Raw genomic sequence first — 115,343 nt, 5'->3', positions numbered from 1 at the left:
TATAGAGCGGTCGGGATGGCAGATCATAAGTGTTGAACAGACAACTCTCGAGCCCGCCACGCCCCGATGTGTAGATCGGTGCGATCGCATCCGGTACCGGGCGGATGGTGAACCGATAACGCGGCAGGAAGCTGAAACTGTCCTTGAGCTTGCCGTCCATTTTCTTGGTGACATAGGCGGCATAAGACAGCAGCTCGCGTGGAGTTTTGGCATAAAATTGCGGGTCGGTCCGCATGAACGCCAGAAACTCCGGAAACGTCCCGGCAAATCCAGTTGCCTTCATCGTCGCCTTCATGTCAGCATCGATCCGGGCCACTTCCTTCAGACCGATCTGGTGAATCTCTTCGGCGGTCAGATCCAATGTGGTGTACAGGCGAATCTGGTCCCGATAGAAGCGTTTGCCATCTGGCAAGGCATGGGCATCAATGGACGTTCGCGCACGTGGCATGTAATCCTCACGCATGAACCGCAGCAGCGCCCGATAAGCCGGAGCGACCACAGCCTCGATTAGTTCCAACGCCTCCGTGCGCATGGCCACCTGGTCCTTTTCCGGAATGGAATCGGGCATATCGCGAAAAGCATCGTAAAACGGATTGTCCTCGCCGGTCACGGTATAGGCTTCGATGGTGTCGTCACGCCCCTCGATCCCCACCCGTGGCACCGTATAGCCGCGCGCCAGTCCGGCCCGCATGTTGGCAAAATTCTCGTCAAAATAACGGGGAATATCCTGCATGCGCCCAAGATAGTCCCTGTAACGAGCAGCACTCGAAAAACCGGTTCGCGGGTTGAGGCCGCCCCAGAAGAACGTGTCGCTGTTGAACGGCGCCTCATAGGTTTTATACTCTAGACTGTTAACCTTCTCCCAGATCATTTGACGAAAAACGGCGGCGTTGATCTGTTCCTCTGCCGAAAGCTGATCGAGTGCAATGGCATCAAGCTGGCGGAGCACGTCCTGCCAATAAGCCAGTCGTCTACCCTGGGTTTCTAACGTTTCACTGGGATAGCGATTGCCTTGCACCCAGCGATTGTCGTCCTTGACCAGTTGAAATTCCTGGTGCCGCCATTCGGTTTCGGCTTCGTAGAGCGCACGCAGCCTTGCATCCGCTGATACTGCATCGGGCGCCGTTTCAGCTCCGGCTTCCTGAGCAAAGGCGGAGGGCATCAAACCCAGACTGGCGACGCCGAGGCAGAAAGAAAATCCGATGCGCGATAATGTCATGACGAGGTCCCCGATCCAAGATGGATATTTGATCTGCATAGAGGCAGGCCAGATCGCATAGGTCAAGCCTTCGCCCCCCATAGGAGAAAAGTTTCGATGCTAGCGATGAAGAATTGCTAGCCCAGCCGCACAGGCCAAGACCTCAAACAAACAAGATTCGTAGCGCAACATAGAGGATCAGCAAGGCCGTCAGCCGCCTGATCCATATCTCGGGCAAAGCCTTGCTGGCCAACAGACTGCCGATCTGGCCGCCGAGCAGCACAGCGACGAACAGCGGCCAATAGGCGATCAACGCGTCAGCGCCGAGACTCCAGCCAGACTTCATTATCTGCCCGGCCAGACCAGCGGCCGAGTTGACCAGGATGAAGACGCTGGCGGTAGCGGCGATGCGGCGGCTGTCGGACCAGCGAGTGAGCAGCAGGATCGGAGCGAGGAAAATGCCTCCGCCGATGCCGACCATGCCGGAGAGGAAGCCGATGCCGGTACCGATCGCGGGGGCGAACAGCTTATGACCGGTCCATTGCCCTTTTTGCGTCTCGCCCCCTGCCCGTCTGATAAATGGCTCGGTAATAAGCAAAATCCCCGCCGCTGCCAGCGACAGGCCTAGCAGCAGCATGAAACTGTCCCGCTCCAGCACCATGCGGCCGCCCAGCCATGCCGCTGGCACGGATAGCAGGAGGATCGGCCAGATTCTGGACCAGTCGATCAGTCCTCGAGACTGGAAGCGGATGGTGCCGCCGGTGACAACGATGATATTGCATAATAGAGCGATGACCGGCAGCGCCCGATAGTCGAGCGAGGCCAGCGCCAGCAGGGCGATATAGGTGGAGCCGCCGCCAAAGCCGACGCTGGCATAGAGCGCTGCGGTGATCGCAAACAGCAGGGCCAGGCCGAGAATTGAAATTTCCATCTCAGATTCCGCCTGACCCTCTGCGTTTCAGATCAGAACTTTCCGTGGCAATGCTTATATTTGCGACCTGAGCCACAGGGACATGGCGCGTTGCGGCTGACCTTGCTGCCATCGAACTCATCCTGCGGATTGTTCATCTGTCCGGATTGCCGGGGTGGCAATGTGGTAGATACCGTCCCCAGCGTGCCGCCGTCGATGTCGTTGCTATTGTCTTCTCCGGTCAGCGGATCGATGTGAGTGGTCAGGAAATCCGGCAGTTCCGGCAATTCCGGCACCGCAATTTCTTCCTGACGGTGGAACTGGCTGATCGCGATCGTCTTGGTTACGCCTTCGCGGATGATTTCCAGCATGCGTTCGAACAGGCCGAAAGCTTCCTGCTTATATTCGTCGAGCGGCTTTTTCTGAGCATAAGCGCGGAGGAATACTACCTGACGCAGAGCATCCAGCGTGGCGAGATGTTCCTTCCAGTGGTGGTCCAGCAATTCGAGCAGTATCGATTTCTCGATCTGCGGCCAAACACCCGGATTGTCACTTTCGACCTGCGCGACCTTGGCTTCAAAATCGGCGTCAGCCATTTCGGATATCCGGGTCTCGATGATCTCGGGTTCAACCGCATCCTCCTGCATCCAGCTGTCGATATCGGGATGGAGATTGAGCACTTCTGCAACACGGGTCTTCAGACCCTCCACATCCCATTGCTCCGGATAGGTTCCGGGTGGACAAGCGTCGGCAACAATCGCATTGACCGTCTCGTGGCGCATGTCCTCGACAACGTCACCAACCGTCTCGGCATCCATGATCTCGGAGCGCTGCTCGTAGATCACCTTGCGCTGGTCGTTCATCACGTCATCATATTCGACGACCTGCTTGCGCGCTTCATAGTTGCGCGCCTCAACCTTTTTCTGTGCCGTTTCGATCGCTTTTGACAACCATTTGCCGCCAATGGCTTCGCCATCTTCAAGATTCTTGTTCATCATCTTGGCGAACATGGTCTCGGTGCCGAATATCCGCAGCAGATCATCCTCGAGGCAGAGATAGAAGCGGCTGAGGCCCGGATCGCCCTGACGACCGGAACGGCCGCGCAGCTGGTTATCGATCCGCCGACTTTCGTGACGCTCGGTGCCGAGAACGAACAGGCCGCCCGCCTCTCTCACTTCTTCGCGCAGCGCCCGCACTTCTTCCTCGATCTTGGCTATGGCCTTGTCCCGTTCCGGCCCCTCTTCCATGTCGGAAAGCTCTTCCTCGATTCTAAAATCGATATTGCCCCCGAGCTGGATGTCGGTGCCGCGACCAGCCATGTTGGTCGCGATCGTCACCGCGCCGGGAGAACCGGCCTGCGCCACGATATGCGCTTCCTGCTCGTGGAAGCGGGCGTTGAGGACGTTATGCGGCACTTCTTCCTTGTTCAGGAAGTCTGACAGCAATTCCGATTTCTCGATCGAAACGGTCCCGACCAGAACCGGCTGGCCCTTTTCGCTATGTTCCTTGACGGTCTTGGCGATTGCGGCAAATTTATCGAGCGTGTTCTTGTAAAACTCGTCATTCTCGTCGATCCGCAGCACCGGCTTGTTGGTCGGAATGGTGACGACATTCATCTTGTAGATTTCGAAAAATTCTGCCGCTTCGGTTTCCGCGGTGCCGGTCATGCCGGACAACTTTGGATACATGCGGAAAAAATTCTGGAAGGTGATCGAAGCCATGGTCTGGTTTTCGGGCTCGATCTGGACGCCTTCCTTGGCTTCAACTGCCTGATGCAGACCGTTGGACCAGCGCCGTCCGTCCATCATGCGTCCGGTAAATTCATCGATGATGATGACTTTGCCATCCTTGACGATATAGTCGGTATCGCGCTTGCGCATGACATTGGCCATCAGCGCCTGGTTGAGATGGTGGACGACTTGGGTGTTTTCAAAATCGTACAGGTTGCTGCCGACCAGCAGCCCGGCCGCTTCGAGCAGACGCTCGGCCTTTTCCGTGCCTTCTTCGGTCAGAGCGAGATTGCGCGACTTCTCGTCTTTTTCATAATCCTCTTCGGTCAGGTCCTGAACGACGGCGTTTACCGACAGATATAGATCGGATTTGTCATCGGTCGGCCCTGAAATGATCAGCGGGGTCCGGGCTTCGTCGATCAGGATCGAGTCAACCTCGTCGACAATCGCAAAGTTGAAAGGCCGCTGGACCATCTGAGCCCGCTCGTGCTTCATATTGTCGCGGAGATAGTCAAAGCCGAATTCATTGTTGGTGCCGTAGGTAATATCCGCTGCATAAGCCGCGCGGCGCTTTTCCTCGCCCAGGTTAGGCACGATCACGCCCACTTCCAGCCCGAGGAAATTATAGACTTGGCTCATCCATTCCGCGTCACGGCGGGCGAGATAGTCGTTGACGGTGACAACGTGCACGCCCTTGCCGCCAATGGCGTTGAGATAACAGGCGAGCGTCGCAACCAGCGTCTTGCCTTCGCCGGTCCGCATTTCCGCGATTTCACCGCGATGCAGAACGATACCGCCGATAAGCTGGACGTCGTAATGGCGCTGGCCGAGGGTTCGTTTTGCAGCTTCCCTGACGACCGCAAAGGCTTCGGGAAGAATATCGTCAAGCGACTCACCGCCAGCGGCCCGTTCCTTGAAAGAAACGGTTTTCGCCGCGAGTTCTTCGTCCGAAAGCGGTTCTATTTCGGGCTCGAACGCGTTGACCGCGTCGACCACTTTTTGCATCGATTTTACGTAACGGTCGTTGGCTGAACCGAATATAGATTTGGCAATACCGCCGAGCATGATGATTTCCAATTTGTAGATTTTTCCGGCCGATAAAGAGCCGGGAACAGGATGAATTTAGGGAGTTTTTCTGGCCATTCAATAATGGCACAGCAGAGAATGGCGCTAGGGCGCGCCTTCTTCATGTTCCAGCTTGTCGCCGGTTTCGGAGCGCATCGCAACGACGGCCCAGATTGGTTTTTTGCGGTCTGTTCTGGCCAGAGAATATGTTCCGGACGCGCCAGTTTCTGCCAATTCTATGGTATGATGGTCCGACAAAGCTGCTTTCGCAGATGTAATGACAGACGATTGATCGGCAATCAAGGCTTCCGACAGGTTGGCGGTGCTTCCCAATTCCGGTATCATGCGCGCTTCGGCTGCTACAGACGCAGGCACGGCAAGGCCGACAGCGTTGAATAGCAGCAACATAAAACTTGCAAAATATGCGTTCATGGACAAGGCCTCGTCAATATCAGCGCGTTCTATCAAAACATTGTATAAAGGCAAGTTAAGTGTCGGACAAACTTTCGCCTCTGGCCCCAGCAATATCCCCAGCATTACCCGATATTGCAGGCGTCACCTGCCGTATCGCCCGGGCGCGATATAAGGATTGGGATCGCTGTGACCTCACATTTGTGAAACTGGCAGCGGGAACGTCGGTTGCCGGTGTCCTCACGCAAAGCAAATGCCCCTCTCCGGAGGTCGAATATTGCCGCGAGGCCCTCAAGCAGGGCAAGGCTCGCGCTTTGATCGTCAATGCCGGCAACGCCAATGCCTTTACCGGCGCCCGCGGCATGGCGGCGGTGCAGAAGATCTTATCGCTGACCTCGGCCCATCTTGGCTGTGCGGAGGATGAAATATTCGTCTCTTCGACAGGTGTGATCGGCGTGCCGCTGCCGCAGGACAAGGCCGAAGCTGGCCTGAAAGCTGTGTTCGAGGCCGACCCGTGCGGCTGGGAAGATGCGGCGGCAACGATCATGACCACCGATACTTTCCCGAAGATGGCGACCACGAGCGCCATTGTCGGCGGCCAGACCGTCCACCTCAGCGGGATCATCAAGGGATCCGGGATGATCGCTCCGGACATGGCGACGATGCTCGGCTATATTTTCACCGATGCCACGGTGGAAGCCGGTTTTCTGCGGGAAATGCTGAGCGCGGCGACGGCCGAAAGCTTCAACTGCATTACCGTCGACAGCGATACGTCGACCAGCGACACTGTGCTGGCCTTTGCTACGGGGCAGAACCCATCCCCTGCCCTGACCTCGTTCGATGACGATGGCGCGGACGCCTTTCAGGCTGCGCTTGCCGATCTGTGCATGCAGATGGCGCATCTGGTGGTGCGCGACGGTGAAGGCGCGAGCAAGTTCATCGAAATCGCGGTGACCGGCGCGGACAGCGACGACAGCGCCAAGCGCATAGCCCTGTCGATAGCCAATTCGCCGCTGGTAAAGACTGCCATTGCCGGCGAAGACGCCAATTGGGGCCGCGTGGTAATGGCTGTCGGAAAGGCTGGCGAACCGGCGGATCGCGACCGCCTGGCGATCGGCTTTGGCGGGGTTACCGTAGCGCGCGACGGTCTGGTCGTGCCGGATTATGACGAAGCGCCGGTAGCCGCGCACCTCAAGGGCAGCGAAATCGATATCGCCGTCGATATCGGGCTGGGCAGCGGCAGAGCAACGGTCTGGACCTGCGACCTGACCCATGGCTATATTGACATCAACGCCGACTATAGGAGCTAGGCCATGCATCCACTTTATCAGCCCGTTCTCGATATAATCGAGAATGCGTCGCGTGATATCGTGATGCCTTATTACCAGAATCTGAAATCACACCAGATTGACGAAAAGACACCCGGCGATCTGGTGACGGTGGCGGACAAGCTCAGCGAAGAATATATTGCCGGGGCGTTGTCAGCATTGCTGCCGGAAACCAAGATTGTCGGCGAGGAAGCCTTTGCCGCCGATGAATCGTTACTGGATCAGCTGGCCGACGGTCAGGTCTGTATTATCGATCCGATTGACGGGACTGGCAATTATGCCGCTGGCCGAGGGCCATTCGGGATCATGATCGCTCTGGTCGAACAGAATGAAACCGTGGCAGGCTGGCTCTATGACCCGCTAACCGGGCGCATCTGCCATGCTAACAGAAATGGCGGCGCTTTTATAAACGGGGAACAGATTGCCGTTGCGGAAGATCATCCGGAACAACCCGTTGCGGCTCTGGCGACCGGTTTCATGACGCCCGAAGAGCGGGATATTCTGTTGGCCGCTGCCGAGCCAGTTTACGAGATTGTCGACATCCCGCGCTGCGCCGCCGAACAATATCCGCGACTCGTGCAGGGAACCAACCATATTTCGGTGTTCCAGCGGACCCTGCCCTGGGACCATGCATCGGGGGTGTTGTTCCTCAACGAAGCCGGCGGAAAATGTGCGCGGTGGGATGGCTCGGACTATCGTCCTGCCGACCGCAGAAAGGGGCTACTCGGCGCTTCGTCACCGAAACTCTGGGACGAAGCAGCCGAGCGGCTTGGGGAAATTTTCAGAAATTAGGCGGAGAGCGACTGTTCCAGCCATGCCTTGAGCTGGCTTTTCGGAGCGGCGCCAACCTTGGTTTCCACTGGAACCCCGTTGTTGAACAGGATCATGGTCGGAATGCCGCGCACGCCATATTTCGCAGGCGCATCCGGACTGTCGTCGATGTTGAGCTTGGCAATGGTCACCTGACCACCCATTTCATCACTGATTTCTTCCAGCGCGGGGCCGATCATCTTGCAGGGGCCGCACCATTCTGCCCAGAAATCGACGAGGACCGGGCCGTCAGCCTTGAGGACATCGCCTTCAAAACTTGCGTCGGTAATTGCTTTGGTAGCCATAACGAATCTCCAATTGTTTAAACTCTATTTAGGTACGGTAGGGCCGCTGCTCAAGCGCAGTAGCGGAAAGGATTTTCATGTCGGCTCAAAGCCGGGCTTGTGCCGCTCGATCAGATCAGCGGAAAGCGTCAGCATTTGCGGGCCGTGCGAATAGAGCAGGCCCGCCTTGATCGGACGATTTGGAAAAATCTTTTCCAGGGCTGCTACATAGGCTGCCATCTGCCGCAGATAGGCGACCGGAGCCTCTTCCGCACTCTCGGGAACCCGGCGGCCGGTTTTAAAATCGACGACATATATCTGATCATCGGTGATCAGCAGACGATCGACCGTGCCGGATATAACATGCTCGCCAACCACCGCGGCAATCGGCGCTTCTGCCAGACTCTCTGGCCCGAACAAGGGGAACCATGAGGGATTATCCATCACCGCCAATACCGTATCGACAATTTCCGCGCGTCGAGCCTGGTCGGCGATCCGCTTTTGTTTTGCCAGCCACTGATCGGCGACGTCAACGCGACGATCGGGTGCGATATTCGGCAGCCGTTGAAAAAGACTGTGCAGCAGGATGCCGCGCTCGGCAGCATCGCGCATCGTCATATCCGGCGGCGGGTTGCTGGCATCATCAGGGCCGAGATGCGATGGCGCCAACGGTCGGGGCGGGCGCGCTTCTTCCGGAGCCGGTTCGAAAAGCCAGTCCGCCCGCGACGGCGGATCATCGGCCTGACCTGTTCCGCTTTCGAAGGTGGACGGAGCAGAGGGCTGGTCCGGATTGTCGATCCTATATTCCCGAACCGCAGACCAGTCAGGATCGTCCCGCCAGTCACAATCGAGGGCCATCATGCCGCGTTCGATCGCTCCAAACCAGCTCAGCTCCGGCACCTCGCCCTTGGCTCTCGGTCCCAGAACACCGGCAACCACCAGATGCTCTTCCGCCCGGGTCATCGCGACATATAAGAGCCGCCAATGCTCTTCCATCGCGATTTTATCAGCGTGAGCGGCGTGTTCGGCCAAGATGCCCACGCGCTCCGCCTTGCGGACGGGAACCACCGGATATTCGAGCTCGCTGCGAGACCCTTCGCCAAGCTTTATCGTAAATCCGCCACTTTTCTTGCTGGCCGGATCGAAGGTAGCGTTCGCCAGGATCACCAATGGAGCTTGAAGGCCTTTAGCGCCGTGAACGGTCATCAGTCGCACTTCATTGCCGCCCTCGACCTGCTCGCGCTTGATTTCGACGTCCCCGCGATCGAACCAGTCCAGAAACCCCTGCAAGGTCGGGATATGATCCCGTTCAAAAGAAAGCGCCGTTGCCAGCAATTCGTCAAGCGGGTCGACGGCTGCGTGACTGAGCCGCGCGAGCAATTTGCGCCGGCCCTGCATCGGGCCTGACAATATCGTTTCCAGAAACTGATAGGGCGTGTTGAAATCCGCCATAGCCAGCAATTGCATCAACGGCTTGATCAACTCGTCCAGCCCGTCCTGCCTGCGCAAAAATTCCCACAGGCTTTTCTCCGCCTGTTTCGGTCCACGATAGCCCCGCGCCAGCAGCTCTTCCTGAGTCCAGCCAAGCAGCGGCGAAACCAGCAAACTGGCGAGATTGAGATCGTCGTTCGGCTGCAATACGAAGCGAATGGCGGCCAGCAGATCCTGCACCACCAGCGGCTGGTTAAGGCGGATGCGGTCGATGCCTGCCACCGGCACCTTTTCGGCAAACAGGCGAGCGACGATGAGAGCGCTGAGCTCGTCACGCTTGCTCACCAATATCAGGATGTCTTTCGGCTGCAGCGGGCGATTTTCCCGGTCGAGCCAAAGCGGATTGTCCGGCGAGAACCATTGCTTGATCTGCAGCGCCAGTTGCTGCGCAAAAACCCTTTTCTCTTCGCTCGCCCATGATTCCTCATCCTCGTCATCGGACTCGCTATTATTGGCGATCGGCTTCCATAGCGTCACGCTGCCGCTGCTGCCCGGATAATTGCTGCGATGTTCGGGGACGCGCTGATCGAGCCCCAGTTGCTCGTGACTGAGCTGTTCCAGCGTGGCATCAACAACGTTGAGAACCGGCGGGGTCGAACGGAAGCTGCGGTCGAGCGACAGATCCCCGAACGGCTGTTCCGATGCCTCCGCAAGGCCGAAAAACTCGGTTCTTGCATTGGCGTAATTATGCGGGCTGGTTCCCTGAAAGCCGAATATCGCCTGTTTGAAGTCGCCGACAGTGAACAAGGTCCGGTGGCGTTCGGGATCAGCGCCCATACCGGCGAAAAACTCTTCCGACAGCGCGCCGACGATATCCCATTGCGCGAGATTGGTATCCTGCGCTTCGTCGATCAATATATGATCGGTGCGCTGATCCAGCTTGTAGCGGATCCATGCTGCCATATCGCTCTTCTGCAAGAGCCGGGCGGTCATCCGGATCATATCGTCAAAATCGACAACGCCGTGCAGTTTTTTCGCGTCGCGATAGCGATAGTAAAAGGCGCGTCCGGCTTCCAGCGCGCCGGCAAACAGGTCTGCATATTCAAACAGGACCGTCTTTTCGAGCAGTCCGCTGCTCCATTCCAGCAGAGATCCTGCGATGAAATCATAGTCCGGAAGGGCTTTCAGCAAACCCTTCGTCGGCTTCGGGGGCGCTCCGGTTGTCTTGGTAGCCCAGCCGAGATGCACTTCCGGCAAGGAGGCGGCGCGCTCTTGCGGGCCGAGCGCCAGCCACAGCCGGATCGCCATTTGGCGTTCCTGCTCCTTCTTGCCGCCGGATTCCGCCATGGCATCACGCAACAAGCTTATCGAACGGAGGTCGATCGCTTCGTCGGTGCAGCGTTCAGCCAGCCAGGACGACGCATCGCCGTCAATCGGCAAGCCCAGCAACCCCCGGACGAAGGGCAACACGCCCGGCGACAGCTGTTCCATCGCATCGGCCTTGGCCGCGCAGGCCATCAGAAATTGCTCTGTCGCCTCTTCGCCCATCCGCACGCTCAGCCGCTGGATCGCCTGAATGATTTCTGGACGCCCGGACCGCTCTTCGTCGAGCAGCAAATCACCCAGAGCATCGCGAGCCAATATCTTCTGATCGCGCGCCTCGATCGGCTTGAACATCGAGGCGATGCCCGCTTCTTCCGGAAAGGAAGCGAGCAGGGACTGGCAAAAGCCGTGGATCGTCATGATTCTGAGGCCACCGCCCTGCGCATCAAGGACGCGGGCAAACAGGGTTCGGGCGCGGTTCCTTGTCTCCGGCCCGGTCGACGCGCCGATCGCGGCCAGATCGCTGGCAAGCTTGGTATCGTCCATCCGAACCCAGGCGGCCAGTTGGCGATTGATCCTTTCCGCCATTTCCGCTGCACCCGCCTTGGTAAAAGTCAGGCATAGAATATGTTCGGGATCGACCTTTTCCGTCAGCAACAAGCGAAAAACCCGTGCGGTTAGTACCTGGGTTTTTCCGGTACCGGCAGATGCGCTGAGCCAGATATTGGTCTCAGGCTCGACCGCATCGATCTGGCGATCCATCAAGGGGAAGATTTTTGGCTTGCCGCTACTCATCGTCGACCACTTCCACGGGTGAACGCCCGTACCATTCTTCGAGCCGCATCAGCTGGTCAAAATCCGCATAGGGGGCATATTCCGGATGCAGCTTGGCGGTCATAGGTTCCGAGCCCAATATATATTGGTCCACCGCCTTGTTGAACCGGGCCACTGCATGGTCGACCATCGCATCGGATGGTACAACGTTATCGCCGCGCCCCTTGGTGGGCGAACGCACATAGCCGAAATTATCCGAACCCGCGGTCTTCGCCAGCGACCAATATTCAAAGCCGGTCGCCTCTCCCGCGATATCCGGGAATCCGCCGAGTTCGGCAATGGCAGCGAGCAGGCCGAGCTGGAGATTATATCCTTCGACCACCGCCTTGTTGGTCGGAGCACCGCCGGTCTTGTAATCGACAATCGCCAGACCGCCATCCGACATCCGGTCTATCCGGTCTGCGATGCCCGAGAGCTGGACACCGGCAATTTCGGCTTTCCCGTAGATTTCGGACGCAGCCGGTTCGCGCCCGGCCTTACGGTTCTCGTCCAGCGTTTTGGCAATCCACTCCAGACCCTCGATGAGGCGTGGTGCCCACAGACTGCGCATCAGCGGGTGCAGGGTCGGGTCACTAAGGAACCGGTCGGCCCTTTCCCGCAAGGCTCCGGGCGCGTAAATGTCCTGCTTGGCCCATTGTTCGAGAATGTCGTGAATGATCGTCCCGCGCCACGCAGCGCTCGGGTCTGCGTCGATCATGTCGAGCGAGGCAAAGCCCATGATCTTGTTCGCATAAAAGGCGTAAGGATCGGCGATCAGGCGATCGACCTGGGTTACCGAAATCGGGATGTGGCGTTGCTCGGCATTCGGCAGGGGAGCGGGGCGATCATAGGCCCCGGACAAGATTTCAGGTTCGTCGATGGACGCCATCCACCTGCGGGCCTCGGGATGTTCCCGCAGATTGTTTCCGCACATGCCTTTCAGGCGCAGCAGAAAGCGCGAGGCAATGGCGGGACCGGAATCATCCCGAACCGCCCGCGAAAGAATGACCTTCTTCGCGCCCATTGCGCCGACCAGATCATGGGCTGAAAGCCCTATCTGCCGCTCCTGCGCCGGTAGGCCAAGCGATTTGCGGATCATCGGCGCGAGCCAGGGGTCGGGCGTGATCGCTTGTGGCCAACTACCCTCGTTGAGGCCACAGCAAATCACAAGATCGGACTGCTGCAGGCGCGCTTCGAGCAATCCGTAAAGCGCGATCCGAGGATGGCCGCCATAAGCAGGGCGCACGGAGATGTCTGCCATCAACGTCTCGAAATAGCCGCGCAGTTCATTCGCCTGGATACGGATCGGTCCCATTTCAGCGCGAATCTGCAGCTTGGCCAGCAGGTCGGCCAGTTCCCGCCCGCCCGGCCCGGCCCAGATCGCGCCTTCGGTCAGATTTTCGGCCAGTTGCCGCAGCTGGTCGAGAAGCCTCGGCCAGTCGAGCGAAGACGCAAAGAGACTTTCCATCGGCTCGAACATCGTGCGGACCGATTGCCACCACGGGGTGATGGCTCCGCGCAATTTCCTTGTCCGGTGATTTTCGGCCCTCAAAAGTGCATCAATGCCCGCCAGCCCCGGGGCCGGACGCGGGCCACGGAGTAGCAGGTCCAGCTCACGGACATGGTCGAGCCATGAAAGCCGTCCTTCGCCGCGCTGCACCAGCGGATGCTTTAGCAGGGCGAGAAACTCGGCCGGGGGAAAGCCGTCGGCGACCGCAGCCAGAAGGTTCAGGAAAAACACGCCTTCCGGGAGTTTCGTCAGCGCTTGGCCTGCCGTATCGTCGACCTGAACATCCCATCGCTTCAAATGGGCGGAAATGCGGGTCGCCAACGACCGGTCCGGCGTGACAATCGCGATCCGTTGCTTCGGATCTTCCAGAGCCTCGCGGGCCAGCAGAGCGATAGTCTGCGCTTCCTCCGCACTGTTGCGCGCCTCGATGGTCTGCACCCCGGCGAGGCTGCGTTCGCTGCTCTCCAGATTCTGCCAGCGCACCGTCAGTTTCGGGATCGCGAAGGCATGGCTGAGCGCCCTGCTACGCTGTGCGACCGCTCCACTCTCACCGGTCCGTGGCCAGCGCAGGACTTCCCCGCGCGCCATCGACATCCGGTCGAGCAGCAATTTCATATGATATTGCGGATGGGTTTCCTGCGCCCGCGGCATATAGCCTGATTCCGGGTCCGGCTCGAACGGACCGAGCATATCCCATTCCTCGTCCGGCATGACCAAATCAAGGTCCGGCAGAACAACCAGACCGGCTGGCAGGAAAGCTATGGTTTCCAGAAAACGCGCGATGGCTGGTGCCGATGTGGTCACACCCGCCGCGACGACAAACTGAGCAGGCGGCGTTTCTTTCCAGGTTCTGGCAATATGGTCGAACAGCATATTGCGGCGAACCGCCTGATCGACCCGCTCCCATTGCGCCAACTGCTCTTGCCATTTCTCGGCAATGATCAGGAAAAAGCGATAGGAATCCTGCCAGTGGGTAGAAAGGTCGAGACTTTCCGGTTCGGTTTTCTTGAGATCGGACAGCGAGATTTCTTCGATGTTCAGTTGGTCGAGCGTGCCGCCAAATTCGCGGGCCAGCCGCAGCGCATCCTTCGCCAATATGGCATCGTCGCGGAGCCCGATTTCCTTCTGGATCATCTGGGCGAGCGTGAGCAGGCGGTCCATCGGATCGACCGCTGCCGGAATGTCGAGCGCCAGTTCCCCCGAATCCAGCGCCACGCCGATCGACTCATCGAGTTCCAGATCACCAATCACCGCCATTTGCGGCAGTAATAAGCCATCTTCACTCAGCCGGACAAAGGCTTCCTGCAAAGCGGTGCGCGCACGGTTATTGGGTAATATGACAAGGCCGCGGGCCAGTCCGAAGGCATCTTTGGCAAAACGGTCGATCAGTCCCTGCGCGAGCGCATCTGCGAAGCCGCCGTGCGCGGCAATATTGTAGATTGATGGCCGCCGGCGATCAGACATTCGCCAGCGCGGCTTCTGTCGGCGCTATTGCTTGCGGTGAACCGACCTCGAACCATTCGCCCTCGTGAACCGCACCGAACAGGCGCCCGTCGCCTATGGCCCGTTCCCACAGGATGTTGGTCGAGAAAGGACCGGACGGTGCGTCGCGGAGCAGTCGTTTGGAAAGCAGCTGGATGCCGGAGTAGATCAAAGGTGCCTTGTGGTCCGCGAGCTTGCGTGAAATCCGGTTTTCAGCATCAAGGTGAAAATCACCGTCGCCCTTGTAATTATGGGCCGACTTTCTTGACACCAGCAACAGCAGTGCATCCATCTTGTCCTCGTCCCACGCCTGCGCCAGCTGGTGGAGGCTGTTTGTCGGTCCATCGGTCCACAGATTATCGCTGTTGATACAAAAGAAATTCTCCGCGTCGATCAGCGGCTCTGCGTGAACCAATCCGCCGCCGGTCTCGAGCAACTCGGACCGTTCGTCGGACAATCGGATTTCGATCGGATATGGCAAGGCGGCAAGATGCGCCTCCATCATGTCCGCGAAATAATGTACGTTGACCACAGCCGTCCCTATGCCCGCCTCGACGAGCTTCTCGAGACAATGGTCGATCATCGCCTTGCCGGCGACCTCGACCAATGGCTTTGGCCGGGACTCGGTGAGCGGCCGCATGCGTTTGCCGAGACCGGCCGCCATGATCATCGCCGTGTCGACTTTGGTCATCAGGCTGTTTCCGCGATCGACATTGGCTTGCTTCTAACGCTAGCGGGAATATTCCGGTCGAACCATTCCGCCATCGGTTGGAGCGCAGGATGGCACAGGTCTTTCTCCAGCAGTCGCCACATGCGGGGCAGAAAATCGAGATAGCGCTGCTTGCCATCACGCACGCAAAGACGGGTGAATATCCCGATGATCTTGGTGTTCCGCTGCGCGCCCAATATCGCATAATGGCTGCGAAATTCTTCTGCCGCATCCTTGTCATGACCGGCGAGATAATAAGCGAGCATGGTCGCCTCCAGCGCGTCCGGCACATCGCGCCGGGCATCCTGCAGCATCGAGACAAGATCATAGGCCGGATGACCGACAAGCGCGTCTTGGAAATCCAGCAGACCGAGGCGACCGTCCTCGAGCAGCATGATATTCTCGGCGTGATAATCGCGCATCACGGTCACAGGCAGTTTTTGCGCAGCGATGACAGGCTCGAGCACCTGCCGCCAGATCGCCGCGAAGCTCTCGCCATCCACGTCCAGCTGCTGGGCCGGGCAATACCATTCGGTCAGCAGATTGGCTTCCCGCAAATATTGCTGTTCGTCATAAGCTGGCAATGCCGCAGCAGGCGCCCGATGCAATCCCTGCAGCAAATCAATGGTCTGACGATAGATCGCCCCTTCATCGGCCGGATGATCGTCGAGATGTTCGCGCATCCGCCGGTCGCCGAAATCCTCCAGCAAGACCAGCCCGTGGGTCAGGTCGCGCGCAAAAATCTCCGGTGCGGCAAAGCCGGATTCCGTCAGATATTCGGCAATCGCGATAAACGGTTTGGGATCTTCATGCGGGGGCGGCGCATCCATCAGGATCGCCTTGCGATCCCCTGCCTCGACGCGGAAATAACGCCGGAAAGACGCATCTCCTGCCACCGGCAATATTTGCGCGTCATCCCACCCGTGGTGTTTCAAAAAATCTGCCGCAGCTGCTGGCGGCTTCATGTCAGTGGCCATCGATCTTTCCAAGCGCTCCCTGCAGTCCAAGTCAACCGACGATTATCGTCGCCGGTAATTTCCAGTTCGATTCTGAGCGCATCACGCCAAAAACTGTCGGGCATCCGGTCGGGCCATTCGACAATCATCGCGCCCACATCCAGTATGTCATCAAGGCCAAGTTCGAAAATCTCGTCCGGATCGTCGATCCGGTAGAGATCGACATGCGCGACCGGAATTCTTGTTTCCGGCAGCTCATATTGCTGGACGATCGCGAATGTCGGGCTCGGAACTTCTTCGCCATAGCCCAGCCCCTCCAATATTCCCCGCGCGAAAGTGGTCTTGCCGGCACCCAGCGTTCCGCTCAAGGCAAGTTTGTCACCCTGGCGCAGCAAGGCACCAAGTTGTCGTCCGGCATCCAGAGTCGCCTGTTCGTCCTTCAGAAGCAGCATATTGTCATTGCCTCGGCAGGCGCAGGGTCACCAATGTCCCCTGCCCCGGTTCCGACGTCAGGTCCAGGTCACCGCCATGCGCCAGGATCAACTGTCGCGCCAACGGGAGCCCGAGGCCACCAGCCTTGTCGCCTGCCTTCTGGTCACGCGAGCGGGCGAAACTGTCGAATGCCTTCGATTGCTGTCCGGCGGTCATCCCGGGACCGTCATCTGAAATATGGATCACGGCATTTTTCACATCTCCGGAACCATGGATCAGCACCCGACCATTTTCACCGGTATATTTGATCGCATTGTCGACGATCTGGGATATCGCCTGACTGAGCCGTTTCTTGTCCGCCATGGCCGAACCCAGGGTTGCATCCAGCTGCATTTCGACTTCGATTTTCTTGGCGTTCGCATCCTCGGAGAAATGACCGGTGATATCCTCGATCAATTTGTTCAGATTGACCTTGTCCTTGGCGATCGGCAGTGCGCCGGCTTCGCTTTGACTCAGGTCGAGGACATTATCGATCTGGGTGCCCAGGCGCTTGACCGACTGAAGGATGGCGCGGACATATTCATGCCCCTGATCGGTCAACGGCCCGGCAATGCCCTGATCGAGAAGCTCGGCAAATCCGCCGATTGAAGTGAGCGGCGTCCGGAATTCATAGCTCATGTTGGACAGGAAACTACCCTTGATCGAATCTGCTTCCACGAGGGCTTCATTCCGTTCGCGCAACGCCTGCTCGATCCGGTAGCTGTCCGAGATATCGAGCATCGTGAACAGCGCGTTGCCGTCGGGTAGCGGGATCGCGGCAAATTCGTATCGCCGTCCGTCGGCAAAGTTGATCCGACCGCCCCTTTGCTCCCGATCGGTCGTCGCGCTGCGGACCATTTCACGCACTTCCGAAATACGGGCGGGCTGTTTCAATTGCAGCGCCATTTTCTTCATCAGCGAATCGACGCGCGGATGTTGGCCAAGATATTCTTCCTCAAGCCCCCAATTCTTGGCAAATTGATGGTTCCAGATATTCAATTTTCCATCGGCGGCAAATACCGCAAGCGATTCGAACAGATTGTCGAATGTCGCGGTTCGGACCCGCAGCAATGTGTCACGGGCGCTCGCCAGCTGGACCTGTTCGGTCCGGTCTTCAAAAATGACCAGCAAGCCGCCGTCCGGGGTCGGGTTTGCCAAGACTCTCAGATGGGTACCATCGGCTAGAAGCCAGTTTTCCTCACTGCCGTTGGGGGACGTAAACCAGCCGGTCCGTTCCTCGCGCCATTCCGGAAAATCACGGACTTCCGGAATGCGGTTCATTTCGCGCATCCGGTCGAGAACCCGCGGAAATTCGGGCCGTTCAGCTATCCATTGCTGACGCATGGAAAAAATGCGCTGGAACGGCAGATTGCAGAATTTCATCGATTTGTCGGCATCAAACTGGACAACACCTGCAGAAATTTTGTCGAGCATATCGCGCTGCGATTCGCCGAAACGCCGCTGCTCACGCCGCGCGTCTTCGAGTTCCTGAATATCGATTGCATAGCCGGCGATGCCGGATTTCCCCAGCGGCACATCCACCACCTGGGTCATGCGACGCTCGCCTCCAATGGTCGTCGCGACAATCCGCTCAAGAGGTTCACCCCGGTCTTTTGCGCGTCTGGCCGCATCTGCCGGAGTGAAGCCGTCGACGGTTTCCACCAGTTCAATGCCGCCAGCAATGACCCGCGCGCCGTCCTCGGCATCGACCGCAGCGACATAGGCGCTGTTGACCAATGTCAGGCTCAGATCGGGAGACCGGTGCCACATCGGTACCGGCGCTGCCTCGATCAGAGCGGAGAGCGCATCAAATGCGGCGCGTGCCGCCTCGTTCTCGTCGCGCAGCTTTTCGATCTGGCCTTCGCTGTCGGTGGCGTCAAAAACCCACAAAAGGGCACTGCCATTCGGCGAGATTTTCTGGTCGGCAAGTCCGCCACGGACCAACAGCGCCTTGTCCGAACCGGCAACCTTTATCGCCCGAACAAAGCTGCTGCCCGTCTTCTGCGCGAGATTGACATCCTGCATCAGATCTTCAAGATCCTGGCGGCCCATCCCGCGGTCGTTCTCGTGCAATTCCGAAATATGCGCGGGCAGATGATCAAAACCGAGCCAGTGCATTAACCGCTGTGATGCTTCCAGTTTGCCGTCGGATCGCACGAGCAATGGCAATGCGGGTGAAGTCTCGAGCAAGCGGCCCAGTCGTCCCGATTGACGCAACGTCGCGTCGGCCTTCTTCTTCATCGCCAGGCCGGTCCAGATTGCCCAAGCGGCAACACCCAGCCAGGCAGCAAGTATGAGGCCCAAAATTACGGCTGTGAGGTCCGGGACGTTCGACATTGAAACATCGATTAGACGGATAGTTAACCCGCGAAAACCCCTATTTTTTATGACCTACAAAAGCGCCCCGAACTAAGCTATTGTCGGCGGTGTATTAATGTGGAGAGCAGCAATGCCGATTGACGAAAGCCGGACGTTCAAACCAATTAACATCGCATTGTTGACGGTTTCCGACACCCGAACAGCCAAAGACGACACTTCAGGCGATATTCTGGCCGAACGGATTGAGAAGAAAGGCCATGCTCTCATTTACCGCACCGTGCGGAAAGACGATAAATCGGTGCTTGTGGCCCAACTGCACCAATGGATTGACGACGAAGAGGTTGATGTCATCATCACCACCGGCGGAACCGGCCTGACTGGCCGCGATATCACACCAGAGGCGCTTAATTCGGTCAAGGACAAGGATATTCCAGGGTTTGGCGAGCTGTTCCGCTATCTGAGCATCGAAAAGATCGGAACGTCCACGGTGCAATCCCGCGCTTGTGCCGTGGTTGCGCGCGGCACTTATATATTTGCGCTGCCAGGGTCCAACGGCGCCGTCAAAGACGGCTGGGACGGCATATTGGATACACAGTTGGATAGCCGTCATCGCCCCTGCAATTTCGTCGAGCTGATCCCGAGACTGCTTGAAAAATAGCGATTCAATCTATTTGTTCTTTATATGTTCTCATAGTATGAAGGACAAATGGACGACAAAAGCATAATCTCTCCCCCACCTCGAAAAGGCCGGGGAGCTCCATCCAACGCGGTTCCGCAGCGGTTCAATCTCCAGAACCGTGAGATTGACGGCGACTGGCTGGATGAGCGAGATATGATCGGCGACGATCCTTCGAAGCTGAGAACCACGGTCACCACTGAATTTCCGAAATCGATCATCAATTATAACAAATCTCCCGATCTGCCGTTCGACCGGTCGATAAATGCCTATCGCGGTTGCGAACATGGCTGCATCTACTGCTATGCCCGGCCAACCCACGCCTATCATGACCTGTCACCCGGTCTCGATTTCGAAAGCAAGCTTTTTGCCAAACCCAATGCTGCGGAACTTCTCCGCCAGACGCTTGCCAAGCCGAACTATCAACCCGCCAACCTTGCCATCGGCACCAATACCGACCCTTATCAACCGATCGAGAAACGCTTCCGGATCACCCGACAGATATTGGAAGTAATGCTGGAAACACTGCACCCGGTGGTAATCACCACCAAGTCCAATCGGGTTGTCGATGATATCGATCTACTGGTGCGACTGGCTGTCCAGCAGCTTACCGCCGTGACGATTTCGGTGACCACCCTTGACCCCGGGACGGCCCGCTTGCTCGAACCCAGGGCCCCTTCTCCGCCAAGGAGGCTGGAGGCCGTTCGAAAACTGAGCGAAGCCGGGATTTATGTGCACGTCAATATCGCGCCCGTCGTTCCGGGCATCACCGATCATGAAATCGAAGCAATTGTTGCGGCGGCGGCGGATTGCGGCGCGAAAAGCACCTCCTTCATTCCGATGCGCCTGCCGCACGAAGTGGCGCCACTGTTCGAACAATGGCTTGAAAGCCATTATCCGGACCGCAAGTCAAAGGTGATGAGCATCGTCCGGCAAATGCGCGGCGGCAAGCGCAACGATGCGGAATTCCACAGCCGGATGCGCGGTCAGGGACCATGGGCCGAGCTCATCCGTACCCGGCTTGCGATCGCGTCACGCAAAGCCGGGTTGAACAGGACCAAGATCAATCTCAGAACCGATCTGTTCCGGCGCCCACCGATGGCGGGCAGCCAGATGGAGCTGTTCTAGGCGTCCGCCAGACTCTTCAGCTTATAATCCTTATATTCGTCCCGTAGCGAACGTTTGAGGATTTTGCCGGTCGCCGTATGCGGCAGTTCATCGACAAATTTCACCTCGTCGGGCAACCACCATTTGGCGACCTTGTCACCGAGATAGTCGATCACGTCGGCTTCCGAAACATCACTGCCGGGCTTGCGCACCGCCAATAGCAGAGGCCGCTCGTCCCATTTGGGGTGATAAACGCCCACAGCGGCTGCTTCGGCAATCCCGGGACAGCCGACGGCTGCATTTTCCAGCTCGATAGAACTGATCCACTCGCCGCCGGACTTGATCACATCCTTGGCCCGGTCGGTAATCTGCATCGTGCCATCGGGATGAAGCACGGACACGTCTCCGGTATCAAACCAGCCGTCATCTTCCACCGCATCCTCGTCTGCCCGATAATAGCGTTTGATAATCCAAGGCCCCCGGATTTCCAGCGTACCGCTGGTCTTGCCATCGCGGGGCGCAACATTGCCTTCCTCGTCGATCACGCGCAGTTCCACTCCGAAAGGAGGCCTGCCCTGCTTGCAGATTACGTCGACCTGCTCGTCAAAATTCAACTCGTCCCAATTGGCCGGCAGCGAACCGGCGGTGCCGATCGGCGATGTCTCTGTCATGCCCCAGGCATGAGCGACGCGGATGCCGTTTTTCATCAGCCGCTCGATCATTGATCGCGGACAGGCCGAGCCACCGATCACGACTACGCCCAATTTGCCATAGTCGCCGCCATTCTCGTCGAGGTCGGCGAACATCGAGAGCCAGACGGTCGGTACACCAGCGCTGTGGGTAACGCCCTCTTCCCGGATCAATTTCCACAAGACCGCCGCTTCGTTGCTGGCCGAAAAGACCATTTTTGCGCCAACGGCTGCACAGGCGAAGGGCAAGCCCCAGGCATTGGCGTGGAACATCGGAACCACCGGCAGCATCACCGAGCGGGTCGCGAGATCCATCACATCGGGCTGCACCTCGGTGATTGCGTGAATTACGTTCGAGCGATGCTCGTAGAGCACGCCCTTTGGATTGCCGGTAGTGCCGCTGGTATAGCAAAGACCGCAGGGGTCATTTTCATCAACTTCGACCCATTGAAAATCGCCGTCTTCGGCATCCAGCAATTCGCGGAAAGTGGTATAATCGCCTTTCTCGCCATCAAACTGGATATAATGTTCCACCGTTTTCAGCTGTGGCTTGATCATCTCGACGATCGGCGCGAACATTTTGTCGAACAGCAGCACACGGTCTTCGGCGTGGTTGATCACATAGACCAGTTGTTCCTCGAACAGGCGCGGATTGACGGTATGAAGGATGCCACCGATACCGGCGGAACCATACCAGCTGATCAGATGATGGGCGTGGTTCATGGCGATGGTGGCGATGCGGTCGCCTTTCTTCATGCCGAGACGGTGCAGTGCCTGAGAAAACTTGCGCGAATCCAGACCGACTTCGGCCCAGTTACTGCGGGTGATATGGCCATCCGCCCAATAGCTGACGATCTCGCGGTTACCATGTTCGCGCGCCGCATGATCGATCAAATTGGTAATCTTGAGCGAACTCGCTTGCATTGCACCGGCCATATTGTCTCTCCAAACATGTTATATTTGGCCGGTTTCTGGTATGTTTAGGGCTAGCTGACAAGCCTTAATTTGGGTTTTGTCACCCTTATCGGCCGCGCCGGGCCCAAACGGGCACCGGAGACCCCGTTGACCCGCTGCAATCTATCCACGGTTTCCGCATCGAAGCGGAAGGATCGTCCCAGACAGACCGTTACCGGAGAGCCGTCAGGACCAGCCATGGTCGCCACCAATTCGCTGTGGCCGCCAACCAGTGGAGCGACCAGGTTCGTCAGTTCGTGCAATCCCGCGATATCATGGACTTCCAGTTCCATGCACGTCCTGGTAATGCGCTCCAGACCCTCGAGCGGCTGGGCCCGCCTGATCGCCACCCGCGGATTTTCGTCCTCGGACTGCTGGTCCAGTTCTACATTGAGCAAGGCACAGCCTCCCTGATCCGCCAGTTCTGCCAGAATCTTGCACTGGTCCTCGTCAAAGCAGCTGCCGGAAAACTGCCCGCTGCTGTCGGACAGATCGGCGAGCGCGAAACGCTTGCCCCTGCGACTGTCACGCCAGCGCACTTTTTCGACGAGCGCCGCCATGACCGCCGGCTTGCGGATGCCTTCCCCGATCGGGCCTTCGCTGCACAAAGCTGCGTAGGTCAGCGCGCCGAGCGACGTCGTCACCGCCTGGAACTGGGAAACCGGATGGGCAGAAAAATAGAAACCAAATGCATCCCGTTCGTGGAGCATGATTTCATTGAGCGACCAGTTGCTGCCTTCCGGCAATCTTATCGCCTGCATATCGCCGCCGGCGCTGCCTTCACCAAACAGGCCGCCCTGCCCGCTTTCGCGCGCGTCGGCCGCACTGTTGGCGACTGACAATATCATATCTGCGCCATCATAAACTGCCGCACGATTGGGCTCAAGATCGTCAAAGCCACCAGCCGACGCCAGACTTTCAAGCTGCCGTTTGTTCAAGCCATGCGGATCGATGCGATTGGCAAAATCCTCGATCGACGAAAACGGTCCCTCGGCGGCGCGCTCAGCCACCAGGGACTGCATCGCTTTTTCGCCGACATTCTTCAGTCCGGCCAGCGCATAGCGCACAGCAAGGCCGTTTTCAGCCTGTTGTTCAACCGAAAAATTGGGTCGGCTTTTGTTGATCGCGGGCTGCAGGACCGTCACACCCAGTCGCTTCATATCGTCGACGAAAATACTGAGCTTGTCGGACTGGTGCATGTCGAAACACATCGATGCAGCATAAAATTCATGCGGATGATGCGCTTTCAGCCAGGCCGTCTGATAGGCGAGCAGAGCGTATGCGGCCGCGTGGCTCTTGTTGAAACCATAGCCGGCGAACTTGTCGATCAAGTCGAACAGCTCGTTGGCCTGCTCGCTGTTCAAGCCGTTTTCCGCGGCGCCCGTCACGAATCTTTTGCGCTGGACGTCCATTTCCGCCTGGATTTTCTTACCCATGGCGCGGCGCAGCAAATCTGCTTCGCCGAGCGAATAGCCGGCGATGATCTGCGCGGCCTGCATCACCTGTTCCTGATATACAAAAATCCCGTAGGTTTCCTGCAGGATATCCTCCAGCAAGGGATGCGGATAGGCGATGTCGACGCGCCCGTTCTTGCGGTCGCCGAACAGCGGGATATTGTCCATCGGTCCCGGGCGATAGAGCGAAACGAGCGCGATAATGTCGCCGAAATTGGTCGGCTTCACTGCCGCTAGCGTACGTCGCATGCCTTCCGATTCAAGCTGGAACACACCGACGGTATCGCCGCGCTGGAGCAGCTCGAAGACCTTGTCATCTTCCCAGCTGAGGCCATCCAGATCGACTTCCACACCGCGTTCCGCGAGCAGCTGGACACCCTTTTTCAGCACCGACAGCGTCTTCAGACCCAAAAAGTCGAATTTTACCAGACCGGCTTTTTCAACAAATTTCATGTCGAACTGGGTAACCGGCAGGTCCGAGCGCGGATCGCGATAGAGCGGTACCAGCTGATCGAGCGGGCGATCGCCGATCACCACACCGGCGGCATGTGTAGAGCTGTGACGCGGCAGGCCTTCGAGCTGCATTGCCAGGTCGAACAGGCGCTTCACATCGGCCTGCTTATATTCCTGCGCCAGTTCCGTGATGCCGTTGAGCGAGCGCTTCAGGTCCCACGGATCGGTCGGATGGTTGGGCACCAATTTGGTCAGCCGGTCGACCTGGCCATAGGGCATTTGCAGCACCCGGCCGACGTCCCGCAGCACCGCGCGCGCCTTCAGTTTTCCGAAGGTGATGATCTGCGCAACCTGCCGGTCGCCGTATTTTTCCTGAACATAGCGAATGACTTCACCGCGGCGTGTTTCGCAGAAATCGATATCGAAATCCGGCATAGAGACACGTTCCGGGTTTAGGAAACGTTCGAACAGCAAGCCCAGCTTGATCGGATCGAGATCGGTGATCGTTAGCGCCCAGGCGACGACCGAACCGGCACCCGAACCACGGCCGGGCCCGACCGGAATATCATGATCTTTCGCCCATTTGATAAAGTCTGCAACGATCAGAAAATATCCGGGAAACCCCATGTTGACGATGACTTCAAGCTCGAAATCCAGCCGGTCGAAATAGCCCTTCCGCTCCTCATCATCGGTAATATCCAGAACCGCCAGCCGTCGTTCAAGACCGGCGACCGAATCTCGGCGCAACTGTTCGATCTCACCCGCAAGATCGCCGGCCAGACTGGGCAGGATCGGATCTCTTTTGGGTGGAGAAAAGGCGCATCGCTGCGCAACAACCAGCGTATTTTCCAGGGCCTCGGGAATGTCGGAAAATAGCTCCTCCATCACCAGCGCGCTTTTCATCCACAAATGCTTGGACGGCTTATCGCGGTCGTCATTTTCGACATAGGCGGACTGCGCGATACATTTCATTGCATCGTGAGCTTCGTGGAAACCGGCCTCGGAATAACAGCTCGGGTTTGTCGCAATCAGCGGAATATCGCGATCTATGGCCATGGTGATCAGGCCGGCTTCGGCCGCTATTTCGACCGGGTCTTCGCGGCGCGAAAGCTCGATATAAAGCCGGTCCGGGAAAAGCGTCTGGAGCGAAGTCAGATAGGCTTCGGCTTCGGATTGCTGTTCTTCAGCAATCAGTCGCGCGAGCGCTCCTTCGCCCCCGCCGGTCAGGGCGAGCAAGCCTGCGCTATGCTTTGCCAGCATGTCCATGCCTACATGGGCGTCCAGTTCGCTGGGTCGATCAAGGTGGGAAGCGGAAACCAGCTTGCAGAGATTCTCATATCCCTCCGCATCCTGCGCATAGAGCGCGAGCCAGTCCAGGGTCGGCTTGTCTTTTTCCGAGCCACCGGGACGCGCTACCCTCAGGAAACCGCCCGTAATCGGCTGCACGCCATTGGAGCGGCAGCCATCATCAAATGCCATGGAAGCAAACAGGCCGATGCGGTCACACAGGGCAACCGCCGGAAATCCGCGTTCCCTCGCAGCCAGGCCAATGGCTGACGGCTCCATGGCGCCATCCAGAATCGTGTAGGCCGAAAAGGCGCGAAGATGGACGAAAGGAACAAGGGCCATGAATTCAGACTAACGCAGCAATATGATCTTGCATATGGGTACGGCGTCCAACCGCAGAACTATCGACCATTTGTCCACAGCTATTTCGGCAGATCAGATTGGAAGGCGGCTTTTACAAAAGAGCTTGGATCTCGTTTTTGAGCTGCTCCGGCTTTACCGCAGGACCATAACGTCCAACGACATTGCCGTCGCGATCGACCAGAAATTTGGTAAAATTCCACTTTATCCGGGACCCTAGCAAGCCCGATTTTTCGGACTTCAGATATTTCCACAATGGGTCGGCGTCATCACCATTGACGTCGACTTTCTCCATCAACGGGAAGCTTACATCATAGTTGAGCGAGCAAAAATTCTTGATTTCGTCGGCGTCACCAGGCTCCTGGTTACCGAATTGGTTGCAGGGAAATGCCAAAATCTCGAGGCCCTGGTCCTTATATTCCTGATGCAGCTTTTCCAGCCCCTCATATTGCGGCGTAAACCCGCATTTCGAGGCAGTGTTCACGATCAACAGCACTTTGCCCTTATGAGCGGACAAGTCCTGGATGGATCCATCCGCTTGTTTTACCTGAAATTCAGTAACCGTCATATGCGCCCCGCATCGTTTGATTTTCTTGGTTCGGCTTGGCCTTACAGTTTGATACTCGAACCGGAAAAGTCAAAGCCATTCTCGTTTCGACTTGAATTGACTAGCTTAATATTCCCTCATGGAGCCGGACAACCCGGTCCATTTTGGCCGCCAGCCGCTCGTTATGCGTCGCTATCAGCGCGGCGCTGCCCTCTTGGCGTACCAGGCTGATAAACTCAGCAAGAACCAGTTCGGCCGTGGCTTCGTCCAGATTGCCGGTTGGCTCGTCGGCGAGCACCAGCTTCGGTGCGTTGGCCAGCGCACGGGCAACCGCAACTCTTTGCTGCTCGCCGCCGGACAATTTGCTGGGCGTGTGGTTGAGCCGGTCGCCGAGCCCGAGACTGCGCAACAGCGTCTCGGCTCTTTGTTCTGCCGCTTTCTGTCCAACCCCTGCGATCAACTGCGGCATCACGACATTTTCCAGAGCGGAGAAATCGGGCAACAGATGATGAAACTGATACACGAAACCCAGCAAATCGCGCCGAATCCGCGTGTGACCGCTGGCTGGCAATTGTGCTGTTTCCTCGCCGTTCAGCTTGATCGATCCTTCGAACCCGCCCTCGAGCAGTCCGACCGCCTGCAACAGCGTGGATTTTCCCGAGCCGGAGGGGCCGACAAGCGCGACAATTTCGTTCGCATTGATATCTAGATCGACGCCGCGAAGCACCTCGATCCTGACATCCGCCTGCACGAAACTGCGCCGGACATTTCGCAATTCTACCGTTTTCTGGTTCATTGGATCATTCATAGCGAAGCACCTGAACCGGATCAGTACTGGCGGCCTTATAGGCAGGATAGAGCGTGGCCAGGAAGCTGAACAGCAAGGCAAGTCCGGCTATGCCGACGACCTCCATCGGATCGGTCCGTGCCGGAAGTTCGGTCAGGAAGCGGATCGACGGATCCCACAAATTCTGCCCGGTAATCATCTGGACGAAATTGATCACGTTCTGGCGAAAGAATATGGCAATCAGGCCGAGGCCAATACCCGCCGCAATGCCTAGCATCCCTATCGAGGTCCCGACGGTCACGAAAATCCTGAGCAATGACGCGCGCGAGGCTCCCATCGTGCGCAATATCGCAATGTCCCGGGTCTTGGCTCGCACCAGCATGATCAGCGACGACAGGATGTTGAATACCGCGACCAATATGATGATCGACAGGATCACGAACATCACTACCCGCTCGACCTGCAGCGTTTCGAACAGCGAGGCATTCATCGTCTGCCAGTCGGTTATGACACCGCGATCCGCTACTTTCGGGATCAGAGGCGCTATGATATTTCCGACATTGTCGGCGTCATTGGTCTTGATTTCGATCATTCCAATCTGGTCGCCCAGCAAAAGCAGGGTCTGGGCATCTTCCATCGGCATGATGACAAAGGCCTTGTCATAATCATAGACGCCGACCTCGAATATCGCGGCGACTTCGTAGGCAATCTCTCTGGGAACCGTTCCAAACGGGGTTGAGCGCCCCTGCGGATTGATCACTGTGATACGGCTTCCCTCTTGCGCGCCCAATGTCGTCGCCAGACGGCTGCCGATGCCGACACGCCCCGAGCCCGGCTCGAGACGCGCCAAGTCGCCAGCTACGGTTTTTCCGTCGAGTGTTTCATTATTCAATATATCCGGAACCAGCATGCCGCGCACCAGCACGGCTTCGACGCGACCGTTGAACGTGGTCAGCAAGGGCTGTTCGATCAATGGCGAAGCCGAGACCACACCCTCGGTATTCCGGGTATCCTCCAGCAAGTCGCGCCAATCGGGCAAGCGACCGCCATAGCCCTGGATCACCGCATGGCCGTTGAGGCCGACAATCTTGTCAAACAGTTCGGCGCGGAAACCATTCATGACGCTCATTACCACGATCAGCGCGGCAACGCCCAGCATGACCGCGACCAGCGAGATACTGGCAACCAGGAAAATGAATCCCTCGCCTTTACCGGGTAACAAATAGCGCTTTGCGATAACCCATTCGTAACGGGACAGGAGCATGGTTTTTGAAGACTTCCTTGGATCAGGTTGCCCTTGTCTTTACGGTCGCCGGTCGGGGCAAGCAAGTGGCTTGGTGGACAATTTGCTGTTGCCTATATGACACAAGAGATCGTCAATCTGTCAAAACTGCCAAAATTGTCATGACAAATTTATGTCATTCGATCAGAGATAGTCACAGAATCAAATATCTCGGTTAACGGGTCATGGTTCAGGGATCCCTTCCGGTTCCGCCAAATGTTGGGGGACATGCGGCGTTGAATAGGACGGGAAAACAGGGGGCGAATTAATTCGTCACCATTTTCGCCCGGGTGCTCATTGGCATCCGGGCGTTTTTTTATCCAAAAAAAATTGGCAACTCGTTGGTAATTTGCCCTTTTACACCTCTTGAAATCTGCTGACTTGAGCATATCTTTATCGATGTGAGGCGCCTTTTCGGGTTTCACATCAACGAACCGGATGCCGCAACTGCGGGTCCACATTTACATTGCTCAATTTAAGAGGATTTAGATATGAACCGTTTTGACTTTACCCCCTATCGCCGCTCAACCGTAGGTTTTGACCGGCTATTCGACCTTCTTGAAAATAATGCCCGCGCGCAGCAGTCCGAGAACTACCCGCCGTTCAACATCGAGCGCAGCGGCGAAGATCATTACCGGATCACGCTGGCCGTCGCCGGTTTCAAGGACGAAGAAATCGAAATTACCGCCCAGCAGAATCTCTTGCTCGTTACCGGCAACAAAAATACCGATGAAAACGAGGGCAAGCAATTCCTGCACATGGGTATCGCAAACCGCAGCTTCGAACGGCGGTTCGAGCTCGCCGATTTTGTCCGGGTTGACCATGCAGCGCTCGCAGATGGCCTTCTGACCATCGACCTCGTGCGCGAAATCCCGGAGGCGATGAAGCCACAGAAGATCTCCATCAACCAGGCCGATAATGTCACCAAAATCGCGCATAAAAAGGAAAAGAAGGAAGACAAGGCCGCTTGATCCGGGCCTCTTCCGCTAACAATCGGGCAGCCAGAGCAATCTGGCTGCCTTTTTTTATCAATGTCAGAATGAAATGGGGCAGCCGGATGAGGATCCGACTGCCCCTGACACCCGCTTGGTGTCACTCTTGACGATAATTAGCCCGGGTCGCAAATGGCCAATTTTCGTCAAGAATCTGCTTCGGCAATGTGGGAAAGCATCGCGTGGTCCAATATCCGGACCTTCCCGCTTTCCACTGCCACGATCTGGCTTTCAGACCAGGAGGACAGTTGCCGATTAATATGTTCGCGCGACATTCCGGCGAAGTTGCCGAGTTCGCTCTGGCTCAAGTCCAGTTTAAGTCGTCCTTCTTCGGCCCCTACAACAGAAAGCCTTAACAAATAGCGCGCCAGACGCGGGCCTGAAGTATAAGCGCGATCGCCTTCGATCATGTTGTTGGCCATACGAATACGGCTTGCCATGACCTTCAACAGCCGCAGCGCCATATTCTTGTGCGTGCTCAATATTTCTTCGAACGCCGCGCGGGTGATGGAAAGCGCGGAGGTCGGTTCGATGGCTGTCACGCTGGCGGTTCGATCACCACCGTCCAGAAGCGCGATTTCACCGAGGACCTGCCCCGGCTCCGCGTAATCCAGAACGACTTCGTGCCCGTTGCTGGCGATCATGCTGGTCCGTGCATTGCCCGACAACAATATCAGGAGCGAATTGCCCGGATCGCCTTGCATGATCAATTCATCCCCCTTCTTATATTGCACAAAATGCCCCCGCAATATCAAGTCCGACAGTTCGGCTTCGTCACAATCAGCAAACAGGCTGTGTTCAGCCAATAGATTTGCCAGTTCCTCGGCTTTCACTGTCCTGTTCCCTCGACCCTGTTCAGAAGCTTTAGCTAGCTTTCTTGTGCGGCGTGCGTGTGACAATAGTCACATTTGGTAAAATGAATTGGATAAAATCGACATTCGCCCAAAACTATCGGATTTTGCGCGTTTTAAAGCTCAGACGAGACGGCTTTGCTGCAACGCTGCGGCAATGAATGATGCAAACAGCGGATGCGGATCAAACGGCTTGCTCTTGAGTTCAGGATGATATTGCACACCGACGAACCAGCTGTGATCAGGCCTTTCGACCGTCTCGGGCAGCTCGCCATCCGGTGACATGCCCGAGAATATGAGGCCCGTTGCTTCCAGCCGTTCGACATAGCCCTTGTTCACCTCATAGCGGTGCCGATGGCGCTCGCTAATGTCCCGGCTGCCGTAAATCTCGCTGATTTTTGACCCCTGCTGCAACACGGCATCATAGGCACCCAGGCGCATCGTGCCGCCCATGTCCCCGCCAGCTTCGCGCTTTTGCAGGCCTTCTTCGGTCATCCACTCGGTGATCAGACCGACGACAGGCTCTTCGGTTGCCCCGAACTCGGTGGTCGATGCGGTATCAATGCCGGCGAGATTGCGCGCAGCTTCAACGCAGGCCATTTGCATGCCCAGACAAATGCCAAAAAACGGGATATTATTCTCGCGGGCGAATTTGACCGATCCGATCTTCCCTTCGCTGCCGCGCTCGCCAAAGCCGCCGGGCACCAGAATCGCGTGAAGCGGTTCCAGCTTCGCGGCAAGATCCTCTTCATTCTCGAACAATTCAGCGTCCAGCCAGCGGACCTGTACCTTGACCCGATTCGCAAGGCCGCCATGAAACAGGGCTTCCTGGAGCGATTTATAGGCATCCTGGAGGCCGACATATTTGCCGACCACGCCGACGATGACTTCGCCTTCGGGATTCTCGATCCGCTCCATGACATCATACCAGCGCGACAAGTCGGGCGGTGGCGCGTCGTCTATGGCGAAAGCGCGGAGCACTTCGGTGTCGAGACCTTCATTGTGATATTGCAGCGGCACGTTGTAGATATTGCTCGCGTCGAGAGCCTGGATGACCGATTCTTTGCGGACATTGCAAAACTGGGCGATCTTGGCCCGCTCGGTATCGGGCAGCGGATGTTCGCAGCGACAGAGCAAAATGTCCGGCTGGATCCCCAGCGAGGTCAGCTCCCTGACGCTGTGCTGGGTCGGCTTGGTTTTCAGCTCGCCTGCAGCGGCAATATAGGGCACCAGCGTGACGTGCACGGAAATCGCATTGTCCCGGCCGACCTTGTTGCGGAGCTGCCGAATCGCCTCGATGAACGGCAGGCTTTCGATATCGCCGACCGTTCCGCCGATTTCGCACAATACGAAATCGATACCGTCGAGCTTGTCTTCGGCAAATTCCTGAATCGCGTCGGTAACGTGCGGAATGACCTGCACGGTGGCGCCGAGATAATCGCCGCGGCGCTCTTTGGTGATGATCGACTGATAGATTCGACCCGAGGTGACATTGTCGGACTGCAGCGACGGAACGCCGGTGAACCGCTCGTAATGACCAAGATCGAGATCGGTCTCCGCACCGTCGTCGGTGACATAGACTTCGCCGTGCTGATAGGGCGACATCGTGCCCGGATCAACGTTGAGATAGGGGTCGAGTTTCCTTATCCGCACGGAAAATCCGCGAGCCTGCAAGAGAGCACCGAGGCTCGCCGCCATCAGACCTTTGCCAAGAGAGGAAACCACACCGCCGGTAATGAAAATATATCGCGCCATGGGAGAAAAGGCTTAAGCCGTTAACCCCTCATCTGGCAATCCCGCGAATCCGGAAAGACAAAATAAATATTATTGTGAATCGGTCAGAGCGAACGCATTGCGCAACAGGCGATCAGGCACGGCAAGGCGCCTGTCGAAATGTTCGACATGAAATCGGGCTTTTGTCTGGAAAACGGCCTATTGATCGAGCGGGATATCACCGTCAGCGCTCGCGGCAGGTGCCGGATTCTCGGCGGCAGCAGCAGCGGCAGCGGCCAACGGATCGTCGCCAACCAGCGGAACATCATCGGCCGGGGCAGAAACGGGCGCGCTGTTATCGCGCTGCAGGCTCTGGTCGATTGATTCGGTCTTGCCTTCGGAAGCGGCCAGAACCGCCAGCGCGATCGACAGGGAGACAAAAAACACCGCCAATGTCGCGGTGGTCCGCGTCAGCAAGTCTCCGGCGCCGCGTGCCGACATCATCCCGGATGGCGAACCGCCCACACCCAGTCCGCCGCCTTCGGATTTCTGCATCAGAATTATGCCGACCAGCATGGCGGCGACAATGGCTTGAAGGACGGTAAGAAATAGAAACATGGATTTTCCGAACTGATAAGGAGAGCATGCGCTCCGACGTGCAGCGCACATAGCGATTGATCGAACGACATTCAAGCGATGATCCGTCGCCCCAAACAGCCAAAGTTTGTCAAAGTTCGGGCCAAGGAAGGTTTATTATGCGTGCTGTTGGATAGATTATATCAAATGTTGGAAATCTTCTGTCCTGAATAATCCCTCACCTCACGGGCGCCATATATCAAACCAAACCGTTCGCCCCGATGACAATTGCCGGCTGTCATCATGCAGCGGCAGCGGCTTCGATGATCGGCCCGAATTTCGCAGCGGTCAGGCTTGCGCCGCCGACCAGTCCGCCATCGACATTGGGAACCGCCAGCAATTCTGACGCGTTTCCACCATTCATCGATCCACCATAGAGAATGCGAACGGAGTCGCTGCCCTGCCCCATCAATTCTTCCAGCTTGTCGCGGATCGCCGCGTGCATTTCCGCCACATCGCTGGTCTCGGGCACACGGCCGGTGCCAATTGCCCACACCGGTTCATAGGCGATCGTCAGCCAGTCGGCGCTGGCGTCGGCGGGGAAGGATCGCGCCAGCTGGACGGTGACTATTTCAATCGCCTGTCCGGCATCGCGCTCCTCTTCGGTTTCGCCGACGCAGATGATCGCGTCCATGCCCGCCGCATGCGCCGCCTCTGCCTTGGCTTTCACTTCCGCATCGCTTTCCTGCTGGTCGGCACGCCGTTCGCTGTGCCCGACAATAGAGTAGGTTGCGCCCGCTTCGCGGAGCATCGCGGCTGACAGGCAACCGGTATGCGCGCCGTTTTCGGCGAAATGGCAATCCTGAGCGCCGATCGCGAAACCGGGATTGGCCTGGACAGCGGCGGAGATCAGGGTGGCCGGAGGGCAGATGCCGACATCGGCGCCCTCATGATTGGCGGCAATCGCCGCTATGTCTGCAATATCGGAAAGCTGCGCGCGCAGACCGTTCATTTTCCAATTGCCGACAATATATTTGCGATTTGCCATGATGCCCCTTGCCTTTTCTTATTTTGTGATCGCCGCTCGCTATCAAATATCCTGCGGCTTGCCAATTTTCTTCCGAAGTCTTTTGCTTGAACCACACAGCCAAGCCGCCTAAAGCAAGCGCAAATCCAACTCCCGCAATGGAACATCTCTTTTATGATCAGTTTTTTCCGCCGCATTTTTTCGTCGAAACTCGGCCTTTTTCTGACCTTTTGTTTCGTCGGGTTGATCGCCATTGCCTTCGCCACGGCGGACGTCTCGAGCAGCGGCACATTTGGCGGGGTTACCGGCTCCGGTACGGCTGCCAAGGTCGGTGACAGCAAGCTGTCCACGTCCGAGCTCAGCCAGTCGGTCAACAACGCCTTTCGCGGAGAGCAGCGCGAAAATACCGCGCTTGATCTCAAGACCTATATCAACGGCGGCGGCTTCGATGATGTGCTCGAACGGTTGATCAACAGCTTTGCCATCGCCGATTTCGGCACCAAATATGGCATGACGGCCGGCAAGCGGCTGGTCGACGGCGAAATCGCCAGCATTCCCAACTTCCAAGGCGCAGACGGCCAGTTCAGCGAAGAGAATTTCCGCCGCGCGATGCAGCAGCAGGGCATAAATGAAACGCAATTGCGCAATGATTTTACCCGCAATCTGCTGGCTGACCAATTGCTGACGCCCGCCGGCTTCGGTGTTGCAGTACCGCAGAAGCTCGTCATTCCCTATGCGTCGCTGTTGCTGGAATCCCGCCAGGGACAGATTGCGACAATCCCATCGGTTGCATTCATCGACCAGAGCAAGCCAGCCAAAGCGGCGGTTGCGGCCTTTTACGCCAAGAATGCATCGCGCTACACGATCCCCGAACGCCGGACGATCCGCTACGCAATTTTCGACAAGTCGCGGTTTTCAGGAAAGATCAAGCCGACCGAAAAGGAAATTGCCGGCTTTTACAATCTCAACAAGAACAGATATTCGGCGAGCGAGACCCGCAGTCTGAGCCAGGTGATCGTGCCGACCGAGGCGGCTGCCAAGGCTCTCGCGGACAAGATCGGCGGTGGCACGTCCCTCGCGCAAGCGGCCCAGTCGGTCGGCCTGTCGGCCGCTGACCTCGGACCGGTGACCAAGGCGGACTTTGTCAACAGCGCTTCGCAGGCCGTAGCCAACGCCGCATTTGCCGCGCGTTCGGGTACGGTTGCCGGGCCGGCCCAGAGCGCGCTCGGCTGGCACATCGTAATGGTCCAGGATATCGAGCAAACCCCTGGCCGCACGCTGGAACAGGCCCGCGCCGAGATTGTCAGCGAGCTGACCCGGACCAAGACCGACGAGGCCATCGCGGACCTGACCATCCGGCTTGAGGACGAATTTGCCGACGGAGCGACGCTTGGCGACATCGCCAAGGCAGAACAGCTCAAGATCGAAGCAACCCCTGCCCTGCTCGCCAATGGCCAGAATCCCAACGATCAAAATTACAAACCGATCCCCGAAATGCAGCGTCTGTTGCCGATCGCCTTTGCCGTGGAGGAAGATTCCGATCCGCAGATCGTGGAAATCATTCCCGGCGAAAAATATGCCGCGATCAATGTGACCGATATCGTCGAAGCGGCGCCGCCGCCTCTGGCGCAGATCGAGCAGCTGGTGACCCGCGACTATATGCTCAGCGAGGGATCGAAAAAGGCCAAGGCCGTTGCCGACAAGATTGCCAAGGCGGTTAGCGGAGGAACGTCATTATCCAAGGCCATCGCCGATGCCGGCGTGCAATTGCCCCGCCCCGAACAGATCAGCTCGACACGGGCCGATCTCGCCCGCCAGAGCCAGCAGGGCCAGGTGCCCGCGCCGCTCAGCCTGATGTTCAGCATGGCGCAGGGTACTGCGAAGTCCCTTGAAGCGCCGCGCAGTCAAGGCTGGTTTGTGGTCGTTCTCGACAAGCTCAACCGTGGCGATGCTTCGAAGCGCGACGACTTGCTGCAGGCGACAAAGACCCAGTTCAAGCAGGTCATCGGCAATGAATATACCGCGCAGTTCATCAATGCGATGAAGGCCGACATCGGCGTAAAGCGCAACGAAGACACGCTCACCGCGCTTAGAAACCAACTGCTGGGCGCCAACTGAAGCAATCATGGCGGGTAGTTTCGGCACAGAAAATGCGCGCACGGCACTGGACAGCGGCAAGCCGGCCCTGATCTGGCGACGCCAAGTCGCGGACACCGAAACACCGGTGTCCGCTGCATTGAAGCTGATGGAAGAAGGCCGCGGCGACTATCTGCTGGAATCGGTCGAAGGCGGCGAGACCAGAGGGCGACACAGCATGATCGGCCTCGCGCCCGATCTGGTGTTTCGCGCTGATGGCGCAAAAGCGGCGATCAATCGCACATGGCTGCAGGATCGCGAGGCCTTTGCGCCCGAAAGCGGCGACAGCCTCTCCGCCCTGCGCAATCTGGTCGAGGCCTGCCGGATGGATGTGCCGGAGGAACTGCCCCGCGCCCTTGCCTGTCTGGTCGGTTATTTCGGTTATGAAACCATCGGCCTGGTCGAGAAGCTGCCGCGCGCGCCGCAATCGGAGCTGGACTTGCCCGACATGCTGTTTGTCCGGCCGACGGTGATCCTGATCTTCGACCGGCTGGCCGACGAGCTGTTTCTGGTCGCGCCGGTCTGGCCCGAGACCAAGGGCGATAGCGAAGCAAAGATCATCGCGGCGGAGGAGCGGCTGGACGAGGCGCAGCGCGGACTGTCCAACCCCGTTCGTCCCGAGCTTATCGAGGGACGCTTGTCAGGCGCTCAACAGGCCGGGATCAGCCCGGGCGGACCGGAGTTCACACCGCAAATTCCAGCCGAAAGATATGGCGAGATGGTGTTGCGTGCCAAGGAATATATCGAGGCCGGGGATATCTTCCAGGTGGTGCTGGCGCAGCGGTTCACCACGCCTTTCACACTGCCGCCGATCGAACTCTATCGTGCGCTGCGCCGGATCAATCCCTCGCCCTTCCTGTTCTTCCTAGACCTGCCCGGCTTTGCCCTGACCGGCTCCAGCCCGGAAATCCTGGTCCGCGCGCGCGATGGCGAGGTCACCATCCGGCCGATCGCCGGCACCCGGCCGCGCGGCAGGAATGCAGCCGAGGACAAGGCGAACAGGGAAAGCCTGCTCGCCGATCCCAAGGAACGGGCCGAACATCTGATGCTGCTCGATCTCGGCCGCAATGATGTCGGCCGCGTGGCGAGCGCGCACAGCGTCGAGGTGACCGACAGCTATACCGTCGAATTCTACAGCCATGTCATGCATATCGTCTCGAACGTCGTCGGAGAGCTGGCCCCGGACAAGGACGCGCTCGACGCCCTGTTCGCCGGCTTTCCCGCCGGCACGGTCAGCGGCGCGCCGAAAGTCCGCGCCTGCCAGATCATCGCCGAACTCGAACCGGAAACCCGCGGCGCCTATGCCGGCGGCGTCGGCTATTTCTCTCCCGACGGCAGCATGGACAGCTGCATCGTCCTGCGGACGGGCATTGTGAAAGACGGCATGCTGCACGTGCAGGCCGGCGCGGGGATCGTGGCGGACAGCGATCCGGCTTACGAGCTGGCCGAATGCCGGGCCAAAGCCGGGGCGCTGCTGGCAGCGGCGAAAGAAGCGGTGAAGCGCGCACAGGATGTCGGGTTCGGGCAGTGAACCTGTAAATCCGGTCGGGGGACGCAAAAGCCACTTGTCGATGATCGAGCTGACGACCTGATACCGGGCGCGGCGAAAGGGTTGCCCGCATCCGCGATCGCTTCATTCCCTACGCCCGTTTTGCACCGCAATTGGCGCGGCCGATCAGGGGTATAAAAAGAATATGTTTGACTAGCGGGTTGCTGGTTGCGACAATTCGGCCACTGCGCGTCAGATCGATGCGCGATAACAAAGCGGTTTGACGATACCGCTCCCCCCTCCAGAAAGGAAATATATGCAAAATGCAAAGCAAGGCAATATAGTCGTAATCGACTATTCCGTGCACACTTCCGATGGCACGCTCGTTGGCGATACCAAAGAGACAGGGCCGCAGGAAATCAAGCTTGGCGACGGCGCCATTTTTCCCCAGGTCGAAGCAAAGATTGCTGACATGAAGGTCGGCGACCAGGAGACGGTCTCGATCGAATGCGACAAAGCCTTTGGTCCAAGACGCGAAGAAATGGTCATCGACATTCCAAGGCAGAACCTGCCGCCAGAAGCTGATCCGCAGCCGGGCATGGCGCTTCAGGCCCAGCAGGAAGACGGCTCTGCTGTCACGCTCTATGTTGTTGCCGTGAGCGAGGACAGCGTGAAAGCCGATGGCAATCATCCGCTCGCCGGGGAAGACCTCGCGTTCGATGTGACGCTTCGCGAAATCAAGGATGCGGCCTAGAATTTCAGGGGCGGTCCGGTTCGGCCACGCTGGCTGGCCGGATCGTCCCTATTCTGCCGATTGACACCTTTAATCACAGTAATGCTTTGTGCCCGCCGCAAAGATTGAACGGCAACTCCTGTCACTCAAGCATCTTCGGCGCTTCTTTCATCAGCTTCGCCTTGATCTTGTTGGCGAACATCGCCAGCATCGGCGGCAGGTCGAGCACAGCATAGACCTCGTCCTCGCGGACATGCATGTCGCTTTTTATGCGCTGGCCGACGGCTTCCAAAGTGAAATGGAGATGGTCGCCTTCCCAGTGATGGTCGGTCAGGCTGGCGCCCGGGATGATATCGCCCAGCGTGTGGATGCCGCTGCCGATCCGGCTCTTGGCTTCATCCAGACCCAGTTTGTGCGGAATATTGACGGTGACGGGCTCGCCCATGGTGATTCTCCAAACAGACATGTTACTAAAACCGTTAGCCCTGAGCCTGTCGAAGGACGCCTATCGACGGAGGGCACACTTCGACAGGCTCAGTGCTAACGGCAGGTTGTTGGCAATTGCCCTATCACCGCTCGCGCCCACGTCAAACCATTCGCGGAAACACTTGGCCTGCCGATAATTTCCGATTAGGCAGCTTCGCATGATCCTCGTTATCGACAATTATGACAGCTTCACCTTCAACCTGGTCCATTATCTGATGGAACTGGGCGCGGAGGTGCGAGTCGAGCGCAACGACGCGCTGACCGCCAGCGAAGCTCTGGCGACCGGCGCGCAGGCCTTCCTGATTTCGCCCGGTCCCTGCACCCCCAATGAAGCGGGCATATCGCTCGATCTGGTCGCCGCCTGCGCCGATGCCGGAAAGCCGTTGCTCGGCGTCTGTCTCGGCCACCAGAGCATCGGCCAGCATTTTGGCGGCAAGGTCGTGCGCGGCGGCCTGATGCACGGGAAGACTTCGCCGGTGACCCATGACAGCAGCGGCGTCTTTGCCGGCCTGCCCTCGCCTTATACTGCAACTCGCTATCACTCGCTGATTGTCGAGGATATTCCCGACAGTCTGCCGGTCAACGCCACCGCCGACGATGGCTCGGTAATGGGTTTCCGCCACGAAAGCCTGCCGATCCACGGCGTGCAATTCCACCCGGAAAGCATCGCCACCGAATATGGCCATGCGCTGCTGGCCAATTTCATGGCGATTGCGGGGATCGAAGCGAAGGAAGCGGCATGACCTTACCTGATCCGGCAAGCGCGCTCAGCGAGGCATCGGCTCGCGAAGCCTTTTCCGCGATCCTGGACGGCTCCTGTTCGGCAGAAGAGATCACGAAATTTCTGGTCGATCTTGCGGACCGTGGCGAGACCGCGACGGAAATCGCCGCAGCCGCTACCGAAATGCGCGCCCGGATGGTCGGTGTCGATGCGCCCGCCAACGCGATCGATGTCTGCGGCACCGGAGGCGATGGCAGCCACAGCCTGAATATCAGCACGGCCACCGCGCTGGTCGTTGCGGCCTGCGAAATCCCGATGGCCAAGCACGGCAATCGCGCCGCCTCGAGCAAATCGGGCGCGGCGGATACGCTGGAAGCGCTGGGGCTTGATCTGGCAAAGGCCGCGACCAATGGCGAGCAAAGCCTGCGCGAAATCGGCATCGCCTTTTTCTTCGCGCCCAACCATCATCCGGCGCTCGGCCCGCTGGCGCCGATCCGCAAGGCGATCGGTCGCCGGACGATCTTCAATCTGCTTGGTCCGCTGTGCAATCCCGCCAAGGTCAAACGCCAGTTGATCGGCGTGGCCTCGCCCGATCTTGTGGAAACCTACGCCGAAGCGGCGCTGCAACTGGGCTATGACAAGGCGATGATCGTTTCCGGCGAGGAAGGGCTCGACGAGCTCAGCATTTCCGGCCCCAGCCGCATTGCCATGATCAGCGACGGTGCCGTCACGATCAGCCGGATCACGCCCGAAGATGCCGGCCTGCCCCGTCACCCGGCGGAAGCGATCAAGGGTGGCGATCCCGCCTATAATGCCGCTGCGCTCAAGACGCTGCTGCAGGGCGAAAAATCCCCCTATCGCGACGCCGTATTGCTGAACAGCGCCGCGGCGCTGATGGTCGCGGGCGAAGTCGACAGCTGGGAAGAAGGCGTCGAGGAAGCCGCAGAAGCGCTCGACAAGGGGCTTGCCAACGCCATGCTAAACTGCTGGATCGCCAATCAATGAACAAGCTTGATGAAATCTGTGCCGCCAAACGCGACCACGTCCGGCAACAGCAGGCGATTGTATCAGCCGCGGCGCTGCGCGACGATATCGGGCACCAGACCCCGCCGCGTGGTTTCATCGCCGCGATCCGCGAAAAATCGGCCGACGGCTTCGCTCTGATCGCGGAGATCAAGAAGGCCAGCCCGTCCAAGGGCCTGATTCGCGAGGATTTCGATCCCCCCGCCCACGCCCGCGCCTATCAGGCGGGTGGCGCGGCATGCCTGTCGATTCTCACCGACCAGCCCTATTTCCAGGGCGCCGACGATTATCTCGTGACCGCTCGCACCGCCGTCAACCTGCCCTGCCTGCGCAAGGATTTCATGGTCGATCCCTGGCAGGTCGCCGAATCCCGGGCGCTGGGCGCGGACGCTATCCTGATCATCATGGCGGCGCTGGATGATGCTCTGGCGGCGGAGATCGAAGCGGAAGCGCTGGCGCTTGGCATGGACGCGCTGATCGAGGTGCATGACGAAGACGAGCTGGAGCGGGCGCTGAAGCTGGAATCGCCCCTGCTCGGCATCAACAACCGCAATCTCAAGACCTTCGAGACCAGCCTCGAGCAGACCGAACGGCTGGCGAAACTGGTCCCCGACGACAGGATCATGGTTTCGGAAAGCGGTATCTTCACCCATGACGATTGCCAGCGATTGTCCGGGTCCGGTGCCCGCGCCTTTTTGGTAGGTGAATCGCTGATGCGCCAGGCTAATGTGGAGAGCGCAACCCGGCAACTGCTGACAGGAAAGCCATGAGCAAATTGACCCATATCGACGGCGACGGCGCGGCCCATATGGTCGATGTTGGCGGCAAGGCCGACACGGTGCGCGAAGCCCATGCCGAGGGCCGGATCGCGATGAAACTGGAACTATTGGAGGCAATAAAAGCCAATGCGATGAAGAAAGGCGATGTGCTGGCAACGGCGCGCATTGCCGGGATCATGGCGGCGAAAAAGACCAGCGACCTGATCCCCCTCTGCCACCCGCTGGCGCTGACCAAGGTGGCAGTGGATTTCACGTTTCTCGAGGACGGCATCAAGGTCTCCTCCATGGCGCGGCTGACCGGAAAGACCGGCGTGGAAATGGAAGCTTTGACAGCCTGTTCTGTCGCATTGCTCACAATCTATGACATGTCGAAGGCGATGCAGAAGGACATGGTGATCAGCGATATCCGGCTGCTCTCGAAAAACGGCGGCAAGTCGGGAGACTGGACGGTGGAATGAGCAGCTTGCTGCCCTTGGACGAAGCCCAGCAGCGACTGATCGCGCTGGCGTCCCGCCTGCCCGCCGAATCCCTATCCGTCCATGATGCGCTCGGCCGCTATCTCGCCAGCGACCTGATCGCCAGGCGCGAGCAACCGGCGGCCGATATGTCGGCGATGGACGGCTACGCGATCCGCTTCGAGGACCGCGATGGCCCGTGGACAATGATCGGCGAATGCGCCGCCGGCAGCCCTCCCTGCCGCGCGCTGCAAGCCGGCGAAACCGCCCGTATTTTTACTGGAGCGCTGCTGCCCGATGGTGCGGATAGCGTGGTCATGCAGGAAAATGTCGCCGCCGACGGCGCCACCATCCGCCTGACCGCAGAGCCCTCGCCCGCAAGAGGCCGTCACGTCCGGCACAAGGGCGGCGATTTCAAACGCGGCGAGAACGGTTTGCCTGCCGGCAGCCTGCTCAACCCTGCCGCATTGGGTCAGGCGGTGATCGCGGGCTATGGCGATCTATCGGTTGGCAAGCGGCCAAGGGTCGCGGTGGTCTCGACCGGCGACGAGCTGGTTGCGCCCGGAACAGAAACCCTCCCCCATCAGATACCGGCCAGTAATGACGTCATGGTGGCAAGCTTACTGTCTGGAATGACAGCAGAAACGCGCAACCTGAGCCGTATCCCTGATGATATGGAGACATTGTGCGCGGCGCTGGAAAGTGCGCGGGATTGCGACATCATCGTCACCATCGGCGGCGCTTCGGTCGGCGATCATGATCTGGTTGGCCCGGCGTTCGAGCGGCTCGGCGCGGACATTGATTTCTACAAGATCGCGATGAAGCCGGGCAAGCCGGTGATGGCCGGAAGGCTCGGCAAGACCGTGATCCTGGCGCTCCCCGGCAACCCGGCCTCCGCCTTTGTCGCAGCCACCCTGTTCCTGCTGCCGCTGGTCCGCTTCATGGCCGGCGCCAAGACATATCTGCCCGAATATCACAAGGCCCCGACCAGCGAAGCCCTCCCCGCCAACGGCCCCCGCGCGGAGTTTTTGAGGGCCAGGATCGATCAGGCGGGCATCATGGCGTTCAATAGCCAGGATAGCGGCAAGCTTTCCGTGCTGGCGGCGTCCAATGCGCTGCTGTACCGGCCGATTCATGCGCCGGCAGCTGACGTTGGCGAGATGGTCCCCTATATTGGGATATAGCGGGAAGATTCTACATAAGAACTATATTTAGCAGTAATTTACTACCACTTTCTCACAAAATTTATTATGGTCCTGGTTGATCTTCGCTCACTATCGGCACGCTGCTGAATCGCGTTGAAGGACGGCGATATGGTGGGAAGCGGATATGGTCCAAAGAAAGCCTCGATCATCCTTCTCATGACATAGGCAAATCATGAGATCATCGGGCGCGTCCTTCAGACCGATCGGAAGGGAATGAAAATTACCGCGCGCAGGCAGAGCGCTGGACGGCTCGGGGCAAAGCGGGTTTGTCGAGGCCGCCAACTGTTTGAGACGATCAAAAATCGACGAACAAAGTCCGGTTCCGAAACGCGCCATTAACCTTATTCGCCTAAACTACCGGGAAAGGGGCACAAAAGGTCGATGCAGACGCAAATTCTCGGACTGGTAACGCCGCTCATGGTGCTATTTTTCGCGGCGACCTTCGTGGTGCTTTGGCGCGTAGGGCGCATGAAGCGTCACGTGCTCGGATACGGCATTGCCTTTGCCCTATCCGCGGTCGGATATCTGATCACACATTTGCTGCCGGCCGATACTTTCTACCTCTTCCATACGACGCAGTTGTTCTACACTCTGGGCACGACTGCGATGCTTGTATCGGTCTGCGAGCGTGCCGGACAGCGGCTTCATCTCGGAAGCATGGCCGTAGTTTACCTCATCAGCGCATTGTTGCTAACAGTGGCTGTAAGCTTTTCTAATGACGTCGGCGCGCGACTGATCATCGTCAATATGGGCTATGGTGTCATGTTCGCCATGGGCGTCACGACGCTCCTCAACGCGCGGCGGCGGACTGTGATCGATGTCGCGATCATCGCGGTGATGGCATTCCAAGCCGCCGATTTCCTCGTTAGGCCAACCTTGACCCTGTTGTTTGAGCAGACGATCCCGGCCGAGGTCTATCGGGACTCGATCTACTACTCGCTGATCGGGCTTGTGCTCGGGGTGAAAGGCGTGACCACCGCAACGGTTCTGATCGGCGCCACGATCGACGAATGGACGACATCGCTGCGTGAAAGCAGCGAGCTTGATGCCTTAAGCGGGCTGCGCAATCGGGGTGCGTTCGAGGAATCGATACGAAGCCATCTCGATCGCGCGCAGAAGGAGCAGCGAGCGCTCAGCCTGGTGGTGGCCGATATCGACCACTTCAAGAAAGTCAATGATATCTGGGGACACCAGGCGGGCGACCAGGCGATCGCGGGCATTGGCAAACTCATTAGAGAGATGGTGCGTGGGTGCGACACCGCAGGCCGAATCGGCGGAGAGGAGTTCTGCGTCGCGATCTGGAATTGCCCCAATGACGCTGCGGTGCAGTTGGCCGACCGAATCAGACTAGCATTCGAAGATCTCCAGCATGACAGCCTAAGCAACGATGTCCGTCTGACCGCGAGTTTTGGCGTGGCCACAGCACATGGCGGGGAGACTTATGAGCAGTTATTCGGACGCGCCGATGCTGCCCTCTACCGGGCCAAGTCGAATGGCCGAAACCGTGTAGAGAATGCCGGAGACGACCATCTGGAAGAGCCCGTGCCCAAAACAAAATCGGAACTGATCGAATTCAAGCGCGCCTCGGGCTGATCTGACTGAGCTTACACGAGATCGCTGTGGCCACAGCCGGGAATGATCCGCTGCGGGTACAGGGATTCGCCGTTCTGCTCCGACAACAAGGCCCGCATGCGCTTCCCGCTTGACTTCCCCCGTTTTGTTTCTTAATTGTTCCGTATTCGTTCCCAGAACAGGATACTGGACATGCTAACGCAAAAGCAACATGAACTCCTCTGCTTCATTGATGAAAAACTCAAGGACAGCGGCGTTTCGCCGTCGTTCGAGGAGATGAAGGAAGCGCTCGGGCTCAAGTCCAAGTCCGGCATTCACCGGCTGATCAGCGCGCTCGAGGAGCGGCACTTCATCCGCCGCCTGCCCAACCGCGCGCGGGCGCTGGAAGTGCTGAAACTGCCGGAAGGCGGCGTGCACGAAGCGGAGCCTTCCAATGTTATATCGCTGCATCCCGACACACCGGTGCGCGAAGTTGCTTCAAGCCCTGCTCCGGCTGCCAATAATGATGTGCTGGAAATTCCGCTGCACGGACGGATCGCCGCCGGCGCACCGATCGAGGCGATGGAAGGCCAGTCGGCGCTCAGCGTGCCTGCCGCCCTGCTCGGCCCCGGCGAACATTATGCGCTGGAAGTGTCCGGCGATTCGATGATCGATGCCGGTATCCTCGATGGCGACTATGCGCTCATCCAGAAAACCGAAATCGCCCGCGATGGCGAGATTGTCGTCGCCCTGATCCACGAGGAAGAAGCGACGCTGAAATATCTCCGCAAGGATGGCCGAAGCATCCGCCTCGACCCCGCCAATGCCGCCTATGAGCCGCAGATATATGGCGAAGGCGAAGTGCGTATCCAGGGCAAGATGGCCGGATTGCTGCGCCGCTATTGATCGGGAGGACGCGCCGGCTGGCTCCGCGCGTCATCCCTGACGGTCCGGTAGCGGGTCCATTGATGCCTGCCGGTCCATTCCAGCGCGGTCGAGACCTTCTGCTTCTCCAGATCAATCGTCATACCGCCGACCCGCGATAGAAGACTGCGGTCGGCCTTGATCCAGCTCGGCTGACAACTGGCCGGCAATCGGCGGTCGCTGACCACGATATCGGCCCGCCGGCAAGCGGCAGACAAGGCCAGAGCCGAGATATAACGTGAGCTGCGGGTCGCCAGCAACACCCATTTGCGGTCGCCTCCGGCCAGGCTGACCAGACAGGAATCGTCATTACACCTGGCATCGGGCCAGCTTTCGAGCGCCTGCGATTCTCCGTCCACACCGGCATTTTCCAGCATGATATCGCGGATGAAATCGCCGCCACCGGTGCGCAGCATCGCCAGTTCCCCGCGATCGTTGCGGATACCGACATGACGGCCGTCACCGGTGATGTAAATATCCGGTGCGCGGTTGGCCGTGATCATCAGCGCCCCGGTCAGAACCGGGAGCAGCCCGAGATAGCGCCATCCTTCCCGCCACAGGCAAATCCACAGCCCTCCCAACAGCACCATGGCGAAGGCCGCGACCGGCATAGACGGCAACATCGTCACCGCGCCGGGCCGGCTGGAGACGAAATGGGCGAGCGCGATCAGGCTGCCCAGCGCCTTGCCGCAAAGCCACCAGACCGGTGCCCCCAGTCCGACGCCATCGAGCCATAACGCCAGCGCCTCCAGCGGCATGATGACAAATGTTGTCAGCGGGATAGCGATGATATTGGCCAAAGCGCCGTAAAGGCCGGCCTTGTGGAAATGATATAGGGCAATCGGCATCAGCGCGATCTCGACCACCAGGCCGGTGAGGAACAGCGAGAATATGAAACGTCCGGCCCGGCGGATGAAATGTTCCTCGCGCAACATGACCAGCGCCTTGACCCGCGGATGTTCGTGCAGCGCGATGATCGCGGTGACCGCCGCAAAGCTGAGCTGGAAGCTCGGCCCGACCAGCGATTCCGGCCAGAATATCAGCGCGAACATGGCCCCCGCCGCGACCATCCGCAGGGTGATCGCGCTGCGCCCCATCATCAGCGCCACCAGCACCAGCAGGGCGGCGACGCAGGCCCGGATCGTCGGCACCTGCGCCCCGGTCATCAGCGTATAGCCGACCGCCGCCAGCGCCGCGCAGGCTGCGGCCACGATCGGCAGGCGAAAACGCAGCGCCAGCGGCGGCGACAGGGCTAGTGTCTTGAGCACCAGCAGATAGATCGCGCCGACTACCGCGGTCACGTGCAGCCCGCTGATCGAGAGCAGATGCGCCAGACCGCTGCGCCGCATCGCTTCGGCATCGGCCTCGCTGATCGCGCCGCGGTCGCCGGTTGCCAGCGTGGCCCCGATTGCGCCCGCTGCCCCGGGCATTTGCTCCTGGACATGGGCCGACAGCCGCTGCCGATAGGCGGAAAATGCGAAGAGAGGGTCGGCCGGACGCAATATTCTGATGTCGCCCAGTGCCTGGCCGGTCGCGCCGAGGCCGAGAAACCAGGCCCGTTCGGAGAAATCATAAGCCCCCGGCAGCGCCGGCATTGCTGGTGGCATCAGGCGTGCGCGCAACTCTATCACCGCGCCCTGTTGCAGTTCGGGCTTGGCCCGCTCGAGCGGCACATTGACGCGGACACGCGGCGGCAGTTGAGAATCCTCTCCGGTTGCCAGCACCAGCCGCACCATGTCCCGCGCCAATACCGGTTCCACCCGCTCGATCTCGGCATTGAAACGGGTGACGAGGGGCCGGTCCAACACCGGAGCAGCAACCTGAAAGGATCGTAGCCAGATCAGACCGCAACCCAAAGCCGCGAACAGGAAAAACCGGACAAGCGCGCTGCCGGTGCGGCTCCCCTGCCCCCGCATCAGGACGAACAGACAGAGCGAAATACAAAGGCAGACGAAGGCAAGCCACAGAGCGGGAGAAGCCAGATTGAACCATGCGGCAATCCCGCATCCCAGCGCCACCGGCAACCATAGAGGCAATTGGTCGCGCTCCTTTTCGAGCAGGCTCTCGAGCGTTTCGAGCGGCCTTTTTCGCCGCAGCCATTCAAGCAATTGTCGCGGATGAAACAGCATGCTAAGGGCGAGACCAATCGAACCGGAACCGGTACCCATGGTGCCATTCGGGCTCAATCCATCCCGCATTTCCCAAACCTATCACAGGGGCCAAGCAAGCGTGAATTCAAATGATGCCAATCAGCCGAAACAGACAAATATGGTCGTAACCCGTTTTGCGCCTTCCCCGACCGGGTTTCTCCATATCGGCGGCGCTCGTACCGCCATGTTCAACTGGCTTTTCGCCCGCCATCACGGCGGCAAGGCGCTGCTGCGGATCGAGGACACGGACAAGGCGCGCTCGACCCAGGAAGCGATTGACGCGATTTCGGAAGGGCTCGACTGGCTCGGGCTCGACTGGGATGGCGAAACCGTCTTCCAGTCCGAACGCGCTGCACGCCATGCCGAAGTCGCCCATGAACTGGTGGCATCGGGCAACGCCTATAAATGTTTCGCGACATCCGAAGAACTGACCGAAATGCGCGAACAGCAGCGGGCCGAGAAAAAGCCGATGCGCTATGACGGCCGCTGGCGCGACCGCGATCCGTCGGAAGCGCCCGACGGCGCGCCATTTGCGATCCGGCTGAAGACGGAAATGGCCGGCAAGGTCACCATTTCCGACATGGTCCAGGGCGATGTTTCGGTCCAGAATAGCGAGATTGACGATTTCATCCTGCTGCGCTCCGACGGCACCCCGACCTATATGCTCGCGGTCGTGGTCGATGATCATGACATGGGCGTCACGCATCTGATCCGCGGCGATGACCATCTCAACAACGCCTTCCGCCAGCTTGCCCTGATCCGTGCGATGAGCTGGCCGGAACCGCTCTACGCGCATATCCCCTTGATCCACGGCAATGACGGCGCGAAACTGTCCAAGCGGCACGGCGCGCTGGGGGTAGAAGCCTATCGCGACATGGGCATATTGCCCGACGCGATGTTCAATTATCTGCTGCGTCTCGGCTGGGGCCATGGCGACGACGAGATCATCTCGCGCGCGCAGGCCATCGAATGGTTCGACCTTTCGGGCGTCGGCAAATCGCCGTCGCGTTTCGACACCAAGAAGCTGCAGAATCTGAACGGCCATTATATGCGCGATGCCGCCGACAATGATCTGGTTCGCCTCGCGATCCCCTGGATCGAGCAGGATTTGGCGCAGGCCCTGACGCCAGCAGACAAGGAATTGCTGGGTCAGGCGATGCCGGTTTTGAAAAGCCGGGCAAAAAATCTGATCGAATTGGCCGAATCCAGTCTTTTTCTCTTTAAAAAGAGACCACTTGGCCTCGACGAACGGGCAGAAAATCTGCTAGACGATCCCGCACGGACGCTGCTTAAATCGATTCACCTTGGCTTGACTGATCTGGAAGACTGGACACTCGAGGCAACGGAAGAAGTCATAAAAGCGATCGCGGAGTCTGCCGAACTGGGATTGGGGAAGCTCGCACAACCTATGCGCGCCGCCTTGACAGGAAGCACCAGTTCACCCGGAATTTTTGACGTCCTGATCCTTCTTGGTAAAGAAGAATCGCTAGGCCGTCTTGCAGATCAAATAGAAAAAACCTGAGTTTTCAGGAGCAGAAAGGACAATATCGTGGGCGATAACGCAAAATTCAGCATCAATGGTGAAGATCACGAATATCCGGTTCTGACGGGCACAGTCGGCCCCGACGTCGTGGATATTCGCAAATTATACGGCCAGACCGGTGCCTTCACCTATGACCCCGGCTTTACCTCGACCGCCAGCTGCGAATCCGAGCTGACCTTCATCGATGGCGGCGAAGGCGTGCTTCTGCACCGCGGCTATCCGATCGAACAGCTCGCCGAGCAGAGCAGCTTCATGGAAGTCGCGCACCTTCTTCTCCGTGGCGAATTGCCGACCGCGGATGAATATGCCGATTTCAACAACACGATCACCCGCCACACCATGGTGCACGAACAGCTGCGCGGTTTCTATCAGGGCTTCCGCCGCGACGCGCACCCGATGGCAATCATGTGCGGCGTGGTCGGCGCACTGTCGGCTTTCTACCATGACAGCACCGACATCAACGATCCCGCCCAGCGGATGATCGCCAGCCACCGTCTGGTCGCCAAGATGCCGACGATTGCCGCCATGGCCTATAAATATTCGATCGGGCAGCCGTTTGTCTATCCCGACAACGAACTGTCCTACACCGGCAATTTCCTGCGCATGACCTTCGGTGTTCCCGCCGAGGAATATGAAGTGAACCCGGCGATCGAAAAAGCGATGGACCGGATTTTCATCCTTCACGCCGATCATGAGCAGAACGCGTCGACCTCGACCGTCCGTCTGGCCGGCTCCTCGGGTGCCAACCCGTTTGCCTGCATCGCGGCCGGCATTGCCTGCCTCTGGGGCCCTGCCCATGGCGGCGCCAATGAAGCGGCGCTCAACATGCTCAAGGAAATCGGTCATCCGGACCGTATTCCGGAATATATCAAGCGCGCCAAGGACAAGGACGATCCGTTCCGCCTGATGGGCTTTGGTCACCGCGTATACAAAAATTACGATCCGCGTGCATCGGTGATGCAGGAAACGGTGCGTGAAGTATTTGATACGCTGAAGGTCAAGGATCCGGTCTTTGAAGTGGCGCTGCAGCTCGAGGAAATGGCGCTCAACGATCCCTATTTCATCGACAAGAAGTTGTTCCCGAACGTCGATTTCTATTCCGGCATCATCCTGTCGGCGATCGGTTTCCCGACATCGATGTTCACCGTGCTGTTCGCCCTCGCCCGCACCGTCGGCTGGGTTGCGCAGTGGAACGAAATGATTTCCGATCCGGGCCAGCGCATCGGCCGTCCGCGCCAGTTGTACACCGGCCCGGCCAAGCGCGACTTTGTCCCGATCGACAAGCGCTAGAGACATTAGAAATTCCAGAGAAAGGGGGGCTTCATGCTCCCCTTTTTTTTGCCTATTCCGGGTTGGGAAGCGCCAGCGTGAAGGTAGAGCCCTTGCCGGCTGCGCTCGCCACGGTCAGGCTGCCGCCCATGGCTCCTGCCAAGCGGCGGGAGATAAACAGTCCAAGCCCGCTACCGCCGTCGCCGGAGCGGCCGAGCCGTTCGAACTTCTGGAAAATCCGGTCCTGATCCTCCGGTGCGATGCCGTCGCCCTGGTCGGACACCGAAATCCGGGCAAATTCCTGATCTTTGGAAACGCGCAGCTTGATTACCGAACCGTCGGGCGAATAGCGGATCGCGTTGCCGATCAGATTGACGAGTATTTGCAGAGAGCGCCGAAATTCGCCGCGCGCCGGTAATGTCTCGCCCTCCTTGGGAAGATCAATCCGGATCTGGTGATCGGAAGCCTTGACCGCGAGCAGACCGGCTGCACGGTGGGCAAGGTCGACAAGATCAATATCGTCGGCAGCAACGGTAAATTCCGGTCGTTCGATGGCCTCGAGGTCGGACAGGTCGTTGACCAGTTCGAGCAAATGGCGGCCCGCAGAGGCGATATCCTTGGCATAGCTGGCATAATCACCGCGCAGCGGGCCTTCCAGCTTGCTGCTGATGGTTTCGGCATTGGCGATGATCTTGCCGAGCGGCTGACGCAGAGCGGGACCGAGCTGGAAACCGAACAGACTGTCACTGATCAGCTTGGAAGCGACCGGCTTGCCAGCCTGGTCTCCGGTTTCCGGACTCTCGGGCGTGGCAGAAAAACGATATCCGGCAAAAACGCCGACCTTGTCGATCAGCGGCTGCCCCTGCAGCAGATAAAGCTGCTGGCTGCCGCTCTTCTCCCGTACCCGCTGATTGCGAACCGGCTGACGCTCGGCCACCGCCTCGATCAATCTCGTGTGGCCAGAAGGCGGGATGACGTCATATATATCGAGCAGCGACTGGCCAATGGCATCGCTGGCCTGAGCCGCATCGCCGGGCATTTGCCGGGCGATGATCCGCAAGGCCGCATCGGTTCTGATCACGCCGCGACCTTCAAGACGGTCAAAATCACGTGCACGGGCGGGATCCATTTGATCCGGCTCCTCATGCGGCCGCTCTTTCCAGTCCATGATCTCGAGTTCGAGCTGCTGGTCCTTGTCCGCCGCGGCAAGTCGGGTCTCGACCCACATATCGATCCGGCATTCGTCATCGGAGGCTTGCGCCGGTCGCGACAGGTTCATCCCCAGCCGCCGGCTAAGCCGGCATAATTCTGCCAGTTCAGGCACGGCCAATGGTCCGCCTTCAGCGCCGCCACTACGCAAATGGAGCCGCATCAGACGCGGATCGGCCGACAGCAATATGCCATCGGCATCGACCTTTCCGCGCACCGGATCGGCCAATTTGCCCGCCGTCGTCATTTTCCCTGATCGCCCAGGCTATCGTCGGCCAGAATCCGCTCGGCATTCTGATAGGCGCCGGGCGCTGCCCAGCTCGATACCAAGGCGAGACACCGGTCCTGGTCGGTCTCGCCATAAGTTGCTGCGGTGAGGATATGATCGTCGCCATCGAGAGCCGCAAATACCGACAGGGCGTCCTGTGTCGGAAAATCGGCCGCGCGAATCGCGACGACAAAGCGCACCATGTTCGGTTCGGCGGTGAAGCCGATGATCTGGTCACTGGTCAGGCCGGATCGCCGTGCAAGCCGGGCGATGAAAAGGGACAGGCCATCTTTCATCGGATGGGGAATGGCGTCCCCGGTCTCTGCAGTCTGCTCGAGCAAACGGGCGAGACGGTCCGACTTGCGCGCCACGCTGGCGCTTTCGTCATGTGCGGCAAGCATGCGCTCGGTGGCTTGTTGCAGCTGTGATCCGGGCAGGCCGGACAATCTGGCAAGCGCAGCGGTTACCGGCCAGGCGAGAGCAAAGGCAATCTCGGCGGGCAGATCGGCCAGGCTCGCGGAAATTTCTCCTGCCGCGCCGGTGGATTTGGATTGAGCGACGAGCAGCCCCATCGCAGCTTCGGCAACAACCGGATCGGCATGATCCAGATGGCGCGTCAGCGTCGCTTCAAGATCCTGTTGAGAGATTTTCTGCAACAGTCGGGCCGCCAGCTCGCCTTGCTGCGCTTTCACGAACAGATGCTGGACGATCTCGGTCGTCTTGAGCAGGCCGCTATTCTCCAGCAAGCGAAAGCTCTGGCCGCCGCTGCCCTGCCCGATTTTTGCGAGCGTTTCATGGGATACGCCCATTTCGTCCGTCGCAATCCGGCAGATGCGTTGTTCGATCTGTCCGATCGTTGCGCGCAGATATTGCCGCGCATTGGACCGCATGCGGTCGTTGAAGGACACGTCGGTTCGCGGGAACAGCGCCTGAGCAAAATCATCGGCAATAAACGAGGCTTTACCGGCCATTGCAGACGCATGCCGGATGATATCGTTATTCATCGTCTCGTTCATCGAAAAAACTCGCTGTGCCATAGTCTGGCCGTAACCCAATGTGGTTAACAAGCCGCTAAGCGGGCCATTCCATTATTCGTCCTGCAAGACCGTTTTTCCAGACAAACCTTTCACCAGATAGCGGTCGAGAACGAGAATCAAGCCGGAATAGAGCGCTGCTCCGTACAGGCCGACAGCCAATTGTCCGAAGAAGGCTGCGAATAGCAGAACCAGCAGAACCAGTCGCAAATCGGGTTTCACCAGCGCCAGGCGTCGGTCTACCGGCCCGGCCTTCAAGGTTAACAAATGGCCCAGCAATAATGCCATAATCACCAGATTTGGTGCCAATGTCGTCCCGCCAGACACCTGTACCAGCAGGATCGTGACCACCGCTACCGCCAGCAAATCCAGCGCAAGTCCAGGCCAGTCTCGAATTTTTGCCGCGCTGCCAAATTGCACCATGGCGGCCCGCGCAAATTGCGCGGCGCTGCCGGTCAGGAGCAGGATCAGCGACGCCACAGGATAGCCGAGGACTGCGGTGATGACCGCTGCGAATCCGGCGGTAAGCGAGGAAATTCCGAGATATTGCGGCGCGGATTTTTTCTTCCAGAGCCGGGGAAGACTGCGCTTGACCAGCGGCTGCAACAGAAAGCGGTTCAGAAAATTGCCCTCGCGCGCAGGCATCGCGTTCAACTGTCGGCGGGTATATTGCCCGGCGCTGACTTCGCTTTGCACATGCGCGATCGCTCCTGCGCCCATTTTGCGATCCGATATTATCGCGCGCGGGCATTCTGCCTGAACGGCTGTGCGCAACAGGGCGGACCCCACTTCCCACTCGTCGGGAATATCGATCATCGCGCTGAGCCGGGCGGCGTTGAGCGAGACGATGCCGAGCCACCTCTGGTTGAGATCAATCCGTTCAAATTCTTGATATTCATCGCCGTGAAGCACGGTGAACAGCAATTCCTGCGGCGCCCCGCTCAGCTGATCGACAATCTCCTCATTGGGCAATATGCCATCGGCGATATAGATCATGTGATCCTGGTCGCTGGCATATTGCACGAGATCGCTGGGGCTACGGACATATTCGGCGTCCATTCCCTGCTGCTTCATTGCGTCGATTTTCTGCAACAGGGCGCCATGGGTTACCGGGCAAAGAAATATGAATTTCTCGCAGCCGATGCGTTGCGCGGCGCTAATTTGCAGATCAAGCAGCGTGCCGGCGAACAACGGCAGCAGGGCAATCGGACCATTGCCGTCGAGATCGTCTTTTGCGAGAGAAATCAGTGCCAGTTTCACGAATATAGGGGTCCTGATCGATGGATGGGAAGGTCGTTCCCGTCCATAGATGGTGACGTGCAAACATGCCAACCGATATTCTGGTGAAGCTGGCGCAGTCCGTGCGCCAAAAGCGACAAGTCAGTCCCTGTGGACCTCGACTGCGGCCACAGCGCGCTGCAGCTTCCGCAATATTACCGGATCGCCCGGTGCGGAATGGGCCGCCTCGTCAGCCAGTTGCAGGATCTGGGTCGCGGCAAAGCTCGCGGCCAGTCCTTTGAGACGCCAGGCCGCATATTCCCAGTTGGCATCGCAACGCGCTCTGCCCATCAGGTCTACCTGCCGTTTCGCGCTTTCCAGAAACGCCTCGCGCAGTTCCGCGATGAGCGACTGATCGTCTCCCACTGCGGCCGCCAGAGCGGCATCCAAAGCCCCGTAATCAAATGACATTCCCCTCCAATACAGCTGATATGGTTAACTTATGGTTTATATGATTCAATATTGTGCTAAATAGTAGTCATGGCAGGTGAGAACAAGATAATCGGGATGTGGCGCGACAGGGATGGCAGTCCCGACAGCGACCAGGCAGAAGCAGCGACTCAGGTGGAGGGTGAAGCAGCCACACCGGAGACGGAGCCGGAGACCATGCTGGCCGAGAGCCAGCAAAATGGCGATGATCCGGCGGAAGACAGCTGGAGCCATTATGCCGATGATACGGCAGCCACGGCCAGCCTGTCCCGATATGTTCCGATATTATTGCTGGCCGTTTCCGTAATCGGCTGGACCGGATTTTTCATCTGGGCGAATCGCGACATTTTTACCAGCTTGCCAACCCCCAAGGCCGGGATTGACCTGCTGACCCAATGGTGCCTGCCGATCGCCACGCTCGGGGTCGCCTATCTGCTCTACATGCGCAACAGCACCAGGGAGGCCAATCGCTTCACCGATGTGGCGACATCGTTGCGGGCAGAGTCGGAGTTACTGGAAGGACGCCTGAAGACCGTCAACAACGAGCTTAGCGTCGCTCGCGAATTTCTGAGCCACGAGAGCCGCGAACTCGAATTTCTCGGCGACAAGTCGTCCGTCAAGCTGGTCAGTGCGGCCGAATTGATGAGAAGTTCGCTGGAAGACGGTCTCGGCAAGATGGTCAAGCTGGATCAGGTCGGTGAAGCCGCCTACAAGAATCTCGAACAATTGCGCGAACATCTGCCTGTGGTCATCAACACGGCCAAGGATGTAACCAATCAGATCGGCAATTCGGGACGGACCGCCCAGACCGAAATGGCCGCCATGGTCGGGACCCTCAGAAAGATCGGAGACGTCGGGGCAGCAGCCAAGAAGAGCCTGGACGAACTGACGGACAAATCGGCCCTGTCTGTTGAAACGCTCGCCGCCGAAGCCGAAAAGATCAAGATCGGGCTGACGAAACAGCTCGACGACGCCGGAGCCGGATCGACCCAGCTGGCAAACCTGTTGAAAAAGACGACCGCGGAAACCATCGAAGCACTGCGCAAGACCAGAGCCGATCTTGCGACCGAGACGTCGGAATCGGCGCTCGCGATGCGCGCAGAACTCGACGGCCTGGAAGCGGCTCTGGCTAGTGCCGGAAAAGTTGCCGACGAGGAAGAGGACCGGCTCAAGGCGCTGGCCGAAACGCTCAACAGAACGGTCTCGGACATTGCGGAAAATATCGAGAAGCTCGACAATGAAAGCGGTGACAAGACCGCGAAGCTCGCATTTGCCATGTCGGCAATGGAACAAAATAGTGCCGCTCTGCAGCTTTCACTGGAAAGCGGCCATGGTGTCGCAGACGGCATGATCCAGCGTATGGAACGACTGCTGGTCGCTCTCGACAGCAGCGCGCGGGAACTGGACGAAACCCTGCCCGCCGCATTCGAGCGGGTCTCGGACAAGTCCAGGGAAAGCCTGGCGCTATATGGCCAGATCGCCGGCGAAGCGACCAAGGCGCAGGACGATGCCGAGAAAGTCGCGGAACGCATTGCCCGTACCGACCTTTCGATCAGCGAACAGCAGCAGAAAATCCGCAAATTGCGCGAAGATGGCGATGTTGCAAGCCAATCGATTGTGGAACAGATCGCGGAAATCTCGAAGTCTCTCGACGAGGTGCGCGAGCAGAATGAATCGCTTGCCGAAAGCGCCGGCGAGAAACTGATCAGCGCTTTGTTGCGGGTCAAGGACACGGCAAAACAGGCTTCCGAACATTCGCGCGAAGTGCTTGAAAAGTCGATTGCCGGATCAACCGAAGCTTTTGAACGCGTAAGCGAGGAAGCCCTGAACCGGATCATCGATGACAAGATCGGATCGATCGCGCCGAAGCTGGAGAAGGCTGTGTCGAGCGCGGTTGAAACGACCCAGTCGACAGCAGCGCATCTGACCGATCAATTGGCCGCCATCGAGGACATGACGACCAAGCTCGAGCAGCGCATATTGTTTGCCAAGGAAAAGTCAGAGCAGAGCAGCGACGAGAATTTCACCCGGCGGGTGGCTCAGCTGACCGAGTCGCTCAATTCCATCTCGATCGACGTCGGAAAGATTCTGTCGAACGATGTCACCGACACCGAATGGGCTGCCTATCTGAAGGGCGATCGCGGTATCTTCACCCGGCGGGCGGTTCGCTTGCTCGACAACCGGGAAGTGCGCGAAGTGCTCGCCCAATATTCAGCCAATGACGAATTCCGCGAACATGTGAACCGCTATATCCATGACTTCGAAGCGATGTTGCGCGGCGTGCTCGCCACCCGCGATGGCAGCGCAATCAGCGTTACCCTGCTGTCGTCGGACGTCGGGAAGCTTTATGTCGCCCTGGCCCAGGCAATCGAACGGCTGCGCAGCTAGCGCATCCGTTCGCGGCTGTTGAAAAAGTCGATATCGTCGAGGGTGATCCAGCCATTGGCATAGTTGAGATAGAATAGGCCGAACGCGGCGGTTGCGAGCAATGTTGTCAGCAACAACACGCGCAGCGGGCGGAAGTTGACCGGCGCGCCATCCGCCTGCCCCCTGACCATCTTCTCACCCGACTCATGATGATTGCGGATGCCGATCGGCAGGACGATGAACGCCGCCATCACCCAGAACAGCACATAAATGGCGATGACGGACGTGGGTTCCATGGATCAGGCCTCTATCGTGAGCACCGATACGATCGGTTTCTTACCGGTCCACTCGGTCGCCGTGCGACGAACAAGCAAGCGGATGGCTTCGTTGAACTTGTCGATATCGCCCACCGGCTTGGAATATTTGGCGACAATCTTGTCGACGACTTCGTCGAGGAAATCCTCTTCGTCTTCCTCGAGCGGTACGCCGTGCATTTTCAGCACCGGCTGCCCGAAGATCTTGCCCTTGTGGTCGAGACCGATGGCCACCGAGATCATGCCGTTATGAGCAGTCTTGCGCCGGTCGTTTAATGTTCTGCCGTCAGCCGGGATGATCACGTCGCCATCGACAACAAGCCGTCCAGTGCGTTCCTGCCCCAATATTTTGGGACCATCGGGAGCCAGTCGGACGACATCGCCATTCTGCTGGAAGATCGCCTTTGGAACGCCATGGTCCAGAGCAAAACGGGCCTGGGTCTTCATATGGCGGATTTCACCATGAACCGGTACCAGGATTTCCGGCCTGATCCAGTCGTACATCTGCGCGAGTTCGGGTTGTCCGGGATGGCCGGAAACATGGATATGTTCCTGACGCTCGGTAATCATCACAACGCCCTTTGATGCGAGCTGGTTCTGGATACGGCCAATCGCAATTTCATTGCCGGGAATCTGCTTCGACGAGAACAGCACATGATCGCCTTCGGAGAGCTTGATCTGGTGGCTGTCGCCGGCAATCCGTCCGAGAGCGGCCCGCGCCTCGCCCTGTCCGCCGGTTGCGATGATCATAACCTTGTCGCGCGGAAGGCTCATCGCCTCCTGGAAGTCGACCGTCGGCGGAAAATCCTTGAGATAACCGTTTTCGCGGCAATTTTCGATGATCCGGTCGAGCGAGCGGCCGGCCACACAAAGCTTGCGTCCGGCGTGGATGGCGACTTCGCCGAGCGTCTGCAATCGGGCAGCGTTGGATGCGAAGGTCGTGACCACGATCCGCGTGTCGATATCCTCGACCACCCGCATCAGGTTGCGGCGCACTTCGCCTTCCGATCCGGAGGCCTTTTCGTTGAAGACATTGGTCGAATCGCAGACCATCGCCAATATGCCCTCATCGCCGATCTGCTTGAGCGTTTCCGGCGAAGACGGGACCCCGAGCACCGGCTCGTCATCCAGCTTCCAGTCACCGGTGTGAAAAATTTTGCCGTAGGGCGTGTCGATCAGCATCGCATTGCCCTCGGCAATAGAGTGCGCGATCGGCAAATAGCGAAAACCGAACGGGCCAAGATCAAAGCTGCCCTCGTTGGGAATGATGTTGAGCTTGACCTGATGCTCCAGCCCGACTTCTTCCAGCTTGCGGCGGATCAGGCCGGCGGTGAACGGCGTTGCAAACAACGGCACATCGAGATCGGCGGCAAAATAGGGAACCGCGCCGATATGGTCTTCATGACCATGGGTCAGCACGATCCCGAGCAGATCCTTGCGGTTTTTCTCGATAAATTCGAGGTCGGGGAGAATCAGGTCGATCCCCGGATAGCTCGGGTCGGCAAAGGTCATGCCCAGATCGACCATCACCCACTTGCCGTCACAGCCGTAGAGATTGACATTCATGCCGATTTCACCCGACCCGCCAAGGGCCAGGAAGAGAAGTTCTTTTTTAGATTTTGTCATTTAGCGTGTGTTGCTCGCTGATAGAGGAAATGCAGGCCCTGAAGAGTCAGGTCTGATTCTAGATGGTCAAATACGTCTGTATGTTCGTCAAAAAGTACGGCTAAGCCGCCGGTAGCAATGATTTTGGTCGGACGACCGATTTGTGCCTTGGTCCGTGCCACTAGACCCTCGATCATCGCAACATAACCCCAGAAAATGCCAATCAGCATCTGGCTTTCGGTGGTGGTGCCGATGACATTGTCACTTTCGGGGGATTCCAGTGCGATACGCGGTAGTTGCGCGGTCTTGCCGACGAGCGCGTCGAGCGAAAGATTGATTCCCGGAGCGATGACTCCGCCCTTATAGGCACCTTCATAGTCGGCGACGTCGAAGGTCGTCGCGGTGCCGAAATCGATGATAACGATATCCTGCTTATATTTCTGGTGCGCGGCGATCACATTGAGCACGCGATCCGCCCCCACTGAATCGGGCTGCTCGACGTCGAGCGCAACGCCCCATTCGGCTGCGCCACGGCCAGCGACTAGCGGGGTTACGCCGAAATATTTTTCCGAGAGAACGGTGAGATTATGAAGAGCGCGCGGGACCACGGTGCCGATGATCACCGCGTCGACCGTATTGAGTTCAAGCCCCTCGAGTTCCAGCAACTGCCGGAGCCAGACGACATATTCATCCGCGGTGCGGCGAGCGTCGGTTGCGATGCGCCAGCGCGCGCGAATATCGTCGCCGTCGAAAAGAGCGAACACAACATTGGTATTTCCGGCATCTATGGCCAACAGCATGAGCGTCTCTTCTTTCTATCCGATGGAAATATCACCGGCGCGTATTTCGATAAGCGTTCCATCGGCTTTTCTCAAGCAGAGTGCGCCATCCGCGGTAAGCCCGGCATATTCGCCGGTGGTTTTCTCGCCGCTCTCATCGCTGGTGGTAATGGTACTGCCGAGCGGATGAGCCAGTTTTTGCCATTCCGAAAGGATATGCGAAATTCCGTTGTCGCGCCAGTCCCTGACGAAATCCGCGAATGAAACGGACAGTCGTTCGAGAAAACCGGCTGCGTCTATATTCGCGCCCTCGGCTGCCAGGCTGGTCAATATCCTGCCCTCGACCTCTGGTGTAACCGCGACATTGACGCCGATGCCGACGACGACCTGATCCTTCACCCGCTCGAGCAGGATGCCGCAGACCTTCGACTGGGAGACCAATATGTCATTGGGCCATTTCAGGATCATCTCGGTACCCGGCAGGCAGGAACGGATGACGGAATAGACCGCCAGTCCGGCAACAAAGGACAGGGACGACGGCGACGGATCACCGGACCGGATGTCGACCACGGTGCTGCAATAGAGATTGGCCCGGGGGCTTTCCCATTTACGGCCCAGACGTCCGATCCCGCCAGACTGTGTTTCTGCCCGCAGCCAATAGCCTTCGACAGCAGCACCCTGCCCTGCGAGCGCCTTCAGGTCCGCATTGGTGGACGCGGTTTCCGCGATTGTTTCTATGCGAATAGTCAGAAAAGCGACGCCGCGGCTGCATCGGCGACCGGCGCCATGAAGGGTATCGCCAGATAGCCCAGCGGTGAAACGAACAATGCCAGAATCGCGATCAGGATATTCTCGGTCTTGTGACCTGTGCTCACGATCTCGCCGGCAGGATCATCGAAATAGATGATCTTGACGACCTTGATATAGTAGAACGCGCCGATCACCGACGCGGCAATACCAATCACCGCGAGCGGCAACATGCCGGCTGCGACGGCGGCATCAAAGACCAGGAACTTGCCCCAGAAACCGAACAAAGGCGGAATGCCGGCGAGCGAGAACATGAACACGGCAAAGGCAGCAGCCAGTCCGGGACGGGTCTGCGACAGTCCGGCGAGGCTCGACAGGCTTTCCAGCGGTCTGCCGTCCTTGTCCCGCATTTCCAGTACGCAGATAAAGCTGCCGAGGGTCATGGCGACATAGACGACCAGATAGAACATCATCGCCGAAATGCCCTGCGCGGTACCGGTCGCGAGACCGATCAGCAGGAAGCCGACATTGTTGATCGAGCTGTAGGCGAGCAGACGCTTGATATTCTGCTGGCCGATTGCGGCAACCGCGCCGAGAATGATCGACGCCAGGGCAACGAATACGATGATCTGCTGCCAGGCCGAGGTCTGGCCACCAAAGGCATCGATGATCACCCGAGCCGTCAGCGCGATAGCCGCCACTTTCGGTGCGCTGGCGAAGAATGCACTGACCGGAGTCGGCGCGCCTTCGTAGACGTCCGGCGTCCACATGTGGAACGGCACGGCGCTGATCTTGAACGCCAGTCCCGACAGGACAAGAACCAGCCCGATCAGCGGGCCGGTGGAAAGATCACCGCTCAGCGTCTCGCCGATTACGGCAAAGCTGGTCGAGCCGGCAAAGCCGTAGACCAGAGAGATGCCGAACAGCAGCATGCCGCTGGCCAAGGCGCCGAGGACGAAATATTTCAGGCCCGCTTCGGAAGACCGCACATCGGTGCGGATGAAGCTGGCCAGAACATAGGCCGACAGGCTGTTCAGTTCGAGACCGATATAGAGGGTCATCATGTCGGTTGCCGATACCATCATGCCCATGCCGATGCAGGCAAACAGGATCAGGATCGGATATTCCGCGCGATATTTTCCGCCGGCCTGGAAGAAACGCGGCGCGATCATCAACGAGACAATCGCAGCGATATAGATCAGGAACTTCGCGGAACTGCCGAAAGCATCCATGCTATACTGGCCGTCAAAAGCGAACACGCCGCCCTTGAATTCGGGCATATGGGCGAGACTCATCAACAGGGTCGACGCGCCGAACAGCGCCGCAGCCGACAATATCGTCACCAGACGGGCCGATTTGTCACCGCCCCAGGCAGCGACCATCAGCAGGACAAGGCTCGAGATCGAGAGGAAGATTTCCGGCGAAACCAGCCAAAGGGAGTTTCCGATACCCATCAGTGTGCCTCCCCTTCAGCATGGTCCTTGGCGATGGCTTTTGCCTCGCCCATCTTGAGATGCGCATCGCCTTCCGGAGCCGCGCGGTCGATACGCGCAACCAGCGCGCCGACATCACCGCGGATCGGGGCCATGAAGCTTTCGGGATAGACGCCCATCCACATTACAGCAGCGGCGATCGGCGCGAGCAGCGCCATTTCCCGTGCAGACAGATCCGGCATCGCTTTGACATCCTCGTGAACAAGTTCACCGAATGCAACCCGGCGATAGAGATAGAGCATATAGCCTGCGCCGAGGATGATCCCCGTTGTCGCGACAAGCGTGACCCAGCTGTTGACCTCGTAGAGACCGATCAGCGAGAGAAATTCGCCGACGAAACCGCTGGTGCCCGGCAGGCCGATCGAGGCCATGGTGAACAGCAAGAACAGGATCGCATATTTCGGCATGTTGATCGCCAGTCCGCCGTAGCGGTCGATTTCCCGCGTGTGGAGGCGGTCGTAGATCACGCCGACGCAAAGGAACAGCGCACCCGATACAAGGCCGTGGCTCAGCATCACGATGACCGCGCCTTCGATGCCCTGGCGGTTGAATGCAAACAGGCCGAGCGTGACGATCGCCATATGGGCAACCGACGAATAAGCGATCAGCTTCTTCATGTCCTGCTGCACCAGCGCCACCAGCGAGGTGTAGATGACAGCCACCATCGACAGGCCGAAGACCAGCCAGATGAACTGTTCGGACGCTTCGGGGAACATCGGCAGCGAGAAGCGCAGGAATCCGTAGCCACCCATTTTCAGCAGCACGCCGGCCAATATGACCGAACCGGCAGTCGGCGCCTGAACGTGCGCGTCGGGCAGCCAGGTGTGGACCGGCCACATCGGCATCTTCACCGCGAAGCTGGCAAAGAAGGCCAGCCACAGCCAGGTCTGCGCCTCGGGCGCGAAATCATAGTTGAGCAGGGTCGGAATGTCGCTGGTACCCGCATCCTGCACCATCCACAGCATCGCGATCAGCATCACCACCGAGCCGAGCAAGGTGTAGAGGAAGAATTTATAGCTGGCGTAAATCCGGTTCGCACCGCCCCAGATACCGATGATCAGATACATCGGGATCAGGCCCGCTTCGAATAGGATATAGAAGAGGAAGATATCCTGCGCCGCAAAGACGCCGATCATCAGTACCTCCATGAACAGGAAGGCAGCCATATATTCGCCGACCCGCGTCTGGATCGATTCCCAGCTGGCACCGATACAGATCGGCATCAGGAAGACGGTGAGCATGATCAGCATCATCGAAATGCCGTCGATACCCAGCGCCCAGGCGAAATTGCCGAACAGATCGGATCGCTCGACATATTGCCATTGCGGACCGCCGATGTCGTAATTGGCCCACAGGACAATGCCGAGCACGAACAGCGCGAGAGTCGTTGCCAGCGCCAGCCAGCGCGCAGCCTGCGCGTTGAGGAACAGGCAGATAATCGCTGCCGCCATCGGCAGCCCCATCATCAGGGACAGAATCGGGAAATCGAGCTGGTTCATTAGCTGGCTCCCTGCACGATAATCCAGGTCGCGGCGGCAGCGAGGCCGAGCAACATGACGAGCGCATAAGTATAGAGATATCCGCTCTGGAAGCGTTTCATCACGCCGGAACCACTGGCAATGACCGATGCGATGCCGTTGGGACCAAAGCGGTCAATCGTGCCTTCGTCGCCCTTTTTCCAGAACAGTCGTCCGAACCAGAATGCGGGGCGGATGAATATCCGGTCATAAAGCTCATCGAAATACCATTTGTTGAAGAAAAATGCATAAAGCGGGCTGAACGTCGCGGCGAGACGCGCCGGACGGTCGGTGCCGCGGAAATACATGAAATAGGCGGTCGCGAGGCCGCTCAGCATGGCGGCGGTCGCCGACAATTTCACCCACAAAGGTACTTCGTGCATGGCGTGCATCAATCCCGCATCATAAGCGATCGCGCCGTTCCAGAAGCCGCCGTCGTCGATGAAGGCATGGCTGAAGACGAAGCCCGCGAACACGGCTCCGACGGACAGGACGCCGAGCGGCACCAGCATCGTCAAGGGACTCTCATGCGGATGATAGCCGCCGGTCGTGTCGTCGCCAGCCTGTTCGGGTGTCTTGTGAACGCTGTGCTGGATATGTTCGGACTGGATCCAGCGCGGCTTGCCCCAGAAGGTCAGGAACATCAGGCGCCAGCTGTAGAAGCTGGTGAGCAGGGCCGCCAGTACGCCAATGAAGAAGGCGAACTGGCCAACCTGGCTGCCCGAAGCGAAAGCCGCCTCGATGATCGCGTCCTTGGAATGGAAGCCTGCAAACCCGGCGTGAAGCCAATAGATACCGACGCCGGTGATCGCCAGCGTACCGGCCATCATCGCCCAGAAGGTCAGCGGGATTTCTTTCCGCAGACCACCATAATAGCGCATGTCCTGCTCGTGATGCATCGCGTGGATCACCGAACCGGCACCGAGGAACAGCAACGCCTTGAAGAAGGCGTGGGTGAACAGGTGGAACATCGCCACATTATAGGCGCCAACACCGGCGGCAAAGAACATATAGCCGAGCTGCGAACAGGTCGAATAGGCGATCACCCGCTTGATATCATTCTGCACGAGACCAACGGTCGCGGCGAATATCGCGGTACAGGCGCCAACCACCGTTACCACCGTCAATGCCACATCGCTGGTTTCGAACATCGGCGACAGACGGCAGACCATGAACACACCGGCGGTCACCATGGTGGCCGCATGGATCAGCGCCGACACGGGGGTCGGCCCTTCCATCGCGTCCGGCAGCCAGGTGTGCAGACCCAGCTGCGCCGATTTGCCCATGGCGCCGATGAACAGCAGCAGGCAGATTATGGTCATCGTGTCGAGACGCATGCCGGCAAAGGTAATCGTCGATCCGGCCATGCCTGGTGCGGCTTCAAGAATTTCCGGAATGGATACGGTGCCGAAAACCAGGAATGTGGCGAAGATGCCGAGCATGAAGCCAAGGTCACCGACGCGGTTGACGACAAAGGCCTTGATCGCCGCGGCATTGGCGCTCGGCTTCTTGAACCAGAAACCGATCAGCAGATAGGAGGCCAGACCGACGCCTTCCCAGCCAAAGAACATCTGCACCAGATTGTTCGCGGTCACCAGCATCAGCATGGCAAAGGTGAACAATGACAGATAGGCAAAAAAGCGCGGCTGGTCCGGATCTTCGTCCATATAGCCCCAACTGTAGAGATGGACGAGCGCGGAGACCGTGGTCACCACGACCAGCATCACCGCGGTCAGCGTATCGACGCGCAATGACCAGTCGAAATTAAGGTCACCCGAGATAATCCAGGTCATGACCGGCACGACTTCGGCGCTGCTGGTTCCGCTGACAAAACCGATGAAGATCGGCCAGCTCAGCGCACAGGCGGCAAAGAGCGCACCAGTGGTGATGACCTTGGCCGGCACATTGCCGATGATACGGTTACCGAAACCGGCGACTATCGCTGCCAGCAGGGGCAGGAAAACTATGAGAGTGATACTGTTCACGATTACCCCCGGAGCCGTTCGTGCTGAGCTTGTCGAAGTATGAACGGCGTGGACGCAACCTGCCCTTCGACAGGCTCAGGGCGAACGGTATTTTTAGACGAACTCATGTTCACCCCTTCATCCGGTTGACATCATCGACGGCGATCGTGCCGCGCTGACGGAAATAAATCACGAGAATGGCCAGCCCGATGGCGGCTTCGCCTGCGGCAACGGTCAGGATGAACATCGCGAACACCTGCCCGGTCATGTCGCCGAGAAAGGCGCTGAACGCGACAAAATTGAGGTTCACCGCGAGCAGGATCAATTCGATCGCCATCAGGATGATGATGATATTCTTGCGGTTCAGGAATATGCCGAGCATGCCCATCACGAACAGGATCGAGCTGACGACCAGATAATGTTCAATGCCGATCATAGCTCCACTCCCTTGCCGACTTCGGGTTGCGTGTTGCGGGTCGCGTCCTCGGGCCGGCGGGCGACCTGGTTGGCGACATTCTGTTTTCTTACACCGCTACGCGTCCGGTGGGTCAGGACGATCGCACCGACCATCGCGACCAGCAGGATCATGCCCGCGGCTTCAAACAGGAATACATATTTGGTGTAGAGCAATGCACCCAGCTGCTCGATATTGGACGGCGCACCTTCCGGAATTCCGACTGCGGCGGTGGCCTGCCCCATGCCCGACGACTGCCAGGCACCGACGCCAAAGATGATTTCGACCACCAGCACCAGAGCGAGCAGCAACCCGAGCGGCAGATGCTTCATGAAACCTGCGCGCAGTTCGGCAAAATCAATGTCGAGCATCATCACGACAAACAGGAACAGGACCGCGACCGCGCCAACATAGACGATGACCAGCAGCGCCGCGATAAACTCGGCACCGACCAGGACCATCAGGCCCGCTGCGTTGAAGAACGCCAGGATCAGCCACAATACGCTATGCACCGGATTGCGCGAAAAAATGCACATGGCACCGCTGGCCAGCACGACGGATGCGAAGAGATAGAAAGCGAATATTTGCATTATACACATCCTCCCTGAAGCGATGCTTTGGGGAGGTGGCGCGCCGAAGCCTTGGCGAAGGCGTGACGGAGTGGCTGCGAACGAAGCGAGCGCTGCGCACTCGCCCCCTCCACCAACCTGCGGTTGGTCCCCCTCCCCATGCTACGCACAGGGAGGAAATATACAGCGCAATTTTGCAAAAGTGCCCCCATCTCAATCATCACAGCGCCCATTACCGGTACGGCGCATCGGCGGCAAGATTTGCCGCGATTGCCCGCTCCCATTTGTCGCCGTTTTCCAGCAGTTTCGATTTGTCGTAAATCAGCTCTTCGCGCGTTTCCGTCGCATATTCGAAATTCGGGCCCTCGACGATAGCATCGACCGGGCAGGCTTCCTGGCAGAAACCGCAATAAATGCACTTGGTCATGTCGATGTCATAGCGCGTGGTGCGGCGCGAACCGTCTTCGCGCGGTTCGGCCTCAATCGTGATCGCCTGCGCCGGGCAGACCGCTTCGCACAGCTTGCAGGCAATGCAGCGTTCCTCGCCATTCGCATAGCGGCGCAATGCATGCTCTCCCCGGAACCGCGGAGAAATCGGGTTCTTCTCATAGGGATAGTTGATCGTTTTCTTCGCCTTGAAGAAATATTTCAGCGTCAGCATGTGCGCGCCGAGAAATTCCCAAAGGGTGAAGGCTTTGATATGTTGTGCGATACTCATAGCGGCAATCCAAATTTGTCGATCATCACATATCCGCTGACGAGAACGACCCACAGCAGGCTCAGCGGCAGGAATATTTTCCAGCCCAGACGCATCAGCTGGTCATAGCGGTAGCGCGGTACCGTAGCCATCACCCAGCTGAAGATGAAGAAGAAGAAGAACATCTTGCCGAACAGCCAGATGATGCCCGGGATATCGAACCAGGGAATCCAGTCGACATCGAGCGGCGGCAGCCAGCCACCCCAGAACAGGATGACGTTGAGCGCGCACATCAGCAGGATATTGGCATATTCGCCGAGCCAGAACAGCGCGAAGGACATCGAACTATATTCGGTCTGGTAACCGGCAACCAGCTCGCTTTCCGCTTCGGTCAGGTCAAACGGATGGCGCGCGGTTTCCGCCATCGAGGCGATCAGGAACACCACCGCCATCGGGAACAGCAGCGGGTTCAGGCCGTACGCGTTGACCATGCCGAAAATATGCCCCTCTTGCGAAAGCACTATTTCGGACAGGTTGAAGGTTCCGGCAAACAGCACCACGGAAATCAGGATGAAGCCGATCGAGACTTCGTAGCTGATCATCTGTGCGGCGGCGCGCATCGCCGAGAAAAATGGATATTTGGAGTTACTCGCCCAGCCGGCAATTACCACGCCGTAGACGCCCAGCGAGCTGATCGCGAGAATGTACAGCAGGCCGATATTGATATTGGCAAGCACCATGTCCTCACCAAACGGGATCACCGCCCAGGCCAGCAGGGCCACGGTGAAGGTGATGATCGGCGCGAGCAGGAACAGGCCCTTGTTGGCGCTCGACGGGATGATCGTTTCCTGCAGGAATACTTTCAGACCGTCGGCGAACGATTGCAGCAATCCAAAGGGGCCAACCACGTTCGGCCCCTTGCGCAGCGCCATCGCCGCCCAGATTTTCCGGTCGACATAGATGATCATCGCGACAGCCAGCATCAGTGGCAGCGCGATCAGCAGGATCAGCGCGAGCGTGCCGACAAACCAGCCGAGCTCGGCACCGAGAAAAGTGGATTGAAGAAATTCGGTCATCAGATATTTCCTCCCTGAAGCGCAGCTTTGGGGAGGTGGCGCGCCGAAGGCGTGACGGAGGGGCCGAACGAAGTGAGGAGGCGATATGCCCCTCCACCATCCTGCGGATGGTCCCCCTCCCCGTGCTTCGCACAAGGAGGAAAAAAGGTAGCAGTTTGTATCACTCCGCCGCCTCCATCAATTCATCATCGGCATGCAGCAATTCCGCGGAACAGCGCTGCATCGTCGCGCTGGCTCGGGCGATGCTGTTGGTCAGATAGAAATCCTTGATCGGATGGACGCCCTGCCCAGTTGGCTTGTCGGGCAAGCCGGTCGGCGGCGCCCAGTCGAACGCGACCAGACCTTCTTGTGCAAGTTCCGGATGATCCTTCGCCATTTTCGTGCGCAGTTCCTCGAAACTGTCGAACGGCAGGGTCTTGCCCATGACGTCGGACAGCGCCCGCAGGATGCTCCAGTCCTCGCGCGCATCACCCGGCGCGAAAATCGCCTTGTTCGAACGCTGCACCCGGCCTTCCAGATTGACATAAGTGCCGTTTTTCTCGGTATAGGCCGCACCCGGCAGGATCACGTCCGCCGCATGGGCACCGGCATCGCCATGATGGCCGATGAACACCTTGAAACTGTCCTTGAACGCTTCATAATTCATTTCGTCCGCACCGAGCGCGAACAGCAGTTTCGGCTTCTTCGCTGCAATTGCCTTGATCCCGCCGTCATAGGCATAGCCGAGCATCAGTCCGCCGGTGCGCGAGGCCCCTATATGCAGGACGTTGAAGCCGTTCCAGCCATCGCGGATCAGCTTGTACTTGCTCGCCAGCTTGAGCGCCGCGCCATGCGCGCCCTCGACGCTCAATGCGCCGCCGCCCAGTATGATCGCCGGCTTCTCCGCAGCTTTCAGCGCATCGGCAGCCGCTTTCGGCAGCTTCGCCAACAGCCCCATATCGTCGCCCAGCCATTCGACCTTGTAGGTCTGGTCCGCTTCCGGACCGATGCCGAAGACTTTCGCGCCGCCCTGGCGCACAGCCTTGCGGATGCGGGTGTTGACCAGCGACGCTTCCCAGCGCGGGTTGGTAGAGACCAGCAGGATCACGTCCGCGTCCTCGATACCGGCGATGGTAGAATTGAAGTTCACCGCAGCGAGATTGGAAACATCATAAGACAGGCCAGTCTGACGGCCTTCCAGCATGTCCGACTTCATCGACTTGAGCAGTTTTTTCGCGGCGTACATGGTCTCGCAATCGACCAGATCACCGGCGATCGCAGCAACCGAGCTGCCTGCGTTCACATCGGCAATCGCCTGGAATGCTTCGTTCCAGCTTGCTTCTTCCAGCTTGCCGTTCTTGCGCACATAAGGCTTGTCGAGACGGCGCTTCATCAGGCCGTCGATCGCGTGGCGGGTCTTGTCGGTTGCCCATTCCTCGTTCACGTCATCATTGACCCGCGGCAGCGCGCGCAGCACTTCGCGGCCGCGTGAATCGATCCGGATATTCGTGCCGACACCGTCCATCACGTCAATGCCGAGCGTCTTGGTCAATTCCCACGGACGCGCTTCGAAAGCGTAAGGCTTGCTGGTCAAGGCACCGACCGGGCAGAGGTCAACGACATTGCCGCTCAGCTCGCTGTGCACCGCGCCTTCGAGATAGGAGGTAATCTCCATCCCCTCGCCGCGGCCAATCGCGCCGATTTCCTCGACGCCGGCGACTTCCTCGCTGAACCGCACGCAGCGCGTGCAGTGGATGCAGCGGGTCATCGCGGTCTTGACGATCGGCCCCATATATTTCTCGGTCACCGCGCGCTTATTCTCTTCGTAGCGCGAGCCTCCCTTGCCATAGGCCATGGCCTGATCCTGAAGATCGCATTCGCCGCCCTGGTCGCAAATCGGGCAATCGAGCGGATGGTTGATCAGGAGAAATTCCATCACCCCTTCGCGCGCCTTCTTGACCATCTCGCTGTCGGTGCGGATTTCCTGACCTTCGGCAGCCGGCAGAGCACAGCTCGCCTGCGGCTTCGGTGGTCCCGGCTTTACCTCGACCAGACACATGCGGCAATTGCCGGCGATGCTCAGGCGCTCATGGTAGCAGAAACGCGGGATTTCCTTGCCGGCAAGCTCGGCAGCCTGCAGCACGGTCGCGCCCTGCGGCACTTCGATTTCGATGCCATCTACGGTGACTTTAGGCATTAGTTTTGGGCCTCCGCTGTCAAGGCTACTGGATGCGATGCCGCATAAGCCAGCCGGTAATAATTGATGGCAATCGAGCCCCGAAGCACCGATTTGCCGAATTTCACTGTGCCATCTCCGGCGAGACAGTCGCCAAGAGTGGGCTGCAATTTCGCAAATGCTGCCGCTTCGCCGGCCGTATCGGTATCCGTCATCAGCAGCGCGTGAGAGTCCACGGGAGCCAAGCGAACCACGCACTCGCCATATTGCGACAAGGAGGTAATCAATTTACTCGACTGATAGGCGGCGAGAACCTTCTCGGCCTTGCTTTTCTTGTAGCCTGTAACATCCGGCGGCGACGTAGGCGTCGGCAAATGCGTCAATTTCGCTAGTCCCTCGACCGTCGTCAGCGATGGCTCGGGAAAATCATGCCGAATGAGCGCCTCCGCCAGCGCATAGCGATAGTGGTCCCCGCCAAATTTCATCCGGGCGCCATTGCCCTTATTCGCCTTGACCAAACAGTCACCGATGATGAGCTTTCGGTAATCCTTGGCGATTTCGCCATTGTTTGCGTTAGAGACTACGGCATTTCTGGCCAGTTCATAGCGTCTCTTGACCACGCAATCCGCATAGTTTTTCGACACTTCGCGAATTTCGGCCGTGCTGAACTCTTTCGCATCGACAGCGCTTCCGCTGGCAAGACACGCAGAAATCGCTGCCGCGACCGCACCAGCGGAAGTCATGGAAGATGGCGTGGCCATCACTCGGCCGCCTCCAGCATTTCGGCATGCTGTCTCACGGCCCGGTAAAGGCCGAATGCCAGCATCGCGCGCAGTGAGGTCTTGTCAAAGGCGATTTCCGCACCGTCGCGGATACAAGGGCCAAGCAACGGCATGATCGCGCTGATTGCCTCTCCTTCCGCTTCAGTATCCGGGACCGTATTGATCAAAGCATAGATTTTTTCGCGCCCGGACTGGACAACGCACAAACCGAACAGCTCTTCGGCGTTGCGCGGCTTCATCATGTCCTGCTGCCACTCCAGATTGGTCAGCGATGCCAGCGATGCGATATCATCCTCGCCATATTTACGCAGCAGAAAGAACTCGGAAAAGGATCCCACTGCCGGTGCCGTTGAAAAGCCAAAGCGGATATTCTTGGCGATATAGCAGGGATCATCATAATCGACTTTTTTGTAGATATAGTTGAGCGACTTGGCTTGCTCAGTGCTCAGATATTTGTGATCCAGCGTTTTCAAGGCCCTGAATCGGTTATTTTCGGCCTTGCACCGGCCGATTGCATTGATACCGGCTCTAGCCGATTGCTGGACCATGGGATCATGAAAGCCGGTCATGCCTTCCCGACTCCGGTCGATGCGCGATCCAATTTCCGGCTGGGCAAATGCGGTTGCGGGAACGGTAGCGAACAATATCGCGATGGACAAAAAGAGTGGTGAGATCTTGATCACTCCGCCGCCTCCAGAACTTCCGCGCCTTTATGCTCGTTAATCCGCCGCTCCATCTCGGGACGGAAGTGCCGGATCAGGCCCTGAATCGGCCAGGCAGCCGCGTCGCCGAGCGCGCAGATCGTGTGGCCCTCGACCTGCTTGGTCACTTCATAGAGCGTATCGATATCCTCGATATCCGCGTCGCCATCGCGCATCTTCTCCATCACCCGCCACATCCAGCCGGTGCCCTCGCGGCACGGCGTGCATTGGCCGCAGCTTTCGTGCTTGTAGAAATAGCTGAGCCGCGAGATCGCGCGGACGATGTCGGTCGACTTGTCCATGACGATGACCGCCGCCGTACCGAGACCGGAACCGAGGTCCTTCAGACCGTCGAAATCCATCGGCGCGTCCATGATCTGCTCGGCCGGGACCAGCGGAACCGACGAACCGCCCGGAATCACCGCCAGCAGATTGTCCCAGCCGCCGGTGATGCCACCGCAATGTTTCTCGATCATGTCCTTGAACGGGATCGACATCGCTTCTTCAAACACCGCAGGCTTGTCGACATGGCCGGAGACCTGGAACAGTTTCGTCCCGTGATTGCCCTCGCGGCCAAAGCTGGCGAACCAGGCAGCGCCGCGCCGCAGGATCGTCGGCACAACCGCGATGCTTTCGACATTGTTCACCGTTGTCGGGCAGCCGTAAAGGCCTGCACCAGCCGGAAACGGCGGCTTAAGGCGCGGCTGGCCCTTCTTGCCTTCGAGGCTTTCGATCATCGCGGTTTCTTCGCCGCAGATATAGGCGCCGGCGCCGCGATGGACGAAGACGTCGAAATCATAGCCGGACTTGGCGGCGTTTTTACCAATGAGCCCCGCGTCATAGGCTTCCTTGACGGCCGCCTCCATGACCTTGGCTTCCATGATATATTCGCCGCGAATGTAGATATAGGCGGCGCGCGCGCGCATCGCGAAACCGGCGATCAGCGCGCCCTCGATCAGCTTGTGCGGATCGTTGCGCAGGATTTCGCGGTCCTTGCAGCTGCCCGGCTCGGATTCATCGGCGTTGATGACGAGGAAGCTCGGCCGCGGATTGCCCTGGCTGTCCTTCGGCGCTTCCTTGGGCATGAATGACCATTTCAGCCCGGTCGGGAAACCCGCCCCGCCGCGACCGCGCAGGCCGCTGGCCTTCATTTCCTCGATGATCTTGTCATTGCCGCGCTTGATGATGTCAGCAGTATTGTCCCAGTCACCGCGCTTCTGCGACGCCTTCAGGTCCCATGACTGGAACCCGTAGACATTGGTGAAGATGCGGTCCTTGTCCTGAAGGAAATCAAACGCCATTATTTTTTCCTCCAACGGCCCCAGAGGCCGCCAACGATACCGATGATGACCACGGTGAGCCCGATCCAGCCTGCATATCCGTCGACCTGCATGGCATCAATATCCTCCCTGTTGCGCAGCAATGGGGAGGGGAACCGCGCGAAGCGTGGTCGAGGGGCAAATCCCACAGAGGGCAGCCTGCGTGGCCGCCCCTCCGTCAGTCCGGTGGACTGCCACCTCCCCGTGCTTCGCACGGAGAGGAAAATATGGAGCGCTCATCACCATTCCCCCCGGTAATCGTGGTTTTCCTTGACCATTGCCTGCAGGTTCGTCGGACCGCCCTCGGCCTCGCTGGTCTTGCGGCCGATTTGCGAGCCGACCTTGATGTCCTTGCCCGCGGCCAGATCCTCGAGGATCCGGGTCATGATGTCATAATCGAGATCTTCGTAATTATCGTCGTTGATCTGGACCATCGGCGCGTTGGAGCAATTGCCCATGCACTCGACCTCGGTCAGCGTGAACAGGCCGTCGGGCGTGGTCTTGCCCTTGTTGAGCCCCTTGTTCTTGCACGCCGCCATCACATCGTCGCTGCCGCGCAACATGCACGGTGTGGTACCGCAGACCTGGACATGGAACTGCCCGACCGGCGCGAGATTATACATGGTGTAGAAGGTCGCGACCTCATAGGCCCGCATATAAGGCATATCGAGATAGGCGGCGACATATTCGATCACCGGCACCGGCAGCCAGCCTTGTGTTTTGGTGTCCGCACCGACCTGCCGCTGGGCCAGGTCGAGCAAAGCCATGACCGCCGATTTCTGGCGGCCAGCGGGATATTTCGCGATCTGCCATTTCGCCAGCTTCTCGTTCGCAGGCGTAAATGCAAAATCGCCCCATTTGGCGCGGGTTTCGATTTCGTCGGGGATGGTTGGTGCTTCAGCCATTATCGGTCACATTCTCCAAATACGACATCAATCGCGCCCAATATGGCAGTCGCGTCCGGCAGCATATGGCCTTTGCACATGAAGTCCATTGCCTGCAAATGCGAGAAGGCGGTCGGCCGGATCTTGCAGCGATAGGGCTTGTTGGTGCCGTCGCTGACCAGATAGACGCCGAATTCGCCCTTCGGGCTTTCGGTGGCGACATAGACTTCACCGGCGGGAACGTGAAAGCCCTCGGTGTACAGTTTGAAATGATGGATCAAGGCTTCCATCGACTGCTTCATCTCGGCCCGCTTCGGCGGGACGATCTTGCGGTCGGTTGAAGCAACGGGACCATCGGGCATTTCATTGAGGCACTGGCGCATGATCCGCGCGCTCTGGCGGACTTCCTCGACCCGGACCATGAACCGGTCATAGCAGTCGCCCCTGGTGCCGACCGGCACTTCAAAGTCCATGCGGTCGTAGACGTCATAAGGCTGCGACTTGCGCAGGTCCCAGGCGACACCGCTGCCGCGCAAGACCGGGCCGGAAAAGCCCCAGCGGATCGCATCATCCTGCGACACGGTGGCGATATCGACATTGCGCTGCTTGAAGATGCGGTTGTCGACGACAAGGCTCATCGCATCCTCGAAAAAGGACGGAAACTCGTCGAGCCAGTCGGCCATATCGGTGAGCAGCTTGAGCGGCACGTCCTGATGGACGCCGCCGGGCCGGAACCAGGCGCTGTGCATGCGGGCGCCGCTGGCGCGTTCGAAAAATTCCAGGCACTGCTCGCGAATTTCGAACACCCAGATATTCGGGGTCATCGCACCAACATCCATGACATGGGCGCCGATGTTGAGCATGTGATTGCAGATACGGGTCAGTTCGGCGAACAATACCCGCAGATACTGACCGCGAAGAGGAACTTCGAGATCGAGCAATTTCTCGATCGCCAGCACATAGCTATGTTCCATCGCCAGTGGCGAGCAATAGTCGAGCCGGTCAAAATAGGGCAAAGCCTGCAAATAGGTCTTGTGCTCGATCAGCTTCTCGGTGCCGCGGTGCAGCAGACCGATATGCGGATCGACGCGTTCGACGACCTCGCCGTCCAGCTCCATCACCATCCGCAACACGCCATGGGCGGCGGGATGCTGGGGACCGAAGTTGATCGTGAAATTCTGGATTTCCAGATCGCCAACCGTCGGGTCGGTGTCGTCCGCGAGATGATCCATTTCGTCGAGATAGTCAGCCATCAGATGCCCACCTTTCCGTTCGCCTCGAGCGAAGTCGAGAAGCCGTCAAACAGAGTTTCACTCTCCCGTTCGCTTCGAGCGAAGTCGAGAAGCCGGTTGTGGTGGATAGAGGTGTCTCGACTACGCTCGACACGAACGGTAGTGTTGCCAGCCATCACTTGCCCTCCCCCTTCTTCTGCGTGCCGGACTTGGTCCGCTTCGGAGCAGGCTTCTTCGCCGCCGCTTCCTTGCGCTTCGATGGCTTGGCCGCTTCTTCATTGGCCTTGTCGCCAGCGCCGGTATCTTTCTTGTCGTCGGTAGTCTTCGGCGTGGGAGGTGGCGTTTCGCCGCCCACTTTCTCGTCACCCGGCAGGATATAATCCGCGCCTTCCCACGGCGACATGAAGTCGAAGCTGCGGAAATCCTGGGCGAGCTTTACCGGTTCGTAAACCACGCGCTTGGCTTCCTCGGAATAGCGCATCTCGACATAGCCGGTCAGCGGGAAATCCTTGCGGAACGGGTGCCCCTGAAAACCATAGTCGGTCAGGATGCGGCGCAAGTCGGTATTGCCGTCGAACAAGACGCCATACATGTCGAACACTTCGCGCTCGAGCCAGCCGGCGACTTCCCAGATATGGGTGACGCTTGGCACCGCATTGTCCTCATCGGTCGAAACCTTGACCCGGATGCGGTGGTTCTTGGTCAGGCTGAGCAGATGATAGCAGACCTCGAACCGTTCCGGGCGGTCCGGATAGTCGACGCCGGCGATTTCCATCAGCTGCTGATATTCATGCTTGTCGCGCAGCTTTTCCAGCACCGTGGCCAGCTTGCTGCGCTCGACGGTAAAGCTGATTTCGCCATAAGCCTCGACGGTGTCGAGCAAGGCAGCGCCGATCGCCTTGCCGAGCTTCGCCGCAACGCCGGTGTTGCTGGATATTACAGGTGCGGAATGGGCCATCAGATCGCTCCCCTGCCGTTCGTGCTAAGCTTGTCGCAGCACGACTTCGCAAAACCCTTCGACAGGCTCAGGGCGAACGGATTTATCGAATAGACCATATTCACCGTTCAAACGTCCCGATGCGGCGGATCTTCCGCTGCAATTGCATCACGCCGTAGAGCAAGGCTTCCGCAGTCGGAGGGCATCCCGGCACGTAAATGTCGACCGGAACGATCCGGTCACAGCCGCGAACCACCGAATAGCTGTAATGATAATAGCCGCCGCCATTGGCGCAACTGCCCATCGAGATGACATATTTCGGATCGGACATCTGGTCATAGACCTTGCGCAGCGCCGGTGCCATCTTGTTGCACAGGGTTCCGGCGACAATCATAACGTCGGACTGGCGCGGACTGGCGCGCGGCGCAGCGCCGAAACGCTCCATGTCGTAGCGCGGCATGTTGACGTGGATCATCTCGACCGCGCAGCAGGCGAGACCAAAGGTCATCCACCAGAGCGAACCGGTGCGCGCCCATTGAAACAGTTCCTCGGTCGAAGTGACAAGGAAGCCCTTGTCATTCACTTCCGAATTCAGGTCCTTGAAAAATCCCTCGTCGGGATCGGTATTCGGACGCATTGGCGTGCCATCGGCGTTCAGAATCGCCGAACCCGTGGTGTTGGCCTCTAATCCCACTCCAGCGCTCCTATTTTCCAAGCATAAATATAACCGATGATCAGCTCCGCGAAGAATACCATCATCGTCGCCCACCCCGTCCAGCCGGTCAGATCGAGCGACACCGCCCACGGAAACAGAAACGCCGCTTCGAGGTCGAAAATGATGAACAGGATCGCGACGAGATAGAAGCGCACATCGAACTGGCTGCGCGAATCTTCAAAGGCGGGAAAGCCGCATTCATATTCCGAGAGCTTCTCGGCACTGGGGTTATGGGTTCCGGTCAATCGCGAGACGCCCATGGGCAGAAACACGAACGCTGTCGACAAGCCGACGGCTACGAACAGGAACAACAAAATTGGCGCATATTCGGAAAGATCGACCACAGATGACTCGTTTCGCTAATATTCGGGCTGCTTTTAGGCAGTGGTGCCCCATGCCGCAAGGTCGAAATGGCTTAAATTTGCGGCCATTTGCGAGCCGTTCGCACTTACAGCAGCGACTTTGCCAATATCCGGTGCAGCTTGCTGTGCAGCGCTTCATTGGATGCCAATATCTCGCCCTGACCGATCGGCTGATCGCCGCCGGTATAGTCGGTGACAAAACCACCGGCTTCGCGGACCATCAAAATGCCCGCAGCCACGTCCCAGACTTTCAGCCCGGCTTCCCAGAAGCCGTCATAGCGGCCCGCCGCGAGCCAGGCGAGATCAAGCGCTGCCGAACCGTTGCGCCGGATGCCGGCGACTTGCGGTGCCACCGCACCAAAAATCCGCGCCCATTCGCCAAGATCGCCATGTCCCTTGAACGGGATACCGGTTGCAATCACCGCTTCCGACAGATCGCGCCGGGCCGACACGCGCAAGCGTTTCTCGCCGAGCCATGCGCCCTTGTCCATTTCTGCCCACCATGTGAGATCGGTCAGCGGCTCGTAGATCAGTCCGCTGGTAATCTTGCCCCAGCCGCGACCGTCGAGCGACGGTTCCTGCACCGCGATGGAGATCGCGAAATGCGGAATGCCGTGGAGGAAATTGGTCGTGCCGTCGAGCGGATCGATGATCCAGCGCGGCTTGCCTTCTTCGCCCGGGATCATGCCGCCCTCTTCGAGGACAAAGCCCCAGCCGGGCCGAACCTTCAACAGCTCGTCATAGAGAATCCGCTCGGCGCGCATATCCGCCTTGGATACAAAGTCGGCCGGGCCTTTTTTCGATACCTGGAGATGCTCGACTTCGCCAAAGTCCCGGCGCAGGCGCGATCCCGCCTTGCGCGCGGCGCGCTCCATGACGGTGATAAGGGCGGAATGTGATGGCATTGAATTATCTCCCCCCTCCTGCTTACGGGAGGGGCTGTGGGTGGGTCTATCTATATTTCAAAGAACGGGCGAGCAACATGGTCATGCCCGCCCATAGCCCTTCCCGCGAACGGGAAGGAAATTATTGTCAGGAAACCTTGCCGACATATTCGCGGGCATAGACGTCGACGATGATCCGGGTTCCGGCCGAAATGAACGGCGGCACCATGACGCGGACGCCATTGTCGAGAACAGCAGGCTTGTAGCTGGAAGAAGCGGTCTGCCCCTTTACCACTGCGTCGGCTTCGACGATTTCCGCTTCAATCTGGTCGGGCAGCTGCACCGAGATCGGCTTTTCCTCATAGAGTTCCAGCTGGACATCCATGCCATCCTGCAAGAAGGCTACGGCGTCGCCAAGCAAGTCGGCGGGCAATGTCAGCTGCTCGTAATTTTCCTTGTCCATGAAGGTCAGCATGTCGCCATCGGCGAACAGATATTGAAAGGTCTTGGTATCAAGCCGGACCTTCTCGACCGTATCCGCGCTGCGGAAACGGACGTTGGTCTTGCGGCCGTCGATGAGATTTTTCATCTCGACCTGCATATAGGCGCCGCCCTTGCCCGGCTGGGTATGCTGAATCTTGGCAACCTTCCACAGGCCGCCTTCATATTCCAAAATATTGCCCGGACGGATATCCACACCGCTGATTTTCATCGCTTGTCTCGCTCGATCGATTGTTTGATTGATCGGCGCTGTAATCTGCTGGCCGATAATAGGCAAGCCTGGTGACACCGAAAGACGTTCGGGACAGCGTGTATGATTGGGCACAAGTCTTTTTCATACAATACGCAGGATCGCCGGACCGGTACAACCGGATCATGGCTCAGATAGACATCATTGATGCGCGACAGGACAGCAAGGAAACGATCCCGTCCCCGAAATGCCCGCTCGCCGCGGGACTGTTCGGCTATTCTATTGCGGAAGGCCAGATGCGCTCGTTCAAGCCGACGGAAGGCTATTTACGCGATATCGAACAAATGCCCAGCTTCTCGCCACCATCGGTGACCAATTTCGTGGCCCAATATCTGTCATCGAATATCGGCCGGACGTTCAGCTCCTCGTAGGAGCGGCTAGCTTTTTTCCAGAATCTCGTTGAAACTGCGCACCGCGTGGGCCGGACCTTTCGGATCGTTCCACACCCCTCCGCACACGGCGAGAAAATCAGCGCCCGCTTCGACCAGCGGCGGGCAGTTTTCCGGCGTGATTCCGCCGATCGCCACGCAGGGGATTTCCATCATCGCTGACCACCATTGCAATATGTCGAGCCCCGGCGTGTGGACGGTTTCTTTGGTCTGGGTCGGAAAGAAAGCGCCAAAAGCCACGTAATTGGCTCCGCCCTCGCCCGCTTCCATCGCAAGATGGCGGCTGTCGTGACAGGTGATGCCGATCTGGACATCGAGTCCCAGTTCGGCGCGGGCATTTTTCAGATTCTCGTCACTCTGCCCCAGATGCACGCCGTCGGCGCCCAGCTGCCTGGCCAGAGCAATATCATCGTTGACGACGAAGGCGACATCATGCTCGTCGCACAAGGCCTTCAGCGGAGCTGCAAGCCGGGCGGCTTCCTGCTGCGCGAGATCCTTGACCCGGAACTGAAACGCGGCAACCGGCCCCGCCTCCAGCGCTGCTTTCAGCTGTTGCGGAAAATCGCCGCCGGTTTCGAGCGGCGAGATCAGATAGAGTTGGCAGTCTGGATCAATCATGTTCGTTCACTCTTCCCGGACAACGGCCATCAGGAAACCATCCCATTTCTTGGCGCCGACGGTCTGTATAGCCGTGGCGTCGAGTTTCGGGTGGTTTTTCAGCATTTCATAAAGCTTGCGGGTGCCGGGGACTTTCGGGTCCTCGCTTTGCGGGTCGACCACGCGGCCTTCGCGGACGACATTATCGAAGATCAGCAAAGCGCCCGGTCGCGACAATTTCAGGGCATAGTCGAGATAGGCAGCATAATTCTCCTTGTCGGCATCGACAAAGACAAGATCGAACGGAACCCTGCCCTGCTCCAGCAAGCCCTGCAACGTGCTAGTCGCGTCACCGACGAGTATCTCGACCCTGTCTCCCTGCCCTGCATTGTCGATATTCCGGCGGGCGACTGCGGCATAGCCCGGCTCCAGCTCAAGCGTGAGCAGCTTGCCGCTGTCGCCAAGCCCCCGCGCCAGACAAATTGCCGAAAACCCGCCCAACGTCCCGATCTCGAGAATATTCTGCGCCCTGTTAGCGCGGACCAGCAATTCGAGCATGCGTCCCTGGGCTATCGAAACATCAATCGGCGGCAAGCCTGCATCGCTATTGGCGGCCAGACAGGCATCAAGCGCCATATCCTCGCCGATCAGATGCTCGGCGATATAATCGTCGACATCGGACCAGCTTGGATTTGCGCTCTGCAAGATGGATTCCCTGTTTCTGGTGTTCTAGGCGATCGAAGCCCGGTAGATCTTGTCGATCGCGCTCCCCAGTACCGCGTCAAATTCCTCGTCGCTTTGCGAAACGCGCAAATCCTGAAGCAATCCACGGCTGAAGCTCGCGATCATGCCCTCATTCTTCGTCAGTTCCTCGCAGGCGTCGTCGGTCGAATATCCGCCGGACAGCGCCACCAGACGCACGACCCTGGGATGGTCGATCAGCGATTTGTAGAGATTGGCCTCGACCGGAATCGACAATTTCAGCATCACCCGCTGGTCATCCGCCAGAGCATCGAGTTGCTTGGTCAGTTCGCCGAGCAATAACTTGTCGCATTCGGCGCGCTCTTCGCTCTTGATATTCACTTCCGGCTCGATGATCGGCACCAGCCCGTGGCCCAATATCTGTTTGCCGAATTCGAATTGCTGCGCGACATTGGCGGCGATGCCCTTCGCATTGGCCTTGTTGATGACCGACCGCATCTTGGTGCCGAAAATGCCCTTGTCGGCAGCCTTCTTGCACTGATCATCGAGATCCGGAATCGGCTTCATCAGCTGGACGCCATTTTCTTCATCGGCGAGTCCCTTGTCGACTTTCAGGAACGGCACGACGCCGCGATCCCACAAGGCTTCCGGAACGGGTTTGCCGTCCGCTTCGCCGTTCATGGTTTTCTCGAACAGGATCGCGCCGATGATCTTGCCGCTGCCAAAGCTTGGTGCGGTGATGATGCGGCTGCGCATCTTGTGGATCAGTCCGAACATTTCGTCATCATTGGAAAACGCATCTTCGCCAATGCCATAGCCGGCCAGTGCCTTTGGCGTAGAGCCACCGCTCTGGTCCAGCGCGGCGATAAAGCCCTGACCATTTTCAATTTTCTTCATCATTTCGCTATTCGCCATTTTTCGATTCCCATTATATTTTTAATCGGACTGCTTCAGTGCTTCGACGCCGGGCAAGACCTTGCCCTCCATCCATTCGAGAAACGCACCGCCCGCAGTCGATACAAAGCTAAATTCATCCGCAACGCCCGCCTGGTTAAGCGCAGCGACGGTATCGCCGCCACCCGCAACCGAGAGCAATTGCCCTTCCTTGGTCAGGGCCGCCGCTGTTCTGGCCAGGGCTATTGTCGCGACATCGAACGGCGGCGTTTCAAACGCGCCGAGCGGGCCGTTCCAGACCAGGGTCCTGCAGGTCTTGAGCACGTCGGACAGAGCTTCGACCGCGGCCGGACCGATGTCGAGGATCATTTCGTCGGCTGCAACCTCGTGCACGTTTACGGTGCGGGTCGGCGGGTTGGCCCGGAATTCCTTTGCCACCACCACATCATAAGGCAGGTGCACGGTGCAATCGGCCTTGTCAGCCGCCGCCAATATCTCGTTGGCGACGTCGGCCAGATCATGTTCGCACAGGGATTTGCCGACATCTACGCCGCGCGCGGCGAGAAAGGTATTGGCCATGCCGCCACCGATGATCAGATGATCGACTTTCTCGACCATCTGCCGCAGCACGTCGAGCTTGCTCGACACTTTCGCCCCGCCGACAACCGCAGCAACCGGATGTTCCGGATTGCCCAGCGCCTTGTCGAGCGCGGTCAGCTCGCGTTCCATCGAACGACCGGCATAAGACGGCAGATGATGCGCGATGCCCTCGGTGGTGACATGGGCGCGATGCGCTGCCGAAAAGGCGTCGTTGACGTAGAAGTCGCCGAAGGAGGCAATCGCCCTAGCCATGCCGGCGTCGTTTTTCTCTTCACCCGCAGCAAAGCGGCTGTTTTCGATCACGGTAATACTGCCATCGGGCAGGGCTGCTATCGCGTCCGCATCGGGCTGTTGCATGAAACCGACGTCCCGGCCAAGAACCGCAGCCAATGGGGCGACGACCGGCTCCAGCGAATATTCCGGCTTATATTCGCCCTTGGGACGACCGAAATGGGCGAGCAACAGCAGCTTTGCGCCCTTGTCCGCCAATTCCGTGACTGTCGGCACCAAAGCCTGCAGCCGCATATCGTCGGTCACCTTGCCGTCCGCCATCGGGACGTTCAGGTCGACGCGGACGAGGCCGCGTTTTCCCTGAACATTCCCGATATCATCCAGTGTTTTAAAGTCTTTAGAAGACATTATTGAGAGCCTTTATGATTTAGATCAGGCCTGCCATGACCTTGGCGGTATCGATCATGCGGTTGGAGAAGCCCCATTCATTATCATACCAGCTGACGACGCGGACGAGCTTGCCGTCCATCACCGTCGTTTCGAGACTGTCGACCGAGCTGCTTGCCGGCTGATGGTTGAAGTCGCTGGAAACCAGCGGCTTGTTCTCAAAAACCAAAACACCCTTCATAGGGCCGTCTGCCGCAGCTTTCAGCGCTCCGTTGATTTCCTCGACGGTGGTGTCGCGGCCCGGCGTGAACACCAGATCTACCAGGCTGACATTGGGGGTCGGGACGCGGATCGACGAGCCGTCGAGCTTGCCGTTCAGTTCCGGCAGCACCAGACCGACGGCGCGGGCTGCACCGGTGGTGGTCGGGATCATGTTGACCGCACCGGCACGGGCGCGGCGCATGTCGCTGTGAATCTGGTCGAGCATCCGCTGGTCGTTGGTGTAGCTGTGGATCGTGGTCATGAAGCCGCGTTCGATGCCAACGGCATCGTTGAGCACCTTGGCCACAGGTGCCAGGCAGTTTGTGGTACAAGATGCATTGGAAACAATGACATCCGATGACGTCAGGACGTCGTGATTGACGCCGAAGACAACCGTTTTCAGGTCACCCTTGGCCGGTGCCGAGATCAGGACGCGTTTGGCGCCCGCGTCGATATGTGGTTGCGCAGCATCCTTGGACTGGAAGAAACCGGTGCATTCCAGCACGATGTCGACGCCCATCGCGGCATGCGGCAGATCGCCGGGATTGCGCTCCGAGGTAACAGCGATTTTCTGGCCATTGACCATGATATGGTCGCCGTGAGCGGTGACTTCGCCAGGGAAGCGGCCGTGCACACTGTCATAGGCGAAAAGCAGCGCATTGGATTCGGCATCCGCGAGATCGTTGATCGCAACCAGTTCAAGGCCATCATCATCGCGTTCCAAAATTGCGCGGGCGACCAGACGGCCGATCCGGCCAAATCCGTTAATTGCTACTTTCGTCATCTATATTGCTCCTTTGAATTCAAATTTACTGCGAAATTCAACCAATTTTCTTCAATATCTGCGGGGTGATCGCATCCACGGTCAGGCCGAAATGGGCGAAAAGATCGTCGATCGGGGCCGATGCTCCGAAACTATCGATACCGAAGCGCAGTCCGTCCAGTCCGGTATAGCGCTCCCAGCCATAAGTCGTGCCGGCTTCGATTGAAACCCGCAAAACTCCGGAGCCGCCGAGCAGATCGCTGCGATAGGCATCGTCTTGTCCGTCGAACAATTCGGCGCAAGGCATAGAGACGACATCCGCGCCGACACCGGCAGCCTCCAGCTTGGCCGCAACGTCCATCGCCAGCGACACTTCAGAACCCGTGGCAACTAGCACCACGCGTTTGTCGGCCTCGGCAGCCTTCAGACGATAAGCGCCTTTTTCACAGCGATTTACGCTGACGTCATCGCGCAGTGGCGGAAGCCCCTGACGGGTCAGGGCGAGCGTAGAAGGCCCGTCAGCCCGCTTGATTGCAAGCGCCCAGCACTCGGCTGTCTCGATTGCATCGGCGGGCCGAAAGACATGCATATTGGGCATCAGGCGCAAGCTCTGGACATGTTCGATCGGCTGATGGGTGGGACCATCTTCGCCCAGACCGATGCTGTCATGAGTCATGACATAGATGGCCCGTGTGTTCTGGATCGCGGACAGCCGCATCGCGCCGCGGCAATAATCGGTAAAGACCAGGAATGTGCCGCCATAAGGGATGATCCCGCCATGCAGCGCCATCCCGTTCATCGCCGCCGCCATGCCGAACTCGCGGATACCATAATAGATATAGCGCCCAGAATAATCGTCTTTTGTCAGAGGCGTGGTGGAAGGAGTTTTTGTATTGTTTGAGCCCGTAAGATCGGCGCTACCACCGATCATTTCCGGCAAGGCGGCGGTAATCGCGCCCAAGGCCACTTCCGAGGATTTGCGCGTCGCCCAATTCGGCGGATATTTCGCGAGACCGGCGAGATAATCCTGCATCGCGCTGCCGTCCGGCAACTCGCCGGCCATGCGCCGTGTGAATTCCGCGGCCTGGGCATGTCCGTTCAACCGGCCTTCCCAATCGCTCCGCGCAGCAGCGCCTTTCGCCCCCAACTGACGCCACGACGTCAGTATATCTTCCGGAATAATAAAGGGTTTATGTTCCCAGCCGAGAGCATCACGGGTTCCGGCAATCTCTTCGTCGCCGAGCGGAGCGCCATGGGTTGCCGAGGTGCCCTGCTTGGTCGGGGCGCCATAGCCAATAACCGTCTTGCAGGCGATCAGCGACGGCCGTGGATCGGCTTCCGCCTCGCCGAGCGCCTTGCGGATATCGTCAAAATCATGGCCATCGCAGGAAACGACATGCCAGCCGGATGCGCGATAGCGCGCCGGAATATCTTCGCTGGTCGATAATTCCGTTCCACCATCGATAGTTATGCCATTATCATCCCAAAGGACATTAAGTCTTCCGAGTCCAAGATGCCCGGCCAGGCCAACCGCTTCATGGTTGATCCCTTCCATCAGGCAGCCGTCACCGGCGATGACCCAGGTCTTGTGATCCACCAGATCATTGTCGAACACCGCATTGAGATGGCGTTCCGCAATCGCCATGCCGACGGCGGTGGCAAAGCCCTGCCCCAGCGGGCCGGTCGTCGTCTCGACGCCTTCCAGCTTGAAATTTTCCGGATGGCCGGCACAGGGCGAGCTGAGCTGGCGGAAATTCTTGATATCCTCGAGCGTCGGCCGCGCGTAGCCGGTCAGGTGGAGCAGCGAATAGATCAGCATCGAGCCATGGCCCGCGGATAGTACAAACCGGTCGCGATCCGCCCATTTCGGCGCCTGCGGGTCATATTTAAGAAAATCACTGAACAGCACGGTGGCGACATCCGCCATACCCATGGGCATACCGGGATGGCCGCTATTAGCCGCTTGCACCGCATCCATGGCGAGCGCTCTTATGGCGTTTGCCATGTTTTTTTCGGTAACGGTCATAGCTGGTATAATCCCCTGGATTGGCGCGTGTGTGAGTGCAGCGAGATGCTGCGAGTCGCTATTTTGCCTCTTCCTTTGATGATCGAACAGGGCCCCGTCAAGGACCGCTTTTCCCGATCTTGTGTTTACGGCGAAGGAATAGATTGATAGCAAGGAAAGACAGAAACTTACCTGTTGGAAGCAAGCTTTGGAAAATGCTCATGGACAATGAACCGGTCATCCTCGCTATCGGACGGATTGAACGCGCGCTCAGCCGGATAGAATCGGCGAAAAGCGCCTTGATCACGGAAATCGATCCGGCGCTGGAAGAGCGCCACGAAACGCTGAAATCCGAAATGAGACAGGCGATCCAGACGATAGATGGATTGATCGGGCGACAGGAAAACTGATATGGCACAAATGAAGCTGGAAATTGGCGGCCGGTCGTTCACCGTAACCTGTCAGGACGGAGAAGAAGATCATCTGTCCAAGCTCGCCGACATGGTCGATGGAAAAGCCCGGGAATTCGGCGATACTGCCGGTTTGACCGAGAGCCGCATGCTTCTCTATTCCGCGCTGCAGTTGGCTGATGAACTGTATAATGCGCAGGCCGCCCCCGCCCCAGCCGCGACATCCGGCGACACCTCACCACCGGGCGGCCGGGATAACCAGATCGTCGCCGCACTGGAGAAACTGGCCGATCGCACCGAGCAACTGGCAAATAGCCTTGAGTAACGCCCCTATCGCGCCTAGATAAGTCCTGACGGGTACTGTCCGGCACGAGCCTGATACGAACATCCCTGAGGCGATATAACTTCCTAGGGAGCTGTCCCTGTACGGATTGCGGACTGTTTTGCAGTCGGGTCCGATGCATATGGCGCCCACCTGACGTAATAGGCGTCAGAGGATTTTCCGGCAAACGACCACGATGGTCCCGTCACCTTTCCAAAGAAAGTATATTCTTTTGAATACCTTAAAAGAGAAAAAGAAGATACTGCGCGAAGAATATAGAAGACGTCGAGAGGCGTTTGTCGGCCAGCTGGATGTTGCCAGCCGGAACCTTTCCTTCCGCCGCCCTCCCTCACCGCTCGCCCGCCTGATCGAACAGAGCCAGACCGTCGCGCTCTATCGCCATGTCGGATCCGAAGCGCCCACCGCACGGATGATCGAATATCTCACGGAAATCGGCGTCAGCATCGCATTACCGAGGATAACAGCCGATGCCGGGCTCGAATTCCGGCTGGTGTCGAGCACGGACGTGCTGGTGACGGGATTCAAGGACATCCCCGAACCCGACGAAAGCTGCGCCCTCGCGGAGCCGGACCTGATCATCGCACCACTGGTGGCCTTTGACCGTTCCCTTCACAGACTCGGGCAAGGCGGTGGCCATTATGACCGGAGCTTTGCCAGATATCCCGATGCCCCCCGCATCGGCCTTGCCTGGTCGGTTCAGGAAGCGGATGAAATACCGACCGAAGCACATGATGTGCCTTTGCATATGATTGTGACGGAATGTGAAATAATCGAGTGACTTAGGATGACGTCATGACAGCAAAATTCGACAAGGATACGCAGGATCGGCCGAGCTTGCGCAAGCCTGCGGGCATAATCTTGATGCTATTGGTGATTCTTCTGTGGTGCGGCATCGCGGTGACCCTGATCGACTATCTCGACGGGTTGAGCTTCTGGCTGCAACTGCCAGCCTATATCATTTTGGGGGTTGGGTGGATTTTTCCGATCCGTCCCTTGCTGACCTGGATGAGTCGCTGATCCGTCAGAACGAGGCTTGGGGGGCTTTGCGCCATTTCCCTCGAAACAAGGGAAATGGCGCGAGTGACGAGACTTGAACTCGCGACCTCCGGCGTGACAGGCCGGCGCTCTAACCAACTGAGCTACACCCGCTTATGTGCCTCTATAGGCGGTGGAGCAGCGCAAGTATAAGAGCGCTGCATCCCTGTCAACAACACTCTTTCGAATAATTCAGATTATTATCATCATCGCACGATTTGCCATCGCTTTTGACGCACTTCTGCCATGACGCCTGCAGCCGGCCGGCCCGTTGGCAAGCCACGACCGATCTGCCGACGATAGCAGCTTGTTACACGATATTACGCTTAACAAGTGGTTTAATCCCACGAAACGACTTCTTAATTAACCAAAATTTTTGGCTGATATGTGCGGTTTTTGACGGTGAAAAAGGCATGACGTCATTGTGCGCCCGTTTACGAAATATTTTCCTTTATTCGTCATATACATCGCATGAACAGTCCAGAAACACAGACTTGCGAACATGCACCGCGTCCACTTGCGGCCATCTCCATCGGCCGACGCTGGTCGATGGCGCTAGGCGCTGCAGCTCTCTTCATGACGTCAACATCTGCCCTTGCGGCGGGCACGGTTGCCGGCACGGATATCATCAACGTCGCGCAAGCCACGTATGACGGGCCTCCCGGCGACCCTCCAGTCACGATCGATTCGAACACCGTCACGATCAAGGTCGACGAATTGCTCGATGTCACGGTCGTGTCCAGCGATCCTGGCGACGTCGCGACGTCACCGGGAGCCACCGCACAGGTCACAACCTATCAGGTCACCAACACCGGCAACGGTTCCGAGGCTTTCACCCTGTCTGCGGATACGACAAAGCCCGGCGACGAATTTGATACGACATTCGAACAGATCATTCTCGATACCAATGGCAACGGCATTTACGATCCGGGCGTCGACACGATATATACGCCGGGCACCAATGATCCGGTGCTGGCACCTGATGAAAGCGTCACCGTCTTCATCCTTTCCACTATTCCGGCCGCCGCCAGCGACGGTGATCGCGCCGAAATCGAACTTTCTGCGGTAGCCAATACCGGCAGCGGCACCCCCGGCGACATATTCGCAGGGCAAGGCGACGGCGGCGGCGATGCGGTGGTCGGTTCAACCGGGGCCAGCGATGAAGACAGCGGTTTCTTCGTGATACAGTCCGCAGAAGTCACCCTGGTAAAAAGCGCAACCATCCTCGATCCGTTCGGCGGAACGACCGCGGTACCGGGTTCGGTCATTTCATACCAGCTCGTCACAACCGTTGCCGGCAGCGGCAGCATGACCAATCTGGCGATCTCCGACGATATCCCGGCCGACACCACATATATTGCCGAGAGCATCACCCTCGAGGGCGCCGCGCAGACCGATAATGCGGGCGACGCCGACGCCGGCTCTTTCGATGGCAGCGCGATCGCCGTGGCCCTGGGCACGGTTCCGGGCGGACAGACGCGCACCATCACATTTCAAGTAATCATCGACTGAACATTAACGGGGGGACCAGACCATGTTGAAAAGACTTTTTGTCGCAATGACGCTTCTGCTGCCGGGCACCGCCATGGCGGCCAATAATGTCAGCCTGTCGAGTGACGTGTTCATCGAACGCAAGGTGGCAAAGCCCAACGGCACCACCGCTGTGGTTCTCGAGCAGCCAAAAACAGTCATTCCCGGCGACAATCTCGTATTCGTCGTCAAATATAAGAATGTCGGCAGCGCGCCGGCATCGGATTTCTCTGTCACCAACCCGCTTCCAAAGGCGGTGGCGTTCAATGGAACGTCCGATGGCACCGAAATTGTCTCCGTTGACGGAGGCAAAACATGGGGGCCGCTATCGGTCCTTACCTACCCGAGCGCGAATGGCGAAGTCCGCCCCGCGCTCATGACCGATGTGACTCATGTAAAATGGAAATTCAGTCGCTCCCTTTCGGCAGGATCGGAGGGGAAATTGGTTTTTCGTGGCACTGTGAAGTGACCAAAAACCGTACCGGATCGCCGCGGGGTTAGGCGATCCAAAAAAGAGTAAACAGGAGACAGTTATGACCAGTAAACTGAAACTTCTCGTTGCTACAAGTGCCCTTTCTGTGACGGCGCTGGGTGTAAACCCGGCGTTTGCCGCAGATTTGGGTACCGATGCCGGCACGAGTATTACCAACAACGTTAGCGTAGCCTTCAATGTGGGGGGGACCGCGCAGACCGCAGAAACCGACAGCGACACATTTGTCGTCGACAGGGAAGTAAATCTTGTTGTGACCAAAAGCGACGCGGTGAACACCTCCGTTGCCCCGGGTTCAACACAACAAGCCGTGACCTACACGGTTAGCAACCAGACCAATGACACGATCGACGTGTTGCTGACTTCCGAGCAGCTCGGCGGAGACGATTTCAACGTCACCGGCGCTGTCACTTACTATCTCGACGATGGCGACGGGGTCTATGACGCCGGCGATACGCTGATAACATTCGTCAACGATCTTGCAGAAGACGAAACGGTGACCGTTCACGCGGTCGCCAATATCCCGGCTACGGTTGTAACCGGCGATGTTGCCGATCTTGTACTGATCGGTCAGGCCGCTGATTCGACAACCGGCGTGGCCTTTGTCAACAACGCGGGCGATGCGGATGATGCCGCCGTTGTCCAAAACGTCTTTGCCGACGGCGCTGGTACAGCAACCGGTGATGTCGCAGGCGACGGTTATCACAGTGATACAGACACTTATGAAGTGGCTGCCGCTGACATTACGGTTACCAAGACCAGCAACGTGCTGTGGGATCCGATCAACGGAAGCACCAATCCGAAAGCCATTCCTGGCGCGGTTGTGGAATATTGTATCGCCGTAGCCAACGCTTCCGGCGGTGCCGCAGCAACCAGCGTTGCCATTTCGGATACGATCCCTGCCAATCTGACCTATTACAGCTCGCTGGTCACAGGACCTGCCACTGTTCCGGCGGTCATTGGCGTCGTAACCGAAGGTACCGTAACCGGAGCCGTCTGCAATCTTGATGGCGGTGGCACCGGTACGGAATCGGGCGGAGCCGTGTCCGGCAATCTCGGCACAGTGGCTTCGGGCGACACAGAGACCCTGATCTTCCGCGTCACGGTCGACTAGAGGACTTGAAAGCTGTTGGCAAACCGGCGATATTTGCCGGTTTGCCGCCGCTTTTTGTCATTTTCTGTGGGTCTGCTCCCCAACTTTCTTAGGCCAATCGGCCTGGCATTTGCTGCAAGCGCATTAACCGCGCCTGCCTCTATGGCACTCGCGCAACCCGAGTTTGCCGAGGAACAGCCGCAAACCCATAATCTTCCGCTGATCACCAATATTGCCCAGGCAGAATGGGATATTGGTGGCCAGAGGCTGCGGAAACCGTCCAACCGGATCGATATCCAGGTTGTTCCGCCGCCCGATATACCGCCCGAAATCACGATTTTTCACCTATCCGACCCGCCAGGGGCCGAAAAGCTTCCCATCCTGGGCACGACGTGCCGTGGTTCAGGCGGCAATGTCATGGTCGAGCTCGGCGGCGTATTCTCCGGCACGCCCAATCCCGCTCCGGTCATGCCGACCGACAGCATCAGGGCCGGCGAGCCGCTGATCATGTCGATTCTTGCTCCCGGCAGGAACCGGAATCCGCTGGCGATCGACAATTTCGACATCGTCCTGACGATGCCCAGCGGTGACCGGGAGCAGATCAACATCGTCGAAACCGCGCCCGATAGCGGGCGGTTTGTCGGCATGATCAATACTGCGGCTGTGCCGCCCGCCCCTGTGCAGGGCGATTGCATATTGTCGGTCAGACGCGGCGACACTGTCGACATCACGATCTATGAAGTCGGCGGAGCCCCTCTCGGTACCGCGAATGTCGGGATCCTCGTGGACCCGTTCGGCGAGACCTTCGACAGCGGCGACGGCGCCCCGGTTTCCGGTACACGCGTGACCCTGATCGACGACGCGACCGGCCTGCCGGCAGAAGTGTTCGGTGATGATGGCGTTTCAAGCTATCCAAGCACGGTGATCTCGGGCGGAACCGTTACCGATAGCGGTGGCAACGTTTATGACTTCACCGACGGCTTTTATCGTTTCCCGTTCGCCAGACAGGGGCGTTACCGCCTGCTCATCGAGCCGCCACAGCCCTATAGCGCGCCGTCAGCGGCGACGCCCGCGCAACTGGCCGACTTCCGGCGGACAGACGGCCTTCCGTTCACCATTGTCGACGGGTCCTATGGCGGAATTATCGTCCTGGAGAATCCGGCCCCGGTGCGCGTGGATGTGCCGCTCGACCGGCCCGGGACGCCTCTGGTGCTCACCAAGGCGGCTTCGGTTGCGCTAGCCGCTCCGGGAGACGCCATTCAATATCGGATCACGGTGCAGAACACCGATCCGCTTCGAAACACCGGCCAGATTACGGTTTCGGATCAATTACCCGGCGCGATGCGCCTGAAAACCGGCACCGTCCGCTACAATGGTAACCTGGTCACGCCCAATATCGAGCCCAATGGCCAGGATTTCAGCGTCGAGGTCCCGCCCCTGCTTGCTGGCGGAAGCGGATTGCTGACCTATATCGCGGAAGTGCGCCAGGATGCGCAGCCCGGAGACGCGCTCAACCTCGCTTCGGCCCGCGATGATCGCGGCGCATCCAGCGCGACCATCGACGCTCTGGTGACCATCGAACGCGACGGGATTTCCGAACGATTCACGATTATCGGCCGGATTACCGACGGCGGCTGCAATGTCGACCCGCGGGAAGCCGCAGGAATCGCGGGTGTTCGCGTGATGCTGCAGGACGGCACCTACACGGTCACCGATCGCGACGGCCGCTATCATTTCGAGGGCCGGCGCCCCGGTCTGCACGTGGTCCAGATCGACCCTTCGACCTTCCCCGCCGATCTCGCGCCGGTAGATTGTGGACAAAATACACGGACCGCCGGCAGCAATATTTCCCGCTTCGTCGAAGGCCGCGGCGGCGCGCTGAAACGCGCGGATTTCCGGGCCCACAAGGTTGCTCCGAGAGAGTTGCGCGAGCAGAATATCTACCAGAAACCCGACGTCCTGTCGGATCCGGAAGCCGCCGGAGCGGGCCGCGACTGGGTATCGAATCAGGAACCCGGCATCGCATGGCTGTTCCCCGAAGAGGACCATAACCCGCGCGTCAAAGCGCTGCGCGTCGCGATCAAGCATCACGCCGGGCAGAGCGTCGAATTGACGATCAACGGCAAAGCGGTCAACCCGCTGGCCTTTGACGGGACCAAGAAAAGCGCCAATGGCAAAATACGGGTCAGCACGTGGCGCGGTATCGAAATCGACGACCGGACCAATGTCTTCGTCGCACGGGTTGTCGATCGCAGCGGCAAGCTGGTGCAGGAACTCGAACGGAAAGTGCACTATGCCGGCAGCCCGCTACACGCGGAATTGCTCAAGGACCGTTCGATCCTGATCGCCGACGGCGTAACCCGTCCGGTGATCGCAGTGCGGCTCACGGACCGTGCTGGCAAGCCTGCCCGCAACGGCATGGTCGGCGACTTCAGCGTCCCGGCCCCTTATGCACCGGCGATTGAAATCGATGCCCAGCAAGCCAACCAGCTCGCCGGCCTCGAACGGGGCGCGCCGGTATGGCGGGTCGAGGGCGAGGATGGCATTGCCTATATCGAGCTGGCACCGACAACCGCTTCCGGATCGCTGAGCATATCCTTTCCCTTCCGCGATGGCGAAGTAGAACGTTCGCAGCGCGTTGAAACCTGGCTTGATCCGGGCGACCGCCCGTGGACCGTGGTCGGCTTTGCCGCCGGTACGCTCGGCTTCAACACGCTGGACGAACGGCTGGAAGACCTCGTCGAAGATGATGACAATCTCAACGTCGACGGGCGCATCGCGCTTTACGCCAAGGGCCGCGTGACCGGAAAATGGCTGATGACCCTCGCCTATGACAGCGACAAGGAAGAAGATGAAACCCGCTTCCAGGGCGTGATCGATCCGCGCCGCTATTATACGGTTTACGCAGACCGTAGCGAGCAGCGCTATGATGCAGCCTCGGTACGCCGCCTCTATCTCAAGCTGGAACGTCCGCAGTTTTACGCGCTTTTCGGCGACTATGAAACGGGCATCAACGAACCAGAACTGGCCCGTTACCAGCGCGCCTTCAACGGCATCAAGGCGGAATATAAAAATGACCAGGTGCATCTCAACGCCTTTGGCGCGGATTCGCCCAACCGTTTCCGCCGCGAGGAAATCCAGGGCAATGGCCTTTCGGGTCCCTATGCCCTCGCCACCCGCGACATCCTCGCCAACAGCGAACGGATCACGCTGGAAACCCGCGACCGCTTCCGCTCCGACCGGATCGTCGAACAGCGCGAGCTGACCCGGCATATCGATTATGATATCGATTATCTGGCCGGCACGTTGCGCTTCCGCGAACCGATCCTGAGCCGCAGCAGTGGCCTCGACCCGCAATTCATCATCGCCGAATATGAAGTGCTCGGCATTGGCGACCGCAATATCAACGTCGGCGGCCGTGCCACCTATCAGACCAGCGACGAGAAGCTTAAAATCGGCGCGACGGCGGTTCATGACGAGAATGAAAGCGTCAAGACCGACTTGCTCGGCGTCGATGTCCGCTATCGCCCCGACCTCAAAACCGAAATCCGCGCGGAACTCGCGGTGACCGACAATGAAGCAAAAACCGCCGCGGCAAACGGAAATGGACGTGCGGCAACCGCGTGGCTGGTCGAAGCAGAGCATCACGGTTCGAAATTTGACATTCTCGCCTATGTCCGTCGTCAGGCGACCGGCTATGGTCTGGGCCAGCTCAATGCGGCCGAGACCGGCACCCGGAAATTCGGTATCGACGCACGGCTAAGGGTTCGCGAGAATCTGTCCCTGGCAGTCACCAGCTATCAGGAAAATTTCCTGACATCGGGCGCTCGCCGCCGGGCCGGGACTGCCGAGCTCGAATATCGCGCCAAGGACACCTCGTTCCGCGCCGGTATCGTCTATGCCAATGACCGGCTGTCCGACGGCACGGTCAACGAGTCCAGGCTCGTCCGGCTGGGCGCGACCCAGCGGCTGTTCGACGGCAAGCTGGAACTGGATGCCCAGACCGAATTTGCCCTGGGTGGCCAGGATGAAAGCATCGACTTCCCTGCCCGGCACAGCTTCTCGGCGCGCTATGCGGTTACCAAGGACATCAAGGTCATCGGCACCTACGAGATTGCCGACGGCGAGAATGTCGATGCCCGGACCGCCCGGATCGGCGTCGACGTGTCACCGTGGGATGGCGCACGCATCGTCAGCAGCATGAACCAGCAGGAAATCACCGAATTTGGCCCTCGCACCTTTGCCGCTTACGGCCTGACCCAGAGCATTCCGCTGGACGACAAGTGGACGATCGATTTCTCGCTCGACGGCAATGAAACCCTCGGCGGATTTGATCGCGGCGATGTCATCAACGAACAGCAGCCGGTCGCTTCGGGCGGCTTTCTGGGCAATGATACGACACTGACCGAAGACTTTTTGGCACTGACTGCGGGCTTCACCTATCGCACCGATGACTGGAGCTGGAATGGCCGCGCCGAATATCGCGACGGCGACGTCACCGAACGTTATGGATTTACCACCGCGGCTCTCAAGCAGATTGGCGAAGGCAGCGCCGTGGGCGCGCTGGCGAGTGTCTTTGTTGCCAAAGACAACACGGGAATCAGCACACGGGTCCTCGAAGCCGAAGCCAGCTGGGCGCATCGTCCGGCCGACAGCCAGTGGTCGTGGCTCGAAAAGCTGGAATTCCGCGAGGATCGCGTCCGCAACGCCGTCGCCGGTGCATCCGCCCCGATCGGCGGAGCGCCTCTGCTGGTCGATGGCAATGTCACTTCCCGTCGTATTATCAATAGCTTGAGCGTAAATTACACGCCTATTGATGCCGATGACGGTATCTTCACCGAAGCGGGCGAATATGGTTTCTTCTGGGGCAGCCGCTATGTTTTCGATCGCTTCGGACCGGATGATGTCGAAGGCTGGAGCAATGTCGTCGGTGCCGATATCAAGTTCGACCTTTCCGACACGATCGATGTCGGCGGCCAGGCCACCGCGCGGATCGGCAATGACTTTGACAGCATCGCCTATTCCGGCGGACCGAGCGTCGGGATCACCCCGTTCAAGAACGGCTATATCTCGGTCGGCTATAATGTCGTCGGCTTTGCCGATCGCGACTTTGAAGAAAGCCGCTATACAAGAGACGGGCCGTTCATCACCTTCCGCCTGAAATTCGATCAGGAAACGCTCGGAAGTCTGGGGCTATAAGGGCCTAAGGTGTTCCGCCCCCCTTCTCCCGTGAGGGAGAAGGATGCGAAGACTTGGCAGCTTGTTTGCCTAGTCGCAGCTGGATGAGGGCGTTCTGCGCTTCAGAGGGCAGAGCACCCTCATCCAACGCCGCCTAATTCGCTTCGCTCATAAGGCTCTGCATCCTTCTCCCTCACGGGAGAAATATTGCCCGCCTCAATCAGCGAACAGCAGCACCGGCGTTTCCAGAAAATGCTTGAGCGCCTGCACATAGCTGGCGGCGTCATAACCATCGACCACACGGTGATCGCAGGAAATCGACAGGTTCATCAGCTTGCGCGCCTCGATCTCGCCGTCGATGATCATCGGGCGTTCGACAATCTTGTTCGGTCCGATAATCGCGACTTCGGGACGGTTGATCACCGGCGTTGTGGCGATACCGCCCAACGGACCGAGCGACGTTAGGGTCAGTGTAGAACCCGACAACTCCTTTGCAGTCGCACTGCCATCGCGCGCTGCGGCGGCGAGGCGGGCGATCTCCGAAGCCAGTTGCCAGACATTGAGATCCTGCGCATCGCGCAGCACCGGCACCATGAGTCCCTGGTCGGTTTGCGTTGCCATGCCCAGATGCACCGATCCATGCCGCGTGACAAAGCCGGCTTCATCATCATAGGTCGCGTTGAGCATCGGAAATTGCGGCAGCGATTTGCAGATCGCCACGATCATCAAAGGCAGCATCGTCAGCTTCGGACGGTCACCGCGATTGGCGTTCAGATCGGCTCGCATATCTTCCAACTCGGTCATGTCGATTTCGTCGACATAGGAAAAATGCGGAATATTCCGCTTCGATTCTGCCATATTCTGTGCAATTTTGCGGCGCATTCCGATAACTTTTATCACTTCATCGTCACGTTTTTGCACGGTTCCTGCCGGGCGATATCCCTGCCCCGAACCATAGTTCAGATAGGCGTCGAGGTCGCTGTGACGGATATGCTCGCCCTGCGCCTTTACCTGGCTGAGGTCGACCCCGAGATCGGCCGCCCGCTTGCGAACGGCGGGTGTCGCGAGTGGCTTTGGCTGATTGGTTGGTGCGGCAGTGACGTCAGTTTCGGGTGCCTTTACAGACGAAACTTCAGACTCTTTCATAAGAGATGAGTCCGTCGAAGTATCCGCACTATCCTCTTTGTTTTCAATAACTTCCTCTGGCGGCAAGACATCATCCGCGGCCGTGTCGGCATCCGTGCTGGATGCTTCCAACTCTTCCATTTCCTCGACGTCAACATCACCGTCGACTTCGATCTCGACCAGCATCGAACCGATCGCGACAATGTCGCCTTCCTCACCGGCGAGACCAACGATCTTGCCCGAAACCGGGGCTTCCATCTCGACCGTCGCCTTGTCGGTCATGACATCGGCAATCTGGTCATCCTCGGCCACGACATCGCCGACCCCGACATGCCATTTGACGATTTCCGCTTCGGCAATACCTTCGCCAATATCAGGCAGATTGAATATATATTTGCTCATGATTTCAAGTCCCTGACAATTTTTTCCAGCGCTTCGCCGATCCGGACCGGTCCGGGGAAATAGGCCCATTCCAGACTGTGCGGATAGGGCGTGTCAAATCCCGTCACCCGTTCAATCGGTGCTTCGAGGTGATAGAAGCAGCGTTCCTGTACCAGAGCCGACAGCTCGGCGCCAAAGCCGCTGGTCCGCGTCGCTTCGTGCACAATCAGGCAGCGTCCGGTTTTCCTGACCGAAGCTTCGATTGTCTCGATGTCGACCGGAACCAGGGTCCGCAGATCGATGACCTCGGCGTCGATACCATGTTCCTCGACCACCGCCTTGGCGACATGGACCATCGTGCCGTAAGCAAGGACCGTCACCGCATCGCCTTCGCGCACGATCTTCGCCTTGCCCAGCGGAACCGTATAATGACCCTCCGGCACTTCTGACTCGGCAAATTTGGACCAGGGCGAAACCGGGTTGTCATAATAGCCGGTGAACGGACCGTTATAGATCCGCTTGGGCTCGAGGAAGAGTACCGGGTCATTATCCTCGATCGAGGCGATCAACAGTCCCTTTGCGTCATAAGGCGTTGACGGAATGACAGTTTTCAGACCCGAAACATGGGTAAACATCGCTTCCGGCGACTGGCTGTGCGTCTGCCCGCCAAAGATACCGCCACCAACAGGAGACCGGACGGTCATCGGCGCCGTGTATTCGCCTGCCGAGCGATAGCGCAGCCGGGCAGCTTCGGAAATCAGCTGGTCCATGCCGGGATAAATGTAGTCGGCAAACTGGATTTCCGGCACCGGTCGCAGACCATAAGCACACATGCCGACCGCAGCGCCGATGATCCCGCATTCGGATATCGGCGTGTCAAAGCAGCGGGTCTTGCCGAATTTCTCCTGAAGCCCGGCAGTCGCGCGGAACACGCCACCGAAATAGCCGACATCCTCGCCCATGATCACGACATTGTCGTCGCGTTCCATCATCGTCTCGAGGCCGCTGTTGATGGCCTCTATCATGTTCATGACGGCCATTTGATTTCCCGCTCTTTGTTGGCCTGTGCAGCCTGTTCCTTGAGATGCCAGGGCATTTCTTCAAACACATCCTGAAACATGGTTTCAAACGGCTGGTGCAGACCGTGGCCCAATATGCCGTTCTTGGCCGCCTCCTTGACCGCTTCCTTGACCGCTTCGAGACATTCGGCGTCCAGCGCTTCCTGTTGTTCATCGCTCCACACGCCGCGCTGGATCAGATGCTTGTTAAGCCGATTGATCGGATCACCGAGTGGCCATTCCTCGCGCTCCTGCGCGCTGCGATAGGCGGTGGGATCATCGGAAGTGCTGTGTGCTTCCGCGCGATAGGTGAAATGCTCGATCAGGGTCGGCCCCTGATTGGTCCGTGCCCGTTCTGCGGCCCAGCGGGTTGCGGCATAGACCGCCAGCGGGTCATTGCCATCGACCCGCAAGGCGGCGATGCCATAGCCAGCGCCGCGGGCGGCAAATGTCGCCCGTTCGGCACCGGCGAACCCGGAGAAGGACGATATTGCCCACTGGTTGTTGACGATATTCATGATCACCGGCGCATTATAGACTGCGGCAAATGTCATCGCTGCGTGAAAGTCGCCCTCGGCGGTCGAGCCCTCGCCGCACCAGACCGCGGCAATCCGGCTGTCGCCCTTGCTGGCACTGGCCATCGCCCAGCCCACGGCCTGCGGATATTGGGTGGTCAGATTGCCCGACACGGTGAAGAAGTTGAGCTCGCGCGAACTATACATGATCGGCAGCTGGCGCCCCTTGAGCTTGTCCGCCTTGTTCGAGAAAATCTGGTTGACCATCTCGGTCAATGGATAGCCACGAACAAACAATATGCCTTGTTGACGATAGCTCGGAAAGCACATGTCATCCGCGTGCAATGCCATGGCAGCGGCAACCGACGTCGCTTCCTCGCCGGTACATTTCATGTAAAAGCTGGTCTTTCCCTGACGTTGCTGTCGATGCAACCGGTCATCAAATGTGCGCACCTGAACCATCGTGCGGAGCATCTTGAGCAGCGTCTCGTCGTCCAGCTTCGGATCCCAGGGACCAACGGCAGCATGATCGTCATCGAGCACACGGATCATGTCATCGACCATGTCCCGCATGTCTTTGGGCTTGGTGTTTATATCCGGCCGCGCCTGCGCGCCCGCCGCAGGAATCTCGAGACCGCTATAGTCGACCGTGTCGCCCGGGCGAAAATTCGGCTCTGGCACGTGCAGAGACAGGGGGGGCAAATTGCTTTTGGGTTTTTCGTCAGCCATCGAGCCTCTCCAGCAAGAGTCGCGCATTTGTTGCGCTGCAATATTAATTCAACAAGCTGTTATAATATTACAAAACCCAATTTAGGTCAATCTCCCTGCCCTTTTAATGGATTAAACAGCTACCGGCGCGGAAATATGCGATTGGGGCGCATAGTCCTGCACCTCGAAATCACCGATCTCATAGTCAAAAATCGAATCGGGCTTGCGCAATATTTTCAATTTCGGGGCCCCGGAAGGCTCGCGCGCGATCTGTTCTTCTACCAGATCGGCATGATTGAGGTAAAGATGCACATCACCACCGTTCCACACCAGCTCTCCGGGTTCCAGATCACATTGCTGCGCGATCATCCGGATCAGCAGCGCCGCGGAAAACACGTTGAACGCAAAGCCGAGACCCAGGTCGCAGCTCCGCTGATAGAGGATCGCGGACAATTTTCCGCCGGCAACGTAAAACTGGTAGGTCTTGTGGCAGGGCGGCAACGCCATCTGGTCCAGTTCCGCGACATTCCAGCCGGTAAAAATATGACGCCGGGAGCCAGGGTTATTCTTGATCCCGTCAATCAGCAGCTCGATCTGGTTGATACCCTTCTCTTCCCGACGAAACAGCCCCTCACCTGCTGGCGTATAACGCGGCCAGTCGACCCATTGTTTGCCATAGACCGGCCCCAGGTCGCCCCATTTTGCCGCGAACATATCATCCTCGATGATCCGCTGTTCGAAAGCATCCCGGTCAATTTGCTCGCCGCTTTCCTTGCGATATTTGTCGAGCGGCCAGTCTGTCCAGATATGCACTTTCTGCTTCACCAGCTCGCGAATATTCGTGTTCCCGGTGAGGAACCAGAGCATTTCCCGCGCCGCAGTTTTCCAGAATACCCGCTTGGTCGTCAGCAGCGGTATAGCGTCGTCGGCGAGGTCAAAGCGCATTGTGACGCCGAATGTCGCACGCGTGCCGATACCGGTCCGGTCGACACGTTCATCCCCCTGCGCCCAAATTTGCCGCATCAGGTCGAGATATTGCTGCTCATAATGTTGCCCGGGAATCAAACCATCAATCTCCAACCAGTTGTCCGGCAAACGCTAGACCGCTCTGGCCATATCCTCAACCAAATCCGGTTGAACCAAGATCAAGATCGAGAATCTTCTCGGGCAATGGTGATGGCTTGAACCGGAATCGGGTTTCGAATATTATCGGCTGGTCGCAGCCGTTCGAGCGGAAACAGGACAACGGATCGGGAAGTAGCTCAGTCTGGTAGAGTATTGCGTTCGGGACGCAAGGGCCGGAGGTTCAAATCCTCTCTTCCCGACCACCGCTTTTTCGAAAAGGCAATCCGGACTACAACTAGGCCATCAGCGTGTAATTTTTCTCGCCAGCACCGCGGCACATCTGCTTGGCTATTCTTGTTTCCTCGCCGTCGATAATCGCCACATCCGTTATATTCAGGCATTTCCGACCATCGGGTTCGGCGGTCAATGCGGTGATTGTCGACGAACCGGAAACATCGGCACGGGTCGGACTCTGCCATGTCGCGACGGCGCCGACCTCTTCTTTTTCAACGATCGCCAATGTCGCTTCGGCTGCCTTTTCCTGTTCTTTTTCGTCAAGCTGGCAGGCAATTTCTGCGCCGATAACGCCGCCAAGGCCACCGGCGATCAATGTTCCGACCTTGCCCAGACCAGCTGCATTTCCCAGCGCACCGCCAAGCAGTCCGCCGATCAGGCCGCCACCGCTTCTTGCGCCCTTGCATTCTTTTGAACCGGTTTTTTTCTTCTTTTTCGTGGTCTTGCCGGAGTTGGCGGCCTCACTGGCCAATACCGTTCCATTTTCCATTTCTCCGGCAGATCGGTCCATCCTCAGCTTGGGCCGAGCGAGTGCCAGTTCGACGTCGAATTCCGGCACAGGATAGCCACCGCACCCGGTATTGAAACAGAAGCGATCTTGCAGATATTCGCGATCCTTTTGATATCGCGCCTCGGCTGCCCGATAGTCTGCCAGATTGATCCCTTCCGGGTCGGAGTCGGCATGTTCCTGCATCATCATCGCATAAAAGCCGTCCTGGCTCTTGGGCGAATATTGCATATTACCGCCGACTTTATCGACATAGAGCTGGGAGATGGCTTTCTGATGCTCGATCATCCGTTCGCGAAACGGAGTGAGGGTTTCGCTATAATATTGATCGAGCTTGACGGTGCACTGGTTGATGTCCTCCGCTCTGTCGAACGGCATTTGGAACACTTCGTGGCTCTCACGGCAGTCCGGATAGCCCTCTTTGGGCAGTTCCGGTGTCGCAGGCAGGCTTGGCAAATCCGGCTCTGCCGTTGACGGTGGCACGTAAGCCAGCTCGGCCTCCGTCCTCTCGACAGGAGCGGTTGACGGCGTTGAAGCTTCCGGCTCGCTCAGGCGGGGAGAATCCGGCTCCGGGTAAGAGGGTTCAGCAGAGTCGGAAGGACCAGCCGCCGCTATTACCGCCGGCGGCTTGGGTTCCTTGGGCGTCGCCCGAACAAGATAGACCGGCGTACCCGTGATACCAACGCTCGCGAATGGGCGCTGGACTCCGCCAGTGAACGCCTCGACATCATCACGGACTATTCCCCCCAACATCTGAAGGGGCAGGTCGGATTGTTGCAACCGCTTGGCCAGCGATGACGCAAACGGAGAATTAAACCCGCTACCGTCGGTTGATACTTGACCCGGGCCGGCCGCGTAGATGAGCAGGACATCATTGGCATCAAATTTCGCCAAGCCTTGTGGAACAGAGCGGCTGTTCGGAGCCCACCCCTGGCCAAACTGGTTTGTCCGCGAGGCATCAACTATGACCATGGTGATCGTGGCGCCGGAAGCCGACTCGATCAATCCGCCAAGACTGACCGATTCAGCGGCGAGATCGGCCAGTGCGACAAGTTCGGCATCGATCGGAAGAAGCCAGTTCTTCCCCTCGGCCTCCAGGCCGTGACCGGCATAATAGATCATGGCAACTTCTGCACCGTCCGCCTTCTCCCGAAATGCAAGAAGCTCGCGCTGGAAGCTGCTCATCGTCAGATCAAGCGCGACTGTCACATCATCAAAGCCGGCTTCTCGTGCTGAATCAGCAATAATATTGGCGTCATTGACGGGAGTGGCCAAGGAGCGGGTGTTGACATAGGCCGAATTGCCGATGACCAGCGCAACCCGTTTGGCTTGAACCGTTGCCGGGAAAAGCAATGCCGCAAATATGACTATCAATATTCCAAGTCGGATGATCGAATACCCCCTGTGGTTCCAACGTAACAAACAAACGGGCATTCGCCCAAGGCGCGACGATGAAAGGCCAGTGCGAAGGCTGCTCCCCTCCTCCGCAATTGCTACACCGCTTTAACCAAAGATCACAAAATAATGCAACGTCCATGACCGAGAACGGGCTGGCCCTTGTTGCTCGTGATCCGGGGCCGGCAACGCTGATCACGATTGTAAACGAGGAACGCGATGCCGGGTCACGAAAGCGAGGCTGTTCAATCAAATGCTGACGACCGGGAATCAGGCTTGCGATTCGTTTGGAGCCCGCCAAAATATCGAAAATCGCCACAACGCATCGGCATGCATCCAGATCTGGCGTCTCAGGCAGATTTCGAAGCCGATGTAAACTTTGTAACATACTGTTATCTATCGTTATAAATTCGTAATTGGGCGTTAACCTTATCTTGAACATCGACCTGTAGTGCATAACAACATGACCACGTGCGTTTTGATAGTCGATGACCGACCAACTAATCTGAGAATCTATGCTCAGTTTGTGACCCTAATGGGGGAACGATATTCCGCTGTCACATACGCTGACCCGGTAGAGGCTCTGCATTGGCTGCGCGACAACCAGGTCGATTTGATGGTGGTAGATTATCGGATGCCGCAAATGAACGGCGCGGAATTTATCCGAAAAGTCCGGATGATGCCCGGTACAAGCGAGGTGCCGGCAATCGTCATCACCGCGCATCAAGACCGTGAATGCCGGCTTGCTGCCCTTGATGCCGGTGCCACAGATTTCCTGCAGAGCCCTGTTTCGCATGTTGAATTCTGTAGTCGCGCGCTGTCGTTGCTGACAAAAAGCAAGAAAAGCGTGACGCTGCGCCAACGTGCATCGGAAACCGAACGCAAACATGCAAAGATCGGTGAAACGACATCTATCGAGGGTCCTTCGGGCAAAAGCATGCTCGAACAGATAATCGACACGATCCCGATCATGATCAACGCCACCGATCGTTCCGGAAACTGCCTTTTTACAAATGCTTACCAATCGGCCTTGTTCGACAAAGACCCCGACGAGATGGTGGGCGCGGATTTTGCGAGCTTTTTCGAGCCCGCTCTGGCCGCCAATTCGCGGCGCAGGAATGAGCTAGTACTCAAATCCGGGCTTGCGATTCCGCATTATGAAGAAAAGATCACCAGCGATGGGGTCGACCTGATTTTCCACTGCAACAAATCGCCTCTGCTCAACCACAAGGGTGAAGCCATTGGGGTTCTCACGACGGCAGTTGATATCACTGCCCGGAAATTTGCAGAAGAACACAGAACACATCTGGCCCTGCATGACATGTTGACAGGCTTGCCCAACCGTGTGCTGCTTGCCGAGAATGTCAAATCCACCATTGATCATTGCAAGAAATCGAATGGCAAAGCAGCCCTTTTGCTGCTCGACCTTGATCGTTTCAAAATCATCAACGATACGCGCGGCCATCACAGCGGCGATGCACTATTGCGAGAGGTTGCCGACCGCATTTCAAGGGTCATCGGTTCCGAGGATTTCGCGGCGCGCATCGGCGGTGACGAGTTTGCCATTATCCTGAACAAATTTGACAGCGTCGATTCCCTCAACTCTCGCTGCACCAAAATACTCAATGCGATCAATGAGCCTTACGCAATCAGTGGCGTGGGTCAGGTTATCAGTGCATCTATTGGTGTCAGCCTTATACCTGACGACGGGGATGAATATGAGGAAGTTCTGCGCATGGCAGACCTTGCCATGTATGACGCCAAGGCCAATGGCCGGAATTGTCACCGGTTCTTCTCCGAAGACATGAATGACATCGCGCAAGCCGACGCCGCTCTTGAAAATGAATTGCGCGACGCGCTGAGCGAAAATCAATTCTCGCTGGAATATCAGCCCATTGTTGATGCCCAGACACTCGAATATGTTGGCCTTGAGGCTCTCATCCGATGGGATCACCCCATCAGGGGACGGCTGCTGCCGATCCAGTTCATCCGGGTTGCCGATGACAGCGGACTTATGGACCTGTTGGGCAATTGGGTGATTGGCGAGGTCTGCCGCGAGATCAAGGCCCATGCCGACGAGGGCATTGATCTGCCCCGCGTCGCTATCAACGTTTCGCCGCGACAATTCCAGAATCACAATCTTTGTGACGAACTGTTGGCCAGCATCGAAGCCAACGGGATTGATCCGTCCAAGATCACCATCGAGATTACCGAAGAATTGCTGATCGACAATAACGATGAAGTAAGAGCCACGCTCGATCGAATCCGCAGCCATGGAGTCGGCATCTCGATTGACGATTTTGGCACCGGCTATTCATCGCTGCAATATTTGCGGGACCTGCCAGCCAATTGCCTCAAAATCGATCGCACATTCATCTCCCGGATCGAACATAGCGCCGCGGACCGTGCCATCATCGGCACTATCGCGCATTTGGCCCATGCTCTGGGCATGCGTGTCGTCGCAGAAGGCGTCGAAAATGATGCGCAGCTGGATCTGTTGCGGATTTCCGGTTGCGACGAGATTCAGGGGTTCCAGATCGCCCGCCCCCAACGCGCCGAAAATCTTCGCAAATTATTTGATGGGCGAAAGGTTGATCAACCCAGCCGTTCGGCTGAAGGCTAAACATCATGTCGCCTCGACCGTCCCGTGCTTCGCCAAAGCCGCATGACCATCACATAAACACACCCTATGGCATGGATGGCCAACCGCGCGATCGCGATCGCGAACATGAAATGATCAAGAACCGGATCATTTTAATCATTCTTGCCTGGTCAGCCTGCGCAATTCTGGATGCACCGTCCGATCTGATTATCGGCTTCAGCGTCTACTTCGTCGTCGGCATCACCATTGCAATCGCATATCATGTGGATCACAAAGCTTCGAATTTGAGGCGTTTCATAGGCCTTTGTACCGATTTTGGTGCTGCGGCTTTTATATTCCATATCGGCGGGGCAAGCGTCGCCGCCCTCTATCCACTAATGCTCTGGGTCATTCTCGGCAATGGTTTCCGATTTGGAGTGACCTGGCTCTTTCTGGCTTCGGCCATGGCCGCGATCGCATTTGGATGGACCATCTATACCGTCGACTTCTGGCGCGACAGCCCCTCACTGTCGATCGGCCTTCTTGTAGGGCTGCTGGTGATCCCGGCATATTGCTCGACGCTGATAACAAAAATCTCGCAGGCCAAGGAACAAGCAGAGGAAGCGAACAAGGCCAAAAGCCTCTTTCTCGCGAGCATCAGCCATGAATTGCGCACGCCGTTGAACGCGATCATCGGCTATGGCACGCACCTTCTGGAAATGAAAATGCCGGACAAGCAGCATCAGATGATCGCGACCAGCGTATCTGCGGGTCGCCATTTGCTTCATCTGATCAACCAGCTGTTGAGTTTCGCGCAATCCGATTCCCGCGATGAACTACCTGCACCGAAAGACTTTTCTCTAGTCAATGTACTTTCCGAAGTCCGCGAGATCATGCAGATTGCAGCTGACGAGAAAGATCTCAAGATCGTCCTCCAGGCGGATCCGCACAGCGACCGGATCATCTCCGGCCAGCTGGATTTTGTCCGCAATATTCTCATCAATCTGACCAGCAACGCAGTAAAATTCACCAAATCCGGATCAATCACCTTGCGGTGCGGATTGGGCGCGGAGAACGACCCTGACCGTGACTGGATGTGGATGTCGGTCACCGACACGGGTCCTGGAATTGCAGAGGAAGCACACCAGAAAATTTTTGATGTTTTCCATCAGGCGGATGACACGATCGCCAACGAGTTCGGTGGCACCGGACTGGGACTGGCGATTTGCCAAAAGCTCGCCATTCAGATGGGTGGGGATATTGCGGTGGAAAGCGAACTTGGCGCGGGCAGCACGTTCACCCTTTCATTCCCGACCGGACTTCCGGACGTCGATGACCATGATGCGGAGGTCGACGCCGTAAGAATATTGTCGCTGACACGGGACGAAGATGCACCAGTCATTTGCAACGACGACAATCAGTCAATTGTAATCGACCATATTCAATGCCGTCCATCCGACAATATCGAGAAGATACTCTCGCAACGCAATTGTCGAGATTATGATATTGCGCTGCTGGATGAGGCGATCGCGGATGATCATGATGACGCATCTCCGTTATGGTCCGCATTCCGGGAAGCCAAACTTCCGCCCGTTCTGTTAGCCCAGGGCAAGGAGAAAAACCTTAACGACCTGCAACTTCGGGCCGCCTTCGCCACGCTTCTCCCGGCAGGTTCGGACTTTGGCACCATTCGTAGCGCCGTCCAGATTGGCTGTTCCTTTGCGGACGCAGGCTCACAACCGAAACAGAATCCGATAGATGAAAGCCCGTCGGTGCAAATGTCGCCGGTCCGCGTACTGATCGCTGACGACAATCGCACAAACCAGATGGTACTGGAAACGATCCTGGCCAATGCCGGCCACGAAGTCACCGTGGTCGCGGACGGCGAGAGAGCGCTCGCAGAACTCGAGCAAAAATCCTTTGATATCGTATTTCTGGACGTCAACATGCCGATCATGGGAGGCGTCGAGTGTTGCCAGCTATGGCGTCAGATTGAAGGTCCCAGACAACATATTCCGATCATCGGATTGACCGCTGACTCCACCGAGGAAACCGAGAAAAAATGCCTTGATGCCGGCATGGACCTTCGGATGACAAAACCGATCGAGGCGCAAGAGCTTATCGAGGTCATAGCGTCCCAAACGGCCAATCTCGACGGACAGCCAGACGAGACTGTCGCATCCGATCCGCTGGGCGTGGTCAGCAATCTCGACGGCAAAAAGCACCTGCTGGAATTACCCGCGATTGACCAGACCCAGCTCGATTATCTTCTCTCGATCGGAGACGAGGCTTTCGTCCAATCGATTATCGAAACCTATCTCGAAGATGCCAGCGCAATCCTGATCGCGTTCAAAAAATCAGTCGATGAGGAATCGGTCGAAGATTTCCGCTTCCACGCTCACGCGTTCAAGAGCGGGGCCGCAAATGTCGGCGCAACCTACCTCGTCGAGACTTGTGCAAAGCTGGAAGTCATTAGCGAACCAGAGTTCAAAAGCCGCCGGTTTGCCTATCTGGCGAAAGTTGAACAACTGGTTGCCGACATACGCAATTGCCTCGATCGTTCTTCAACAGAAAATCAGGACGAGACGACCGTTGAGCCGCTTGACCGTCAGACTGCTCGCAACGACCGCTGAATGCGGCGATCCTGCGCTGTTGCCAGCCGCTCCATCTTCCGGACATCTGCTTCTTCCAGATACAGTGCGGTCTCCGCCCATGTATCGGTAATCTCCAGCAACTCTTCAAGACTGACCGGGCTAGCGATTTTCCTGGCACGATAGACGGCACGTTCGGCGTGGAACCGTTTGCGGTTTTCCTTGGTATATTCGATAATCGCAGCCTCGCCCATGCCATCTTCAGCGAGAATGTCGACCACACCCATGTCATACAGCTCGCTAGCGGTGAAAAGCTTGCCGTCGAGAATGAAGCGCTCGGTATCTTTCCGTCCCAGACGCTGCCGCAGGAAGCTATAGGCTCCCATGCCCGGGAAGAGATTGAACAATATTTCAGGCAGCCCCAGTCGCGCGCTTTTTTCGGCGACCAGAATGTCAAAAGCCAGTGCATGTTCGAAACCACCACCCAGCGCGTCTCCCTGCACCAGAGCCATGGTTATAATGGGTGCGCCAAAACCGGTACTGTTTTCATACTGCATGTGAACGCAAGTACGCGCGTATTTCTTCAACGCTCCGAGATCACGGCGCCGGATACAAGCCGCGAAATGCTTCAGATCCCCACCAAGATTATAAATGCCGGGAGTACGCGATCCGCAGACAAAATAACGCAAGGGATCCGCCGCCTTTGACCCGTCCATGGCATAGTTGGAATGAATCCAGTCCTGGACCTGCTGGATTTCGTCTCCCAGTTCATAGGTGTAGCTCGGGCGCGACTTCTGGTTCATGTAGCACCAGAAAATCTCGTCAGAACGGTCAAAACGGAGATCGATTTCTCGGAACTGCTTCTGGAAAATATCAGGATCGGGAATGGACGCAGCCTCGGCTAGCAGATCACTTTCCTCGATCCGCAAGCTCTCTTTCGGATCATTGGCCGCTCGGCTGCGAAAATCCATACTCTACTCCCTGGCTGGCAAAGGTTTTGACAAAACTCAATCTAACAAATTCCCTCGCCTAAGGTATCGAGTTTTATGATATGCCCCATTTCAAAGCAAGTAAAACAAAGAAGTTTTCCTAACATGCTTAATTGACTCGGAAATCTGCTGATATTTGAATCCCTTGGGTCCAAACAGTTCAACAAAATTCATCCGTAATGCCACAAAATGTCACAGTTTTTTCACATTGTTTGTTTAACCATAAACGGGTTGCGGGTAGTTGAGGCGCCTGAAAACGCGCGTCATCATCCTGCGTCGGACTCCGCTCCTGCCGATTGATTTACCAATCCACGGAATGCCCGGACGGCAGAACGATTGCCCTTCGTGACTTCAAAAACATCCTCGGCAATCGGCATTTCCACCCCGTATTTTTTGGCCAGCGCCATCACCGTGGGTGCGCTTTTTACGCCCTCCGCGACCATCAGCATCTCGTCTATGATTTCGTCGATATGACGCCCCTTGCCTAGCTCGACACCGACGTGACGATTGCGGCTCAGCGGACTGGTACAAGTGGCTATCATATCGCCCATACCGGTCAGGCCGGAGAATGTTTCCGGCTTGCCACCCATCGCGACACCGAGACGGGTGATTTCGGCGAGCCCCCGGGTGATCAATGCCGATCGGGTATTGTCTCCCGCGCCAAGCCCGTCACCCATGCCAACCGCGATCGCGATGATATTTTTGAGAACGCCGCCCAGCTCGCACCCAAGCAAATCGGTATTGGTATAAACCCGAAACAGGCCCGAGTGGAAAAGCTGCTGGAGCTGCTTCACGATAATCTCGTCTTCCATCGAGATCACGCTCGCAGCGGCCTGCCCTGCCATGATTTCGCGCGCCAGATTAGGGCCGGTCAAGACGCCTACGGGATGGCCGGGGAGGACTTCCTCGATCACTTCCGTCATCCGTTTGCTGGTCGCCAGCTCCAACCCTTTCGTCAGGCTGATCACTGGAACCCACGGCCGCAGATGCGGCTTGGCTTGCTCCAGCACGTTGCGGAAATTGCTGGAAGGAATGGCCATGACCAGCACGTCTGCACCGGATACAGCCTCGCCTATTTCCGATGTCGCGGTCAGAGCCGGTGGTAATTTTATGTCGGGTAGATATTTGCTGTTGCAGTGATTATCATTGATGTCGATGACGGTTTCCGGATCCCGCGCCCAGAGCTTTATCGGGGCGTTCCGGGACACCAAAGAGGCCACCGTGGTTCCCCATGACCCGCCGCCGAGCAATCCAACTTTCAACTCCATAAACACCCCTTTTAAAGCGACTCCTCTGGCGGAAGCCGGTCCTGAGCAAACTGGAGAGATTCTCAGTGTTTGGCAAGGAACTCGAGATGATGCCTGGCAGTTCCTTTGGGGTTTTCGATCATCGGAATATGGCCAACGTCTTCAAATACCACCGATTCTGCGTTGGCGATCCCGTTCTTCAGGACATCGACACAGCTGACATCAATCAACTGGTCGTGGCGTCCCCATATAATGAGAGTCGGCGTCTTCACCTGACCAAGCTGGTCATTCAACGGTTTCACCGTACCATCTTCGACCAGCGTCCAGAATATCTTGTCGAGCAAGTCGCGGTGCACCGCAAAATCCTCGTAGAAAATCTTCCGAAACTGTCCCGGAACTTTCATGGGCTTATGGGCGACGAAGGCAAGCATCCGCTTCACATCGTCAGGGCTGTGTATCTCCAGCGGATTTTTCCCGCCCTGCGCTTCCTGCTGCAGCTTGCTTTCATTGGCTCCGACAACCCCGGCGTTGTTGAACAGGGTCATCGAGATCAACCGCTCCGGAAAGTCCAGCGCAAAGCGAAGCGATACAAACCCGCCCATGCTGTTGCCCCCGATATGACATTTCTCGATGCCCATGGCATCGAGAAAGTCGCGGACGCGTGCTGCTTGTGTGGCCATGTCATAGTCGCGGTCAATATCCCTGACATTTTCGCCGAACCCTGGAAGGTCGGGCGAAATCAGTCGATACTTGCCCACGATCTCGGGCGCATAGGCCGCCCAATTATCCTTGTCGCCGCCAAAACCGTGCAGCAGAACCAGAGGCTCCGCATCGGGTGAACCGCCTTCAAGATAGGGCCAGATCATATCTCCAACACGGATCGACTTAACCGTCAACTTGCCCCTCTTGCGCAGAGTATCGCGAAAAAACCCGAAAAGGGTCCGCGGGAACAGAACATAGAGGGCAATCAGCCCCACCATGATAATCCCCAGGACCGTAATGAATATCTCCATGGCTCGCGCTATCCTCTTCCTGCCGTCAGCCGGTCGTCCAACCAGTCGGTCATGTCGTTCAATACCTGGTCTCTCTCCGGTTCGTTGAAAATTTCGTGGTAGAGTTCCGGATAGATCTTCAACATCCTGGTGGTCGACGACACATGGTCATCCAGAAATCTCGAACCTTCTGCGGCGGCAAGGCTGTCTTTCCCGCCGTGGAGCATCATCAATGGCAGCGAAATCCGTCCGGCATTTTGCTGGACGCTCGACATGTTGCCCAGCATTTCGGCAGCAAGCCTTGCGCCCATCTTGCCATTATAGACCAGCGGATCGGCAAGATAATCCGAAACCACCTCGGGATCGCGGCTAACGCCGTTCGGATCAAGCTCCAGCACCCCCAGTTTGGGGAAGAATCGCGACAGGAAGCCGCTGATCATCTTCAGGAAAGCCGAGGGTTCCTCCGCCGCTTTTACCGCCGGGCCCGAGAGTACGCAGGCGGCGAACCGGTCCTGATTCCCGATCAGATAGGTGGCGCTGATCAACCCGCCCATACTATGCCCGACGAGGATCACCGGCAGATCGGGAAAATCCTGCTTCGCGCGGGCGAGCAGCTGGTCAACGCCATCGTGGAATACCGAAAAGTCCGGGACGAACCCCGGCGTGCCATCCGATTGACCATGTCCCCAATGGTCCATCGCATAGACCGCGTAGTCCTTGCTCAGACAATGTTCGGCGAAATAATGGTATCGGCCAGAATGTTCGGCATAGCCATGAACCAACAATATCACGGCCTTGGGGTCTCCATCGGGCGACCATCTCTGCCAGAATAATTTCGCACCCGCCGCTTTTGATCCCGGCGGAAGCAAGAGAGTTGCTTCTTGGTGCTTCAAGCGATTTTCCTTTTGACGACCAGTTCGTGGTCATGCGCCAGTTCATTTTCGAATCTAAACAGAATCCGGTCCAGCGTCTGGCTGATCTTGGTCTGGGTGCGAACCATCTCGATTTTCGGCCATGCTGTACGCTCGCCGAGCGCGATCAGTTCGGCAACATCTTCAACCGGCAAGTTGCTCAATATCTTGGACGGTCCCCAGAACATCGTCGGGCGGATGATGTTGATATCACCGGTATAGTCCTGATTGATCACCGAAAGCGCCATATTGGCCATGCTGTTCAGACGCGGGAAATAGGACAAGGGCTTCTGCATCATTTCGACATTGGCGTTGAACCACGCTTTCATGGTTGCCGTCGACGCGTTGCGGATGGAGGAAAGCGGATTGCGCTTCTGGCTGAAATCGGTGGCAAATGGAGTGACCAGCGGATTCGCCTGACTGACAATATGGTGGTTGACCCCGTAGAGCCGGGCAAGACGTTTGACCGGCAGGTCATGGGTTACCGAACCATCCACCCATTTGCGATTGGGCAAATAAGGCACGCGCTCGCCGCGATGATCCTTGGCTGCCAATGTGACCGGTGGATAGATGCCCGGAACCGCACAAGAAGCCAGAACCGCTTCACGAATATAGACGTTGGGCGAAGCAATCGCGTTCAGCAGCCGCGATGTCTGGTGCTTTTCCGCCGGCGCGATCGAAACGTTGAGATGACGTCCGGTAAGCTCATAGGCTTCCTGAAAGGTCAGATCCGGGAGCAATTCTGTCAGACGCTGACGTATTTCATCGGCTCGCAACCGCCTGCTACCGCCCAGGAACCCGCTCTCCTCTTCACTCGCATCATCGGCTCCGACGACAAGATTTTCGGGTTTGAAAAAGGGCGGTATGTCCTTGTCGCTATGCGTGCTGATCAAAGCACCGACAACCGATCCCCCGCTGGAGCCGGACATGATATCGGGCAGCAGGCCTTCTTCCCATAATGCCTTGGCAACACCAACGTGGAAATAGAGATAGGCGCCCGAACCGCTCATCAGGAACGCCGAACGTCCGTAGCAATGCTGTGCCCGGCGAAAGAAATCGAGTTTTTCCTCGAACGGGATATCGGTGACCTTGTCGCTGGCCAGATATTCCAGTGAGTTGACGATCGCGTCTACATAGTCCTGGATAAGTTGCTTGGTCCCGAATTTCGCCTTCTGGTGCAGGCGAGCATGGCCCATGCCGTCCATATTTCCGTGAATGCCTTCATTCAGCGCGTATAAAAGTCCCGCGTTGTCCTGAGACTTCCACAGCCCGGAGAGACGTTTGAGACGGCGGCGGATGGAAGTGTGGTCGAAATGCTTGCTCTCGTCAGAGGCCTTCCACTTGTCGACTCCGGTCGATTTGTCGTGCGCTTTCGCGGCTTTCGACCATTCGGAATAGCTTTTGGCTTGCGCCATTTCCTTTTCCATCTTCAACGTCGTGTTCAGGATCATCTTCGGTACACTCTTTCACCAAAATTGCGCAAAATGCCGGCCGCCGCACGGGAATCGGGCGGCGTGCAATCTATCCGCCTCCTATTTCTCTTTCGGCCTGCCACCGCCGGTCGCTTTTGACGCAACCGTTCTCGGTTTTCTGGCAACCCGTCGATACATAACCGAACCGTCGCTGGACCTCGCCGGTTTTGTCGATACCTCAGCCGCTTTTACAGCCTGACTTTTAGCGGCACCTGGCTTGGCATCGCGCAGTTCATTGAACGCCCTTTGCAGGCATTCACGGAAAAACTCAACATCCGGCATCATTTTTCGGTCCGAGATGATGTTGAAGGATATCTTTCCATTATAGCTCGGGGTCGCGATGAACAGGCCCATTCCGTGCGCGAGAGGCGCCAAAGCATATTGATGGGTCAGCTTCGCGCCGTTCATGAACAGCTGCATTTGCGGGCCGGGAACGTTGGAAACCATCAAATTGCTCATTTTCGGCGCAAAACGTTCGTCGGTCAGAATTCTCGCGACGCCGGCCATGGTGACACCCGGAATATGTTTGGTCAGATCGGTCATGATCCGTGCGCTAAGCCCGGACTTTGCTGCCTTGGTGTCCCGGGTGGTATCTCTGATTGCCTCGAGACGCTCGACCGGATCGGCAATGTTCGACCAGATTTTGATGGTCATTGCCGATATATTATTGCCAGGCTTGGTCTCGTCACCCGTATGGCTGCGCGCATTGACCGGAGCCACCGCGATTAACGATTCTTTCGGCAGTTCCTTATGTTTGGTCAGATAATGACGCAATCCGCCGCTGCAGATCGCGAGCACAACATCATTGATCGTCGCGTCTGCCACTTTGAGACGCATTTTCTTCAGTTCGTCGAGATCAAAGGTGATCGCGTCAAACATCTTGTGCGGCGTCACCGGTCCGTTGAATCTGGTTTCCGGAACACCGGCTTCCGTTTTTTCCCCGCTGCCTGCCAGATTCTGTTGCGCCGATGACAGCAGAGCAGGCGCGAATTTCATGAATGCCTGAGCCAGCTTGACGGGAGAAGTTACCGTGCTGTTGATCGCGCGATTCATAATATCGGATACTGACGGCAAGTCATTGTCCGCCGGTTTGCCTTTCGGCAGCGGTATGGCCGGCGTTCCTTTCGCGTCCTTGTCCGAAACCGCGGCAAAAAAATGGGCTCCGGACGCCCCGTCGATGGTAGAATGATGTATCCGGGTCAAAATGGCATAGCTGCCTTTGGCAAAGCCGGGAACATTATCAAGCCCCTCGAGCACATACATGTCCCAGAGCGGCCGGGTCATATCCATTGGCTTGCTGTGATGACGAGCCACGTGAATGCAAAACTGTCGCCAGTCCCCCGGCGCGGGCAGTCGGCCATGGGTTATGTGCGCCTCGAGATCGAAATGCTCGTCCTTGACCCAATATGGGTGATCGATATCCATCGGCAGGCGATATAATTTGCGCTTGAACATCGGCGAGATGTCCAATCGCTTGCGCATATGTTCGATAATATCCTTGAAGCGCACCTTTCCGCCGGGAGCGGTCGATGGATCATAGATATAGACCGCCATCACATGGGTCAGATTGGTGGCAGACTGGATATAGAGAAATTGGGCATCCTGAGCGCTCAACTGACTGATATTTTTTTCTTCGGTCATCTGGATGCCCTTTCGGCGGCGCGGTTCATTCAAATATCCTGTCGGCGAGCGCGAGCACTTCGAGGCGGGATTTTTCCATCCGTCTCGAAAGCGCCCTGAACTTGCGCAGCAGAGCCTTGCGCTCGACTATGATTTCGGCTGTTGTTTCACCGGTCAAGCCGAGGCCCGTGGCCATTTTGAATCCATTTTCAAACAGAATCTTGCCGATCGAGGATTCGCTCGTGATCCGCCGGAGAAGGTATGCCTGCCGCCCCTCTTTCAACGCCAGGGCGACGCAACTTTTCTTGTCAACCGCCTGCCCGGGCTCGAGCCGCGACAAGATATCCAGAACGATCGTATAAGCCTCGACGAAAGGCAGGAATACGGCGTGGCCAATCAGTGGCTGGAAGCGATTGGTGAGACTGGCCAGCATACCACCCCCTTCTTCCAGCTTAACCTTCCAGTTCGGATCGACCCTCTGCAATTCTGCTT

The 115,343-nt window shown here is 58.0% G+C and carries 95 protein-coding genes and 2 tRNA genes (2 of these 97 running past the window's edge); 30 read left to right on the top strand and 67 right to left on the bottom strand.

The window, feature by feature from the left end; all coding sequences use genetic code 11:
• The 4 genes from HUO14_RS06600 to HUO14_RS06585 form a co-directional block, all read right to left on the bottom strand.
• A protein-coding gene (locus tag HUO14_RS06600) for a DUF885 domain-containing protein (RefSeq protein WP_176279083.1) crosses the window boundary here: on the bottom strand, window positions 1–1,219 show its 5' portion. It extends 572 nt beyond the left edge of the window; the window shows 1,219 of its 1,791 coding nt (coding positions 1–1,219); the start codon lies at window positions 1,217–1,219; its stop codon lies beyond the left edge, outside the window.
• 142 nt (window positions 1,220–1,361) lie between these two features.
• Window positions 1,362–2,129, bottom strand: a complete 768-nt coding sequence (locus HUO14_RS06595; RefSeq protein WP_176279082.1) for a sulfite exporter TauE/SafE family protein — start codon at window positions 2,127–2,129, stop codon at window positions 1,362–1,364.
• 32 nt (window positions 2,130–2,161) lie between these two features.
• Window positions 2,162–4,903, bottom strand: coding sequence for a preprotein translocase subunit SecA (gene secA / locus HUO14_RS06590; protein WP_176279081.1), 2,742 nt, complete (start codon window positions 4,901–4,903; stop codon window positions 2,162–2,164).
• 105 nt (window positions 4,904–5,008) lie between these two features.
• Window positions 5,009–5,440 carry a hypothetical protein gene (locus HUO14_RS06585; RefSeq protein ID WP_176278790.1) on the bottom strand — a complete coding sequence of 144 codons (432 nt, stop codon included), beginning with the start codon at window positions 5,438–5,440 and terminating at the stop codon, window positions 5,009–5,011.
• Between HUO14_RS06585 and argJ the strand changes: the two genes are divergently transcribed.
• Together argJ and HUO14_RS06575 are read left to right on the top strand one after the other, a co-directional pair.
• Complete coding sequence (gene argJ, locus HUO14_RS06580; RefSeq protein WP_176279080.1) at window positions 5,395–6,624, top strand: bifunctional glutamate N-acetyltransferase/amino-acid acetyltransferase ArgJ; 1,230 nt, start codon at window positions 5,395–5,397, stop codon at window positions 6,622–6,624. The two genes, HUO14_RS06585 and argJ, sit on opposite strands and share 46 nt — an antisense overlap.
• A 3-nt stretch (window positions 6,625–6,627) precedes the next feature.
• Window positions 6,628–7,434 (top strand): inositol monophosphatase family protein, encoded by an 807-nt coding sequence (locus tag HUO14_RS06575; RefSeq protein ID WP_176279079.1) that lies wholly within the window; start codon window positions 6,628–6,630, stop codon window positions 7,432–7,434.
• Here the strand turns inward: HUO14_RS06575 and trxA are convergent.
• From trxA to HUO14_RS06540, 7 genes are all read right to left on the bottom strand, one after another.
• Window positions 7,431–7,757, bottom strand: coding sequence for a thioredoxin TrxA (gene trxA, locus HUO14_RS06570; RefSeq protein WP_176279078.1), 327 nt, complete (start codon window positions 7,755–7,757; stop codon window positions 7,431–7,433). The genes HUO14_RS06575 and trxA overlap by 4 nt on opposite strands.
• 75 nt (window positions 7,758–7,832) lie before the next feature.
• Entirely contained in the window at window positions 7,833–11,285 is a 3,453-nt protein-coding gene (gene addA, locus HUO14_RS06565) for a double-strand break repair helicase AddA (protein ID WP_176279077.1), read from the bottom strand.
• Window positions 11,278–14,277, bottom strand: coding sequence for a double-strand break repair protein AddB (gene addB / locus HUO14_RS06560; protein ID WP_176279076.1), 3,000 nt, complete (start codon window positions 14,275–14,277; stop codon window positions 11,278–11,280). Before addB ends, addA begins: the two co-directional genes overlap by 8 nt.
• On the bottom strand, window positions 14,270–14,986 hold the full coding sequence (locus tag HUO14_RS06555) for a nucleotidyltransferase family protein (protein WP_176279075.1): 717 nt from the start codon (window positions 14,984–14,986) through the stop codon (window positions 14,270–14,272). The genes addB and HUO14_RS06555 overlap by 8 nt, the downstream gene beginning before the upstream one ends.
• Window positions 14,986–15,969, bottom strand: coding sequence for an aminoglycoside phosphotransferase family protein (locus tag HUO14_RS06550; RefSeq protein ID WP_176279516.1), 984 nt, complete (start codon window positions 15,967–15,969; stop codon window positions 14,986–14,988). Before HUO14_RS06550 ends, HUO14_RS06555 begins: the two co-directional genes overlap by 1 nt.
• Window positions 15,966–16,412 carry a tRNA (adenosine(37)-N6)-threonylcarbamoyltransferase complex ATPase subunit type 1 TsaE gene (tsaE, locus tag HUO14_RS06545; protein WP_176279074.1) on the bottom strand — a complete coding sequence of 149 codons (447 nt, stop codon included), beginning with the start codon at window positions 16,410–16,412 and terminating at the stop codon, window positions 15,966–15,968. The genes HUO14_RS06550 and tsaE overlap by 4 nt, the downstream gene beginning before the upstream one ends.
• Window positions 16,413–16,416: 4 nt before the next feature.
• Window positions 16,417–18,768, bottom strand: coding sequence for a sensor histidine kinase (locus HUO14_RS06540; protein WP_176279073.1), 2,352 nt, complete (start codon window positions 18,766–18,768; stop codon window positions 16,417–16,419).
• Between the two features lie 112 nt (window positions 18,769–18,880).
• Between HUO14_RS06540 and moaB the strand changes: the two genes are divergently transcribed.
• Together moaB and HUO14_RS06530 are read left to right on the top strand one after the other, a co-directional pair.
• Window positions 18,881–19,408, top strand: a complete 528-nt coding sequence (gene moaB / locus HUO14_RS06535; protein ID WP_176279072.1) for a molybdenum cofactor biosynthesis protein B — start codon at window positions 18,881–18,883, stop codon at window positions 19,406–19,408.
• 48 nt (window positions 19,409–19,456) lie between these two features.
• On the top strand, window positions 19,457–20,554 hold the full coding sequence (locus HUO14_RS06530) for a PA0069 family radical SAM protein (RefSeq protein ID WP_176279071.1): 1,098 nt from the start codon (window positions 19,457–19,459) through the stop codon (window positions 20,552–20,554).
• On the opposite strand, the gene HUO14_RS06525 is transcribed toward HUO14_RS06530, so the two are convergent.
• The 5 genes from HUO14_RS06525 to HUO14_RS06505 form a co-directional block, all read right to left on the bottom strand.
• Window positions 20,551–22,158 (bottom strand): long-chain fatty acid--CoA ligase, encoded by a 1,608-nt coding sequence (locus HUO14_RS06525; RefSeq protein ID WP_176279070.1) that lies wholly within the window; start codon window positions 22,156–22,158, stop codon window positions 20,551–20,553. The two genes, HUO14_RS06530 and HUO14_RS06525, sit on opposite strands and share 4 nt — an antisense overlap.
• A gap of 50 nt (window positions 22,159–22,208) precedes the next feature.
• On the bottom strand, window positions 22,209–25,712 hold the full coding sequence (gene dnaE / locus HUO14_RS06520) for a DNA polymerase III subunit alpha (RefSeq protein ID WP_176279069.1): 3,504 nt from the start codon (window positions 25,710–25,712) through the stop codon (window positions 22,209–22,211).
• 112 nt (window positions 25,713–25,824) lie between these two features.
• Window positions 25,825–26,298, bottom strand: a complete 474-nt coding sequence (locus tag HUO14_RS06515; RefSeq protein ID WP_176279068.1) for a glutathione peroxidase — start codon at window positions 26,296–26,298, stop codon at window positions 25,825–25,827.
• A 100-nt stretch (window positions 26,299–26,398) separates the two neighbouring features.
• Window positions 26,399–27,085: an ABC transporter ATP-binding protein gene (locus HUO14_RS06510; protein WP_425500477.1), complete on the bottom strand. Its 687-nt coding sequence runs from the start codon at window positions 27,083–27,085 to the stop codon at window positions 26,399–26,401.
• Window positions 27,078–28,328: a lipoprotein-releasing ABC transporter permease subunit gene (locus tag HUO14_RS06505; RefSeq protein WP_176279066.1), complete on the bottom strand. Its 1,251-nt coding sequence runs from the start codon at window positions 28,326–28,328 to the stop codon at window positions 27,078–27,080. The genes HUO14_RS06510 and HUO14_RS06505 overlap by 8 nt, the downstream gene beginning before the upstream one ends.
• A 509-nt stretch (window positions 28,329–28,837) precedes the next feature.
• Between HUO14_RS06505 and HUO14_RS06500 the strand changes: the two genes are divergently transcribed.
• Window positions 28,838–29,317: an Hsp20 family protein gene (locus HUO14_RS06500; protein ID WP_176279065.1), complete on the top strand. Its 480-nt coding sequence runs from the start codon at window positions 28,838–28,840 to the stop codon at window positions 29,315–29,317.
• Between the two features lie 167 nt (window positions 29,318–29,484).
• Here the strand turns inward: HUO14_RS06500 and HUO14_RS06495 are convergent, their stop codons facing one another.
• From HUO14_RS06495 to tpiA, 4 genes are all read right to left on the bottom strand, one after another.
• Complete coding sequence (locus HUO14_RS06495) at window positions 29,485–30,171, bottom strand: Crp/Fnr family transcriptional regulator (RefSeq protein WP_176279064.1); 687 nt, start codon at window positions 30,169–30,171, stop codon at window positions 29,485–29,487.
• A gap of 141 nt (window positions 30,172–30,312) precedes the next feature.
• Window positions 30,313–31,944: a CTP synthase gene (gene pyrG / locus HUO14_RS06490; RefSeq protein ID WP_176279063.1), complete on the bottom strand. Its 1,632-nt coding sequence runs from the start codon at window positions 31,942–31,944 to the stop codon at window positions 30,313–30,315.
• A 177-nt stretch (window positions 31,945–32,121) separates the two neighbouring features.
• Window positions 32,122–32,520, bottom strand: a complete 399-nt coding sequence (secG, locus tag HUO14_RS06485) for a preprotein translocase subunit SecG (RefSeq protein ID WP_176279062.1) — start codon at window positions 32,518–32,520, stop codon at window positions 32,122–32,124.
• A gap of 259 nt (window positions 32,521–32,779) precedes the next feature.
• Entirely contained in the window at window positions 32,780–33,526 is a 747-nt protein-coding gene (gene tpiA, locus HUO14_RS06480; RefSeq protein ID WP_176279061.1) for a triose-phosphate isomerase, read from the bottom strand.
• A 153-nt stretch (window positions 33,527–33,679) separates the two neighbouring features.
• On the opposite strand from tpiA, the gene HUO14_RS06475 reads away from it, so the two are divergent.
• From HUO14_RS06475 to HUO14_RS06465, 3 genes are all read left to right on the top strand, one after another.
• Window positions 33,680–35,623 carry a peptidylprolyl isomerase gene (locus tag HUO14_RS06475; RefSeq protein ID WP_176279060.1) on the top strand — a complete coding sequence of 648 codons (1,944 nt, stop codon included), beginning with the start codon at window positions 33,680–33,682 and terminating at the stop codon, window positions 35,621–35,623.
• A 7-nt stretch (window positions 35,624–35,630) separates the two neighbouring features.
• The gene (gene trpE / locus HUO14_RS06470) at window positions 35,631–37,172 is read left to right on the top strand and encodes an anthranilate synthase component I (protein WP_176279059.1); all 1,542 of its coding nucleotides are present in this window, start codon (window positions 35,631–35,633) and stop codon (window positions 37,170–37,172) included.
• A 274-nt stretch (window positions 37,173–37,446) separates the two neighbouring features.
• On the top strand, window positions 37,447–37,884 hold the full coding sequence (locus HUO14_RS06465; RefSeq protein WP_176279058.1) for an FKBP-type peptidyl-prolyl cis-trans isomerase: 438 nt from the start codon (window positions 37,447–37,449) through the stop codon (window positions 37,882–37,884).
• Window positions 37,885–38,005: 121 nt separating this feature from the next.
• Here HUO14_RS06465 and HUO14_RS06460 read toward each other — a convergent pair whose 3' ends face one another.
• On the bottom strand, window positions 38,006–38,308 hold the full coding sequence (locus HUO14_RS06460) for a polyhydroxyalkanoic acid system family protein (protein WP_176279057.1): 303 nt from the start codon (window positions 38,306–38,308) through the stop codon (window positions 38,006–38,008).
• A 199-nt stretch (window positions 38,309–38,507) separates the two neighbouring features.
• Here HUO14_RS06460 and HUO14_RS06455 point away from each other — a divergent pair, with 199 nt between their 5' ends.
• From HUO14_RS06455 to lexA, 7 genes are all read left to right on the top strand, one after another.
• Complete coding sequence (locus tag HUO14_RS06455; RefSeq protein WP_176279056.1) at window positions 38,508–39,092, top strand: anthranilate synthase component II; 585 nt, start codon at window positions 38,508–38,510, stop codon at window positions 39,090–39,092.
• Window positions 39,089–40,075 carry an anthranilate phosphoribosyltransferase gene (gene trpD / locus HUO14_RS06450; protein WP_176279055.1) on the top strand — a complete coding sequence of 329 codons (987 nt, stop codon included), beginning with the start codon at window positions 39,089–39,091 and terminating at the stop codon, window positions 40,073–40,075. The genes HUO14_RS06455 and trpD overlap by 4 nt, the downstream gene beginning before the upstream one ends.
• Window positions 40,072–40,863 carry an indole-3-glycerol phosphate synthase TrpC gene (gene trpC / locus HUO14_RS06445; RefSeq protein WP_176279054.1) on the top strand — a complete coding sequence of 264 codons (792 nt, stop codon included), beginning with the start codon at window positions 40,072–40,074 and terminating at the stop codon, window positions 40,861–40,863. Before trpD ends, trpC begins: the two co-directional genes overlap by 4 nt.
• Entirely contained in the window at window positions 40,860–41,330 is a 471-nt protein-coding gene (moaC, locus tag HUO14_RS06440; protein ID WP_176279053.1) for a cyclic pyranopterin monophosphate synthase MoaC, read from the top strand. Before trpC ends, moaC begins: the two co-directional genes overlap by 4 nt.
• On the top strand, window positions 41,327–42,511 hold the full coding sequence (locus HUO14_RS06435; protein ID WP_176279052.1) for a molybdopterin molybdotransferase MoeA: 1,185 nt from the start codon (window positions 41,327–41,329) through the stop codon (window positions 42,509–42,511). Before moaC ends, HUO14_RS06435 begins: the two co-directional genes overlap by 4 nt.
• Window positions 42,512–42,913: 402 nt before the next feature.
• Window positions 42,914–44,125 carry a GGDEF domain-containing protein gene (locus HUO14_RS06430; RefSeq protein WP_176279051.1) on the top strand — a complete coding sequence of 404 codons (1,212 nt, stop codon included), beginning with the start codon at window positions 42,914–42,916 and terminating at the stop codon, window positions 44,123–44,125.
• A 171-nt stretch (window positions 44,126–44,296) separates the two neighbouring features.
• Window positions 44,297–44,989 (top strand): transcriptional repressor LexA, encoded by a 693-nt coding sequence (lexA, locus tag HUO14_RS06425; protein WP_176279050.1) that lies wholly within the window; start codon window positions 44,297–44,299, stop codon window positions 44,987–44,989.
• Here lexA and HUO14_RS06420 read toward each other — a convergent pair.
• Window positions 44,983–47,205, bottom strand: a complete 2,223-nt coding sequence (locus HUO14_RS06420) for a ComEC/Rec2 family competence protein (protein WP_176279049.1) — start codon at window positions 47,203–47,205, stop codon at window positions 44,983–44,985. The two genes, lexA and HUO14_RS06420, sit on opposite strands and share 7 nt — an antisense overlap.
• A 70-nt stretch (window positions 47,206–47,275) precedes the next feature.
• Between HUO14_RS06420 and gltX the strand changes: the two genes are divergently transcribed.
• Both gltX and HUO14_RS06410 read left to right on the top strand, forming a co-directional pair.
• The gene (gene gltX, locus HUO14_RS06415) at window positions 47,276–48,679 is read left to right on the top strand and encodes a glutamate--tRNA ligase (RefSeq protein ID WP_176279515.1); all 1,404 of its coding nucleotides are present in this window, start codon (window positions 47,276–47,278) and stop codon (window positions 48,677–48,679) included.
• A gap of 27 nt (window positions 48,680–48,706) precedes the next feature.
• The gene (locus HUO14_RS06410; RefSeq protein WP_176279048.1) at window positions 48,707–49,990 is read left to right on the top strand and encodes a citrate synthase; all 1,284 of its coding nucleotides are present in this window, start codon (window positions 48,707–48,709) and stop codon (window positions 49,988–49,990) included.
• Between the two features lie 52 nt (window positions 49,991–50,042).
• Here the strand turns inward: HUO14_RS06410 and HUO14_RS06405 are convergent, their stop codons facing one another.
• The 4 genes from HUO14_RS06405 to HUO14_RS06390 form a co-directional block, all read right to left on the bottom strand.
• A complete protein-coding gene (locus tag HUO14_RS06405; protein ID WP_176279047.1) occupies window positions 50,043–51,425 on the bottom strand; it encodes a sensor histidine kinase in 1,383 nt (460 codons plus the stop codon).
• A complete protein-coding gene (locus HUO14_RS06400) occupies window positions 51,422–52,483 on the bottom strand; it encodes a hypothetical protein (RefSeq protein ID WP_176279046.1) in 1,062 nt (353 codons plus the stop codon). Before HUO14_RS06400 ends, HUO14_RS06405 begins: the two co-directional genes overlap by 4 nt.
• 51 nt (window positions 52,484–52,534) lie before the next feature.
• The gene (locus HUO14_RS06395) at window positions 52,535–53,740 is read right to left on the bottom strand and encodes a hypothetical protein (protein WP_176279045.1); all 1,206 of its coding nucleotides are present in this window, start codon (window positions 53,738–53,740) and stop codon (window positions 52,535–52,537) included.
• 120 nt (window positions 53,741–53,860) lie between these two features.
• Window positions 53,861–54,169, bottom strand: coding sequence for an Hpt domain-containing protein (locus tag HUO14_RS06390; RefSeq protein WP_176279044.1), 309 nt, complete (start codon window positions 54,167–54,169; stop codon window positions 53,861–53,863).
• Window positions 54,170–54,238: 69 nt separating this feature from the next.
• Between HUO14_RS06390 and HUO14_RS06385 the strand changes: the two genes are divergently transcribed.
• Window positions 54,239–56,575 (top strand): hypothetical protein, encoded by a 2,337-nt coding sequence (locus tag HUO14_RS06385; protein ID WP_176279043.1) that lies wholly within the window; start codon window positions 54,239–54,241, stop codon window positions 56,573–56,575.
• On the opposite strand, the gene HUO14_RS06380 is transcribed toward HUO14_RS06385, so the two are convergent.
• From HUO14_RS06380 to efp, 22 genes are all read right to left on the bottom strand, one after another.
• Complete coding sequence (locus tag HUO14_RS06380; protein ID WP_176279042.1) at window positions 56,572–56,850, bottom strand: DUF1467 family protein; 279 nt, start codon at window positions 56,848–56,850, stop codon at window positions 56,572–56,574. The genes HUO14_RS06385 and HUO14_RS06380 overlap by 4 nt on opposite strands.
• 3 nt (window positions 56,851–56,853) lie before the next feature.
• The gene (locus HUO14_RS06375; RefSeq protein ID WP_176279041.1) at window positions 56,854–58,494 is read right to left on the bottom strand and encodes a ribonuclease J; all 1,641 of its coding nucleotides are present in this window, start codon (window positions 58,492–58,494) and stop codon (window positions 56,854–56,856) included.
• Complete coding sequence (locus tag HUO14_RS06370; RefSeq protein WP_176279040.1) at window positions 58,491–59,273, bottom strand: type III pantothenate kinase; 783 nt, start codon at window positions 59,271–59,273, stop codon at window positions 58,491–58,493. Before HUO14_RS06370 ends, HUO14_RS06375 begins: the two co-directional genes overlap by 4 nt.
• Before the next feature lie 15 nt (window positions 59,274–59,288).
• Window positions 59,289–59,981 (bottom strand): biotin--[acetyl-CoA-carboxylase] ligase, encoded by a 693-nt coding sequence (locus HUO14_RS06365; RefSeq protein WP_343046076.1) that lies wholly within the window; start codon window positions 59,979–59,981, stop codon window positions 59,289–59,291.
• 17 nt (window positions 59,982–59,998) lie between these two features.
• Window positions 59,999–61,453, bottom strand: coding sequence for an NADH-quinone oxidoreductase subunit NuoN (gene nuoN / locus HUO14_RS06360; RefSeq protein WP_176279039.1), 1,455 nt, complete (start codon window positions 61,451–61,453; stop codon window positions 59,999–60,001).
• Window positions 61,453–62,991, bottom strand: a complete 1,539-nt coding sequence (locus HUO14_RS06355; RefSeq protein ID WP_176279038.1) for an NADH-quinone oxidoreductase subunit M — start codon at window positions 62,989–62,991, stop codon at window positions 61,453–61,455. The genes nuoN and HUO14_RS06355 overlap by 1 nt, the downstream gene beginning before the upstream one ends.
• On the bottom strand, window positions 62,991–64,997 hold the full coding sequence (nuoL, locus tag HUO14_RS06350) for an NADH-quinone oxidoreductase subunit L (protein ID WP_176279513.1): 2,007 nt from the start codon (window positions 64,995–64,997) through the stop codon (window positions 62,991–62,993). The genes HUO14_RS06355 and nuoL overlap by 1 nt, the downstream gene beginning before the upstream one ends.
• A 106-nt stretch (window positions 64,998–65,103) precedes the next feature.
• Window positions 65,104–65,409, bottom strand: a complete 306-nt coding sequence (gene nuoK, locus HUO14_RS06345; protein WP_067198924.1) for an NADH-quinone oxidoreductase subunit NuoK — start codon at window positions 65,407–65,409, stop codon at window positions 65,104–65,106.
• Window positions 65,406–66,020, bottom strand: a complete 615-nt coding sequence (locus tag HUO14_RS06340; protein ID WP_176279512.1) for an NADH-quinone oxidoreductase subunit J — start codon at window positions 66,018–66,020, stop codon at window positions 65,406–65,408. Before HUO14_RS06340 ends, nuoK begins: the two co-directional genes overlap by 4 nt.
• Window positions 66,021–66,228: 208 nt before the next feature.
• On the bottom strand, window positions 66,229–66,714 hold the full coding sequence (nuoI, locus tag HUO14_RS06335) for an NADH-quinone oxidoreductase subunit NuoI (RefSeq protein ID WP_176279037.1): 486 nt from the start codon (window positions 66,712–66,714) through the stop codon (window positions 66,229–66,231).
• Window positions 66,711–67,769: an NADH-quinone oxidoreductase subunit NuoH gene (gene nuoH / locus HUO14_RS06330; protein WP_176279036.1), complete on the bottom strand. Its 1,059-nt coding sequence runs from the start codon at window positions 67,767–67,769 to the stop codon at window positions 66,711–66,713. Before nuoH ends, nuoI begins: the two co-directional genes overlap by 4 nt.
• Window positions 67,770–67,929: 160 nt before the next feature.
• Window positions 67,930–69,945 (bottom strand): NADH-quinone oxidoreductase subunit NuoG, encoded by a 2,016-nt coding sequence (gene nuoG / locus HUO14_RS06325; protein WP_176279035.1) that lies wholly within the window; start codon window positions 69,943–69,945, stop codon window positions 67,930–67,932.
• Window positions 69,945–70,685 (bottom strand): hypothetical protein, encoded by a 741-nt coding sequence (locus HUO14_RS06320; RefSeq protein ID WP_176279034.1) that lies wholly within the window; start codon window positions 70,683–70,685, stop codon window positions 69,945–69,947. The genes nuoG and HUO14_RS06320 overlap by 1 nt, the downstream gene beginning before the upstream one ends.
• Window positions 70,685–71,389: a hypothetical protein gene (locus HUO14_RS06315; RefSeq protein ID WP_176279033.1), complete on the bottom strand. Its 705-nt coding sequence runs from the start codon at window positions 71,387–71,389 to the stop codon at window positions 70,685–70,687. Before HUO14_RS06315 ends, HUO14_RS06320 begins: the two co-directional genes overlap by 1 nt.
• Complete coding sequence (nuoF, locus tag HUO14_RS06310) at window positions 71,386–72,708, bottom strand: NADH-quinone oxidoreductase subunit NuoF (RefSeq protein WP_176279032.1); 1,323 nt, start codon at window positions 72,706–72,708, stop codon at window positions 71,386–71,388. Before nuoF ends, HUO14_RS06315 begins: the two co-directional genes overlap by 4 nt.
• Window positions 72,709–72,965: 257 nt before the next feature.
• A complete protein-coding gene (locus HUO14_RS06305; protein ID WP_176279031.1) occupies window positions 72,966–73,631 on the bottom strand; it encodes a complex I 24 kDa subunit family protein in 666 nt (221 codons plus the stop codon).
• A complete protein-coding gene (locus HUO14_RS06300) occupies window positions 73,631–74,863 on the bottom strand; it encodes an NADH-quinone oxidoreductase subunit D (protein ID WP_176279030.1) in 1,233 nt (410 codons plus the stop codon). Before HUO14_RS06300 ends, HUO14_RS06305 begins: the two co-directional genes overlap by 1 nt.
• A gap of 154 nt (window positions 74,864–75,017) precedes the next feature.
• Window positions 75,018–75,800 (bottom strand): NADH-quinone oxidoreductase subunit C, encoded by a 783-nt coding sequence (locus HUO14_RS06295; protein ID WP_176279029.1) that lies wholly within the window; start codon window positions 75,798–75,800, stop codon window positions 75,018–75,020.
• Between the two features lie 100 nt (window positions 75,801–75,900).
• Window positions 75,901–76,416, bottom strand: coding sequence for a NuoB/complex I 20 kDa subunit family protein (locus tag HUO14_RS06290; RefSeq protein WP_176279511.1), 516 nt, complete (start codon window positions 76,414–76,416; stop codon window positions 75,901–75,903).
• A gap of 47 nt (window positions 76,417–76,463) precedes the next feature.
• Window positions 76,464–76,838 carry an NADH-quinone oxidoreductase subunit A gene (ndhC, locus tag HUO14_RS06285; RefSeq protein ID WP_176279028.1) on the bottom strand — a complete coding sequence of 125 codons (375 nt, stop codon included), beginning with the start codon at window positions 76,836–76,838 and terminating at the stop codon, window positions 76,464–76,466.
• 104 nt (window positions 76,839–76,942) lie between these two features.
• Entirely contained in the window at window positions 76,943–77,761 is an 819-nt protein-coding gene (locus HUO14_RS06280; protein WP_176279027.1) for an inositol monophosphatase family protein, read from the bottom strand.
• A 127-nt stretch (window positions 77,762–77,888) separates the two neighbouring features.
• Window positions 77,889–78,452: an elongation factor P gene (gene efp, locus HUO14_RS06275; protein WP_176279026.1), complete on the bottom strand. Its 564-nt coding sequence runs from the start codon at window positions 78,450–78,452 to the stop codon at window positions 77,889–77,891.
• 164 nt (window positions 78,453–78,616) lie between these two features.
• Here efp and HUO14_RS06270 point away from each other — a divergent pair, with 164 nt between their 5' ends.
• Window positions 78,617–78,862 (top strand): hypothetical protein, encoded by a 246-nt coding sequence (locus tag HUO14_RS06270; protein ID WP_176279025.1) that lies wholly within the window; start codon window positions 78,617–78,619, stop codon window positions 78,860–78,862.
• Window positions 78,863–78,868: 6 nt separating this feature from the next.
• On the opposite strand, the gene thiE is transcribed toward HUO14_RS06270, so the two are convergent.
• From thiE to tkt, 6 genes are read right to left on the bottom strand one after another with little or no spacing between them, the layout of a single operon-like run.
• The gene (gene thiE, locus HUO14_RS06265; protein WP_176279024.1) at window positions 78,869–79,498 is read right to left on the bottom strand and encodes a thiamine phosphate synthase; all 630 of its coding nucleotides are present in this window, start codon (window positions 79,496–79,498) and stop codon (window positions 78,869–78,871) included.
• 6 nt (window positions 79,499–79,504) lie between these two features.
• Window positions 79,505–80,182, bottom strand: a complete 678-nt coding sequence (locus tag HUO14_RS06260; RefSeq protein WP_246255346.1) for an O-methyltransferase — start codon at window positions 80,180–80,182, stop codon at window positions 79,505–79,507.
• Between the two features lie 24 nt (window positions 80,183–80,206).
• Complete coding sequence (locus HUO14_RS06255; protein ID WP_176279023.1) at window positions 80,207–81,094, bottom strand: fructose bisphosphate aldolase; 888 nt, start codon at window positions 81,092–81,094, stop codon at window positions 80,207–80,209.
• Between the two features lie 21 nt (window positions 81,095–81,115).
• The gene (locus HUO14_RS06250) at window positions 81,116–82,312 is read right to left on the bottom strand and encodes a phosphoglycerate kinase (RefSeq protein ID WP_176279022.1); all 1,197 of its coding nucleotides are present in this window, start codon (window positions 82,310–82,312) and stop codon (window positions 81,116–81,118) included.
• Between the two features lie 19 nt (window positions 82,313–82,331).
• Window positions 82,332–83,336 carry a type I glyceraldehyde-3-phosphate dehydrogenase gene (gap, locus tag HUO14_RS06245; protein ID WP_176279021.1) on the bottom strand — a complete coding sequence of 335 codons (1,005 nt, stop codon included), beginning with the start codon at window positions 83,334–83,336 and terminating at the stop codon, window positions 82,332–82,334.
• A 37-nt stretch (window positions 83,337–83,373) separates the two neighbouring features.
• Window positions 83,374–85,341: a transketolase gene (gene tkt, locus HUO14_RS06240; protein ID WP_176279020.1), complete on the bottom strand. Its 1,968-nt coding sequence runs from the start codon at window positions 85,339–85,341 to the stop codon at window positions 83,374–83,376.
• A 200-nt stretch (window positions 85,342–85,541) separates the two neighbouring features.
• Here tkt and HUO14_RS06235 point away from each other — a divergent pair, with 200 nt between their 5' ends.
• The 4 genes from HUO14_RS06235 (at window position 85,542) to HUO14_RS06220 (ending at window position 87,090) form a co-directional block, all read left to right on the top strand.
• Complete coding sequence (locus tag HUO14_RS06235; RefSeq protein ID WP_176279019.1) at window positions 85,542–85,730, top strand: hypothetical protein; 189 nt, start codon at window positions 85,542–85,544, stop codon at window positions 85,728–85,730.
• A 1-nt stretch (window position 85,731) separates the two neighbouring features.
• Window positions 85,732–86,055, top strand: a complete 324-nt coding sequence (locus tag HUO14_RS06230) for a cell division protein ZapA (RefSeq protein WP_176279018.1) — start codon at window positions 85,732–85,734, stop codon at window positions 86,053–86,055.
• A 229-nt stretch (window positions 86,056–86,284) separates the two neighbouring features.
• Window positions 86,285–86,851 (top strand): 5-formyltetrahydrofolate cyclo-ligase, encoded by a 567-nt coding sequence (locus tag HUO14_RS06225; RefSeq protein ID WP_176279017.1) that lies wholly within the window; start codon window positions 86,285–86,287, stop codon window positions 86,849–86,851.
• Window positions 86,852–86,865: 14 nt separating this feature from the next.
• Window positions 86,866–87,090 carry a DUF2842 domain-containing protein gene (locus HUO14_RS06220; protein ID WP_176279016.1) on the top strand — a complete coding sequence of 75 codons (225 nt, stop codon included), beginning with the start codon at window positions 86,866–86,868 and terminating at the stop codon, window positions 87,088–87,090.
• Between the two features lie 55 nt (window positions 87,091–87,145).
• On the opposite strand, the gene HUO14_RS06215 is transcribed toward HUO14_RS06220, so the two are convergent.
• Window positions 87,146–87,222: transfer RNA gene (locus HUO14_RS06215), tRNA-Asp, on the bottom strand.
• Window positions 87,223–87,684: 462 nt separating this feature from the next.
• On the opposite strand from HUO14_RS06215, the gene HUO14_RS06210 reads away from it, so the two are divergent.
• From HUO14_RS06210 to HUO14_RS06195, 4 genes are all read left to right on the top strand, one after another.
• Complete coding sequence (locus HUO14_RS06210; protein ID WP_176279015.1) at window positions 87,685–88,620, top strand: hypothetical protein; 936 nt, start codon at window positions 87,685–87,687, stop codon at window positions 88,618–88,620.
• A gap of 22 nt (window positions 88,621–88,642) precedes the next feature.
• Window positions 88,643–89,107 (top strand): DUF11 domain-containing protein, encoded by a 465-nt coding sequence (locus tag HUO14_RS06205; protein ID WP_176279014.1) that lies wholly within the window; start codon window positions 88,643–88,645, stop codon window positions 89,105–89,107.
• 64 nt (window positions 89,108–89,171) lie between these two features.
• The gene (locus HUO14_RS06200) at window positions 89,172–90,242 is read left to right on the top strand and encodes a DUF11 domain-containing protein (protein ID WP_176279013.1); all 1,071 of its coding nucleotides are present in this window, start codon (window positions 89,172–89,174) and stop codon (window positions 90,240–90,242) included.
• A gap of 141 nt (window positions 90,243–90,383) precedes the next feature.
• Window positions 90,384–95,420 carry a DUF11 domain-containing protein gene (locus HUO14_RS06195; RefSeq protein ID WP_176279012.1) on the top strand — a complete coding sequence of 1,679 codons (5,037 nt, stop codon included), beginning with the start codon at window positions 90,384–90,386 and terminating at the stop codon, window positions 95,418–95,420.
• Window positions 95,421–95,615: 195 nt separating this feature from the next.
• Here HUO14_RS06195 and HUO14_RS06190 read toward each other — a convergent pair whose 3' ends face one another.
• The 4 genes from HUO14_RS06190 to thyA form a co-directional block, all read right to left on the bottom strand.
• The gene (locus tag HUO14_RS06190; RefSeq protein WP_176279011.1) at window positions 95,616–96,926 is read right to left on the bottom strand and encodes a dihydrolipoamide acetyltransferase family protein; all 1,311 of its coding nucleotides are present in this window, start codon (window positions 96,924–96,926) and stop codon (window positions 95,616–95,618) included.
• Window positions 96,923–97,936 (bottom strand): alpha-ketoacid dehydrogenase subunit beta, encoded by a 1,014-nt coding sequence (locus HUO14_RS06185; protein ID WP_176279509.1) that lies wholly within the window; start codon window positions 97,934–97,936, stop codon window positions 96,923–96,925. The genes HUO14_RS06190 and HUO14_RS06185 overlap by 4 nt, the downstream gene beginning before the upstream one ends.
• Window positions 97,933–99,207 (bottom strand): 3-methyl-2-oxobutanoate dehydrogenase (2-methylpropanoyl-transferring) subunit alpha, encoded by a 1,275-nt coding sequence (locus HUO14_RS06180; protein WP_176279010.1) that lies wholly within the window; start codon window positions 99,205–99,207, stop codon window positions 97,933–97,935. The genes HUO14_RS06185 and HUO14_RS06180 overlap by 4 nt, the downstream gene beginning before the upstream one ends.
• A gap of 111 nt (window positions 99,208–99,318) precedes the next feature.
• Complete coding sequence (gene thyA / locus HUO14_RS06175) at window positions 99,319–100,266, bottom strand: thymidylate synthase (RefSeq protein WP_281365381.1); 948 nt, start codon at window positions 100,264–100,266, stop codon at window positions 99,319–99,321.
• A gap of 171 nt (window positions 100,267–100,437) precedes the next feature.
• Between thyA and HUO14_RS06170 the strand changes: the two genes are divergently transcribed.
• A tRNA-Pro gene (locus tag HUO14_RS06170) sits at window positions 100,438–100,514 on the top strand.
• Window positions 100,515–100,546: 32 nt separating this feature from the next.
• Here HUO14_RS06170 and HUO14_RS06165 read toward each other — a convergent pair.
• On the bottom strand, window positions 100,547–102,427 hold the full coding sequence (locus HUO14_RS06165; RefSeq protein WP_176279009.1) for a caspase family protein: 1,881 nt from the start codon (window positions 102,425–102,427) through the stop codon (window positions 100,547–100,549).
• 484 nt (window positions 102,428–102,911) lie between these two features.
• On the opposite strand from HUO14_RS06165, the gene HUO14_RS06160 reads away from it, so the two are divergent.
• Window positions 102,912–105,071: a putative bifunctional diguanylate cyclase/phosphodiesterase gene (locus tag HUO14_RS06160; RefSeq protein ID WP_176279008.1), complete on the top strand. Its 2,160-nt coding sequence runs from the start codon at window positions 102,912–102,914 to the stop codon at window positions 105,069–105,071.
• 5 nt (window positions 105,072–105,076) lie between these two features.
• Complete coding sequence (locus HUO14_RS06155; RefSeq protein ID WP_176279007.1) at window positions 105,077–107,662, top strand: ATP-binding protein; 2,586 nt, start codon at window positions 105,077–105,079, stop codon at window positions 107,660–107,662.
• On the opposite strand, the gene HUO14_RS06150 is transcribed toward HUO14_RS06155, so the two are convergent.
• The 7 genes from HUO14_RS06150 to HUO14_RS06120 form a co-directional block, all read right to left on the bottom strand.
• Window positions 107,638–108,591: a crotonase/enoyl-CoA hydratase family protein gene (locus HUO14_RS06150; protein WP_176279006.1), complete on the bottom strand. Its 954-nt coding sequence runs from the start codon at window positions 108,589–108,591 to the stop codon at window positions 107,638–107,640. The genes HUO14_RS06155 and HUO14_RS06150 overlap by 25 nt on opposite strands.
• A 284-nt stretch (window positions 108,592–108,875) precedes the next feature.
• Window positions 108,876–109,877, bottom strand: a complete 1,002-nt coding sequence (locus HUO14_RS06145) for an NAD(P)H-dependent glycerol-3-phosphate dehydrogenase (RefSeq protein WP_176279005.1) — start codon at window positions 109,875–109,877, stop codon at window positions 108,876–108,878.
• Between the two features lie 62 nt (window positions 109,878–109,939).
• Window positions 109,940–110,869, bottom strand: a complete 930-nt coding sequence (locus tag HUO14_RS06140; RefSeq protein WP_176279004.1) for an alpha/beta fold hydrolase — start codon at window positions 110,867–110,869, stop codon at window positions 109,940–109,942.
• Window positions 110,870–110,877: 8 nt separating this feature from the next.
• On the bottom strand, window positions 110,878–111,741 hold the full coding sequence (locus HUO14_RS06135) for an alpha/beta hydrolase (RefSeq protein ID WP_176279003.1): 864 nt from the start codon (window positions 111,739–111,741) through the stop codon (window positions 110,878–110,880).
• Entirely contained in the window at window positions 111,738–113,210 is a 1,473-nt protein-coding gene (locus tag HUO14_RS06130; RefSeq protein WP_176279002.1) for a DUF3336 domain-containing protein, read from the bottom strand. The genes HUO14_RS06135 and HUO14_RS06130 overlap by 4 nt, the downstream gene beginning before the upstream one ends.
• Before the next feature lie 81 nt (window positions 113,211–113,291).
• Window positions 113,292–114,872, bottom strand: a complete 1,581-nt coding sequence (locus tag HUO14_RS06125; RefSeq protein WP_176279001.1) for a wax ester/triacylglycerol synthase family O-acyltransferase — start codon at window positions 114,870–114,872, stop codon at window positions 113,292–113,294.
• A 25-nt stretch (window positions 114,873–114,897) separates the two neighbouring features.
• Window positions 114,898–115,343, bottom strand: partial view of a glycerol-3-phosphate 1-O-acyltransferase gene (locus tag HUO14_RS06120; protein ID WP_176279000.1) — the end only. The gene runs 1,897 nt beyond the window's last position; the window shows 446 of its 2,343 coding nt (coding positions 1,898–2,343); its start codon lies beyond the right edge, outside the window — the gene reads right to left on this strand; it ends in the stop codon at window positions 114,898–114,900.

This window comes from Parasphingorhabdus flavimaris (assembly GCF_013371215.1).
GTDB classification, from domain to species: domain Bacteria; phylum Pseudomonadota; class Alphaproteobacteria; order Sphingomonadales; family Sphingomonadaceae; genus Parasphingorhabdus; species Parasphingorhabdus flavimaris.
This window is presented reverse-complemented; position numbering and strand designations above follow the sequence as displayed.

Excerpts from the sequence above, each read along its gene's own strand:
- HUO14_RS06595 (WP_176279082.1), bottom strand. The coding sequence starts at position 2,129 with ATGGAAATTTCAATTCTCGGCCTGGCCCTGCTGTTTGCGATCACCGCA.
- secA (WP_176279081.1), bottom strand. The coding sequence starts at position 4,903 with ATGCTCGGCGGTATTGCCAAATCTATATTCGGTTCAGCCAACGACCGT.
- HUO14_RS06585 (WP_176278790.1), bottom strand. The coding sequence starts at position 5,440 with ATGCTGGGGATATTGCTGGGGCCAGAGGCGAAAGTTTGTCCGACACTT.
- HUO14_RS06575 (WP_176279079.1), top strand. The coding sequence starts at position 6,628 with ATGCATCCACTTTATCAGCCCGTTCTCGATATAATCGAGAATGCGTCG.
- trxA (WP_176279078.1), bottom strand. The coding sequence starts at position 7,757 with ATGGCTACCAAAGCAATTACCGACGCAAGTTTTGAAGGCGATGTCCTC.
- addA (WP_176279077.1), bottom strand. The coding sequence starts at position 11,285 with ATGAGTAGCGGCAAGCCAAAAATCTTCCCCTTGATGGATCGCCAGATC.
- addB (WP_176279076.1), bottom strand. The coding sequence starts at position 14,277 with ATGTCTGATCGCCGGCGGCCATCAATCTACAATATTGCCGCGCACGGC.
- HUO14_RS06555 (WP_176279075.1), bottom strand. The coding sequence starts at position 14,986 with ATGACCAAAGTCGACACGGCGATGATCATGGCGGCCGGTCTCGGCAAA.
- HUO14_RS06550 (WP_176279516.1), bottom strand. The coding sequence starts at position 15,969 with ATGAAGCCGCCAGCAGCTGCGGCAGATTTTTTGAAACACCACGGGTGG.
- tsaE (WP_176279074.1), bottom strand. The coding sequence starts at position 16,412 with ATGCTGCTTCTGAAGGACGAACAGGCGACTCTGGATGCCGGACGACAA.
- HUO14_RS06540 (WP_176279073.1), bottom strand. The coding sequence starts at position 18,768 with ATGTCGAACGTCCCGGACCTCACAGCCGTAATTTTGGGCCTCATACTT.
- moaB (WP_176279072.1), top strand. The coding sequence starts at position 18,881 with ATGCCGATTGACGAAAGCCGGACGTTCAAACCAATTAACATCGCATTG.
- HUO14_RS06530 (WP_176279071.1), top strand. The coding sequence starts at position 19,457 with ATGGACGACAAAAGCATAATCTCTCCCCCACCTCGAAAAGGCCGGGGA.
- HUO14_RS06525 (WP_176279070.1), bottom strand. The coding sequence starts at position 22,158 with ATGGCCGGTGCAATGCAAGCGAGTTCGCTCAAGATTACCAATTTGATC.
- dnaE (WP_176279069.1), bottom strand. The coding sequence starts at position 25,712 with ATGGCCCTTGTTCCTTTCGTCCATCTTCGCGCCTTTTCGGCCTACACG.
- HUO14_RS06515 (WP_176279068.1), bottom strand. The coding sequence starts at position 26,298 with ATGACGGTTACTGAATTTCAGGTAAAACAAGCGGATGGATCCATCCAG.
- HUO14_RS06510 (WP_425500477.1), bottom strand. The coding sequence starts at position 27,085 with ATGAATGATCCAATGAACCAGAAAACGGTAGAATTGCGAAATGTCCGG.
- HUO14_RS06505 (WP_176279066.1), bottom strand. The coding sequence starts at position 28,328 with ATGCTCCTGTCCCGTTACGAATGGGTTATCGCAAAGCGCTATTTGTTA.
- HUO14_RS06500 (WP_176279065.1), top strand. The coding sequence starts at position 28,838 with ATGAACCGTTTTGACTTTACCCCCTATCGCCGCTCAACCGTAGGTTTT.
- pyrG (WP_176279063.1), bottom strand. The coding sequence starts at position 31,944 with ATGGCGCGATATATTTTCATTACCGGCGGTGTGGTTTCCTCTCTTGGC.
- secG (WP_176279062.1), bottom strand. The coding sequence starts at position 32,520 with ATGTTTCTATTTCTTACCGTCCTTCAAGCCATTGTCGCCGCCATGCTG.
- tpiA (WP_176279061.1), bottom strand. The coding sequence starts at position 33,526 with ATGGCAAATCGCAAATATATTGTCGGCAATTGGAAAATGAACGGTCTG.
- HUO14_RS06475 (WP_176279060.1), top strand. The coding sequence starts at position 33,680 with ATGATCAGTTTTTTCCGCCGCATTTTTTCGTCGAAACTCGGCCTTTTT.
- trpE (WP_176279059.1), top strand. The coding sequence starts at position 35,631 with ATGGCGGGTAGTTTCGGCACAGAAAATGCGCGCACGGCACTGGACAGC.
- HUO14_RS06465 (WP_176279058.1), top strand. The coding sequence starts at position 37,447 with ATGCAAAATGCAAAGCAAGGCAATATAGTCGTAATCGACTATTCCGTG.
- HUO14_RS06460 (WP_176279057.1), bottom strand. The coding sequence starts at position 38,308 with ATGGGCGAGCCCGTCACCGTCAATATTCCGCACAAACTGGGTCTGGAT.
- HUO14_RS06455 (WP_176279056.1), top strand. The coding sequence starts at position 38,508 with ATGATCCTCGTTATCGACAATTATGACAGCTTCACCTTCAACCTGGTC.
- trpD (WP_176279055.1), top strand. The coding sequence starts at position 39,089 with ATGACCTTACCTGATCCGGCAAGCGCGCTCAGCGAGGCATCGGCTCGC.
- trpC (WP_176279054.1), top strand. The coding sequence starts at position 40,072 with ATGAACAAGCTTGATGAAATCTGTGCCGCCAAACGCGACCACGTCCGG.
- moaC (WP_176279053.1), top strand. The coding sequence starts at position 40,860 with ATGAGCAAATTGACCCATATCGACGGCGACGGCGCGGCCCATATGGTC.
- HUO14_RS06435 (WP_176279052.1), top strand. The coding sequence starts at position 41,327 with ATGAGCAGCTTGCTGCCCTTGGACGAAGCCCAGCAGCGACTGATCGCG.
- HUO14_RS06430 (WP_176279051.1), top strand. The coding sequence starts at position 42,914 with ATGCAGACGCAAATTCTCGGACTGGTAACGCCGCTCATGGTGCTATTT.
- lexA (WP_176279050.1), top strand. The coding sequence starts at position 44,297 with ATGCTAACGCAAAAGCAACATGAACTCCTCTGCTTCATTGATGAAAAA.
- HUO14_RS06420 (WP_176279049.1), bottom strand. The coding sequence starts at position 47,205 with ATGCGGGATGGATTGAGCCCGAATGGCACCATGGGTACCGGTTCCGGT.
- gltX (WP_176279515.1), top strand. The coding sequence starts at position 47,276 with ATGGTCGTAACCCGTTTTGCGCCTTCCCCGACCGGGTTTCTCCATATC.
- HUO14_RS06405 (WP_176279047.1), bottom strand. The coding sequence starts at position 51,425 with ATGACGACGGCGGGCAAATTGGCCGATCCGGTGCGCGGAAAGGTCGAT.
- HUO14_RS06400 (WP_176279046.1), bottom strand. The coding sequence starts at position 52,483 with ATGGCACAGCGAGTTTTTTCGATGAACGAGACGATGAATAACGATATC.
- HUO14_RS06390 (WP_176279044.1), bottom strand. The coding sequence starts at position 54,169 with ATGTCATTTGATTACGGGGCTTTGGATGCCGCTCTGGCGGCCGCAGTG.
- HUO14_RS06385 (WP_176279043.1), top strand. The coding sequence starts at position 54,239 with ATGGCAGGTGAGAACAAGATAATCGGGATGTGGCGCGACAGGGATGGC.
- HUO14_RS06380 (WP_176279042.1), bottom strand. The coding sequence starts at position 56,850 with ATGGAACCCACGTCCGTCATCGCCATTTATGTGCTGTTCTGGGTGATG.
- HUO14_RS06375 (WP_176279041.1), bottom strand. The coding sequence starts at position 58,494 with ATGACAAAATCTAAAAAAGAACTTCTCTTCCTGGCCCTTGGCGGGTCG.
- HUO14_RS06370 (WP_176279040.1), bottom strand. The coding sequence starts at position 59,273 with ATGCTGTTGGCCATAGATGCCGGAAATACCAATGTTGTGTTCGCTCTT.
- nuoN (WP_176279039.1), bottom strand. The coding sequence starts at position 61,453 with ATGGGTATCGGAAACTCCCTTTGGCTGGTTTCGCCGGAAATCTTCCTC.
- HUO14_RS06355 (WP_176279038.1), bottom strand. The coding sequence starts at position 62,991 with ATGAACCAGCTCGATTTCCCGATTCTGTCCCTGATGATGGGGCTGCCG.
- nuoK (WP_067198924.1), bottom strand. The coding sequence starts at position 65,409 with ATGATCGGCATTGAACATTATCTGGTCGTCAGCTCGATCCTGTTCGTG.
- nuoI (WP_176279037.1), bottom strand. The coding sequence starts at position 66,714 with ATGAGTATCGCACAACATATCAAAGCCTTCACCCTTTGGGAATTTCTC.
- nuoH (WP_176279036.1), bottom strand. The coding sequence starts at position 67,769 with ATGACCGAATTTCTTCAATCCACTTTTCTCGGTGCCGAGCTCGGCTGG.
- nuoG (WP_176279035.1), bottom strand. The coding sequence starts at position 69,945 with ATGCCTAAAGTCACCGTAGATGGCATCGAAATCGAAGTGCCGCAGGGC.
- HUO14_RS06320 (WP_176279034.1), bottom strand. The coding sequence starts at position 70,685 with ATGGCCACGCCATCTTCCATGACTTCCGCTGGTGCGGTCGCGGCAGCG.
- nuoF (WP_176279032.1), bottom strand. The coding sequence starts at position 72,708 with ATGGCGTTTGATTTCCTTCAGGACAAGGACCGCATCTTCACCAATGTC.
- HUO14_RS06305 (WP_176279031.1), bottom strand. The coding sequence starts at position 73,631 with ATGGCTGAAGCACCAACCATCCCCGACGAAATCGAAACCCGCGCCAAA.
- HUO14_RS06300 (WP_176279030.1), bottom strand. The coding sequence starts at position 74,863 with ATGGCTGACTATCTCGACGAAATGGATCATCTCGCGGACGACACCGAC.
- HUO14_RS06295 (WP_176279029.1), bottom strand. The coding sequence starts at position 75,800 with ATGGCCCATTCCGCACCTGTAATATCCAGCAACACCGGCGTTGCGGCG.
- HUO14_RS06290 (WP_176279511.1), bottom strand. The coding sequence starts at position 76,416 with ATGCGTCCGAATACCGATCCCGACGAGGGATTTTTCAAGGACCTGAAT.
- HUO14_RS06280 (WP_176279027.1), bottom strand. The coding sequence starts at position 77,761 with ATGCCATCACATTCCGCCCTTATCACCGTCATGGAGCGCGCCGCGCGC.
- efp (WP_176279026.1), bottom strand. The coding sequence starts at position 78,452 with ATGAAAATCAGCGGTGTGGATATCCGTCCGGGCAATATTTTGGAATAT.
- HUO14_RS06270 (WP_176279025.1), top strand. The coding sequence starts at position 78,617 with ATGGCTCAGATAGACATCATTGATGCGCGACAGGACAGCAAGGAAACG.
- thiE (WP_176279024.1), bottom strand. The coding sequence starts at position 79,498 with ATGATTGATCCAGACTGCCAACTCTATCTGATCTCGCCGCTCGAAACC.
- HUO14_RS06255 (WP_176279023.1), bottom strand. The coding sequence starts at position 81,094 with ATGGCGAATAGCGAAATGATGAAGAAAATTGAAAATGGTCAGGGCTTT.
- HUO14_RS06250 (WP_176279022.1), bottom strand. The coding sequence starts at position 82,312 with ATGTCTTCTAAAGACTTTAAAACACTGGATGATATCGGGAATGTTCAG.
- gap (WP_176279021.1), bottom strand. The coding sequence starts at position 83,336 with ATGACGAAAGTAGCAATTAACGGATTTGGCCGGATCGGCCGTCTGGTC.
- tkt (WP_176279020.1), bottom strand. The coding sequence starts at position 85,341 with ATGACCGTTACCGAAAAAAACATGGCAAACGCCATAAGAGCGCTCGCC.
- HUO14_RS06235 (WP_176279019.1), top strand. The coding sequence starts at position 85,542 with ATGGACAATGAACCGGTCATCCTCGCTATCGGACGGATTGAACGCGCG.
- HUO14_RS06230 (WP_176279018.1), top strand. The coding sequence starts at position 85,732 with ATGGCACAAATGAAGCTGGAAATTGGCGGCCGGTCGTTCACCGTAACC.
- HUO14_RS06220 (WP_176279016.1), top strand. The coding sequence starts at position 86,866 with ATGACAGCAAAATTCGACAAGGATACGCAGGATCGGCCGAGCTTGCGC.
- HUO14_RS06210 (WP_176279015.1), top strand. The coding sequence starts at position 87,685 with ATGACGTCAACATCTGCCCTTGCGGCGGGCACGGTTGCCGGCACGGAT.
- HUO14_RS06205 (WP_176279014.1), top strand. The coding sequence starts at position 88,643 with ATGTTGAAAAGACTTTTTGTCGCAATGACGCTTCTGCTGCCGGGCACC.
- HUO14_RS06200 (WP_176279013.1), top strand. The coding sequence starts at position 89,172 with ATGACCAGTAAACTGAAACTTCTCGTTGCTACAAGTGCCCTTTCTGTG.
- HUO14_RS06195 (WP_176279012.1), top strand. The coding sequence starts at position 90,384 with ATGGCACTCGCGCAACCCGAGTTTGCCGAGGAACAGCCGCAAACCCAT.
- HUO14_RS06190 (WP_176279011.1), bottom strand. The coding sequence starts at position 96,926 with ATGAGCAAATATATATTCAATCTGCCTGATATTGGCGAAGGTATTGCC.
- HUO14_RS06185 (WP_176279509.1), bottom strand. The coding sequence starts at position 97,936 with ATGAACATGATAGAGGCCATCAACAGCGGCCTCGAGACGATGATGGAA.
- HUO14_RS06180 (WP_176279010.1), bottom strand. The coding sequence starts at position 99,207 with ATGGCTGACGAAAAACCCAAAAGCAATTTGCCCCCCCTGTCTCTGCAC.
- HUO14_RS06160 (WP_176279008.1), top strand. The coding sequence starts at position 102,912 with ATGACCACGTGCGTTTTGATAGTCGATGACCGACCAACTAATCTGAGA.
- HUO14_RS06155 (WP_176279007.1), top strand. The coding sequence starts at position 105,077 with ATGTCGCCTCGACCGTCCCGTGCTTCGCCAAAGCCGCATGACCATCAC.
- HUO14_RS06150 (WP_176279006.1), bottom strand. The coding sequence starts at position 108,591 with ATGGATTTTCGCAGCCGAGCGGCCAATGATCCGAAAGAGAGCTTGCGG.
- HUO14_RS06145 (WP_176279005.1), bottom strand. The coding sequence starts at position 109,877 with ATGGAGTTGAAAGTTGGATTGCTCGGCGGCGGGTCATGGGGAACCACG.
- HUO14_RS06140 (WP_176279004.1), bottom strand. The coding sequence starts at position 110,869 with ATGGAGATATTCATTACGGTCCTGGGGATTATCATGGTGGGGCTGATT.
- HUO14_RS06130 (WP_176279002.1), bottom strand. The coding sequence starts at position 113,210 with ATGATCCTGAACACGACGTTGAAGATGGAAAAGGAAATGGCGCAAGCC.
- HUO14_RS06125 (WP_176279001.1), bottom strand. The coding sequence starts at position 114,872 with ATGACCGAAGAAAAAAATATCAGTCAGTTGAGCGCTCAGGATGCCCAA.